Origin of the sequence: Mesorhizobium sp. BR1-1-13, assembly GCF_020165515.1 — a bacterium.
GTDB lineage: Bacteria > Pseudomonadota > Alphaproteobacteria > Rhizobiales > Rhizobiaceae > Mesorhizobium.
In genome coordinates, this window is the sequence record NZ_JAIUIH010000003.1 from 451,313 (window position 1) to 561,619 (window position 110,307).

Below are 110,307 nucleotides of genomic sequence, written 5' to 3' on the forward strand. Positions count from 1 at the left end.
GCATGTCGGCGATCGGCAGCACCCACTTGCGGCGGCGCAGCCGGTAGGTCGCGATGTTGTTCAGCGTGACTTCGCTCAAGATGCCGAAGGAGCCGAGCGCAACGCCCATCGCATGGATCATGTCCTGGTCGCGGGTCTGATCGAACTCGCGCAACTCGCCCCGCCCATCCACGATCTGCACCGTCTCCAACCGGGTGTGATAAGCACCCAGTGTCAGCCCGGAACCATGGGTGGCGGTGCCCAGCGCGCCGCCGATCGCCTGGCGGTCGATGTCGCCCATATTGGGCAGGCCCTGGCCGATGCCTTGCAGCATGTGCATCAGCGGGCCGAGCCGCGTCCCTGCCCGCACCCGCGCGCGATGGCTTTGTACGTCGTGCGAGACCAGCCCCTCGATCTTCTCCAGGGAAACGATCGCGCCTTGCGATGCCACCAGCGGCGTGAAGGAGTGGCCAGCACCCGCCACGCGCAGCGGCCCAGGTGCCGTGCGCACCAGATCGGCAAGCTCGCCGGCGTCGGTTGGAGTGGCGACCAGCTTCGGCTCGGCGCGCACGAAGCCCGACCAGTTGCTCCAGTTCCGCGCGGTGATCGTCGACATCTGGCCGTCCCGTCAGACGCGCCGACGGCGCATAGTGGCCACGAACAGGCCAAGCAGGGCCACGCTGACAAACGCGCTTGCCGCAGCGAATTCCGGCACGGGCCGGAAATCCTTGCCGTCGATGAGCAGCGACGCCGCCACCGGCCCGATCGCCAGGCCGAAGAGCTGTGCGGCCGGCACCAGCAGCACGGCGGTACGCGTCTCGTCCGCCGTGATCGCCAGCCGGATCTGGTAGGGTACGATGAACAACAGGATGAAGCCCATGACCAGGGCGGCGATCCAGAATGTCGTCAGGCCAGGTGCGCTGGCAAGAACAAGGGAGGAGACCAGCGCGACGGCACCGATGGCCGCAATGGCAATGCGGTAATCGATGCGCGCCTCGAACACGGTTGCCGTGATCGCGCCCAGGACCTGCGTCGCCAGGCTGGCCGAGACGATCAGGCCGACGGTCCAGCTATCAATCCCATACTGCGCACCGAGCGGTTCAAGGAAGGCCCAGATCGCGCCGAAGTACATGAAGTAGCAGAAAACCGACACTAGCGCGGTGATCGACGGAACCGTCAGCACATTGGCCAGGTTCTCCTCTTTCGGCAGGTCGGCGTAGTCACCGGGCACGGTGATGGCGGCCACCAGCGAGACGATGCAGACGACGGCAAGCACGATGAAGCCGCCGGACGACCCGGCCTTGGGAATGACATAGAGCGCCAAAAGCAGAGCGAGCGCGCATTGCGCCAGGGTCTGCAGCGTCATGAAATAGCCGCCGATGCGCTCGGCCCGGCGCGAACGGGCGATCAGTTCGGTGGCGATCGCGACCAGACCACCTTCAGCCAGCCCGGCGAGGGCGCGGGCGGCGATCAGCGCATTGGCGCTTGCGGCGTGCGCCGTCCATACATTCGCCAGGGCCAGCAGGATCAGAAGGACGGCGCTTTTCCAGCGCATGTTGCGCGCGGAAAACAGCATCGCCACCACGGCTGAACCGATGGCGATGGCGATCATCTCCGCGGTGGCGACCAGCGCCAGTTCATCGCCGCTGACATGGCCCTCGGTGTAGAGAGCGCCAAGCAGCACCGGCTGAAGCCCGAGGATCAGCAGCCCGACCGAGCCGATCCATAATGCGGAGCCGAGCTCGACCCCGGTCGGATTGCCGACCAGCCAATCGCCATTTTCCGCTTGTACGGCTTCCGTCGCAGTCACGAGGCGCCTCCCAACGTCCTTGCAGCGCGATAAAAAAACTGACAACTTGTCAGCATTCACGAAACTGATACTTGATCATGTTTCTTGTCAACCGGGAATTTGCAGCTCTCGCGAGAGATTGGGCGCATGGCGGAAGCAAGACGGATGGCGACGGCGCCGAGGCGCAGGCCCAAGCAGGAGCGGAGCCGCGAACGCATTGACGCGATCCTTTCGACGACCATGCGGTTGATCGGCGAAAAAGGCATCGACGCGGTGACGATGAAGGAAGTGGGCGCACTGGCGGGCGGACCGATCGCCACCGTCTACCATTATTTTCCCAACAAATCGGCGATCCTGGCTATGCTCTATGAGCGCTTCTCGGAAGAAAGCCGCGCACGCTTCGGTGTGATCATCACAGAAATAAGCGGGCTTGAGGACGTAACGGCTGCCGCGGACCGCATGCTCGAGGACTATTACCAGCGCGTGGCCGACGACCCGGCCATCCAGGATCTGCAGAACGCGATCCAGGCCGACAAGGCGCTGCAGAACCTCGACATCGCAGAGACAAGGCACCAGGCCAAGATGTTCTGCGACCACGTCGCTCCGATGCTGCGGCCCGACCGGCGCGAAGACTTCGCGCGCGTGGTGTTCCTGATCTTCCAGCTTGCCGGCGGCGTCGTGCGGCTGGCGCTGACGCAGGACGAGAAGGAAGGCCGGCGCACGATCGACGACTACAGGTCCATCATCCACACGCAGCTGAGATTGTTTCTGTAGTTTCGGCGGCGGCTTTCGTGCCCCTCTCTCCCCTGACATCGACACGTCTTGCGTATCGAAGTGTCGGGCGGCAGGATCTCTGACCGGTAGCGGCAGAGCACCCCTCCGCGCCTTGTTTCGCCATCGATTGCTGGTGGAACCGGCGCATTTCGCATGAAAGGCCGGCGGCAACTGGCACGTTCTGCGAGCGGGCTTTCGCGGAAAACAAAATTTCGCGCCGCTGCCCGCTCGCGCGCGCCTTGACTCTCGCCGGCCAGCAGCCTATTTCACCGCCACGTTAGCACTCGCCCTTGGTGAGTGCTAACCACAGGTCCGCTACCCCGGGCTTTGTAGATTGTCCGGCTTCGCCGGACGGAGGAACTGTTTCTCACCGTTCTCATCGAGGAAGAAAACATGGCAAAGTCGAAGTTCCGCCCGCTTCATGACCGCGTGGTCGTACGCCGGGTCGAATCCGAATCCAAGACCGCCGGCGGGATCATCATCCCAGACACGGCGAAGGAAAAGCCGCAGGAAGGCGAGATCATCGCCGTCGGCTCCGGCGCCCGCGACGAAGCTGGCAAGCTCGTGCCCCTGGACGTCAAGGCTGGCGACCGCATTCTGTTCGGCAAGTGGTCGGGCACCGAAGTCAAGCTCAATGGCGAAGACCTTCTGATCATGAAGGAATCCGACATCATGGGCATCATCGGCTGAATATCGGCCTTTCCATCAACTGAATCTTAAATCTTCGGGCTCGATCCGAGCCCCTGCCAGGAGTTGAACATGGCTGCCAAAGACGTAAAATTCTCCCGCGACGCCCGTGAGCGCATGCTGCGCGGCGTCAACATCCTCGCCGACGCGGTGAAGGTCACGCTCGGCCCCAAGGGCCGCAACGTCGTCATCGACAAGTCGTTCGGCGCACCGCGCATCACCAAGGACGGCGTCACCGTCGCCAAGGAAATCGAGCTTGAGGACAAGTTCGAGAACATGGGCGCGCAGATGGTCCGCGAAGTCGCTTCGAAGACCAACGACATCGCCGGCGACGGCACCACGACCGCGACCGTTCTGGCGCAGTCGATCGTCCAGGAAGGCCACAAGGCGGTTGCCGCCGGCATGAACCCGATGGACCTGAAGCGCGGCATCGACCTGGCCGTGACCGAAGTGGTCGCAGCTCTCGGCAAGGCCGCCAAGAAGATCAAGACCTCCGAGGAAGTCGCCCAGGTCGGCACGATCTCGGCCAATGGCGACGAGTCGGTCGGCAAGATGATCGCGGAAGCGATGCAGAAGGTCGGCAACGAAGGCGTCATCACCGTCGAGGAAGCCAAGACCGCCGAGACCGAACTCGAGGTCGTCGAAGGCATGCAGTTCGATCGCGGCTATCTCTCGCCCTACTTCGTCACCAACCCCGACAAGATGGTTGCCGATCTCGAGGACGCCTACATCCTGCTCCACGAGAAGAAGCTCTCCAACCTGCAGGCGATGCTGCCGGTCCTGGAAGCGGTCGTGCAGACCTCCAAGCCGCTGCTCATCATCTCGGAAGACGTCGAAGGCGAGGCCCTGGCCACGCTGGTCGTCAACAAGCTGCGCGGTGGCCTGAAGATCGCCGCCGTCAAGGCTCCGGGCTTCGGTGACCGTCGCAAGGCCATGCTGGAAGACATCGCCATCCTGACCGGTGGCCAGGTCATCTCCGAAGACCTCGGCATCAAGCTCGAGAATGTCGGCCTCAACATGCTCGGCCGCGCCAAGAAGGTGTCGATCTCGAAGGAGAACACCACCATCGTCGACGGCGCCGGCAAGAAGGCAGAGATCCAGGGCCGCGTTGCCCAGATCAAGCAGCAGATCGAGGAGACCACCTCGGACTACGACAAGGAGAAGCTGCAGGAACGTCTGGCCAAGCTTGCCGGCGGTGTTGCCGTGATCCGCGTCGGCGGTGCGACCGAAGTGGAAGTGAAGGAAAAGAAGGACCGCGTCGATGACGCCCTCAACGCGACCCGCGCGGCCGTGGAAGAAGGCATCGTTGCCGGCGGTGGCGTGGCCCTGCTGCGCGCTTCGGGCAACCTCAAGGCCACCGGCGTCAACTCCGACCAGGCGGCCGGCATCAACATCGTTCGCCGCGCACTGCAGGCTCCGGCCCGTCAGATCGCTGCCAACGCCGGTGCGGAAGCATCGATCGTTGCTGGCAAGATCCTTGAGAACAAGGGCGCGACCTTCGGCTACAATGCCCAGACCGGCGACTATGGCGACATGATCGCCATGGGCATCGTCGACCCGGTCAAGGTCGTGCGCACGGCTCTCCAGGACGCGGCTTCGGTCGCCGGCCTGCTGGTCACCACCGAGGCCATGATCGCCGAGGCTCCGAAGAAAGAGTCGGCTGGTGGCATGCCTGGCGGTATGCCCGGCGGCGGCATGGGTGGCATGGGCGGCATGGATTTCTAATCCAGCCCACATCGCAGGACTTACGGAAAGGGCGGCCGACAGGTCGCCCTTTTCTTTTCGAGATGATGCAGGAGCCGAAAGGCTCGACCATCGCTTACCGAGACATTGAGCCTCAGATAATGTCCGCGCGTGGGCGCGCTTCACCGGCCAGCACCGCGGTTTCGATCAGCGCCGCAACCTCGTCGGCCACCGCCAGCAGCGGCGCACGATCGCGGGTGGCGCGGGCGATCACCATCAGCCCCTCCAGCGAGGATTCGACCAGAAGCGCCAGAGCGTGCGCGCGGCGCTCCGGCACCCCTGCCCTGACGAAGGCGTCCCGCAGCAGGCCGATCCATTGCTCGAAGGCCGAGCGGCACAGTTCCGCCAGCTCCGGGACATCGGTCGGCGAGTCCAGCACGACGGGCGCGATCGGGCAGCCGAGCGAGAATTCGTTGTCCTCCAGCATGCGAGCGACCGACTGGTAAATGTGGTGGACGGCAACCGCCGGGTCGCTTTCCGCCGCCAGCTCGGCGCCAAGCCTCTCAGTCACCTCGGCCACGCTGGCGCGCGTCACTTCGACGACCAGTTGATCCTTGCCACCGGGAAAGTGAAAATAGAGCGAGCCGCGCGGGGCGCCGCTGGCGCTCAGTATGTCATTGAGCGAAGTACCGTGATAGCCGCGCCGCCTGAGCAGCAATCCGGTCGTTTCGAGTATGCGGGCTCTCGTATCGTTCGCCATGTCAACCCCTGTCAGGAGGAATCATTATAAGCCTTGTCAGGAATATGACAATCGGTCTATATATTATGTAGATCAGTCTATATAATCGAGAACCGGAATGCGCAGCTATCGTCTTGAAGGTTTGGGCGGAACCGAATGTCTGGTGATGCGGGAAGGGGTACGGCCGGAGCCAAGGCCTCAGGAGATCGTGGTGCGGGTGCGCGCCACCTCGCTCAACCGACGCGACACGATGATCCTCAATGGCACCTACCCCTTGACGCCACGCCGCGGGATCGTTCCGCTCAGCGACGGCGCCGGCGAGGTCGTCGCCATCGGCGATGATGTCACACGCTTTGCGGTCGGCGACCGCGTCACCGGCAGCTATTTCGCCCGCTGGATTGATGGCCGCATCAATGCCGGACTGATCGACCAGTTGGGCTGCACGCTGGATGGCATGCTCGGCGAATACGCCGTACTTGACGAACAATGGGCGGTGCGACTTCCCGAGCATCTCGACTGGCGCGAGGCGGCAACGCTGAGCTGCGCCGGCCTGACAGCCTGGAACGCATTGACCGGGGCGGAGATTCCCAAGCCCGGCCAATGGGTTCTGGTCATCGGCTCGGGCGGCGTCTCGCTGTTCGCGTTGCAATTCGCCAAGCTGCTCGGCTGCCGCGTCGTCGCCGTCACCTCTCGCGCCGAGAAGGCCGGCAGGCTACGGGCGATGGGGGCCGACCTCGTCGTCTCCTCGACCGACATGCCGGAATGGGGGGCGATGGTGCGTGGCGAGACCGGCGGTGTCGACCTTGCCATCGAAACCGGCGGCCCGCCGACCTTCGCGCAGTCGATGATCGCCAGCGCGCTTTACGGGCGCATCGTGCTGCTCACCATTCAGGACGCGAAGGGTGCAACGGTGCAGATCCCGGGCGCCATCTATCAGCGCAGCCTCGCCACCATCAGCCGCCTGTTCGTTGGCAGCCGCGCGAACCTGGAAACGATGCTCAACGCCATCTCGGCGCACCGGTTGAGGCCGGTCATCGACAAGGTCTTCCCCTTCGCCGAGGCCCGCGACGCCTACCGCTATTTCCAGCAAGGCGACGTGTTCGGGAAGGTCGTCATCGACGGAGCCTGATCTTTCAACATCGATCGAACCTGAAGGAAGAACAGCAATGACAATTCGTGAAGCTTCGGCCGAGTGGCAAGGCACGCTGAGGGAAGGTTCAGGCCGGCTGCGGCTCGGCAGCGGTGTGTTCGAGGGCGCCTATTCCTTTCCGTCGCGTTTCGAGAACGGCCCCGGCACCAACCCGGAAGAACTGATCGCGGCCGCGCATGCCGGCTGCTTCTCGATGGCACTGACCTTCATCCTCGGCCAGGGAGGTCATGTGCCCCGGGACATCCGCACCATCGTCAGGGTGCACCTCGGAGCGACGGCGGCCGGGCCGACCATCACCCGCATCGACCTTGAAACGGCGGTGGAGGTCGCGGGGCTCGCCGAAGACCAGTTCGAGCGCCTTGCCCAGTCCGCCAAGGCGAGTTGTCTCGTCTCGCGCGCGCTGGCCGGCGTGGCCCAGATCAACCTCAAGGCGACCCTCGTGGGTACCGTCGCGCAACAATGAATCAGGAGAAGCACGAGATGAGACAGGACAGCATCATGGACAGCCATCCAGACTCGCGGCGGACAGCCGAGATCATGCGGCGCTTCAACGACGTGTTCCAGTTGCACGATCCGTCGGCGCTGGCCGAGCTGGTGGGCGAGGACTGCGTGATTGAAAACACCGTGCCGGCACCGGACGGTGCGCGCCATGCCGGCAAGGCGGCCTGTGTCGGGCTATGGGCGGCGATCGCGACCCAGCCCGGCACGCGCTTCGACATCGAGGAGACCTTCGTCGCCGGCGAGCGGGCGACGATCCGCTGGCGCTACTGGATGGCGGGCGGCAATTCGCTGCGCGGCGTCAATCTGATGCGCGTCGAGGGGGGGCGGATCGTCGAGGCGATGGGTTACGTCAAGGGATAGGCCGACTTCACCATATGAGTTACTCCTAATACACATCGGTTCGTGCTAGGAATTGAGTCCGACCGCCATTCGACGATCGAGAAAGACCATAGGGAGGACTAATGTCATGAACATCAGAACCGCCTGCTTTGGAGCACTCGCGTTGACCGTTCTCAGCGGCACGGCACTTGCCGGGGCGCTCGACTCGCCCAAGATGATGGAACCGTTCTTCACCGATGCGAGCATGAAGACGATGAAATCCGACGCCGAGATGAAGGCCGCCTGGGCAAAAATGTCCAAGGACGACCAGGCCATGATGATGAAGGACTGTCAGGATGCGGCGATGAGCAAGCCGTATGCCCCGTTCTGCGAAAAATTGAAGGCGCTCGGCGGCGCGAACAAATGATTGCCGGCTAGTCCGGAGTGGAAGAACAAAAGAAGGCGAGCCAAGGCTCGCCTTCTCATTGCTTAGCATCGATTTCGTGACAAGGTGAGGCGAACGAATTCTACCTGTCCGCCAGCGCAAGCTTGGCGCCGAGCATGACGAAAGCGCCGGCGAAGGTGCGGCGCATCCAGGTCAGTACCCTCGGCCGCGACGCGACATGGCTGCGGATCGAGGCGGCGAAGACGCCATAGCCGACGAAGATGACGAAGGTCAAAAGCATGAAGACGCTGCTCAGTTCCAGCATCTTCGACAGCGCGTGCGGCTCGGTCGTGCTGACGAACTGCGGCAGGAAGGCAAAGAAGAAGATCGACAGCTTCGGGTTGAGCACATTGACGAGGATGCCTCTCGCAATCACCTTGCCGGTGGAGCGCGGCGCGACATTGTCCTCGACGCTCAGACCACCCCTCTCCTTCAGCGTGTTCCAGGCCATGTAAAGGAGGTAGGCGACGCCCAGATATTTCAGCGTCTCGAAGGCGACCGCGCTGGTGTGCAGGAGCGCGGCGAGGCCGGTGATGGCGGCAGCCATATGCGGGATGATGCCGAGCGTGCAGCCGAAAGCGGCGACGATTGAGGCGCGGGCGCCGCGGGAAAGTCCGGCGCTCAGCGTGTAGAGGACGCCGGTGCCGGGCGAAGCCACCACGATCAGCGACGTCAACAAGAATTCGATGCTCACGATTTGGTCCTCCGCTGTGCTGCCCGCAGCAGCGTAGCAGCGAAATCCCCTCGCACAAGCCGCGGCGCAGTCAGATCAGAGGACAGGCAGCCCGTGCGCCCGACGCGCCATCAGGCAATCCTCGTCGCCGGGCATGCAGGCGCGGCAGACATCCGGGCGAAGCTGGTAGATGCCGCAAGCGGTTGCGTTGCCGACTTCCCCACAGAGGGCCGAACAGCGCGCGCCCTCGCAGCGCATACCCGACAGATCGGCCGCGACATACTTGTCCGGGATACGGTCGAGCTGCGCGTCATCCTCGGTGGAAAAGCGCGGCCACTCGGCCGAGTAGGAACAACAGGCGCCGCAGCTCTGGCAATCGAATGCCGGGACGGTGCCTCGTTGGGGCGATGAAAGGCTTGCCGCGGTCACCGACGAGAACGGTCCCTGCACAGCAGATTGCGGTCGGCGTCTTGCGGCAAGGCGCTATTTCTTCTTGCCTGCCTTGCGCGACGGCGCCGAGGCCGGCGACTTGAATAGATCGGTCGCGGCCTCGACAGCTGCGTCGGCCTTCGGCGCGGCACCCGGCTTGACCGGCTTTGCAGCGGCCGGTGCCGCCGGGTGGTCCTTGGCGGAGAATTTTATGGCCATCTCAGTCCTCGTCGGCGAAGCGCGATGACGGTGCGCGCGGATTGCGCAAACGGCCAATCAGAGCCGAAACCGCCGTTATGTTCATTTCCTCAGGCGACCAGTTCCTCGCCTCCGCGATGTGATGCGGCGCCAGTTCGCGATGCGTGCTGCCGCTGTAGGCGGCGTCCTGATGGGTCACCGGCTCACGGGTCTTGGCGTCTTGGCGGACATATTCGATCAAATAGTTCGGGCACTCGGCACGGCCGCGCACGCCGACGCGCACCTGTGCATCGCCATGGGCGCGCTTGCAGCGTTCGAGTTTTTCCAGCACACGGCGGACATATTCGACTGGCTTGTCCAATGTTTCGACCATGTCGGCGATGGTCGCATCAGCGGCGATGGGTGTCGCCGGCACACGCTTCGTCGCCATCAGCGTCTTCCGGCCCGTTTCGGCAACGCCGCCAGTGCGGCCGCCGCAGCCATTTCATCAGCCTCTTTTTCCAGGCGCAGTTCGCGCAAGCGCGCGGTCTTGGCTTCACGCGCCTCGGTGACGGCATCGCGTTCGGAAATGATGCGGTTGAGCGACATCGACTGGGTTTGCGTCTTGCTGAACAAGGGCGCTGCCTGATCAGCAGCTGTCTTCGAGTTGGCGGTCAAAATCTTTCTCCTGTCAGGAGTCTTATGCCAATAGGGCAAGACCGGTCTTCAGTCAGGACCCACGCGCAAAAGCATTGGGGCGGCGGATTCAACTTGCTGGAGCGTCCCTTAGCACGTTCAGGCCGACGCGCAGCGCATTTTCGGCGGCGAGACCCACAAAGTGAAAAAAGGCCAGGCACCGCCTGACCTTCCATGAGAGCGTCGCGCATCCAGTGGATGCACAGGACGCTCCGGTGCGCACGGTGCGAAAACTCAGGTTTCCGCCGCCATGCGCCCGAATTCGCCATTCACCGGTGCCAGTACATCCGTGGTCACCGGGAAGGCTGAATTCTTTTTCAGGCCGCCTTCAACTGGTCGGCCGACATCTTGCCGGACTTGTTGTCGCGGACCATCTCGTAGCCGAGCTTCTGGCCCTCGACGATGTCACGCATGCCGGCGCGCTCTACGGCCGAGATGTGGACGAAAACGTCGGCAGAGCCGTCGTCAGGCTGAATAAAACCAAAACCCTTGGTGGCGTTGAACCATTTAACTGTGCCGGTGCTCATGACGAACCCTTTCCATGGCAAATACTCGTTCGCCGCCATGCGGATGCATAACGTCGTTTATCTCGATTTTTTGTGTGGGAAGTTCGTCAAAGGCGCGCTGCAAAACGCGGATAACAAAAGTCGGTCAACAAATATCGACAAAGGTCTTGTAAGCTATTTAAACGGCCATGTCAAATTCTTGGCTCACCCGCCGCGACGGTTCACGCCAATCGGGCATTGAACAAAGCGGCCCTAAAAAAATCTGGACGCCCAGGGAGCCATTTCGGTCGAAGCACGTTTCATGGTTGTCGTCAGCAATTCACGAGAGCAATCGAAGGAAAAGCTAACGGCAAAGACGCCCCCCGCACGATAAAAGGTGCGAGGGGCGTTTTCTTTCGGCCCTTACATCGCGGCGGTCATCATCGGCGGCATCTCGTAGCGGAGGCCGAGGCCCGAGCGTACTGCCAGGTCGACGTCAGTCAGCGTCCGGGATGAAAAGACCGCTGCGGGCTTTCATGTCTCGAACGGTTTGCTGAAGGCGTTGGTGAATGTGACCTCGCCGTGATCGTCGCTGGCTTCGCCCAGCACGACATCCATGCCATCATTGGTGACCCGCGCCAGTGCGAACCCGCCCATATAGGCCGCCTTTGGTTTGAAGAGATCAAGGCCGTCGCGCTGATAGATCATCGGCACCTCGTGCTGATGGCCATGGAAGACGGCAATCACGTTATAGCCCTTCAGAGCCGCAAGCAGTGCCTGACGGTCCGCATCGCTCCACCAATGCGGCGGCCCCTTGCCGTCGTCGTCGAACGCCTTTTTAGCGGGATCCCATCGCTCGGTCGAAAAACTATCCCAGCCATAATGCTGAAACAGGATGACCGGGCGGCCGTCCGCCGCATAGGTCGCCAGATCCTGCTTCAGCCAGGGCAGGCTGCTGTCCGCGCCATGGCCGGTGTCGCCGGCGAAACGGTGGGTCTGGACAAGATGCAGCCCGCCCCAGTCCCACGCATAGCAGTCGGTCTCTACATCGTAGTCGGTGGCAGGTACCGGTGGCTTGAAGAACACGCCGGCACGGTGATTGACTTCGACATAGTCGCGCATTTCGCGCCGGTACCAGTCGACGTGATGCCGCGGGCCGTTCTGGTCGAGGTCATGATTGCCGAGCCCGACATAGACTGGAACATGCACGCGGTCAGGCCCCATGCCTTGCTGGTAACGCTGGCTGAATTGCAGCAATTGCGTGCCTTCGCTCGGCTGGGTGATCTGACCACCGCCATCGTCGGTCATGTCGCCGCCGATGACGAGGCCGAGCGGCGTGCCGATTCGGCTGCCGGCGGAGCGCAGGCCCGTCGGGACGCCGCCGATCTCGACGGGCCATGTCTTGTCGCCAATGCCGTTCAGAGCCGCCACATTGCGCAGCAAGGCGGCGTCGGTCTTGCCTTCCTGCTGGCAATTGGGGCTCAAGCCGCTGGCCATGCGGCAGGCATGGACATCGGCGATGAACAGGAAGGTGGCGTCGACAGGCTGAATGCGCTGCCCGGTCTGGCCGAGCGCCGGGCGTGGAAGCGCAAGGGCCGTGGCAAGACCGGCGGCCCGCGCCAGAAAACGGCGTCGTGATACCGATTTTGGTGAGAAGCGCTTCATCATGGGTGGAAGTTCAGCACGGACACCGGTCAGCAGTAAAGTTCAGCGCCCGGCCCACGGCTGCCCTCCCCCAGAACCGAACTGAGTTGTAGGATCGTTCCCGTCCTCGGCATCAAAGGTTTCCCGGTGGCAGCAATATCCTGCGACGCCGCCTCGTTGCGGCCATGGGCGAAGCTTGGGCGACATTCTGCTCCAGCCCCGCCAGGCAATCGCGCAACATGCCGGCATCCTGCGCCGTCTTGGCCATCGACATCGCGCCGGAATAGGCCGCGACGGCCAGGGCGGCGAAACGCTGCGGGTCGGTGTCCTGCTCCCTGCCCGCCTGCTGATCGGCCCGGACCTTGTCGGCGATCGCCTGGCGCCAGCTGGCAAAAATGCCGGCAAGGGCGGCGCGCAATTCGGCATCGGCGAGCGACAGTTCATGCGCAAGGTTGTTGAGCGGGCAGCCGCGCACGAAGCCTTGCCGCTCAAGTTCCGCCGCCACGGCTTCGAAGGCTGCACGCACGCCTTCGCGCGCCGAAGCCGCCGCCCGCAAAGGCGCCATCCATGTCTCTTCGACCGCCGCGGCCACACGCTCTTCGATCACCGCCAGCGCCAACGCCTTCTTGGTCGGGAAATGATGATGCAATGCGCCGCCGCTGACACCCGCCGCCGCCATCAGATCGCCGAGACTGGAGGCGTGATAGCCGCGTACCTGAAAGGACTCTTGCGCGGCATCGAGCACTCTGTTGCGCATGCCTTCGGGATCATTGGTGCGCTTCTGGGCATGGCCTGCCATCGCGAATCTCCACCTTCTCCTTCCAGGAGGGAAGAAAAAGAAGCTAGCACATTGACAAAACAGGACAACCGGTCTGTTTTACAAACAGGATGATCACCCTGTTTTTGGAGACGAGCTTATGAGCCTGCCCCTGAGTGCCCCATCGGAGACCGCAGCGCTCGCCTCCTCGGTCGTCGAACTGCGGCAGTACACGCTGAAGCCCGGCAAGCGCGATACCCTTATCGACCTCTTCGACGGCAAGCTGATCGAAGGCCAGGAAGGGGCCGGGATGACCATCATCGGCCAGTTCCGCGATCTCGATCGCCCCGACATGTTCGTCTGGCTGCGCGGCTTCGAGGACATGGAGGCGCGGAAACGTGCCCTGAGCGCCTTCTATGACGGTCCGGTATGGGCAGCGCACCGTGATGCCGCCAACGCCACGATGATCGATTCCGACGATGTGCTGCTGCTCAAACCTGCATGGCCCGGCGCTGGCTTCGATCTCTCCGGCGCATTGAGCGCGGGCTTGGCCGTAGACGAAAAGCCAGGCAGAAGCACGCCGCTGTCAGGCATGGTCGTGATTCGGATTTATCATTTGCGGCCGGGCGCAGAGGCCGCGTTCGCCAGCCGCTTCGAGGCCGAAGCGGCGCCGATGACGGCGTCGCCCGGTGCGCGGCTGCTCGCCGCTTTCGTCACGGAGCATGCGGAAAACAGCTTTCCACGCCTGCCGGTGCGAGCGACTGAGAATGTTTTCATCAGTGTGATGGGTTTTGATGGCGAAGAAACGCACGCCCTGCATGAAACCGCGCTTGCCGCCTCACCTGCATGGCAGGCCTTCTCGCACGCCGTCCGACATGACCTGGCCAGACCGACCGAAATCTTGCGCCTGTCGGCGACATCGCGCTCGCGGCTTTGTTGCTGATCTCCAGTCCGCGCGGAGGCGGCGTCTGATCCGCTATATCTCCCCGGCATCGAGGCGGGCGTAAATTCCCGCTGGCTCCCTGCCCAGTCTGCGAATGCAAGCGCCGGCAGTTGACCCCGACGCCGGCCACCGTCGAAGTTCATACCATGGGATAGGCAGCCGGCTTGACCTCGACCGCCGATATGCGGTGCTCTCGTCACCAAACAGGCTTGGAGCGTTCAATGAGACTTTCCGGCAAACGCGCGCTGGTGACCGGCGGTTCGGACGGCATCGGCCTTGCCATAGCGGACGCTTTCTTGCGCGAGGGTGCCGAGGTCCTGATCATCGGGCGCGACATCGGAAAACTCGAGGCGGCCCGCGAAACACTCACGGCTTTCCATCCGAACGGCGCCGTCGAAACGCTGTCGGCCGACCTCGCCACCCGCCCCGGCGTCGCGGCGGTTGTCGAGCTTGTGAAAGAATCCGGCCGGCCGCTCGACATCCTCGTCAACAATGCCGGTGTCGCCTATCTCGTGCCGTTCGAGACTGTCAGCATTGACCAATTCCAGCAATCCTTCGCGCTCAATGTGGCGACGGCGTTCTTCCTCACGCAAGGGCTGTTGCCGCATCTCCCGGTCGGCGCATCGGTGATCAACATCTCCTCCTACTTCGCCAACAAGATGATCCCCAACCGGCCGTCTAGCCTCTATTCCCTGTCGAAGGGCGCACTGAATTCGCTGACCAAGTCACTCGCCTTCGAACTCGGCCCGCGCGGCATCAGGGTCAACGCCATAGCGCCCGGCACCGTCGACACCGCCATGCGGCGCAGGACCGTCGACAATCTGCCGTCGCAGGCAAAGGTTGAGCTCGAGGCCTATGTCGAGCGCAGCTACCCGCTTGGCCGCATCGGCCGCCCCGAGGATCTCGCCGGCATCGCGATCTATCTCGCCAGCGACGAGGCGGCATGGACCAGCGGCGGGATTTTCGCGGTGGATGGCGGATATACGGCGGGGTGAGCGGGACAGCCGATCTCCCCGCGAGCGGAGAGATTGGCTCCGTCTTCAACCGATTTGCATCTTCACCGCCCGCAATCTCCGCTTGATGCGTTTTGTGCAACGCGATACGCCGTTGCCCAAATCGACAGACCGGAGACTTGCCGTGAGCGCTGCAAAGACCAGAACCGAAACCGATACGTTCGGTGCCATCGAGGTCGCCGCCGACCGCTATTGGGGCGCGCAGGCGCAGCGTTCGCTCGGCAATTTCAAGATCGGTTGGGAAAAGCAGCCGGCATCCGTCGTGCGCGCGCTCGGCATCGTCAAGCGGGCGGCGGCGGAAGCCAATATGGAGCTGAAGCGGCTGGATCCGGCGATCGGCAAGGCGATCGTGGAAGCCTCTCAAGAAGTCATCGATGGCAAGCTCAACGACCATTTCCCGCTGGTGGTCTGGCAGACCGGCTCGGGTACGCAGTCCAACATGAACGCCAACGAGGTGATCTCCAACCGGGCAATCGAGATGCTGGGCGGCGTCATGGGCTCCAAGAAGCCGGTGCACCCGAACGACCACGTCAATATGAGCCAGTCGTCGAACGACACCTATCCGACCGCCATGCACATCGCTTGCGCGGAGCGCATCGTGCATGACCTGTTGCCGGCGCTGAAGCACCTGCACAAGGCGCTCGCCGCCAAGAGCAGAGAGTTCAACCATATCATCAAGATCGGCCGCACTCACACGCAGGACGCCACCCCGCTTACGCTGGGCCAGGAATTCTCGGGCTACGCCGCGCAGGTCGCTTCGTCGATCAAGCGCATCGAGCTGACGCTGCCCGGCTTGCAGGAACTGGCGCAGGGCGGCACCGCGGTCGGCACCGGCCTCAACGCGCCCGTCGGCTTCGCCGAGCGGGTGGCCGACCGCATCGCCGCCATCACCGGTATCGCCTTCGTCACCGCCCCGAACAAGTTCGAGGCGTTGGCAGCACATGATTCCATGGTGTTCTCACATGGCGCCATCAACGCCGCTGCCGCCGCGCTGTTCAAGATCGCCAACGACATACGCTTCCTCGGTTCAGGGCCGCGTTCCGGCCTTGGCGAGTTGTCGTTGCCGGAAAACGAGCCGGGTTCCTCGATCATGCCGGGCAAGGTCAACCCGACGCAGTGCGAAGCGATGACCCAGGTCTGCGTGCAGGTGTTCGGCAACAATGCAGCGCTTACCTTCGCCGGCAGCCAGGGCCATTTCGAGCTCAACGTCTATAATCCGCTGATGGCCTACAACTTCCTGCAGTCGGTGCAGTTGCTCGCCGACGCTTCGGTCTCCTTCACCGACAATTGCGTCGTCGGCATCGAGGCGCGGGAAGACAACATCAAGGCGGCCCTCGACCGCTCGCTGATGCTGGTGACGGCGCTTGCGCCCACCATCGGCTACGACAACGCCGCCAAGATCGCCAAGACCGCGCACAAGAACGGCACCACGCTGCGCGAGGAAGCGCTTGCCACCGGGCTGGTCAGCGAAGCCGATTACGACCGGATCGTGCGGCCCGAAGATATGACCCATCCGGGGTGAAGGCACTTTTCGGCGGAGAATATCCTCCCGCCACCGCGTCAACCGGCACGAATTTCCGTTTTTCACCGGTTCACGGAAAACGTATGTCCTGTGAACAATGTGTCGCCAGACAGGCGGCTTTGGTGAACAGTCAGCATGGTCTATCTGAAGGGTGATCAACCCTATTCGGAGAGCCACCATGTCCACCAACACTTCCTTCGCCGGCACCGGCACCGCGTCCAACAGTTCTGTCACCATCCTGCTCGGCCGTATCCTGCTCGCGGTCATTTTCCTGCTTTCCGGTTTCGGCAAGCTCAGCGCCCTTTCCGGCACCGCGGCCTATTTCGGCGGCCTCGGCCTGCCCTTGCCGACCGTGACGGCCATCGTCGTCGGCCTCGTCGAACTGCTCGGCGGTCTGGCCATTCTAGTCGGCTTCCAGACCCGGATTGCCGCCTGGGTGCTGGCGATCTTCACCGTCGCCACGGCCCTGGTCGCCCACACCGGCTGGGCCGACCAGATGCAGATGATCAACTTCATGAAGAACCTGGCGATCGCCGGTGGCTTCCTCGTGCTGGCTTCCTCAGGCGCCGGCGCCTATTCGGTCGACGCCAAGCGCGGCTGAAGCCACCCTGGCAAATAGCTGAACCAAAAGGCGGCGCGGAATTTTCCGCGCCGCCTTTTCGTTGTCGGGATATACCGGTCGGAATTTTCCGCCAGGCGGCAATTCTGCTAGAGCGGAGCCAAGGACTGCCGACGATGGAGGGTAACCAGCATGCCCCGCAATGCGCTGCTTCTGCTTTCCCGGCTGTTGCTGGCCGCCCTGTTCGTCCCGTCCGGCTTTCATGCCTTGAGCGACATTGCCGGCACCGCGGGCTATTTCTCCGGCCTCGGCCTGCCGTTGCCGACGCTCGCCGCCTGGGGAACCGGCTTGTTCGAACTGATCGCCGGATTGCTTATCCTGGTCGGTTTCCAAACCAGGATCGTTGCGCTGTTGCTCGCCGCCTTCTGCATCGTTGCCGGCTTCATCGGCCATTACGGCCAAGGCGGCGACGACGCGATGCTCGCCTTGCTGCATTCGCAGATGCTGATGAAGGACATCGCGATATCGGGCGGTTTCCTGGCGCTGGCGATGGCCGGGGCCGGCGCCTGGTCGGTCGACGGGCGGGCTGCGGTTTGATATCGCCTAAATCCAAGGGCAGGCCCGGAACGAACCAGACATATGCCCCGGGTTGAACTCTCGACGCCCGAGCCAAGTCAACGCCCGAGCCAAGTCGACCCCCACTCCGTCGTGCTGCGCTCGACACTTCTCCCGCGATCGACGGGGGAGAAGAAGGGCGCGAGTTCGCCAATCTTGGCGCCCTTCCTCTCACTCCGGAGGGGCGAGAGGTGGCTTGGCGAAGCCAAGACGGAGTAGGGAAAGCCGGTCTTCAAACGCGAAGCCGCTGAACAAGTGGCGCGATTGAGTTGGTCTAATATCGGCGTGGATCAGATAACTCACGCTCTGGTAGGCCGTACCTATTTCACCGAAACGCTCGGCCCGCCTTCGACCGCCAGTACCAGGCGGCGGCCGGTAATTCGCGCCAGCTGGGCCAGGCGCCCGGCGGGCCGCTCGCCGTAGAGATCTGCCAGAGATGCCGGCAAGACCAGCGCCAGCACGCCATTGCCGCGCTGCTCCCATTTCAGCCTGGGCATGACGCCGGGCATCGAGGCGGTCAGCAGGTAGACAACGCGCATCGATGCCGCCAGCACCCGCGCCCTCTCCAGATAGCGCGGTGTCGCCAGCGCCTTGATCTCGGGCGCGATGGCTTCGTTGAAGATGCCATCGTGCCGATAAGCGTTGGCCATCGCCAGGTAGGCGCGGCCAGGGTGGTCGACGCCGAAAAAGGAGGCGTGGGCGATGATATTGAGCGATTGCTTGCCGCGATATTCGGGATGCGCGCGCCAACCGATGTCGGCCAGCAATGCCGCGGCGTGGCGGTAGCGCGCCTCGTCCTCGGTCTCGTCGATGCCGAAAGCGGCAAAGGTTTTGGCTGTCCAGTCGACGAGTTCATGCGCATGGGTGACCGAGCGCGAACGCAGCCGGGCGAGTTCTTCCGATGCCGAGATCAGCGGATCGGCCTTCTGCTCGGCCTGGTCGAGCAGCGAATAGAGGAAGCCTTCGCGCACGCCGAGCGCCGAGACGATGATCTTCGACGGCTGCATCGCCGCCATGATCTCCTGCAGCACGATGGCACCGTAAGGCAGGAGCGAGCGGCGGTTCTTCGAAACGCCCTCGATGCCTTTGATCTTCTCGATCTCGCCTTTCGCCACTTGCCGCAGGAAATTGGCTGCACTTTCGACGCCGATCTCGTAGTGGTGCATGACGCCAAGCGGATAGTTGGTCATCTCCATGTGCAGCCGGGCGAGATTTCGCCAGGTGCCGCCGACGGCATAGAAAGGCCTGCCCTGCCCGCCTTTCAGCAGCTTCGCCCGCCCCAGCTCGTCGCGCACGATTTTCGCCGCCTGCGTGAGGGAGTTCTTGGCCATATCTTGGAGGCGCAGGCCGCCCAGCGGCAACGTTATGCCGTCGCCGATCGCCTCGCCATTGACGTCGACCAGTTCAAGGCTGCCACCGCCGAGGTCACCCGCAATACCGTTGGCCGGATGAAAGCCGCAGATGACGCCGAGCGCGGAATAATAGGCTTCCTCGCGGCCGCTGATCACGCGGATCTCGGTCTTGAGCACGTCTTCGGCGCGGTGGATGAAATCGGGGCCGTTGACGGCCTCGCGGGCAGCCGCGGTCGCCAGCACGTACATGTGCTCGGCGCCGGCCTGGTCGGAGAGCGCGCGGAAGCGGCGGAACTCCTCCATCGACCGTGTCACGCCCTCGGGGTCGAGCTTCCCCGTCGACACGATGCCGCGGCCGAGGCCCGCCAGCATCTTTTCGTTGAACAGCATGGTCGGCGAGCGCGCCAGCCCCTCATAGACGACAAGGCGGATCGAATTCGAGCCGATGTCGATGATGGACAGCGGTCGGCGATCCTGCAGCCGGCCCTGGGAATCGGACAGCAGCATCAGGCGGCGGCGTTCTTCTTGCGGCGCTTGAATTGCGCGATCCGCTTCGGCGCATGCGATTTCAGCGCATCACCCCGTCCCGACAGGCTCGGATTGGTCATGAAATATTCCTGCGCGTTGAACGGTTCCTCGCCCTCCTCGAGCACGACGCGCCGGGAAGTTCCATCAGCCAATACGTCGAAACTTTGCTGATTGTCCATGATGTTGCCGAGCATGATCTGGCCCAGCACCTGTTCATGCACAGTTGGGTTGGTGATCGGCACCATGGTCTCGACGCGACGGTCAAGATTGCGCGGCATGAGGTCGGCCGAGGAGATGTAGACGACGGCCTCGTCCGACGGCAGGCCGTGGCCATTGCCGAAGCAATAGATGCGGCTGTGCTCGAGGAAACGGCCGACGATCGACTTGACCCTGATGTTTTCCGACAGGCCCGGCACCTGCGGCCGCAGGCAGCATATGCCGCGCACGACGAGGTCGATCTCGACGCCCGCTCGGCTGGCGTCGTAGAGCGCGTCGATGATGATCGGATCGACAAGGGCGTTCATCTTCATCCAGATGCGCGCCGGCCGTCCCTCGAGCGCGTGGGCGACCTCATCGGAAATGTGCTGCAGGATGCGGTTCCTCAGGGTGAAGGGCGAGATCGCCAGCCGCATTTCGGCGGTCGGCTCGGCATAGCCGGTGATGAAGTTGAAAAGCTGGGCGACATCGCGCGCGATCGTGGCATCGGTAGTGAAGAAGGACAGGTCGGTGTAGATGCGCGCGGTCACCGGATGGTAGTTGCCGGTGCCCAGATGCACATAGTTGCGCAGCTTGCCGTCCTCGCGCCGCACCACCAGAGACATCTTGGCGTGGGTCTTGAGCTCGAGGAAGCCGAACACGACCTGGACGCCGGCGCGTTCGAGGTCGCGCGCCCAGCGGATGTTGGCCTCCTCGTCGAAGCGGGCCTTGAGCTCGACCAGGGCCGTCACCGACTTGCCGGCCTCGGCGGCGTCGACCAGCGCGCGCACGATCGGGCTGTCATTGGAGGTGCGGTAAAGCGTCTGCTTGATCGCCACCACTTCCGGGTCGGCCATCGCCTGGCGCAGGAACTGAACCACCACGTCGAAGGATTCGTACGGGTGGTGGACGATGATGTCCTTCTCGCGGATGGCGGCGAAGCAATCGCCGCCATGCTCGCGAATGCGCTCGGGGAAACGCGGATTGTAGGGCGTGAATTTGAGGTCGTCGCGAGCAACGGCGACGATCTCGGAAATCTGGCTGAGCGCCAGCGGGCCGGTCAGGACGCTGATGCGGCTCGACGAAACGCCGAGTTCGCCGGCGACAAATTCGCGCAGTTCGGCCGGCATGAGCATGTCGAACTCGATGCGAATGACGGAGCCGCGGCGGCGACGCTTCAGCGCGGTCTCGAACAGGCGCACGAGATCTTCCGATTCCTCCTCGACCTCGATATCGCTGTCGCGAATGATGCGGAACGTGCCGGAGCCCTTGACCTCGTAACCCGGGAACAACTTGCCGATGTAGAGGCCGACCGCCTCTTCCAGCGGGATGAAGCGGACATGCTGCTTGCGGTCCGGCAGGCGGATGAAACGCTTCAGCGCCACCGGCAGGCGCAAGAGCGCGCTCATCTCCTCGCCATTCTTGCGGTGGCGAAGCTGCAGCGCCATCGAGAAGCCGAGATTGGGGATGAACGGGAACGGATGCGCCGGGTCGATCGACAATGGCGTGAGAACCGGAAACACCTGGTCCTGGAAGTGCTCCTCCAGCCAGGCCTTCTCGTCCTTGGTCAGCGCGTCGCGGGTGATGCTCTCGATGCCTTCCTTGTTGAGCAGCACGGTCAGCGCCGAGAGGCTCTTCTGCTGGTCTTCCTGCAACCGTTCGACCTCGCGCAGCAGCTGTTCGAGCTGCTGCTCGGGGGTACGCCCGTCCGGGCTTCTCAACACGATTCCTTCGCGAACCTGGCCGGCGAGACCGGCGACGCGCACCATGAAGAACTCATCGAGATTGGCGGCGGAGATCGACAAAAACCGCACCCGCTCCAGCAGCGGATGGTTTGTGTTCTGCGATTCCTCGAGCACGCGGCGGTTGAACTGCAACCAGGAGAACTCGCGATTGACGAAACGATCCGGATTGCCTTCCGGGCTTGCCGCTTCCGCATTGATGAACTCGCTCTGGACCGGCTTCAGTTCGTTCATGGTTCCTGCTCTTCCCACGTCTGGTTGCTTCGCCGCTTTTTCGGGCGGCGCCCAGGCTGTTGTGCCTGGCTGCGATGCTCCAGCCGGTTAACCGGCTTAACTTATCCTCTGACAGGCTTTTGCGACAGTTTCATTTCATCGAACTTGCAAACAGACCGGTTATGATCCAAACGCTGAGCAGACTGCGCTAAAGGAGACGACGATGGCAGGCGGTTCCATTCCCCATTTCCAGAACGATGCGGGCCATCCGGCGATCGATATCGGCGTCAAGGAATTCATGTGCACCGGGGCCAACCCGCCCTTCGACCATCCGCATGTGTTTCTCGACATGGGCGACGACAATGAGAAGGTCTGCCCCTACTGCTCGACGCTCTACCGCTATTCGCCGAAGCTGACGGCGATGGAAACGCTGCCGGCCGGCTGCCTCTACATCGACCAGGCCGCCTGACTTCCAGCGGCCGGGCCAATGGCAGAGGCACAGTCCCGGCAAGTCATCATCGCCGGGGCGGGTATTGCCGGGCTGACCGCGGCGCTGGCTTTCGCCGAGCGCGGCTATCCCGTACGGATCTTCGAACAGGCGCAGCGCCTCGAGGCGGCGGGCGCTGGCATCCAGCTTTCGCCCAACGCGACACGCATCCTGCGTGAGCTCGGCGTACTCGACGCACTTCTTCCCAATGCCGTCAGGCCGGAAGCCGTGGTGCTGAAGAATGCGGCAACCTTGGGCGAACTGGCGCGCGTACCTCTTGGACGAGCCGGCGAGGCGCGCTGGGGTGCGCCCTACCTCGTGGCGCATCGAGCGGACCTGCAAAACGCGCTGATGACGCGCGTGGCTGCCATGCCCGATGTTCATCTCACTACCGGCGCGCGCCTTGGCAGCGTCACGATCAGCAGTTCAGGCATCACCGCGGCAGCCGATGTGGGTGGCAGGCCCGTCGCGGCGGAAGGCTTCCTTCTGGTCGGCGCCGATGGCGTCTGGTCGTCGGTGCGCGGACTTGCCGACCAAGGAAGGAAAACCAAGCCTGCGAAAAGCCACTTCTCCGGCGAACTGGCCTGGCGGGCAACCGTCAGCGCAGACGGTCCTGCCGGGCAAGCTTTTGCAGAGATCGGTGCGCCGGACTGCGTCACCACCTTCCTGCATCCCGGCTTTCACATGGTCGCCTATCCCGTCAGCAAGGGCAGCGCCATCAACCTCGTCGCTTTCACCAGGGGCGAGCGTATCGCCGAAGGCTGGTCCGGCCACGCCGATCCCGCAATCCTGGCCGGCGCCATGCGCCGCACCGCGCCAGCGCTGGCAAGGCTTGCGGCGTTGGCCGGGCCGTGGGCGGCCTGGCCGGTCCATACGGTCGATCAGAAGCAGCCATGGGTAAGGTCGGGCCGCATCGCGCTGGTCGGCGACGCGGCGCATGCCATGACGCCGTTCGCGGCACAGGGCGCCGCGATGGCCATCGAGGATGCCGCCACGCTTGCCGACGTCATGGCCGCCTCTCCTGCCGACCTGGCCGGAAGTCTTCAAATCTGGGAAGGCCTGCGCCGGCCGCGCGTCGTGAGAGTGGCACGTCGCGGCGCTCTCAACCGCCTTGCCTGGCATGCCTGGGGTCCGGTGGCGTTGGCGCGCAACCTTTTCCTGAAAATGCGGACGCCGGAGAAGCTCGCCGCGGATTTGGACTGGCTTTATGGGTGGCGGGTCTAGAACTCGAACGAGGCGTTGGCGTTATCTGCGCGACCTACCAATTATACAGCCGCAACGACCACCCGAGCGAGACCGGCAGCGGGTTCCACCAACCCGTGCGCAGGCCGGCGGTCCGCAAGGCGGCGGCGGTCCAGGTATTGCAGCCGGCCAGCGCATTGAAATGGCCGTTCGCCTCATAGAAGCGGTCGAAATCGGAATAGGCGGCCCCGGCGATGACGATCGGCCCGCCTGGTCCTTGCTGAAAACTCGCATCGATGAAGTCGAGTAATGCGGCAAAGCGGTCTTCCGGGATGTCGAAGCCGGCGACATCGGGTCCGGAGATATCGCCGGCGACCTCGACATGCATCACTGAAGCGTCAAGCGTCAGGGCCTTGAATACGGGCATAACCTTCAGCTGCGACCAGGTCGGCGTCTCCAGGTAGAAGGCGCGGCCGCCCCAGCCGAAGACGATGTAGCGCACCTCGGGCGCGTCGGAAGGCTGGCCGGCAACGGCGAGGAAGCGAAAGCGCCGGCGCACGCCGTCATCGACGGGAATGGCGATGTCGGTGTGGATCGGATTGTTCTGCACCAGAATGTGCCTGACGCCCTCGCCGGCCGCGGCAGCCGGCCAGAGTGGTCGCGGCACCAGCGTGCCGAGTGCCGCGACCAGCACCACCGCGGCAACCAGCACTGCCAGGAAACGAAGGCGTTTTCTCATCCGGGCATAGTTTTTGCGGTTCCATCACATTTCAATCGAAACGATCCGATCGGCCAAATGTGAAAAAGCCCGACTGTGGCGCGGCCGGGCTCCTTCCATTTCGACCAAGCAGCGCTCAGTGCAATATCTGCGACAGGAACAGCTTCGTGCGCTCGTGGCGCGGGTGATCGAAGAACTCGGCCGGCGTGTTCTGCTCGACGATCTGGCCCTGATCCATGAAGATCACCCGGTTGGCGACTTTCCGCGCAAAGCCCATTTCGTGCGTGACGCACAGCATGGTCATGCCTTCCTCGGCAAGGCTAACCATGGTCTCCAGCACTTCCTTGATCATTTCCGGGTCGAGTGCCGAGGTCGGCTCATCGAACAGCATGATGCGCGGGTTCATGCACAGCGAACGGGCGATCGCCACGCGCTGCTGCTGGCCGCCGGAGAGCTGGCCCGGATATTTGTTGGCCTGCTCGGGGATCTTGACGCGCTTGAGGAAATGCATGGCCATCTCCTCGGCCTGTTTCTTCGGCGTCTTGCGGACCCATATCGGCGCCAGCGTGCAGTTCTCCAGGATGGTCAGGTGGGGAAACAGGTTGAAGTGCTGGAATACCATGCCGACCTCTCGGCGCACCTCGTCGATCTTCTTGAGATCGTTGGTCAATTCCTTGCCGTCGACGAAGATCTTGCCCTTCTGGTGTTCTTCGAGCCGGTTGATGCAGCGGATCATGGTCGACTTGCCGGAGCCGGACGGGCCGCAGATGACGATGCGCTCGCCGCGCATCACCTTGAGGTTGATGTCCTTCAGCACATGGAACTCGCCGTACCATTTGTGCATGGCGATGATGTCGATGGCGACATCGGTGGTCGAGATGTGCATCTTCGCGGCATTGACCTTGATCTCTTCCGCGCTGACGGCGTTTTCGGTGGCCATGAACCAATCCCCTTTTTATCGTTTGTAACCGGTGTCGAGCCGGCGTTCCGTATACATTGAATAGCGCGACATGCCGAAGCAGAACAGCCAAAACACGAAGGCGGCGAACACGAGACCGGATTTCGCGGTCTGCGGCGTCGCCCAGTTGGCGTCCGAGAAGTTCTGCTTGACCACGCCGAGCAGGTCGAACATCGAAATGATGAGGACCAGGCTGGTGTCCTTGAACATGCCGATGAACGTGTTGACGATGCCGGGGATGACCAGCTTCAGCGCCTGCGGCAGCACGATCAGGCCCATCTTCTGCCAATAGCCGAGGCCGAGTGAATCGGCGCCCTCATATTGGCCCTTGGGGATCGCCTGCAGGCCGCCGCGCACCACCTCCGCCATATAGGCGGCGGCAAATAGCGACACGCCGATCAGGGCCCTCAGGTATTTGTCGAAGGTGACGCCGGCCGGCAGGAAAAGCGGCAGCATGACGCTGACGAAGAACAGCACGGTGATCAGCGGGATACCGCGCACGGCTTCGATGAAGATGATGCACAGCATCTTGACGATCGGCATCTTGGAGCGCCGGCCGAGCGCCAGCACGGTGCCCAGCGGCAGCGACACGGCGATGCCGACGAAGGAGAGGCTGAGCGTGATCAGCAGTCCGCCCCACCGCGACGTCTCGACATGCGGCAGGCCGAACACGCCGCCGACCAGAAGGAAGAAGGCGACGATCGGCAGCACCAGGAACAGCAGGATGGCGTTCAGGCCCTTGCGGGGCACGCTGGGGATCAGCATAGGGACCAGCAGCGCCGCGAACAGGATGGCGACCAGGATCGGCCGCCAGCGCTCCTCGAGCGGATAGGTGCCGAACATGAACTGGCCGAACTTGGCGTTGACGAACGCCCAGCAGGCTCCGCTCCAGCCATCGGGCTGGATGCCACCTTGTGCCACGGTCGCGCAGACGGTCCGGTCCGGTCCGGTCCACTGGGCATTGATGAAGGCCCAGTTGATGACCTGCGGCAGGACCCAGGCGACGATGATGATGCCGAGGAAGGTGAGGATGGTGTCGCCGACCGAACCGACGAGGTTCTTGCGGACCCAGGCATACAGGCCACGCTCGCTGATCGGCGCCGGCTCCGCCAGGGCCATTTCGGTGCGCACCCAGGACATGTCGTGTTCCTGCATGGCCCTACCTTTCCACCAGCGCCATTCTGGCATTGACCACGTTCATCACGGCGGAGGTCACCAGGCTGAGGATGAGATAGGCGATCATCATGATCAGCACGCCCTCGACCGCCTGGCCGGTCTGGTTGAGCACCGTGCCGGCGGTCGCCGTCAGGTCTGGATAGCCGATGGCGATGGCCAGCGAGGAGTTCTTGGTCAGGTTGAGATACTGGCTGGTCAAAGGCGGGATGACGATGCGCATGGCCTGCGGCACCACGACCAGCCGCAGGATCGATCCCGAGCGCAGGCCAAGTGCGGCGGCGGCCTCGGTCTGGCCCTTGCTGACACCCCTGATGCCGGCACGCACGATCTCGGCGATGAAGGCCGCTGTGTAGCAGGACAGCGCCAGATAGAGCGACAGGAACTCCGGCTTGACCTGGAAGCCGCCGGTCAGGTTGAAGGTCGACTGTTTCGGAAAATCGAAGCTCAGCGGAAAGCCGCTCAGCGCATAGGCGAGCAGCGGCAGGCCGACGATGAGCGCGACGGACGTCCAGAACACGGGAAACTGCTGACCCGTCGCCATCTGCCGCTGGCGCGCCTTGCGGGCGACGAACCAGGCCATGGCGATGCCCACGATGAGCGCCACGAAGATCAGCCATGAGCCCTCGCCCCAGACGGCGCGCGGGAAATAGAAACCGCGCTGGTTGAGGAAGGAACCGAAAGGCAGGTTATAGCTCTCGCGCGGCGGCGGCAGCACGGCCAGCACGCCCGAATACCAGAAGAAGATGACCAGCAGCGGCGGGATGTTGCGGAAGATCTCGACATAGACCGTGCAGATCTTGCGGATCAGCCAATTCTGCGACAGCCGGCCGATGCCGATGACGAAACCGATAATGGTCGCGGTGACGATGCCGGCCACGGCGACGATGATGGTGTTGATCAGGCCGACAATGATGGCGCGACCATAGGTCGAATCCGACGTGTAGGCGATCGGCGTGTCCGAGATGTCGAATCCGGCGCGACCCCTGAGGAAGCCGAAACCGGAGGCGATGTGAAGACGCTGCAGGTTGTCGATGACGTTCTGCACGATCCACCAGACAGAGCCGAACAGAACGACGACGACCAGTGTCTGGAAGAAGAGACTGCGGACTTTCGGGTCGTTGATAAAGGAGCCGCGACTTGTGTCCTCGCGAAGGATTTCCTGCGATGCCATATCACCGTCCCCTGTGAAAGAGAAACCGGAAGGCAGATGGTTCTGCCTTCCGGATCACATTTCGATCAGCGGATCGGCGGAGCGTATTGCAGGCCGCCCTTGGTCCACAGCGCGTTGATGCCGCGGGCGATCTTCAGCGGGCTGCCCGAGCCGACATTGCGATCGAACATTTCGCCGTAATTGCCGACCGCCTTGACGATGTTGACGACCCAGTCGTTGGAGACGCCGAGATCGGTGCCGATCTTGGTGTCGGCTTCCTGGCCGAGCACGCGCTTGATCTCAGGGCTGGCCGAGTTCTTCATCTCGTCGACATTGGCCTTGGTGATGCCGAGTTCCTCGGCATCGAGCAGCGCGAAATAGGTCCACTTGACGATATGATACCACTGGTCGTCGCCCTGGCGCACCGCCGGTCCGAGCGGCTCCTTGGAGATGATCTCCGGCAGCACGACGTGATCGGCCGGCGCACCCAGCGTCAGGCGGATGCCGTAAAGGCCCGATTGGTCTGTGGTGTAGACGTCGCAGCGGCCGGCGTCATAGGCCGCGTTAACCTCTTCGAGCTTCTCGAAAACGACCGGATTGTACTCCATCTTGTTCGCCTTGAAGTAGTCGGCGAGGTTGAGCTCGGTGGTGGTGCCGCTCTGCACGCAGACGGCGGCGCCGGACAGCTGAAGCGCCGAATTGACGCCCGGCAGCTTCTTGGCATTGATCATGAAGCCCTGGCCGTCATAGTAGGTGGTGCCGATGAAGTTCAGGCCAAGTGCGGTGTCGCGGTTTATGGTCCAGGTGGTGTTGCGCGACAGGATGTCGATTTCACCGGATTGCAAGGCGGTGAAGCGCTCCTTGGCGCTGAGCGGCGTGAACTTGACCTTGGAGCCGTCACCGAAGACGGCGGCCGCCACGGCGCGGCAGAAATCGGCATCGATGCCTTGCCAGTCACCCTTGTCGTCCGGCGCCGAGAAGCCGGCCAGGCCCGTCGAGACGCCGCACTGGATGAAGCCCTTCTGCTTGACCGTGTCGAGCGTGGTGGCTGAAGCCGTTGAAGCCACGGCTCCAAGCGCGGCGGCTCCAAGGATGCCGATTGCAATGTGTTTCATGACCCACAGACCCTTTTCTGTTTTCAGGCAAACCTGATCTTTTTTCCCGCGTGAACGCAGCCTTCCGTTCCGGCCCATTTCCGGAACTCCGCATCGCAGTCGACGCGCCGCCTCCCATTCACGAACAGCATCGAAGGCGATAATTCCTGTGAGGTCAAGGAAAATGACCGAATTCAGATGGGTTTGAAAATCGTTTGCCGCAATTGCCTGAATCGCAGACAAACGCGCCCGCAATTTAGTCACAAGCGCGAATAAAGCCGGCGAAGCTCGCCCCACGCCAGGCTGCGCTCTGTCCGCGAAAAGTCCATCCGCCGGATTACTCTGCGTTACTGTGCTCTGCCGGCCGGTTGCGTGCCGATGTCTGCGCCCTCTGGCTGGATCTGGGTCATGGTGAGGTGCGCTTTGCGTTATCAGGCGACGCATGCCGCTGCCGGCGGCGGGCTTTCTGGCCGCGGCATTACCGCTTGCAGTCGGCCTGCGGCGGCTCGGCAATTGGCACATTCGAAGTCGGGGTCTTGGCGAAAGCCGGCTGTTGCGCGGTCCATGTCGCCGCACTATGGCTAGCGGCTTACCAAAAAAGGCGACGACGAATGGCAAAAGACGGCAACGGGCCGGTGACTGGCAAAATGGGCATCAACACGCGGCTTGCCCATTCGGGCAACAATCCGCACGACTATTTCGGCTTCGTCAATCCGCCTGTCGTGCACGCCTCCACGGTGCTGTTCCGCAATGCCGCCTCGATGGCTGGACGGGACCAGAAATACACCTACGGCACGCGGGGCACACCGACCACCGACGCCTTGGCCCAGGCCATAGACGCGCTGGAGGGGTCGGCCGGCACGATCGTGGTCCCGTCGGGACTGGCGGCGGTGACGGTGCCGCTGCTTGCCTTCGTTTCGGCGGGGGACCACCTGCTGATCGTCGACAGCGTCTATCATCCGACGCGCAACTTCGCCGACACGATGCTGAAGCGGCTCGGCGTCGAGGTCGAGTATTATGCTCCCGGCATCGGCGCGGGCATCGCCGCCTTGATCAAGCCGAACACCAAGGTGGTGTTCACGGAATCGCCGGCCTCAAACACGTTCGAGGTGCAGGACATACCAGCCATCGCCAAGGCCGCGCACGCCGCCGGTGCCATCGTCATGATGGACAATACCTGGGCAACGCCGCTTTATTTCCGTCCGCTCGACCATGGCGTCGACATCTCGATCCACGCGGCGACGAAATATCCCGCCGGCCATTCGGACGTGCTGCTGGGTACGGTGTCGGCCACCGAGGCCTGCTGGAAACAGCTGTATGAAAGCTTCTGCACGCTTGGCTGCTGCGCCGGACCCGACGACGTCTACCAGGTGCTGCGCGGCCTGCGAACCATGGGCGTGCGCCTCGATCACCATCAGCGCAGCGCGCTTGCCATCGCGGCGTGGCTGGAAGGCCAGAAGGGCGTGGCGCGCGTGCTCCACCCTGGCCTTCCCAGTCATCCCGACCACGCCCTGTGGAAGCGCGACTTTTCCGGCTCCAGCGGCATCTTTTCCATCGTGCTTGCCGGCGGCGGCCAGAAACAGCAGCACGCGTTCCTCGACGCATTGCGGATCTTCGGTCTCGGCTACTCCTGGGGCGGTTACGAGAGCCTTGCCGTGCCGGTCTGGCTCGGCGACCGCGTCGTTGCCAAGGGCCCCTATCAAGGGCCGTTGATTCGTCTGCAGATCGGCCTCGAGGATGTCGAGGACCTCATGACCGATATTCTTCGCGGGCTCACCGCCGCCGCAGCGGCCTGACGCGACCTTCCGGACCATACCAGCAACGCCCGCAACGCCTTGACGCGATTGAGCAAACGGGGGCCGCTCGCGGCACCCCGGTTCGGCCATGTCGGCAATATTATTCTCCCCATCCGCAGTTTTGCGGATTTGTTTGACTTCCAAATTGCCGGCTTCCGCTTCATTGCGGCAGCGGAAATCATTCCCCAGCCACCGCACCAAGAGCCTGCCCATGGCGTTCCGCCTCTTTGTTCCCATTCTTGCCGGCGCAACGCTGCGCGAACGCATCATCGCCTGCGTCGGTGCGATGATCGGCATTGCGCTGACTGGCGCGATCAGCGGGCTTACGCTGGGCAGCGGGCCACATGTGCCGCTGCTGGTGGCGCCGATGGGAGCATCGGCGGTGCTGTTGTTCGCGGTGCCCGCCAGCCCGCTGGCGCAGCCCTGGTCGATCATCGGCGGCAACACGATCTCGGCGCTTGTCGGCGTGATCGTGGTGCAATTCGTGCACCAACCGGTGCTCGCCACCGGTATTGCGGTAGCGCTGGCGATCGCCGCCATGTCGTTCACGCGCTGCCTGCATCCACCTGGGGGTGCGGCGGCATTGACCGCGGTATTCGGCGGTCCAGCCGTCATCAGCGCCGGCTTCCTGTTTCCCTTTATCCCGGTGGCGGTCAATTCGATGCTGCTGGTGGCGCTTGGCTACGGCTTCCACAAGCTGGCCAGGCGCAACTACCCGCACGTGCCGGCCCCGGCGCCAGTAAACAGCCACGGCACCATCGATCCGCCGGCGCAATTGCGCGTTGGTTTTCGCTCCGAGGACATCGATGCCGCGCTTGGAGCGCTCGACGAAACCTTCGACATCGACCGGGGCGATCTCGACCGGCTGCTGCGGCAGGTCGAATTGCAGGCCATGGTGCGCGAGCATGCGACGTTGCGGTGCCAAGACATCATGTCGCGCGACGTGATCTCGGTGGACGAGCACACGCCAGCCGCCGCTGCGCGCCAATTGCTGCTCGACCACAACATACGCACCTTACCGGTGGTGGATGCCGAGGCAAGGCTGGCCGGAACCGTGGGCTTGCGGGAACTGACGCTGGCGGCCGGCACGGTCGGAACCGTGATCTCGCCGGCGGCAACCGCAACTGCCGGCTCGGCCGCCATGGCGCTGCTGCCGGTGCTGACCGACGGGCGCAGCCACGCCGTCATCATCGTCGACGATAAAAACCGCATCCTCGGGCTGATCACGCAGACCGATCTGCTGGCCGCGACGGCGCGGATGCAAAACACCGGCAGAGAGCCGGCCAAAGTGCTAGCATAGGCAGCTAGGCGATCGGCCTGGCGTGATTTTTCGGGAACCTTTTTTCGAAACCTGCATCCAATCTTTCGTGCAAGGATCGATGGAGGACACATGCCCGCGCTGACGGCAGCATCAACCGCGACGGACGAGCTCCGGCTCGTAGCCCGAGCGCTTGCCCGCGACAGCGATGCCTTTCGCAAGATCATGAAGCTGAATAACCAGCGGCTCTACCGACTGGCGCGCGGCATGGTGCGCAATGACAGCGAGGCCGAGGACATCGTGCAGGAGGCCTATGTCAGGGCCTTTACCAATCTTGGCACCTATCGCGGCGATGCTTCGCTTTCCACCTGGCTGTCGCGCATCGTCATCAACGAGGCACTCGGGCGGCTTCGCAAAGGACGGCGAACCGTGGCCATGCCTGAAAACCCGGAAGCGCAGATCATCCGGTTTCCCCTCAACCCAAGCGACGATCCGGAGCGGACGATGGCGCAGCGGCAGATCCTCGGGCTTGTCGAGCGGGCGACCGACAGCCTGCCCGACGCCTATCGCGCGGTTTTCGTGGCCCGCGTCATCGAGGGCCTGAGCATCGAGGAGACCGCCGACCTGCTCGGCGTGCGGCCCGAGACCGTCAAGACGAGACTGCACCGCGCCCGCGCTTTGCTGCGCAAGGCGCTGGACGACGAGATCGGGCCGGTGCTGCTCGACGCCTTCCCCTTCGCCGGCCGGCGCTGCGAACGGCTGACGCAGGCCGTGATGAAGCGGCTCGGATTCGAGGGGTGATCTTCAAGGCCAGATCTTTCGCCGATTTGTCGGGAACGTTTCTGCGCCATCCTCATCCAATGAATGTCAACCCAGATGAAGCCCGCTGCCCAGGCTGTCGGGCGGAAGGAGATGCCATGCTTATCCGACACACCGCAGCGCTTGCCGCCCTCTTGCTGCTTGGCGCTGCCCCATTCGCGCAAGCTGCCGACAAGCCGACCGACCCGCAGATCGCCCACATCGCCTACACTGCCGACATGATCGACATCGAGGCGGCCAAGCAGGCAATCACGAAATCCAAGAACAAGCAGATCGTCGATTTCGCCAAGGACATGGAGCGCGACCACGAAGCGGTGAACAAGCAGGCGCTCGACCTACTCAAGAAGCTCAAGGTGAAGCCGGAAGACAATGCCACCAGCCAGGCGCTGACCAAGGCGGCGAAAGAGGAACATGCCAAGCTCGCCAAGCTGAAAGGGGCTGCCTTCGACAAGGCCTATATCGAAAACGAGGTGGCCTACCACAAGCAGGTCAATGGAGCGCTCGAAACCCTGCTCATTCCGTCAGCCAGCAATGCCGAGCTGAAGAGCCTGCTCGAAACCGGCCTCAAGATCTTCCAGGGGCATGAGCAGCATGCCGAACATGTCGCCGGCATGTTGAAATGAAAGCCGCATTGATCCGACCGCTCCTTGTCGGGCTGGCGCTGGTGCTTGCCGCCGACCCGGCGCCGGCCGCGACCATCGAGGTGATGATCGACAAGCTCGTCTTCTCGCCGACAACCATCGACGCCAGGGTCGGCAATACGATCGAGTGGGTGAACAAGGATGCATTCGCCCACACGGCCACGGTGAAGGGCGGCTGGGAGGTGATGATCCCGCCGAAGGCGAAGGGAAAACTGACCCTCAAGACAGCGGGAACGGTTGATTATTTCTGCCGCTTCCATCCCAACATGAAAGGCCGATTGGTAGTGGCGCCCTGAAAATCTGGGCCAGTGGCGGGACTTGCAGGCAAATACCAAGCCCCGCCACTCCGGAGCACCCGTCACTCCGCAGCAATTGAGCACGGAACAGTCGCGCCAGGGATCAGAGCGCCAGCCATGCCGTGCCGGCCGCCAGCGTCAGCAGCGTCAATGGCAGGCCGACTTTGAAGAAAGCGCCGAACGACAGCGACGTGCCGGCGGCGCGCGCCTGCTCGGCAACGATCAGATTGGCGACCGAACCCAGGAGCGTGAAATTGCCGGCCAGCGTCGAGCTCATGGCGACGACCAGCCAGGCGCGCTCGGGGTTGTCCAGGCCGGGGATGAAGGGCCGCAGCGCCAGCACGGCCGGCACGTTGCTCATTATGTTGGAGAGCAAGGCGGTGAAGCCCGACAGGCGCCAGACGTCGTCCAGCCCGAGATTCTTGGCCGAGGCAACGATGTCCGGTGTCAGCAGCGTTCGTTCGGCGCCGGCAACCACGATGAACAGGCCGGCGAACATGAACAGCAATGGCCCGTCGATTTCGCGATAGATGCGCTCTGGTTTGATGGCGCGGGTGAGCAGAAGGATGGCGCCGCCGATGAGCGCCGCCTTGGCGACGGGCACACCGGCGAAGAAGGCCACGGCCAGTCCGATGCAAACCACCACCGCTTTCAGCACCTGGCGGCGATGCATGCGGCCGCGCGAGACCTGCGGCGTCAATTCGCCGTTGCGCGCGAATTCGGTGCGGTAGACGATGCGAACAACGGCGATGACCGCGCCGAGACCGAACAGCGCAACCGGAGCCAGAGCCGCTGAAAAGGCCGGATAGGAAATGCCCGACAGCGCACCGATGACCATGTTTTGCGGATTGCCGGTGATGGTGGCGACACTGCCGCAATTCGAAGCGGTGGCGGTCGCGATGAGGTAAGGAACCGGGTTGCGCTTGATCGCGCGGGTGACGTGAACGACGATCGGCGCCATGACAAGACAGATGGCGTCATTGACCAGGAAAGCCGACAGCAGGCCGGTCAGCAGCGTCACCATAACCAAAAGCATGAACGGCGCATGCGCGTGCTCGATCGCAATGGCGCCAAGGCCGCGAAAGGCGCCCGAGACCTTCAGATGCGCCACCACAATCATCATGCCGAGCAAAAGCGTGATGGTGTCGAAATTGATGGCGCGATAGGCGTCCTCCATGCTGATCGCGCCGATGGCGATCATCGCGGCCCCGCCGAGCAGTGCGATGCCCGCCCGGTCGAGACGCAGCCCCGGTATGCGGCCGACAGCGACGCCGGCATAGGTCAGGACCAGGATCAGCAGTGCCGCTGCGCCCATCAATGTCATGCGAAGAAGGCCCTGCCCGATGCATTCAGCCCCGGCCGGAGCTGTGGCCACCACCTTTAGCGGGCGGCGCGCAAAGCGAAAATACCTTCTGCGTGATAGCTGTTGAAATCCCCGGCAACGCGCCCCCGGCCCCAGTGGCTGGCCGGGTCCGCCTCAATGAACCGTGATTGTCGCGGCTGGCGGCGTTTGCTGGGAAACCATCGGATCGAAACTGACCTGGTCGCGTCCATTCGATTTGGCGGCATAGAGCCGCCTGTCGGCAGCAGAGAAGATCTCCTCGTATGTGGTCGGCCCGTTAAAGGCGGTGCCGCCAATGCTGACGGAAAGCGGACAGGACCGGCCGCCGGGCGAAAATTCCACCTCGCGAATTCGCCGGCGGATGCTTTCGGCAACCAGCCAGGATTGCGAGGGATCGACGCCGGGAAGAAACACGCCGAATTCCTCGCCGCCGATGCGGCCGACGATGTCGGTGCCGCGGAGCTGATCCTTGATCGTCTGCGCGATCAGCTTGAGCGCCTGGTCGCCGCAGTCATGACCAAGCCGGTCGTTGATCGATTTGAAGTGATCGGCGTCGATGATCAGCAGCGCACCGGAATTGGCCGACGCCTGCTTGCGGACCTGTTCGAGATAGGCCTCGACAAGCATGGAGAAAGCGCCCCGGTTGAGCACTGCCGTCAGGCTGTCGGTGGCGGCAACGACGCTGAGGTCACGCTGGGCAATGGCCAACTGGCGTATCTTCCACATCAGGAAGAAGAGAAACGATCCACCCAGCACCAGCGGCAACAGAATGTCGGTCAGTTGTGCCCGCCACACAGCCTCGGGCGAAAGATAGGGGAAATTGAACGAATCGACGAAAAACGCCACGCCAATGAAGAACGCCGTGCCGGCGGCGGTGACGGCGATCACCCTGCCCCAACTCGTCGGCGACAGGTCGAGCTTCATCTCTTCAACTCCGTTAGCCGCGTCTACTATGACGCGCCAACGCAAACAAAACGATAAGACTTTCCCTTCAATTCGACAGCAGAAGTCGCAGGATCACGGCCGCCGGACCGGCGGCCGCCTCCGACCTGCGTCTCGAAGATTTGTCCGGATGATCGATCCGGACCTACGACAAGAGGGGCCTGCCGTCAGCCGTTGGGCGCCGATTCGCCCAGCGTCTCTGCAACAAAGGATGCCGCGATCAGATCGTCGGCATCCAGGCCTAGAGAGCCTTCGCCCGCCCCCATGATGGCGGCAACCTTGTGGAAGGTCTTCATCTCATGGTCGGAAATCTGGGCGGTTTGCATCTTGGCTTTGAGCTCGGCGATACGTCGCCCCAAGGCGGGCGACGTTCCAATTTCACGTTTCGACATGACGGCGTTCTCTCCTTCCCCAACCCGTATTTGTTTGCCCGCCATTCGCAGCCCGCATACTTATGTTTATGAGACGCCGCGAATACAAGGCCCCGAACGCCTGATCCTTGCGAAGGTTCCCGCGCGACAAGGTCACGAAATAATACGGAAAGGGCGCGGCGGCGGCGAGGTCCCGCCGGCTCGGCTGCAAGCGCATTCGTGAAGACGAAAAGGGACGAAAAGGTCCAACCGGGCTCCTGCCCGCGTTGGAACTTTTCGCTTACGGAGCAGCTAAGCCATTGAAAAAATTGGCGATCCCGACAGGATTCGAACCTGTGACCATCGGCTTAGAAGGCCGGTGCTCTATCCAGCTGAGCTACGGGACCGCTGGCCGGCTCGGAGCCGGTAAGATGTCTGCGCTGGCGTCCGCCCGGGCTTTTGCCGGTCAATGCGTCCAGGGCGTCCTGCGGTCATAGCGGAAATTTTCCGCATAGGAAATCTGGCGGCGCTTGGGCTCTTTCGGCTCCTCGACGCGGTAGGCGAGCCCTTCCTTCTCGGCATAGGCCACGGCCTCTTCGCGCGTGTCGAAGGTCAGCTTGATCTGGCTCCTCATGTCGCCGGAAGTGGTGTAGCCCATAAGCGGGTCGATCTTCTTGCGCATCTCGGGATCGAATTCCAGCACCCAGTGGCCGGTCTTGGCGGTGCCGGACTGCATCGCGGTTTTGGCTGGACTGAAAATGCGCGCGGACATGACCACCTCATTGCTGTGCAAGGCAGCATCGCCGCCTCTTCGCCCGTCATTACTGCGCAATGCCGACGGCGGCAAGGTTTTTGCACTTGCAGGTTTTTGCACTTGCCATGGAACACTGAAATGAATAGGCAACAGACCGTTCGGAGTGTAGCGCAGCCTGGTAGCGCATCTGGTTTGGGACCAGAGGGTCGGGAGTTCGAATCTCTCCACTCCGACCACCTTCTTCATATCCGTGCGAACTATGCGCCCGCCACCAAAGACGCGATCACTTCCGCTGCCCTCGTCGTGCCTTTGATTGTCCTCTTTTCGTCGGGGAAGGCAATCCATCCCTCATTAAACCCATCGAGCATGCGCATGCGCGGCTGCGGGTTCTTCATGCCTTGCGAACGGAAAAGCGCTTCCCAGGTCTCGCGCGGTACAGGGACGGCGCGGACCGGCTTGCCAAGCGCGGCCCCGAAGGCGGCGGCGAGATCATCGGGCGATACACGTGCCGGGCCTTCCAGTTCGACGATACGCGTGCCGGTCCAGTCTTGCTGGATGAGTTCTGCCGCTACCCGTCCGACATCCCGGGCGGCCACCATCGGCAGCGCCCTGTCCGTCGGCGCGAGCGGGCTGTGGACGAGGCCTGTCTCGCGTGCCGATGCGACGTCCCAGACGGCATTGTCCAGGAACCAGGCGGGCCGCAGAAAGGTGACTGCCCCTGGAAGCGCACTCAATGCGGCCTCAATCATCGTATGTTGCGACAGCAAATTCTCCTCCGCCGCATCGGCACCGACCGTCGACAGGCAGACAAATTTGGCCGGCCTCGATGCCTTCCACGCAGTCACGACGCTGTCGATTACCGATTGCGCTTCGGGATAGCCGGGCTCCGGATCAAACACCGGCGGCGGCAGCACGAACACCGCCGCTGCGCCCTTAAAGGCTTGCGTCAGCGCTTCCGCATCGTCCAAGGCGGCGACCGCGACCTCGCAGCCGAGCGCAGCCCATGGCCCACCCTTGGCGGCATCGCGTACAACGGCGCGAACGGGCTCGCCGGCGGCGAGCAAGGCGTGCGCCAACGTGCCGCCGACTTTGCCGGTGATGCCGGTGATTGCATACATGATCCGTCTCCATTTCAGTGTCGGCGCGCCGGTATGGCGCGGATGACGGGTCTATAGGTCGAGACCGACTGTTGCAGTGAGTGCTATTAAATCATATCATTGTTGATCAGAACTCAACGAGTCCAGCCATGGCGTTCGATGGACGGGTGATCTCAAATGTCGGCGTGCTGGCCGCGATCGCCGAAGGCGGCAGCTTTGCCCGGGCGGCCGACGCACTCGGCCTGTCGCGCTCGGGTGTCAGCCGTGCGGTTTCGCGTCTCGAAGCCCGTGTCGGCGTCCGGCTGCTCGACCGCACGACGCGCGCGGTATCGCTGACCGACGAGGGCCGTCGGCTTTACGCCGAGGTCGCGCCATTGCTGACGGGGATCGAAGACGCAGTAACCGTGACCTCCGGCACGTCGGTCGCGGTGCGCGGCCGGCTGCGCGTCAATGTGGACGCCTTCTTCTCGCGCCAGCTGTTCGCGCCGCATATCCGCGAATTCCTGTCGCTCTACCCGGACCTTTCGCTCGAGCTGGTTGCGAGGGACCAGTTGGGGGATCTGGTGGCTGAAGGGTTCGACATCGCCATCCGCTTCGGTACGCCGCCGGTTTCGTCGCTGGTGGCACGGAAACTTGTGGAGACCCGCACGGTCGCGGTGGCCGCCCCCACCTACCTGAAGACGCACGGGTATCCTGCCATCCCCGCCGATCTCGTTGACCATGCCTGCATCCAGGTTCGGGATTCGCTGACGGGCCAGCCAGTCGAGGAGTGGCGGTTTCGGTGCGGTGATGAGGTCGTCGATGTGAGGACCACCGGCCGCCTGATGGTCACCGAATTCGGCACGATGCTCGGCGCCTGTCTCGACGGTGTCGGCGTCGCCAGGATCAAGGCGATTGGCGTGCAGCACCTCATCCGGCAAGGCGCACTGGTCGAAGTCCTGCCGAATTGGCATGGCGAGAGCTTTCCGCTCTACGCGCTCCACCCTTCGCGGCATTTGCCGCCGGCCAAGGTGCGCGCCTTCATCGATTTCGTGCAATCGCGCATGGTTTGAACGGCCCGCACCGTATGGCAGCCCTCAAAGGATCGACTCGCATGTTCAGGCGACTCACCCCGTGTTGATCTGCGCGCGCTGCATCGTCCCACAACGGGATTTGGAACCCCCACCCCATTCAAAAGTTCTGCGGTTATGACCGATCCGTCAAAGACCCCGAAGATCGCTCGCATCTGGCGCGGCAGAACCTTGCCTGATAAGGCCGATGCCTATGAAGCCTACAACTACGAGGCCGGCATCAAGCCGCTGATCGAGAAGGCGCTGGGCGTCCAGACCTTTCGCCAGGACACTGCCACGCATTCGGAATTCATGACCATCTCCTATTGGGAGAGCGTCGAGGCGATGGCGCGTTTCACGGGCCGGGACGCCAGCAGCATCCATCACCTCGATCGCGATGAGGAATTCCTGATCGAGCTTCCCTCGCATGTACAGATATTGCGGCTTCTCACCAGCCACGGCCGAACCGGCTGATCCTCGGCCGACAAAGGGGCGCAACTTTGGACGACATACATTAGAGCGCGCCTTCTATGTCCGTCTTCGAAAAATCGGATCCGACATAAAGCAGAGGGCAGCCGTGTTCCTTCGCCACCTCATAGGAGAAACAATCGCCGAAATTGAGCGCGGCCGGGTGAATGCCCTTACCCCATTGCATGTAAGCCTCAGCGATACGCCGGGCAGAGGCCGGCGTCACTGCCACCACCTCGAAACCAAGCCCGTCGATCAGGCTTGATAGCTCCTCGGCAACGCCACGGTGCGACCCGACGATAAGCGCCTCGGCGACCGAGCCGGCGGAATCAGCAAGCCGCTCTCGGCTTCGGGCGCGGCCACGCAGGCGTCGGCCTGCGGTTCGCCAAGCACGATCGCCATCAACGCCGAGGTATCGACCGCGATCATTCGGGCATGCCGTCATCGCCATAGAGAAAATCCTGGCTACAGGCGGCCGACGGTCCGGCCTTCGCTTTGGCCGCGCCAGCTGTGCGTGCCGCTTCCAGGAGCGCGCGACGGCTTCTCCTGTCGGGCACCGCCTTGATCGGAACCAGCCGCACCGCTGCTTGACCGTGACGGGTCAGAACGATCTCGTCGCCTGCCTCCGCGCGGCGCACCAACTCGGTTAGTTGCCCCTTTGCGTCGGTGGCGGATACCTGCATTGACGCTCCGCATGCTCCGCTCCATATCTCGACCAAGAAATAGACCATCGAATGGTCCTTTTCAACAGATCACAAAATGGAAGCTGATGGTCGCCGTCCGTCCGACTACCGGCTTCGGCAGCATCGGCCATCACATGGTCCAGAGAAGGCAAGCTCGCCGGGCGAGAACCCCAACCGCCCCACTCCCGGCGAGCCTACAACCTGATTTGGAACGCAATCAGGACCGGGGTCAGCCGGCAAGCTTGTATCGCAAGATCGGTGCCAGCTTTTGTTTCCCGAAATGGGACGGCTAAAGGGACATGGAACCACCGTTTGCTGGCCGGCCGACCATCGCGCGCTAGACCTCGAACTCGCCCTGCCCCTCGTCCATGGCGCTGACGGTTTCAGCCGCCAGCGCCCGGGTGATCGGCGTCTTGCGTTCGAGCGCGGCGCGGTCCAGCCGCTCCACCACGCGCATGGCCGTCGCAAGAGAGCGCTCGATGCGGCGCACCAGATATTGCACGACATGCGGCTCGACCTCGACCTGGCGGTCGGCGAACAGCTTGGTGATGACACCTGCCAGCAGGAGATCGTCGGGTTCGTGGATCTCGATGGTTGCCGCCGCCTTCAGCCGCGACGCCAGATCGGGCAGCGTAACGCCCCAGGCCGAGGGAAAGCGGCGCGCCGTCAAAAGCAAATGCGAGCCGCTGCCGCGCACCGCATTGATCAGATGAAACAGCCCTTGCTGGTCGACGGTCCCGGTATCGACATCGTCGATCAGCGCCGGCCGGGCACCGAGATTTGCGATGCTGTCACCGACGCGGCGCGCGTCGACCTGAACGGCATCCGCCCGTGCCCGCCAGATCGAGGCCAGATGGGTCTTGCCGGAACCAGCCGGACCGGCCAGCACGACCACCGGCGAGGGCCAGTCCGGCCAGCGGTCGACCAGCGCCACTGCCTGGTTGTTGGTGCCGGAGACGACGAGTTCGTCTCGCGAATAGCCAGTGCCATGGCCGAGATCGAGCGGCAGCTGGCGCGGCGGGTCGGCCCTCTGGTCGCTCATGCCAGGCTCAGCCGCGCGACCCGGCCAGGCCGGATCATGGATTGATGCCTTTGCGACGACCGGCCGGCAATGGCGGCACGGCCTTGCCGTGACCCTTGTAGAGCGGCGATTCCAGATAACGCGCAATGGCAAAGCGCACCAGCACCGCGACCGCGGCCGACGCAGGCACCGCAATCAGCAGGCCAACGAAGCCAAACAGCGCGCCGAAGGCGAACAGCGCGAACATCAGCCACACCGGATGCAAGCCGACGCTTTTGCCGACCAGCCGCGGCTGCAAGATATTGCCCTCGATGAACTGGCCGATAAAGAACACCACCGCAACCGCGACGACCATGGTCCAGTCCGGCCAGAACTGGACGAAGGCAACGCCGACGGCCAGCACCAGCCCGGTCAGCGAGCCGACATAGGGGATGAAGGAGATCAGCCCGGCGAACAGGCCGATGAGGATGCCGAAATTGAGACCGGTCAGCGTCAGGCCGGTGGCATACATGGCGCCCAGCACCAGGCACAGCGTGCCCTGCCCGCGCACGAAGCCGGCCGTTGCCGTGTTGATGTCCCTGGCGATGGCGCGCACCGTGGCGACATTGTCCCGCGGCACCCAACTGTCGATCACCGCCACCATGCGGTCCCAGTCCAGCAGCATGTAGAAGGCGACCACCGGCGTCACCACGAACAGGCTTATCACCGAGACCAGCGCCACGCCCGAACTCCATATCGAGGTGAACACGGTCGTCAGCAGACCGAAGCCGGATGTCAGCAGTGAGTTCAATCCGTCGCGCAGGCCATTGGCGTTGACGCCGAATTTCTGTTCCAGCCATTTCGGATCGAACGAGGTGATCAGGCTCTGAAGCCGGGTCAGGTACTCAGGCAATTTGCCGGCAAAATCGGCCATCTGCGTCGCCAGCACCGGGATGAGGATGACGAAGGCCAGCACCAGCACGACGAGGAAGGTGATGAGGATGACCACCGTTGCCATGAAACGGCTGAGGCCGAGCCGCTGCAGCCGGTCGGCCACCGGATCGAGGAAATAGGCGAGCACCATGCCGGCCACGAAGGGCAAGAGGATGGCGCTGAAAACATAGAGGAAAAGCGCGAGCGCGGCGACGCCGGCGAGCCAAAAGAAGATCTGCCGGCGGAATCCGGCGGATGGATCATCACCGGCTGCCGCCGGCGCGCTCGCCGCAGCTTCTTTGTCAGGTGCCCGGGGTGGAGCCTTCGCCATAGCCGCTCATATGCCTCAGCCAAGCCACGAGATAGGCTGCGGCCGAAGCCACGGTCAAGACCCCGGACAGCATTATGAGGGCGGGACGAAGTGGATCGAGATGGATCGAAAAAGCAAGCTCACCCAGCACCAGCGCCGCCAGTACAATCTGGATGGCGGTGTTGACCTTGGAGACGAGGAGCGGCTTCATCTCGACGGGATGGGCCATCACGGTGGACAACAGCACCGCGCAAATGATCAGCGCATCGCGCGATACCATGGTGACGACCAGCCATAGCGGCAATTGCCCGATGAAGCCAAGGACGACGAACACGGAAACCAGGAGCAGCTTGTCGGCCACCGGATCGAGATAGGCTCCGAGCTTGGAATGCTGGTTGAACCGGCGGGCGATGAAGCCGTCGATGCCGTCGGAGATGCCGGCAACGAGGAACCCGGCAAACGCCCAATCCCAGCGCGCCTGGAGCATGGCCAGCACCACGGCAGGCACCAGGACAAGGCGCATGATTGTTATCAGGTTGGGGATGGTCAAGCGCATGTCCCGTCGCTTCTGTCTGAACGATAGATGATGGAGATGGGGGATGGGCGCAAGAGAGAAGCTGCCGAGCTTCCCCTGGTGGGGAGCGGCAGTTTCAGCGCCGTTTTCCTTGCGGACCGAAACCGTTCATGCGAAGAGCCGCAAAGGAAACAGCGACAAGCCAGATATGAAGCGCGATACAGTCAAGCGTAAGAACGGGCTCACCTATGCCGATGCTGGCGTCGACATCGATGCCGGCAATCTCATGGTCGAGAAGATCAAACCGCTGGTCAAGGCGACGCGCCGGCCGGGCGCCGATGGCGAGATCGGCGGTTTCGGCGGCCTGTTCGACCTCAAGGCCGCCGGCTTTGCCGACCCGGTGCTGGTCGCCGCAAATGACGGCGTCGGCACCAAGCTGAAGATCGCCATCGACGCCGGCAAGCACGACACGATCGGCATCGACCTGGTCGCCATGTGCGTCAACGACATCGTCGTTCAGGGTGCCGAGCCGCTGTTCTTCCTCGATTATTTCGCCACCGGCAAGCTCGATCCAGACCAAGGTGCGGCGATCGTCGGCGGCATCGCCACGGGCTGCCGGCAGGCCGGCTGTGCGCTGATCGGCGGCGAGACGGCGGAAATGCCGGGCATGTATCACGGCAAGGACTATGACCTTGCCGGTTTTGCCGTGGGCGCGGCCGAGCGCGGCCAGCTTCTGCCCACCGACGACATCGTCGAGGGCGACGTGCTGCTGGGGCTGGGTTCGTCGGGCCTGCATTCCAACGGCTTTTCGCTGGTGCGCCGCATCGTTGCGACCAGTGGCCTGGCATGGACCGATCCGGCTCCCTTCAACGACGAGGCCACATTGGCAGAGGCGCTGCTCGAGCCGACCCGGATCTATGTGAAATCGATCCTGAAGGCGATCCGCAACACGCACGGCATCAAGGCGCTGGCCCATATCACCGGCGGCGGCTTCCCCGAAAACATCCCGCGCGTTCTGCCGAAGGAGTTCTCGGCCGAGCTCGATCTCGACGCCATCGACGTGCCGCCTGTGTTCTCATGGCTGGCCAAGACCGGCGGTGTGGCGCCCGAAGAGATGATGCGCACCTTCAACTGCGGCATCGGCATGATCCTGGCGGTGGCGTCCGGCCAGGCGGCGCAGGTCGCTGCCGTCTTGCAGGAAGCCGGCGAGACGGTGACGCCGATCGGCAGGATCGTGCCGCGCCGCGACGCCGGCGTCATCTACCGGGGTTCGATCGGTCTATGAGCGCGCAGAAGAAACGCACTGTCGTTTTGATCTCGGGGCGCGGTTCCAACATGACGGCGCTGATCGCCGCCGCCAGCGACCCGGCTTTCCCCGCCGAAATCGTCGGCGTCATCTCCGACAAGGCGGATGCCGCCGGGCTCGGCATGGCGAGGGCGCGCGGCATCGCCACCCAGGTGATTTCCCGGGCCGACCATGCCAGCAAGCAGGCGCATGACGCCGCGATCGATGCGGCGCTCACGGCCTTCAATGCCGAGATCGTGGCACTGGCCGGCTATATGCGCATTCTGACCACTGGCCTAGTCCAGAAATGGCAGGGTCGCATGATCAACATCCACCCCGCTCTGTTGCCGGCCTTCAAGGGGCTCGACACGCATGAGCGCGCGCTGGCGGCGGGCATGCGCATCCATGGCTGCACGGTGCATTTTGTTACCTCTGAGATGGATGACGGTCCGATCATCGCACAGGCGGCGGTGCCGGTAATGGTCGGCGACAATGCCGACACACTAGCCGCTCGCGTGCTCAAGGTCGAACACCAGCTCTATCCGCTGGCGCTGGGGCTGGTCGCCGAGGGCAAGGCGCGTATGGAAAAGGGCCGCACCGTGTTTGCCCGCTTCGCCGACGATGCCGACAATGCAACCTCGATGATCATTGCACCGAGCCCGCTGCGCGAGGAAATCGATTTCGAGCAATTGGCGCGGATCACGCCGTAAGGACTCGGATCGGGGATGACGGCATGTCGCGTGGCTCGGAATCGCTAAATCGGAATTCGCGCCAGATCGAAACGGATAGGCTGCGCAGAGCTTGGTTTGAGGGATTGGAAAGCGGCCCATTCGATTCCTTCGACACAGAGGCGATCAAGCAAAAGGCCCGCACGGGTCTGGCCAGATTCGCCGGCCCTGACCAATGCCTGTGAAACAGCTTCTGCTGCTGCGCCATGCCAAGTCGAGCTGGGACGATCCCAACCTCCCCGATTTCGACCGGCCGCTCGCCGGACGCGGATTGAAGTCGGCCCGATTGATAGGGCGCGAACTCGCGGCCCGCGGGTGGTTGCCGGACCGGGCACTGGTATCGCCGGCGCTGCGCACCCGCGAGACTTGGCGGCTGGTGGACGCGGAGTTACCGGCGCATCCACGGGTCGCGTTCTCCGATGCGCTTTATGAAGCCTCGGCGACGGATATCCTGGGCCAGATTCGTCACGTCGATTCGTCGAACGACAGCTTGCTGGTGGTCGGCCACAATCCCGGTCTGCAAGATCTGGCGAAACAGCTTGCCGGGCCAGGGTCAGAGGCCAAGGCGCGCAGGAGGCTCGAAGGAAAATTTGCAACGGCAGCCTTTGCGCGCCTCGTTTTCGAGGGCGCCTGGTCCAACCTGTCGTCCGCGCGGCTGACGCATTGCCTGCGTCCGAAGGACCTGCGCTAGAAATCCGGGGTTTAGCTGGCAACCAAAGGCCGCTGCATGCGCGGGACGTTAATTGCCCCAGATGCCCTGGCCGGGTTCGGGCCAGTCCGTAGCGGGCTTCGTCTTGGCATCGCCTGTCTCTTGGCCGGCCATGCCCGTATCCTTGAGCGCGCCGGTGACAACGTGGTCCACGCCCGCTATCAGGGCGACGGGCTGGTTGGCATTGTCGGAGCCATAATGGTCGCTGCCGGCAAAGGCGCTGCCGGTCGCAACGAGGATGGCGGCGGTGGCGAGGGCGATCTTGTTCATTTCAATCTCCTGGGTTCATCTGTCAGGCGGCGTCTTGGGAGGACGGTTCCGCTAAGGACAAGACCCCAGGCAGTCCTGTTTTATTCCTGGCTCGGATTGTTTTCTGCCGAGCTTGGAGGATTGGTAATGTGCAAAAAACAAGAGCGGCGGGCCAGGCCCACCGCTCTTTGTGGTCGAAGACCAACAGAATCAACGGCCCCAGATGCCCTGGCCAGACTGAGCCGGCACGTTGGCGTTCGCGTCGCCCTGCGCCTTTACGGACTTGGCGATCGAGCCGGTATGCGTGGTGTCGATGTTGGAGGTCGACTGGTTGGCAACCGGCTGATTGACATTGTTGGAACCATAATTGTCGCTGCCGGCAAAGGCGCTGCCCGTGGCAATGAGAATGGCGGCGGCGGTAAGAGCGATCTTGGTCATTTCTTTACTCCTGAGTTCAAGTGGTTGATGTCGGCAGTCGCAATTAGCGGCCGAAAAGGTTGCGGTCGGCGCCCTGCGAAGCCGGGGCCTGGACGGTTCCGTTCGTCTTCGAGGTCGAAGCGGTAACGGAATGGTCGACAGCGGCGGCGGGCTGATTGGCGTTGGCCGAACCATAATTGTCGCTGCCGGCGAAAGCTGTGCCCGTGGCAACGAGGATGGCGGCGGCGGTAAGAGCGATCTTGGTCATTTTGGTTACTCCAGTATGTTTGTTCTGTCCGTCTAGTGGCGTGCCCTTGGGAGGATTTCGCGTCGCTCGGACCACCCCGAGATGGGTCTGCGATGTTGTCGTTTCCAGTCACGAAAATGTGCCGAAAAAGCTCTGGGAATGACCCTTGAAATTGAAAACCCTCGCTGCATGCCACAATTTTATCGTTTCTATTCAGTGTCTTATTGAGGGAACTCTATTGCGCCTACCCGTTTTTGCGGAGCCTGCGTTCACCGTTTGATGCACGGTCCGTCAATAGAAATCGAACCGAACGGTTCGGTTTTATGCAGGAGCGGTCGCGCGAGCGGCATCCGGGCGTTGAGCTGGATCGGGATTATGGCTTGCAAACGGGGTGGAGGACGGCCCAGAGGCGCGCCGTATTCTCCACGGGGTGGCTTCGCACTCGCCGTGGCAGGCCCGAGCCTTCAGTCATTTGGCGACTGGAGAAATGGAAAGCGGCGGGTTCTGGCCCGTCAAGAAGCGCCAAAGCCAAGGACGTCGCGCATATCGTATTGACCGGGCGGTCGCCCGGCCACCCAGAGGGCTGCGGCGAGGGCGCCACGAGCGAACATGACGCGATCCTCGGCCGCATGCGACAGGGTAACGGTCTCGCCCCTGGTGCAGAAACTGACGCTGTGCTCGCCGACGATGCTGCCGCCGCGCAGCACCGCGAAGCCGATCTCGCCGGCAGGCCGCGCACCGGTGACACCATCGCGAACACGCCTCGCCATCGCATCGAGCTCGACATCACGTCCGTCGGCAATGGCTTGGCCGAGCATCAGGGCGGTGCCCGATGGCGCGTCGATCTTGTTGCGGTGATGCGCCTCGAAAATCTCTGCATCCCAGTCCGCGGAACCGAGCGCTCTCGCCGCCTGCTCGACCAATCCGACCAGCATGTTGAGCCCAAGCGAAAAGCTGCCGGAGCGCACGATGGCGACGGCTTTCGCGGCATCGGCGATGGCTGCCAATTCAGCGTCATCGAAACCGGTCGAGCCAATGACCATGGCAGGCCCGCGACGGCCGGCGCAGGCTCTCGCCAGATCGGCCGATGCCGCCGGCGTGGTGAAATCGATCACCACATCGGCCAGGCCGAGCGCCTCGTCGCGGCTGACCAGCCCATCGCCGGCAATCCCCGGTCGATGAAAGCGGGCAGTGAGCGCCAGCCGCGAGTCGGCCTGCACAGCGTCCGTCATCTGGCGCCCCATGCGGCCGAGCGCACCGGCAATTGCGATCCTGACTGGCGCCATCGCTGCGGCTATTTCCACATGCCGCGCATGCGCGCGCCAATGTCGACGCGTATCTCCGGCCGGGGCGCCCTGCCCGGTGCTGCTTGCGCTGCCGGCCATACCGTCTGTTCGAATGCCGCAAGGAGGGAAGCCGGGATGAAGCGCGTGCGCGAGGCATAGACATGGCGGTCGCCGCGCGCCGCCTGGCCATGCGGAAAGAAGCGCTGCGGCATGACCAGGTTGAGGCTGTCCTTGGCCCTTGTCATCGCCACGTAAAGCAGCCGGCGCTCCTCCTCGATATCTTCCCTGGTACCAACGCCGAGATCGGCCGGAATGCAGCCATCGACAGTGTTGAGCACAAACACGTTCTTCCATTCCTGCCCCTTGGCCGAGTGGATCGTGGACAGGATCAGATAGTCCTCGTCGCGATGCGGCGGCCCGGCCTGGTCGCTGGTTGCATCGGGCGGATCGAGGGTCAGCTCGGTGAGGAAGCGCTCGCGCGAAGCGTAGCCGGATCCGATCTGCTCGAGCTGCAAAAGGTCGGCCCTGCGCGTGGTTGCGTCCTCGTGGATGCGCTCGAGATGCGGCTCGTACCAGAGCCTGACCTGTTCGAGATCGGCCGGCCATTTGGCGCCGGCGCGCAGGCCGGAGTAGAGCGAGACGAACCCCGGCCAGTCATCCGCCGCGCGCTGCGGCGGCCGCCAGCCGGCAAGGCCCATCGCCTCGTCCAGCGCCGATGTCATCGTCTCCACGATCTGCGCGGCGGCCGAGGGGCCGATGCCCGGCAAAAGCTGCAGCACGCGAAATCCGGCGACGCGGTCACGCGGGTTTTCGGCAAAGCGCAGCACCGACAGCACATCCTTGACGTGAGCGGCATCGAGGAATTTCAGCCCCCCGAACTTGACGAAGGGAATGTTGCGCCGCGTCAGCTCGATTTCCAGAGGCCCGCTGTGGTGCGAGGCGCGAAACAGCACCGCCTGTGATTTCAGCGCCGTGCCGGCCTCGCGCTCGGCCAGGATCACCTCGCAGACGAAATTGGCCTGCTCGACCTCGTCGCGTACAGTCACCAGCCTCGGCTTGGCGGCGGATTTGCGCTCCGACCACAGGTTTTTGGTGAAGCGCTCCGAGGCCTCGCCGATCACCGCATTGGCGGCGGCCAAAATGGTTTCGGTCGAGCGGTAGTTGCGCTCCAGCATCACCACATCGGCGGCCTGCGCGAACTGGTTTGGGAAGTCCAGGATGTTGCGCACCTCGGCGGCGCGGAACGAATAGATCGATTGCGCATCGTCGCCGACCACCGTCAGGCCGGCGCCATCGGGTTTGAGCGCCACGAGGATCGAGGCCTGCAGCCGGTTGGTATCCTGGTATTCATCGACCAGCACATGGTCGAAGCGCCCGCCCAGGTGCGTCGCTATCTCCGGTTCTGCCGTCATCTGCGCCCAGTAGAGCAGCAGGTCATCGTAATCGAGCACGTTCTGCGCCTGCTTGGCCTCGACATAGCCGGCGAACAGCTGCTTCAGCTGTTCGGCCCATCCGGCGCACCATGGAAAGGCGGAGCCCAGCACCTCGCCGAGCGGCGCCTGCGCGTTGACGGCGCGCGAATAGATGGCAAGGCAGGTGCCCTTGGTGGGAAAGCGCGCTTCCGTCTTCGAGAAGCCAAGCTCGTGGCGCACCAGGTTCATCAGGTCGGCCGAATCCTCGCGATCGTGGATGGTGAACGCCGGATCAAGGCCGATCTCCTGCGCGTAGTCGCGCAGCAGCCGTGCACCGATGCCATGGAAGGTGCCGGCCCAGGTCAGCGCGTCAGTGACGATCGAGGCGTCACGGCCGAGCACCTCGCCAGCGATGCGCTCGACGCGCCTGGCCATTTCGGAGGCCGCGCGACGTGAAAACGTCATAAGCAGGATGCGGCGCGGATCGGCGCCCTTGACGATAAGATGGGCGACGCGATGCGCCAGCGTGTTGGTCTTGCCCGAGCCGGCGCCGGCAATGACCAGCAGCGGTCCGGCGATCCTGCCGTCGCCATGCTCGACGGCCTGGCGTTGGGCATCGTTCAGCCTTGCGAGATAAGCAGGCTGGTCGGTCGGTTCCCGAAATGTCGAATCAAGAGCGGCAAGGTTCATCGCCCATCAAGCATCGTTTCCGCTTTGTTCGCAACAAGGAAGCGGCGCAGCGAGCTCAAGGTCGACAGGTCAGCGTTCCGGATCGACACCCATCGCCGCAGACTGCCTGCGCAATGCCTCCCGATCATTTTTTGGGACCGGTAGCAACAGGGGATCGACGGTGTCGGGCACGTCCTCGATCAGCTTGCGCGCGAGGCGGTAAGTGACAAAGGCGATGGTGCAGGCCAAGAGCAGACGGATCATCCAGCAGTCCTCCTTTGCCTGATCCAACCGAAGACATGAGCTTTTGTTCCTCGGCTTGATCGTCGCAACCAAACCGGAGGCGTCTCGTTGTCAGGCAAGAGGAGGTAGCGATGAAGAAGCTCTCCCTAGGCCTCTTGCTGATCATTCTGGCAGTCTCGGCCTGCGACAACAACGTCCCGCCAACCAAGGCTCCGGCAGCGGAAAACCCACACGCCGACGGCAATCCTGTAGCCGATAAGACCGGCAAATGAGTTGGGCATGCGTGCAGCAACGCCGCGGACCATAGTGGGACAGCACAAGGCACAGCCTGGAAAAGACGGCCGGCGCCGCTTGGGAGGTGCCTGATAGCGCCGGCCAGGCGGATATCAGGTCCGCCGCAAAGTGGATGTTAGCTGAGTCTTGCCGCAGCGTCATGGGGATTCCACCCCTTTGGCTTCCCGCAAAGTTCCGGAAGGACCGCGCGGTTCATGCTCCCAATCGACGTCTGACGACCGCGGCATGGAAATTCGTGCCGAACAGCAGGCCGTCATCGTTGAAGTCGTAGCTCGGATCGATCTTAGCCATTTCTCCACCCTCTCAACTAGGTTGCAAGTCGGGTGACGACATCAAGCAGAATGTTGGCGCCGGCGACGAGCTCGGTATCGCCGGTATATTCGCGCGGGTTATGGCTGATGCCCCCGGCGCTCGGCACGAAGATCATCGCGGCGGGTGCGATACGCGCCATCATCTGCGCGTCATGGCCGGCGCCGGACGTCATGCGCTTCGAAACCAGCCCGCGATTGTCGGCGGCGGCCTCGATCAGCTCCACGATGCGGCTGTCGAAGATCACCGGCTCGAAGCGCGCCAGCCGCTCGACCGAGATCGTCACGCCTTCGGCGGCGGCGAGTTCTTCGAGGTGAGCGGCGAGTGCTGCTTCCTCCGCCTGCAACCGGTGCTCGAAAGGATCGCGCAGGTCGATGGTGAAGACCGCTCGCGAGGGAATGACGTTGATGGCGTTGGGCTCGAAACGCATCGTGCCGACGGTGGCGACGGTCGGCGTGTTCGAAGCCTTGGCACGATCGTGCAGGAAGGTGACGACACGCGCGGCCGCATGGCCGGCGTCGCTGCGCATCGACATCGGCGTGGTGCCGGCATGATTAGCGACCCCGTCGATGGTGATGCGCTGCCAGGAGATGCCTTGCAGGTTTTCCACCGCGCCGATCGGCACGCCTTCGCGCTCCAGCACCGGGCCCTGCTCGATATGCAGTTCGAGATAGGTATGCGGCTTTAGGAAGCCCGGCTGTTCGTCGCCGGCATAGCCGATGCGCGCCAGTTCCTGCCCGAGCACGCTGCCGTCGGTCCCCACGGCCGCCAGCGCCTCCTCGATCGCGACGCCGCCGGCATGAACCAGCGAGCCCATCATGTCGGGGGAATAGCGCACGCCTTCCTCATTGGTGAAGGCCGCGATGGCCAACGGGCGCGGCGGGACAAAGCCTGAGGCCTTCAGTGTCTCGATTGTCTCCAGTCCGGCCAGCACGCCGTAGCAGCCGTCATAAATGCCGGCATCTATGACCGTATCTATATGCGAGCCTATCAGGATCGGCGCCTGCCCGGCATTCTCAGGCGTCCGCCAGATGCCGAAGATATTACCCATGCGGTCGATGGCGACTTCGAGCCCAGCCTCGCGCAACCAGCCGACGAAGCGGTCGCGGCCCTGCCGGTCGGCGTCAGAGGCGGCAAGCCGCACCAACCGGCCCTCGCCGTCGCGGCCGATGGCGCCGAGGTCCCGAATACGGCCAAGCAGCCGCTGCGCGTCGACCGAGATCATGGCGTTGCTCCAGCAAGTACCTTGCCCGCAAGCACGTCCGCGGCGGCCGCGCCGACGAGTTTGGCATAACGCTTGGGATCGGTGGCGCCTTCGGTGTTGACGACGAGCACCCGCGAGGTCCGGTCGAGGCCGAGTTCGGCCCTGTTGTCGGCCAGCGCCCGGATCAGTCCGGCCAGGCCGACCCCGCCGCTTTCGCCGGCAACGATGGCCGGATCGCCTCCGGCCGGCCGCGCAAGCCTCCGCATCACGGCGACCGCATCCTCCTCGTCGACGGTCATGAAGGCATCGGCGGCACGCGCCAGCACGCGCCAGGCGACAGGCGACGCCTCGTAGCATTCGAGCATCGCCATGACAGTCGCTTCGCCATGCGCGATCTTGACAGGATGGCCAGCCCTGGCGGCGCCCAAGATGCAAGCGGCACGTGCGGGCTCGACCACCGTGAAGACTGGCCTGGCATCGCCGAGCACGATGGCGAGATGGCCAGCCAGGGCAGCGGCAATGCCGCCGACCCCGGCCTGGACGAAGACGTGGGTGGGCGGTCCGCCGAGCTGGCGCAGCGCCTCGCGCATGATCGCGGTGTAGCCTTGCATGACGAGGCCCGGAATGCGCTCATAGCCGGACCACGAGGTGTCGGACACGACGGTCCAGCCTTTGTCCGCCGCCACGCGTGCGGCTTGCCTCACCGAATCATCGTAGTTGCCGTCGACGCGGATGATCTCGGCGCCGTAGCGGGCGATAGCCGTGATGCGTTCGTCGCTGACGCCGGCATGGACGAAGATCGCCGCCCTCGCGCCGACAAGCCGCGCGCCCTGTGCCACCGAGCGGCCATGATTGCCGTCGGTGGCGCAAGCCATCGTCATGGTGGCGGCGACCGCCCTGACATCGGGCTGATCGAGATCGGCGATGTCGAGCGCCCTGCCAAGCCGGCGGCCGGCTTCCTCCAGCACCAGATGAACGACGGCATAAGCGCCCCCAAGCGCCTTGAAGCTGCCGAGACCGAGGCGAAAACCCTCATCCTTGAGGTGGATGGCGCCAATGCCCAGTTCCGCGGCCAGCGCCGGCAACGCATGCAACGGCGTCTCCCGATTGATGTCGCGATGGGACAGGAAACGCTCGGCCGCGTCGGCCCCCGCAACCCCGAGCGTTTCGGCGTCGACCGGATCGAGTGGGCTGCCGTGAAAGGCATTGCGGTTGAGCAGGAACATCAAGGCCTCCTTGGCTGACAACGAGACTATATTGCAAGGCAGGCGCAAAAAGCGCTGTATTCAAGGCCCCGAAATGCAAGTTTGTTTCTTCAGGACATGCCATTGCCCGCATTGCCATCCTCGCTCGACAGTTTCGACCTCGCCATTCTCGCCGTGTTGCAGAAGGACAACACGACGCCGCAGCGACTGATCGGCGAGGCCGTCAACCTGTCGGCGCCGGCGGTGCAGCGCCGTATCAAGCGCATGCAACAGACCGGCGTCATCGCGGCCAATGTCGCGGTCATCGAACCGGCGGCGGTCGGCCAGCCCATCACCATCTTCGTCGAGGTCGAACTCGAAAGCGAACGCACCGAACTGATCGACGCGGCCAAGCGCGAATTCCTGGCGGCGCCGGAAGTCCAGCAATGCTACTATGTGACAGGCGAGGCCGACTTCATCCTGGCCATCACAGTGGCCGACATGAGCGCCTATGAGGCGCTGACACGGCGCCTGTTCTTCGACAGCAACAATGTCCGCAAATTCCGCACCTTCGTGGCCATGGACCGCGTCAAGGTCGGCCTGACGGTGCCGCTGCCGGGATGAGCGATCGGGTTGCATGTCTGGCATGCTTTCGCCATTCTCCGCGTCGCGAATTGGCGGGAGGCGCGTTTGGACGACACCACCCCGGTTGCGATTATCGGTGCCGGGCCGGCGGGCCTGGCCGTTGCCGCGTGCCTGCGGCAGGCCGGTGTCGACTTCATCCTGCTTGAAAAAGAACAGCGCCCCGCTCCCGCCTGGCGACGCCACTACGAGCGCGTCCACCTGCACACGACCAAGCGCTATTCATCCCTGCCCTTCGTGCCCTTCCCCAGGCATTACCCGCGCTATGTGCCGCGCGATCTGTTCGTCGAATATCTCGATGCCTATGCGCAACGCTTCGATCTGCGGCCCCGCTTTGGAGAAGCGGTGCGGGCGATCGGCCGGCAGGGCAGAAGCTGGGGCGTCGAAGCGACATCCGGCACCGTGCGCGCTTCCCATGTGGTGATTGCGTCCGGATACAATGCCGAGCCGCTGATGCCGGCATTCGCCGGCGCCGGCAGTTTCAAGGGCAAAAGTCTGCACAGCGCCGACTACCGCAACAACACGCCGTTTGCCGGCCAGTCGGTGCTGGTCGTCGGCATGGGCAACACCGGCGCCGAGATCGCGCTCGACCTGGCGGAAGGCGGCGCGCATCCGACGATCTCCGTGCGCGGCGGCGTCCATATCGTGCCGCGCGAGCTGCTCGGCGTGCCCATCCAGGTCGTCAGCATGGCGACGCGCCTGGGGCCGCGACGCGTCAACGACGCCGTCTTTCCTATCATTCTCGATCTGGTGTTGGGCAGGCTGGAGAAATATGGGCTCAAACGGCCCAAGCAGGGATTGCTGGAGCAGATATCCCTGGCGTCGCGCATCCCGGTGATCGATGTCGGGACCATCGGCAAGATCCGCGAAGGCGCGATCAAGGTCGCGCCCGACATTGCCGAGATATCAGAAGGCGGCGCCCGTTTCGTCGATGGTCGGCACAGCGACTTCGACGCGATCATCTTCGCTACCGGCTACCGCCCAGCCTATGCCAAATTCCTCGAACCCGGCGTCGAGCCTGGCGCCAGTGGCGTGAATACGCGCGCTTCGGAACTCGGTCTTTATCTCGTCGGCTTCCACAATTCGGTCACCGGCCTGCTGCGCGAAATCGGAATCGAAGCCCAGGCGATCGCCGACGACATCCGTCTCCGGCAGAACAGAAAAAGGACGGTAGAAGCCCTGCCGGTGTGAGCTGGTCAGACCGCTCACCCCGCCTTGCGCAGCCACACCTTGTTGTCGTGGAATGCCGCGCCGCCATAGGGTGCGGGCGCATCGGCGCCAGTCAGCACGTTGATGCCCTCGCCGCGCTCATGCGCGCTGTTCGGCCAGATGCCTTCGGCGATCACCACGCCGCGCTTGATGCCGTCGAACAGCCTTGCATGCAGCACCACCTCGCCGCGCGCATTGCCGACCTCGACACGGTCGCCCTCTGCCAAACCGTGTGCGGCGGCATCGTCGGGATGCAAGAGCAATTCGGGCCGGCCCTCCTTGGCCTTCGACACCGGCGTTTCGGAAAAGGTCGAGTTGAGGAAGTTGCGCGCCGGCGACGTAGCCAGCCGGAACGGATGCGCCTCGTCGGCAACCTCGATCAGGTCGACATGATCGGGAAATTGCGGCAACTGCTCCACCGGGCCGAACAGGCCCATGCTTTTCGGCGGCCGGTTGGGGGCGGCTTGTCCGGTCCAGTCGGCGCGGAAGCGGAATTTGCCGTCAGCATGGCCGAAGCCCTTGGTGAAATGCGCGGTTTCGAAATCCGGCTGCAGGTCGACCCATTTCTGCTCTTTCAGGCTGGCGAAGCTGCCCAGCCCGCGCTTGCCCAGGATGAGGTCGATGTGCTGCTGCTCGGTGAGGCCGAAGCCCGGCCTGTCGGCGACGCCGAGGCGCTCAGCCAATTGCTCGATGACGAAATGGTTGGTGCGCGGCCCTTCCGGAGGCTCGATCAGTTTTGGGCCGAGCGTGATGTGCTGGTTGCCACCGCCCTTGTAGATGTCGTCATGCTCGACGAACATCGTTGCCGGCAATACGACGTCGGCGAGTCTGGCCGTGTCGGTCATGAACTGCTCGTGCACGCAGGTGAACAGGTCGTCACGCAAGAAACCCTGCTTCACCAGCCGCTGCTCGGGCGCGACATTGGCCGGGTTGGTGTTCTGGATGAGCAGCGCCGTCACCGGCGGCCCGCCATACAGCGCATCCGGCGCCCCCGTCAGCACCGGGCCGATGCGCGAATGATCGAGATAGCGGATCGAGGGATCGCGCATGCGCGTGCCCTCCAGCACCTCCTGGTTGAGCTTGAAGATGCCGGAATTGGAGTGGAAGGCGCCGCCGCCCTCATATTGCCAGGCGCCGGTGACCGCGGCGATACAGGAGGCGGCATGCATGTTGACCGCGCCGTTGCGCTGGCGGGCAAAGCCGTAGCCGAGGCGGAAATAGGTTTTCCTGGTCGTCCCGACGAGACGAGCGAAGTTCTCGATCTCGGCCACAGTCAATCCGGTGATCGCGGCCGCCCATTCGGGCGAGCGCGTGCGCAGGTGGGCTTCCAGACCTTTCGGGTCATCGGTGTATTTCTCGAGATAGGCGCGGTCGGCCAAGCCTTCCCTGAACAGCACATGCATGACCGCGCAAGCCAGCGCGCCATCGGTGCCAGGCTTCAGGACAAGGCCCATATCGGCCTGCTTCATCGTGGCGTTCTCATAGACGTCGATGACCACGATCCTGGCACCGCGCTCCTTGCGCGCCTTGATGGCGTGGGTCATGACGTTGACCTGGGTCACCACGGCATTGGTGCCCCAGATCACCACGCAATCGGACTTGGCCATTTCGCGCGGGTCGGGACCGCGCAGCGCGCCCGCGCCCATCATCCAGCCGGTCCAGGCCAGATTGGTGCAGATCGAGCCAAAGAAGCCCGAATATTTCTTCGCATGCCGCAGCCGCTCGATGCCGTCGCGCTGCACCAGCCCCATCGTGCCGGCATAAAAATAGGGCCAGACCGTCTCCGAGCCGTATTTTTCCTCGGCCGCGATGAACTTTTCGGCGACGAGATCCAGCGCCGCCTCCCAACTTGTTTCCTGCCAGGCGCCCTCGCCCTTGGCGCCTTTGCGCACCAGCGGCTTCAGCAAGCGGTCGGGATGGTGGACGCGGTCGGCATAGCGCCCGACCTTGGCGCAGACGACGCCCGACGTGTAGGTGTTTGCCTTGGCGCCATGGACGCGGCCGATGCGGTTGCCGTCAAGCAACTCGACCTCGAGCGCACAGGTCGACGGGCAATCATGCGGACAGGCCGAATGGCCGATGCGAAGGCTGGCGTGCTGGTTCATGGGGTTTGTTTAGCGGGTTTTGAAGGAGAGGTGTAGGGCCAGACGGTTAGCTAATCGCCCCTCTCGTGGGGGAGATCACGCTTTCCCTACTCCGCCGTGCCTTCCTCGTATTCGGCCGACATGGTCAGCCATTTTTCCTCATGGCCGGCAAGCGTCTGGGCGAGTTGCGATCGCTCCTTCGCCAGCCTTGTCGCCGTCGACGGATCCTTTTCGTAGATCGCTGGGTTGGCCAGTTCGTCCTCGATGCCGTCGATGCGCTTGCGGATGCGGTCAATCAGCGCTTCGGTGGCGCGAATTTCCTTGGCCAGCGGCTCAAAGGCGGCGCGGCGCTGGGCCGCCTCGCGGCGGCGGTCGGCCTTCGAGGCTTTTTCCGCCTCGCGCCGCTCGCGCCTGTCGCCCGACACGCCGGTGACCAGCGTCTTGTAGTCTTCGAGGTCGCCGTCATAGGGATTGACCGCGCCATCCTTGACCAACCACAGCCGGTCCGCCGTCGCCTCCAGGAGATGGCGGTCGTGCGAGATCAGGATGACGGCGCCGGGGAACTCGTTCAGCGCATGGATCAAGGATTCGCGGCTGTCGATGTCGAGATGATTGGTCGGCTCGTCAAGGATGAACAGGTTCGGCCCCTCGAAGGCCGACAGACCCATCAACAGCCGCGCCTTCTCGCCGCCGGACAGGTCTTTCGCCGCCGTGTTCATCTTTTCGGTGGTGAGCCCAAACTGGGCGACACGGCCGCGCACTTTCGATTCCGGCGCTTCCGGCATCAGCCTGCGAACATGCTCGTAGGCGTTTTCCTCAGGCCTGAGATCGTCGAGCTGGTGCTGCGCGAAGATGGCCACCTTCAGCCCGGGCGCCACGGTCATGGTGCCGGTCTCCTGCTTCAGGCGGCCGGAGAGAAGCTTGGCGAAGGTCGACTTGCCGTTGCCATTCGCGCCAAGCAGCGCGATGCGGTCGTCGGCATCGATGCGCAAGGTCATCTTCTTCAGAATCGGCTCACCGGGAGTATAGCCGACATTGACATTGTTCAGCGCGACGATCGGCGAGGCCACCGTCTTCACCGGCTCCGGGAAAGAGAATGGCCGCACCGTGTCGTTCACGATGGCCGTGATCGGCTTCATCTTTTCAAGCGCCTTGATGCGGGACTGAGCCTGTCTTGCCTTGGAGGCCTTTGCGCGAAAACGCTCGACGAAGGATTCCATATGCTTGCGGGCGGCTTCCTGCTTGATGCGGCCCTTTTCCTGCTGTTCTTTCTGCTCGGTGTACTGGCGTTCGAACTGATCGTAGCCGCCGCGCCAGAAGGTCAGCTTCTTCTGGTCGAGATGGACGATCGAATTGACGGCGCGGTTAAGCAGGTCGCGATCGTGCGAGATCAGCAGCACCGTGTGCGGATATCTGGAAACATAGTTCTCGAGCCACAGCGTGCCTTCGAGATCGAGATAATTGGTCGGCTCGTCGAGCAGCAGAAGATCGGGTTCGGAAAACAGCACGGCAGCGAGTGCCACGCGCATGCGCCAGCCGCCGGAAAACGAGGAGGCCGGGCGCCGCTGCGCCGCGTCGTCGAAGCCGAGACCAGCGAGAATGGTGGCGGCGCGCGACTCGGCCGAATGCGCGTCGATATCGGCCAGCCGCATATGGATGTCGGCGATGCGGTGCGGATCGGTCGCCGTCTTTTCCTCCTCGAGCAGCGCCGTGCGCTCGAGGTCGGCCTTGAGCACGATCTCGATCAGCGGCTCCTCGGTTCCGGGCGCCTCTTGCGCCACCTGGCCGATGCGGGTGTTCTTCGGCAGGCTGATCGAGCCCGTCTCGGAAGGGAAATCGCCTGTTATGGCCTTGAACAGCGTGGTCTTGCCGGTGCCGTTGCGGCCGACAAGTCCGGCCTTGGTGCCGGCCGGCAAGGTCAGCGAGGCATGGTCGAGAAGCAAGCGCCCCGCCATGCGCAGCGAGAGGTCGTTGATGATAAGCATGGCCGCGCTTTTGCACGGGAGACCGGCGCTTCGCAAGACCTTGCGGGCCGGTTGGCCACGCAAGGCATGAAAACGGCGCGCGCAATGGCGCCGTCAACATCGCAGCTCAGTGGCTGCCGGCTGCGATCGGCCGCGCTCAGGCGCTGGCTTTGCCGCGCTTTGTCGCCTTGGCCACAGGGGCCGGCGCTGCCGGCTTGCGGCCAAGTCCCGTCGACTTCGCCAGCGCTGACCGTGTCGCTGAGTAGTTCGGAGCGACCATCGGATAGTCGGGGGGCAGGCCCCATTTGGTGCGATACTCATCCGGGCTCAGCCCATAGTCCGTCCTGAGGTGCCGCTTGAGCGACTTGAACTTCTTGCCGTCCTCCAGGCAGACGATGTAGTCGGGAAAAACCGACTTCTTCGGGTTCACCGCAGGAACCAGGCTTGGGCTTTCGGCGACAACCGCACCTCCGAGCTTTCGCACCGAGGCACTGACGCTGGCAATCAGGTCAGGCAGGCCGGAAACCGGCAGCGGGTTGTTGCCGACATAGGCCGAGACAATGTCAGCGGTCAGCTCGATAACGGTCTTATCCTCGATATTTGACAAATCTTTCACCCTATTTGCGACAAAATCGTCTACCCCAGAGAAGAATTTCGTCGATGCATTTATTTAACCGCGTCCCCCAAACGGACCAGCAAATCTCAAAACGAATCAAGACTTGCAGTCAAATATTTTTTACGGAAATCGGCTCCGTGCAAATTAGAAAAGCTAATTTTTGGGGTCGGCAGACTTAGGCGGCCCGGTTGGGAGGCCAATATCTCTAAAGCACGCGCCGCCGGTCATAACGCTCTCCAACGTCTTTCGGCCTTCAGTTCGCAGTTTCCGTGAAACGGTGAAAACTGCTCTACCGGAGCCGGCGGCCGAAATCAGGCGTATGCGCGCCCTTCCTCGGTGCGCTGGAAATGCGCCAGATCGAGCTGCACGGAAGGGCGGCCCAGAACCGTCAGGATCATATGGGCCTGGCCGCGGTGGTGGGTCTGGTGGTTGAAGACGTGGTCGAGCGCCGGAGCCAGCCGTTGCGAGACGGTGCGCATGTCCGATACCGTCATGTATATAAAGCGGCCCGACAGCGCCTTGTCGCTCAAACCGCCAACCCAGTCGACGATCCGCCGGTCCTCCGTCTCGCGCGCCATGCGCAGGCCCGGCAACGCCTGGTACAGTATGGCGTCCAGCGCCGTCGGCGCATCGCCCTCGCCGGTAAAGCGCTTCATCCAGATGCGATCGGCGGCCAGGAGATGGTTGAGTGTGCCCTTCATCGAGCCGAAAAAAGCGCCGACGTCGCGATTGAATTCCTCTTCGTCGAGATCGGCGGCGGCATCGTAGATGCGGCCATTGGCCCATTGATTATAGGCCGCAAACATCATGAAGTGCCGTTTCATCTTTTCTCCCGCCGGCCTGTGTCGAGGCGTTGCGGGATACCTAAACCGCAAGGAAGCCGCCGCCAATGACCATTCTGCTTTATGATCTCGTCGGACGCGACGCCAGCCGCCCCTTCAGCCCGCATTGCTGGAAGGCGACGATGGCGCTGGCGCATAAGGGGCTGGAGATCAGCGCGGTGCCGACGCGTTTTCTCGAAGTGCCCCGCGTCGAGGGCGGTACATCGAAACTCGTGCCGGTGATCCGCGACGGCGAGACGGTCGTCGCGGATTCCTTCGCCATCGCGCTTTATCTCGACGAAACCTATCCGGACCGGCCGTCGCTGTTTGGCGGGGAAGGCGGCAAGGCTATGGCGCGCTTCATCGAGCGCTGGTCGCAACTGACCATCCATCCCTATGTGACCACCGCAGCGATCATGGACCTTTATGCCATGCAGGATACGGAGAACGCCGCCTATTTCCGCCAGAGCCGGGAGCAGCGCCTGGGCAAGAGCCTGGAAGAGGTGATGGCCGCGCGGGACGCCGGGCTTGGCAATTTCAGGGCTTCGCTGGAGCCGCTGCGCTCGATGCTCGCCTATCAGCCATTCATCGGCGGAGATTCGCCCCTGTTTGCCGACTATATCGTGTTCGGCGCGCTGCAATGGGCACGCATCGCCTCGCCCTACCCATTGCTCGAAGACCATGATGTCGTGGCGCAGTGGTTCGCCCGCTGCCTCGACTTGCATGGCGGGCTGGGTCGGGCGGTTGCGGCGGCCGCGTGAAACCGTAGCGCCTGTCCTTGCGGCAGGGCTAACGACGAGCCATCGGCTCCGATATGGCCAGGTGTTATTTGGCCGCCTTTTTTGGCTTGCCGGTCTTGGCGGCGGTCTTGGCCTCTTTGGGCGCGGCCTTTGCCTTGCCGGCGGCGGCTGCCTTTCTTGCTGGCTTCTTCACCGCGGATGACCCTGCATCCTCCTGGTCGATGTCGGCCGTCGCCTGTTGCCAATGGCGCTCATGCTGTCCGGCCGGTTGCCCTTCTTCCTGCCAGATCTGATGTGCGCGGCTGCGAATGCGCTCCTGGCGGTCGTCTGTCATGGTCATGGTCTCCATTCGGGCCAACCTCAGCGCGGCGCCGACACGCGACTATAGCAAGCAAAGCCTTATATTGCAGCCGTCCGATCTCGGGCTGGCGGCGGCATCGCCGATAATCGGCCCGGCACGCAAACGCGCATGGCGTCGACTTCCCCCGTCGACACCTCTGTCGACTTCCTCTTGGCAATGGGCCGGCCGGCTTGTATAGAGCCCGCCACTCCCAATCCAACCAGACAAGGACGACCCATGGCGCTCGAACGCACCTTTTCCATGATCAAGCCGGACGCAACGCGGCGCAATCTCACCGGCGCCATCACCAAGATGCTGGAAGATGCCGGTCTGCGCGTCATCGCTTCGCGCCGCGTGTGGATGAGCCGCCGCGAGGCGGAAGGTTTTTACGCCATCCACAAGGATCGTCCGTTCTTCGGCGAGCTGGTCGAATTCATGTCGTCGGCGCCGACGATCGTGCAGGTGCTGGAAGGCGAGAACGCCATTGCCAGGAACCGTGAGGTGATGGGCGCCACCAACCCGGCCAACGCAGCCGAAGGCACCATCCGCAAGGTGCATGCGCTGTCGATCGGCGAGAATTCGGTGCACGGTTCGGACGCGCCGGAAACCGCCGCGCAGGAGATCAAGTACTGGTTCTCCGACACCGAGATCGTCGGCTGAGCCGACCTGGCATTGTGACCGAAAAGGCCGGCGGATTGCCGGCCTTTTTCATTGAAACGGATCGATCCGGCACTGCCGTTGAACCCTTGCCCGCGCTAAAGTCGGTCAGGCGCAGGGAGCCGGCGAAGCATGACCAGCACCATTCCCGGCTTCTTCCAGGGCACCGAGATGCCATCGAGCGGCTGGTGGGAGGTGCTGTGGCCCGACCCCGGTGCCGTGCTTTCGTCAACGGGACTGAAGCCGGGCATGGAGGTGGCCGACCTCTGCTGTGGCGACGGCTGGTTTACGTTGCCCATCGCCAGGGTCGCCCGCCATGTCGTCGGCATCGATATCGATACCGACCTGCTCGACGTCACCCGTCGCCGGCTCAATGAAAACGGCATGAGGAATTTCGATCTTGTCGCGGGCGATGCCTATGAACTCGCGAGCCTGATATCCCGCCCAGTCGATTTCATCTTCATGGCAAACGCCTTTCACGGCGTGCCGGACCGGCCACGGCTGGCGCGAGCCATTAGCGAAGCGCTTGTCCCTGCCGGACGCTTTGTTGTCGTCAATTGGCATCAGCAGGCGCGTGAACAAACCACGGTGCTCGGCGAGCCCCGCGGACCAAAGACCGAATTGAGGATATCGCCGGAACAGACCATCACGGCCGTCGAGGCGGCCGACCTCAAATTCATCGAGCTGGTCGAGGTGCCGCCCTACCACTATGGCGCCGTGTTCGAAAAAATGAGCGGCTGACCTCCGCCGACAGCCGTTTCATGGCATCAGCTCGCGGCGCTGAAACGCAGGATCTCGCGGCCGTTCCCGTCGGCGATGGTCAACTTGCCGGCATCGACTTTATACGAAGCCGCCTTTGCCAGAGCCTCAAACAGCGCCTTTTCCTCCGCCATCACCTCGGGCGCGCAGGCCTTGTAGGTCGAGCCGATGTCGCTGATCGCGATCTTCTGGCCATTGAGGTTGGCGGTGGCAAAATAGCTGTTGCAGGGACCGTTGCCGCCCGCCTTGCCTGCTTCACTCACCCGGAATGTCGCTTGCGCTGTGATGGCTACGCCGTGGACATAGTCGAGCAGCCAAAGCTGATCGAGAACGGAAGCAGTGGGCTCGGGGCTTGGCGTCACCATCTTGAGCATGATTGTTTGCGGCGCATCGGTCAGCGGATCGACTTGATGGCGCTCATCCGAGATGAACAGGAGCCTGTCGCCGACGGTGATGCGGGCCTGCAATGCATAGGTCATCCGCCGCTGGATCCGGGACGGATCGAATTTGACCGTAAAACTGATCGGCACCTGGCCTGCCGGCGTCAGCTTCTGTTCGCCGACGATTTTGGCGGGCGCGTCGGCCAACGAGACATCGGCAAGCTGGACCGAGAGCACGGCATTGGGCGGCAAGGCGATGCGCTCGCGGTAGGTCACCTCGCCCTTCATGGCTTTTTCGGCGGCCACGGAGAGTTCCGGCACGGCAAGTATACCGACGACCAGAGGCACGAAACCGAAGACGAAGAACTCCGCTATCCTGTCCAGCATGACCATCTCCCTTCCCCGGGCTGGCCACAGCCCAGGCTGACCAACAACGAATTGGCCAAAGGATTGCGGTCAATGCGTGGCTGAGGCCGAATTTATTCGGACGGTGGCCTCCAGCGTCCTGCCGCCTGTTCGTCTTTCTCCTTGGCCTCGACCCAGCCGCCTTCGGAGCCGTCAGCGCGATGCTCCTTCTTCCAGAAGGGAGCGCGCGACTTCAGATAATCCATGAGGAAATTCGCCGCCTCGAACGCAGCTTGCCGATGCGCGGAGGCCGCCACCACCAGCACGATGTTCTCGCCCGGCCGAATTCTGCCGTGGCGGTGGATGGCGGTGATGCCCTGCAGCGGCCAGCGCTGAACCGCTTCGGCCGCGATGCGAGTGATTTCGGCCTCGGCCATGCCCGGATAATGCTCGAGCTCAAGGGCCGAGAGCGTCCCCTGCTCGTCACGGCACAGGCCCGAGAAGGTGACCACAGCGCCGATGTCGGCGCGGCCTCGCGTCAGTCTGGCGATTTCGGCGGCAACGTCAAAATCTCGGCGCTGGACGCGCACGGCAGGTACGACCGCGCCGGCCATCTCAGCCCCCGGTCATCGGCGGAAACAGCGCGATCTCGCGCGCGCCTGATATCTTCTCGCCGTGCTCGACATGTTCCTGGTTGATAGCGACACGGATCACGTCGGGATGTTGCAGCGCATGCTCGTATTCCTCGCCGCGCGACTTCAGCCAACGCAACAGATCCGCGACCGTCTCGACGCCATGCGGCAAGTCCACGTCTTCGTCCGGCTTGCCGATTCGCTCCCGCACCCAGGCGAAGTAGATGAGCTTCGTCATCCTATTCGTCCATGATGTGCTTGAGGCCGGCGCGGAAGTAGTCATAGCCGGTGTAAAGCGTGACCAGGGCCGCGATCCACAACAGCACCAGGCCGGTCTGTGTGGTCAGCGGAAAAATCTTGTCGCCGGCCGGACCGGCGAGCAGGAAGGCGATAGCGACCATCTGGATGGTGGTCTTCCATTTGGCAAGCTGCGTCACCGGCACGGAGACCTTGAGCGCCGCCAGATATTCGCGCAGGCCCGAAACCAGGATTTCGCGGCACAGGATGATGATCGCCGCCCACAGCGACCAGCCGGCAATGCCGGCATGGCGGTCGGTGTCGGCGGCAAGCAGCAGCAGGCATGTCGCGACCAGCAGTTTGTCGGCAATGGGGTCGAGCATCTTGCCGATGTTCGAGGTCTGCTTCCAGGCGCGGGCGAAATAGCCGTCGAAATAATCGGTGATGGACGCCAGCAGGAAAATGATCAGCGCCGACCAGCGGGCGAAGTCGCTCGACTTCAGATGTCCCTCGAGGAAAAAGCACAGCACCACCAGCGGCACCGCGATAATGCGGGCGTAGGTGAGGATGTTCGGGAGGTTGAACGCGCGCTGAGCCATATCCGGGGGAACTCTTTCTGCCTGCGTACTCAAATCAGAAGCTGATGTAGGGGGTCAACAGGCCAAAATCGATTGGCCAGCAAAAATAGGCCAATCTCGTCATCTCGCGGGCTCCGCCGCGCCGCTCCTTGCTTCGCCCGGGAGCTGACGGCGGCTTTCGGGCGACATGCATCAGTTCTCGTGGAAATGGTTGTAAACCAGTCTGGCCACCTGCTCGGAAATGCCGTCGACCTTTACCAGGTCCTCGATTGCCGCGCGACCGACCGCCTTGGCGGTGCCGAAATGCATCAGCAGCGCCCGTTTGCGGCTGGGACCGATGCCGCCGATCTCGTCGAGCGGGCTCTTGACCATCTCCTTCTTGCGGCGAGCCCGGTGCGAGCCGATGGCGAAACGGTGAACCTCGTCGCGCAGGCGCTGGACAAAATAGAGCACGGGATCGCGTACCGGCAGGGAAAACGAGTCCCTGCCCTTGACGAAGAAGCGCTCGCGGCCCGCGTCGCGGTCCTGGCCCTTGGCGATGCCGATGGCCACGACCCGGTCCTCGATACCGAGATCGGCGAGGATCTTGCGCACGGCGCTCATCTGGCCCTGGCCGCCATCGATCAGGATAACGTCCGGCCAGGCAGGGAAGCCGCCTGACATGTCGCCTTCATCGCTGTCCGCCTCGCCTGCCGCAGCATCGTCGGGCGTCACATCGCCATGCTCCTTGAGCAATCGTGAAAAGCGCCGCTCCATCACTTCGCGCATCATGCCGAAATCGTCGCCGGGCGTGATCTCGGTCGAGCGGATATTGAATTTCCGGTACTGGTTCTTCACAAAACCTTCCGGCCCGGCGACGACCATGGCGCCGACGGCGTTGGTGCCCATGATGTGCGAATTGTCGTAGACCTCGATGCGCACCGGCGGCTTTTCGAGGCCAAAGGTCTCGGCAAAGCCGGCAAGCAGCCTGGCCTGCGTTGAGGTTTCGGCCAGCCGGCGGCCGAGCGCCTCGCGGGCATTTTGCAACGCGTTATCGGTCAGGTCTTTCTTCTCGCCACGCTGCGGCACCGAGATCGACACCTTGCGGCCGGCGCGGGTCGAGAGCGCCTCAGCCAACAGTTCCTGGTCCTCCACGGCGTGCGACAGCAGAATGGCCCGCGGGGTCGGCTTGTTGTCGTAGAACTGCGCCAGGAACGAGCCCAGCACCTCTGCGCCTTCCAGCGCCGGATCGGCCTTCGGGAAATAGGCGCGGTTGCCCCAGTTCTGGCCGGTGCGGAAGAAGAACACCTGGATGCAGACCTGGCCGCCCTCCTGATGGATTGCGAAGACATCGGCCTCGTCGACGGTCTGCGGATTGATGCCCTGGTGGCTCTGCACGTGCGAGAGTGCCGCCAGCCGGTCTCGATAGATGGCGGCGCGCTCGAAATCGAGATCTTGCGAGGCCTGTTGCATGGCGGCCGAAATCTCGGTCTTCACCTTCTGGCTGCGGCCGGAAAGAAAATCCTTCGCCTCCGCGACCAGCTCGGCATAGTCGCCATGCGAAATCTCGCCGGTGCAGGGACCGGCGCAGCGTTTGATCTGATAGAGCAGGCAGGGCCGCGTGCGGTTCTCGTAGAAGGAGTTGGTGCAACTCCTCAGCAGGAAGGCGCGCTGCAAGGAATTGATGGTGCGGCCGACCGCGCCCGCGGAAGCGAATGGGCCGAAATAATCACCTTTGCGCGAACGCGCGCCGCGATGCTTGTAGATGCCGGGCGAGACATGGTCACCGGTCAAGAGGATGTAGGGAAACGACTTGTCATCGCGCATCAGCACGTTGAAACGTGGCCGCAGCCGCTTGATGAGGTTGGCCTCCAACAGCAGCGCCTCGATCTCGGTGCGGGTGACGACGAACTCCATCGTCGCGGTTTCGCGCACCATGCGGCCGATGCGGTTGGTGTGGAAGCGACCTTGCGCGTAATTGGTGACGCGCTTCTTCAGGCTGCGGGCCTTGCCGACATAGAGCACGTCGCCATTGGCATTCATCATGCGGTAGACGCCCGGCGCATTGGGCAGCCGCTTGACCAGCGTCTGGATCACCTCGGCGCCGACCATGCCGTCGGCATCGCCGGCACGCGGCGTCCAGTCGATGGCGGTGAAGGCGACGTCCGGGCCGGCCGGTTCGACGATCTCCTCCGCCGCCTCGTCCTCGACGTCGATTTCGGGAGGCAGATCGTCGGCGCCGCCACGCATCTTGTGTTTCTGCTCTGCAGGACTCATTCCGTCATGCCTGTCACATCAGGTGTGCGCCATGCAAGATGCTGGCCGCCATCAAGCGCGATCATCTGCCCGGTGATCGAGCGGGCTTCCCAGAGATAGCGGATTGTGGCGCCGAATTCCGGCAATTGCGGGCCGCGTTTCAAAATGAGACCGGCGAGTTGCGCGGCAAAGTCGCTGTCGTCCTGGTGCGCGTTCTTCAGGGTCGGGCCGGGACCGATGGCGTTGACGCGGATGCGCGGGCCGAGCGCCTGCGCCATCATCTGGGTTGCCGTCCACAAGGCGGACTTGGACAGCGCATAGGAGAAGTAGCGCGGCGTCGGCCGCCAGACACGCTGGTCGATCATGTTGACGATCAGCCCCTCTCGCCTGTCCGGCAGTGCCCGGGCAAAGTTCTGCGCCAACAGCGCCGGGGTCTTCACATGAATGGCGAAGTGGCGGTCCCAGCCCTCCCAGTCGAAGTCAAGAACCGAATCGTCCTCGAACAGCGAAGCGTTGTTGACTAGTAGCGAGATCGGCCCGAGCGCGGCTTCGGCGCGGCCGATCAGGCCGCCGACGTCGGCCATGTCGGTCAGATCGGCGGCGACCACGGCGGCGTGGCCGCCGGCGCGGTTGATCCGCTGGGCAAGCGCATCCGCGTCGTCGCGCGAGCGGTTGCAGTGAATGGCGACGGCAAAACCGTGGGCGGCGAGATCCTCGACAATCGCGCTACCGATCCGTTTTGCCCCGCCCGTCACCAGCGCCGCGGTGGCTTTGCTCATCTGTTGTCAATCCTCGGTTTCGGCGCGAAGGAGGGCGCCGGCAAATTATGGCCCGCCACCCGTTAAATGGCGTTCGCACCTGCGGCAGCATTGTGGCGAAACGGCCGGTTCGGCATCTCTAGCCGGCCCGCAATGAGCCAGCTTCGAAACAATATAGGGGGCCGGACTCCTTGCACCAAGCCGCGTACGGCGAAGCACGGCCCATCTGCTGACATTTCGCTGTTGCGAAGATGCAACGTCACGTTTCTGCCTCATTCGCGCCGGGGAATGACCCAAGTTCAGGTTCGCTTCAGCCGCATTTCGACACGACATTTGGAACCGACGAACGCCAGATCCGTTTCACCCCCCGGACGGGTTGATGGGCGATCGTAAGAACAAGCCTGTGTCCTGTGGCTTAAGGAGTAACAACAATGCAAGCCAATCTCAAATTCGCACGGCCGCTGGCCGTAGCGCTCGGGCTCTTCGCCCTCGGTGGAACTGCCTATGCCGCCGATGTGGTCCAGGAAGAGCCGCCGGCACCTGCCCCGGTCGCCGAACTGCCCGTCGCGTCCTGGGCCGGCCCCTATGCCGGTATTAATCTTGGCTATGGCTTCAGTGGCCGTACCAAGGAAAAGGATTTCGACGTTGACACCGATACCAACGGTTTCATCGGCAGCGTCTTCGGCGGCTATCAGTGGCAGCAGGAGAACTTCGTCTACGGCGGTGAAGCCGAACTCGGCTACAACGGCGTTAAGGGCGACGATAATGGCATCGACTCCAAGGCCGGCTTCGAAGGTTCGCTTCGTGCCCGTCTCGGCTACGCTGTGACCCCGGAAATCCTGCTCTACGGCACCGGTGGTCTCGCCGGCAGGAGCCTGAAGGTGGAGGACAGCGTCCTCGGCGCCAGCGATCGCGCCACCATGATCGGCTGGACCGCCGGTCTTGGTACCGACATCAAGCTGACCGACAATGTGTTCGGCCGCGTCGAATACCGCTACACCGACTTCGGCAGCAAGGACTTCGATGGCATCGGCAAGGTCAAGGCCACCGACAACCGCGTCACCTTCGGCGTCGGTATGAAGTTCTAAGTCGTTCAAGCCACGACACGAAGAAGCCGGGCCTCGCGCCCGGCTTTTTTATTGTCTGCCGCTCACGCGGGAACGCAGGGTTTCAGGTCCGGGAATTTCTCATCGAAGCGCGCGGCCCAGCGGACCAGCCGGTTGCGGCCTTTTTCCCATTTCCCGGCGAAACGCAGCGCCAGGTACCCGAGGCAGGCGCGCAGCGCCATCTGGCCGGCGGTGATCTTCTTCGGCAGTTTCGGCGGATTGGCATTGAGCAGATCGAGCGCGGCGGTGATCTTCGCCCATTGGCGGTCGAGCCAGGGCTGGTAGACCATCTCCTCGGGCCGCGTGCGGCGCTCATAGACCATCGACAGCGCACAGTCGCAGATGCCGTCCGCCAACGCTTCCAGCACTTCCGCTTCCAGCCGCTTGTCGGGATTGCGCGGAAACAACGCGCTCTTCGACATCCGGTTGAGCTGCTGGGTGATGGCTCGGCTGTCGTGGATCGAGCGGCCGTCGTCGAGCACCAGCACAGGGATCTTGCCCAGCGGATTGGCGCCGATCAGTTCGGCCGGCTTGTCTTCGGTTTTGACAGGCGCCAGGTCGACGGCGATGCCGGCATAAAGGGCCGCCATTCGTACCTTGGAACTGTAGGGGGACGTGGAGGCGTAAAGCAGTTTCGGCATGATCGGGTTCCCGTTGGCAGGCCGTCACTGTTGACCGGGCGCCCTTCCCCGCGCAACAGCCAGAAGCGGAAAAACCAGCCGCCAGCAACCGGCGACCACTCCTGCATGCCTTGGTCTCTTGTACGCCTTTATCTGGATGCGCCACATGTGACGACGGCAACACTCCGACAGGCCGGACAAACCAACGATCGTTCCGCCGCCGCACGATAGCGCACAACAAAAGCCCACCGGACTTCGCCCTGCGGCGAAGTCCTGGGAGTTGCGAAAGATATCTGGCGTCCGCCCCTCTCGTTGCGCCCCAATGCCAGAGCAGAGGGCGAGGGCCTCAACGGCACCTGCCCTCATTTCTGCCGACACGGTCCCCGGCGCGAAGAAACGTGACTACTTCTTCGCGGTCTTCGCCGGCGCTGCTTTCTTGGCGGCGGGTGCCGCCTTCTTCACCGGTGCCGAAGACTTCGCCGCGGCGGCCTTGGCCGGAGCCTTGGCCGGAGATGCCTTCTTCGCAGCGGGCTTGGCTGCGGCCTTGGCAGCGGGCTTCCTTGCCGGAGCGGCTTTCTTTGCCGGAGCGGCCTTCTTGGCCGGTGCAGCCTTCTTCGCGGATGCGGCGCTGGCCTTGGCGGGCGCTGCCTTCTTCGCCGCCGGTTTCGCGGCGGCCTTGGCTGCCGGCTTCTTGGCCGGTGCCGCCTTCGCCTTGGGCGCTGCCGCCTTCGGCTTGGCAGCGGGTGCTGCTTTCTTGACTGCGGTCGCGGCTTTCGCCGCTGCCGCTTTTACAGGTGCTTTCTTTGCCGGTGCCTTGGATGCCGGCGCTTTTGATGACTGCTTAGCCATGCGATGCCCCTTGCGTTATGCCGACGACCGTTAATGGCCCGGCGTGTCATGCTTATCTGACTCGCGCCTCGCTAGCCAGCGAAGCAATGATATGATTTTCTCAGCTTAAATTTTCGTTGCGATCGACGCATGATCGCACTCATCATCGCAAAAATATGGCGTGATCTTCCGATATCGCCAGAAATTTGGCACCGACATTCTCGATACGCTGCGAGGGCGCGCCTGCCATGAGACTGCAAAGGTCAGGAAGCAGCTTCGCGCATTGATCTTCGCGCGCGAATATCATGAGCTGCGGCTTATAGAGAATGATCATCTTTTGCAGGCGACCGGTCCCTTCGGATTACAAGTGCAATGCGATGCGCCGATCTGGAGATCACCTTGTCAAGCCTGGTTTCATCACTGAATTGACAGATTACTCTGCATGCCAGAGTATTCTGTCAAATGCGTTCGATGTCGTTCACAAGGGCGAATGGTTAGTACTGCCCGAGGCTGCAGAGCCATAGGGTGACAGCTCAAAGTACGCAGCATTGGAGCCGATTGATGAGTGCCGACGACATCGTCCATCAGAGTACACGGCTCAGGATCATGGCCGCCCTGAACACGCTGGAAAGACGCGAGGCGCTGGAGTTCACGCAGCTGAAAGCCATGATCGAAACCACCGACGGAAATCTCGGCGCGCATCTCGATACGCTGGCCAAAGCGGGCTACGTCGATGTTGAAAAGCTTTTCATCGGGCGACGGCCGCGGACACGGATCAGAGCAACGACGATCGGGCGCCGCGCTTTTCGCGGTCACATTGCCTTTCTTCGAAAGATCATCGGTGAAGCCGAAGCAAAACGGGGCAGGAAATAGCACTGCGATCGGGGAGAAATTGTCGGCGCGTGGCGCGCGGCACATATTTTCGTCAGGGCCGATACCCCGGGTCGCAGAAAAGGCCCGCGGCTTGAGCCGCAGGCGCTAACGAAATCGAAACTGGAAACCGCCCGCTAGCGCAGGATGCGGCAGCGGCCGTTGTAGACCATCCAGCGGTCAAAGCCCGAGACGCAGAATTCGACATTGTCGCCGATCGAGGCAAAGCCCTGGCCTTCCTCGATCAGATACCAGATGGCGCGGTCGCGGCCATCCGAGAGGGCGACCGTAGCGCCGCAATAGCGACGGCCGATCGGCCATTCCTCGCTGGCCGGCAAGTAGCGATGCTGGTGGATGCGGTGGAAATCGGTGATCGCGACATCCGGCAGGTGCGGCACGTGCCGCACCTGGTAGGAGAAGCGGCTGGTGATCTTGTTCAGCACCCAGGCTTCGCCGCAAATGCCGCTGTCCTCGTCAGAATAGACGGCAAGATCAGCGGCTTGCGCCGCCTGGGTGAAGCCAAGCGATGTGCCAAACGGCGTGCAGAGCGAGATCAGGGCGGCAAGGGCGGAGCGGGCGAAGCGAGTCATGGCAGCCTCTCAAGGTCGATTGCGTGCACTGTGCGGGATTCGCCGGGCGGCGGTCAAGCGATTGCATTGACAATGGTTTCCAGGGTGTGGCCGCCGGCTTTGGCCACCGGCCATCAGCCGAGGCGCGCCGCCAGCAGCAGCCCGCCGATAACGGCGATGTTGACCAGGAAGGCGGACCTCAGCACCTGCCTTTCCGGCCCGTGATGGCGCCAGAAAGGCAGGACGAGCAGGTTCGCCGCCACCGTGAACAGGATCAGCGCGCCGGCGGCATAGGGCACCGCGGCGCCGATGGCGAGGCAGAAGCCGGCCACCACCTCCAGCACCGAGCCTGCGGCGAGCAGGAAGGCCGGAGCCGGAAATCGCCGCGCCGCCAGGTCTTCGCTGATCGCCCTGAACCTGACGAAATGCTCGACCCCGGCCCAAAGAAAGACGCCGCCGATCAGCAGCAGGCCGAACGCAGGTGCGATATCGCTGACCATGGCCAGGCTCCGCTCCGCCTCAGTCTTCGGGAACGAAGGCAGGATTGTAGACGACCTCCCAGAGATGGTCGTCGGGATCCTGGAAGTAGCCGGCGTAGCCGCCCCAGAAAGTCTTCTGGGCCGGCTTGACCAGGTGCGCGCCGGCCTTGACCGCCTCAGCCATCACCGCATCGACCTCGGTCTCGCTGGCCACATTATGGCCGAGGGTGAGCTCGGTCGGGCTGCGGCCGCTCTGGCCGATGCCCGCATCATGGGCGATGCCTGCATCATGTGCGATGCTGCTGCGCTCGAAGATGGCGAACTTCAATCCGCCGTGCAGGGTGAAGAAGGCGACGGCGCCGTGCTCGAATTCGCGGCCGATGATGCCTTCGCTCGGAAGCCCCAGCCCGGTGCGATAGAATTCGAGCGATGCTTCCAGATTGTCGACGCCAAGCGTGACGACACTTATTCGGGCTTTCATGTCCATTCTCCTTTCAAGGATCAGCGTTGTTTCGCCGCCGGGCGGGGAGCGGGTATGACTGGTCCGCGCAACCATCGCCGACAGGCTGCGTTTGATTTGCCATGGCGGAGGCGCCGCGAATTGAAGATTTCGGCCAAAATGCCGGCGCGTAGGCCGGGAAAACTGGCGAGAGCGGATGAATGGAAGCGGTACTGGCGCAGACCACCGGCTCTTTCCGTGAACGCCCCGCACATCCGCGGCTGGGCGGCGCGTTCGCTTCGGTGTGGGTCCACTCCATGCAGGAAAAGGACGCACCACCCGTCATCGTCACGCCGGATGCGACGATCGACCTGCAATGGATCGACGGCCGGTTCCGCATCGCCGGGCCGGACAAGGAGCCGCAGGTCGAGGCGCTGCCCTCCGGCGCCCTGGTCATCGGCTTCCGCTTCCGACCAGGTGCCGCTGCGGCCTGGCTGGGCATGCCGGCGAGCGAGATCGTCGGACAGCGGCTCGACCTGAATGAGTTATGGGGTGCCAGGGCACGCCAGCTCGCGGGCCGTGTCCGTGCAAATCCCGATCTCGCTGCCCTGGTGAAATCCCTGGAGAACGCCGTCGGCCAATCCGGCGACGGGCATGAGGTCCTCGATCCGGTCATGCATCATGCTTATGACGCCATTAACCGCGGCCTGCCGGCCGGCGCGCCTCTGGTGCCCTTTCTGCTTCGCGCGCTGCACCTGAGCGAGAGGACCTTGCGCCGCCGCTTCGAAGAGAATTTCGGCTACGGGCCGAAGACGCTCGACCGCATCCTGCGCTTCCATCGCTTCCGTCGCCTGCAACGGGTGTCCGGCGATGCCTCGACCGCGGTGCTGGCGGCCGAAGCCGGCTATTCGGACCAAGCCCATCTCATCCGCGAAAGCCGGCGGCTGTCGGGCATAACGCCCTCGGCATTGGCGCACGGCATATCGCGGAATCGGAGCGGAGCCGGGTCGGCTGAAGAACCGCTTTGACTGTTTAATCCAGTCCATTATGAGAACGCGGCCTGCACTCGGCATTCCGCCGCCGCTGCTACTCCCCTGCCAGCCAGTTCAGCGTCCATTGCGCCGGCTTTTCCAAGACCAGCAATTTGTGCAGGGCCGGCAGGAGAATGCGCAATTCACCTTCCAGCGTGAAGGGCGGGTTGGCCACGACCAGGCCGCTGCCGTCGAGGCTGGGCTCTTGCGATGCGGGCCGGATTTCGAATTCGATGTCGAGCAATTTCGGAACCCCGGTTTCCTTCAGCGCCTTGCGGAAGCCAATCACCGCCTTGCGGTCCTTGATCGGATACCACAGCGCATAGATGCCGCCCGGCCAGCGCTTGTACGCCTTCGCCAGCCCGTCGACGAGGCGGCCGAACTCGCCCTCTTCCTCGAATGGCGGATCGATCAGCACCAGCCCGCGCTTTTCCTTCGGCGGCAGGTGCGCGCCGAGCGCCAGCCAGCCGTCGAGCTCGATCACCCTTGTCTGGAAATCGCCGGCGAATTCCGTCTTCAGCTTCGCGACATCCTTCGGGTGCAGCTCGATCGCCGACAGCCGGTCCTGCTTGCGCAGAAGGTGCCGCGCGACCAACGGCGAGCCCGGGTATTTTTTCAATTGACCGTCTGCGTTGCACGCACGCACCGCGTCGAGATAGGGCGCAAGCAGCATTGCGGCCTGGGCTTCGGGCGCAGCATCGACCAGCCGGCCGATGCCGCCTTGCCATTCGCCGGTCTTCTGCGCCTCGAGCGAGGACAGATCGTAGCGGCCGGTGCCGGCATGGGTGTCGATGACGCGAAAGGCCTTGTCCTTCTGCTTCAGATATTCGAGCAGCCGCGTCAGCACGACGTGCTTGACGACGTCGGCAAAATTTCCGGCGTGATAGGCGTGGCGATAGTTCATGTGGTGCCCCTGCCCCAGCGTGGCGGCGGTGGCTGTGAATTCGGATTTTGCGGCCGGCCGCCGGCAGAACGCAAGGACAGCAGGAAGCCGATCAGGCCGATCGCCATCAGCGCGAAGCCAACCGGTCGCGCACGGCTGTCGGTCTCGCCGACACCGGAGCGCAAGACAAGATCGACCGCGCGTATCGGAATATCCTCGGCGTCGCCGGGACCGACGGTGAAGACATAGGGGCCGGGGCCGACGGTCCGGATCACGCCAGCCTCGTCGCGGAAGATCTTGTCGGGCAGTTGCGGGCTCGCCTGACGCGGATTGTCGGAATGATTGAACTGAAGCGTCGAGGCAAGCGCCGTGCGACCGCCGGTGGCGGCTGTCAGCGTCAGCACCGTGCGCTGCTGCGAAACGATGCGCTCGGCCCTCGCGGTCAAGTCGACCAGCACCCTCACCGGCGCGTCGCGCGCGGCAAGCGGCACGGTGACTTGCTTGAAGCGGCCGCCCTCATAGACCCGCCAGCTGCCGATCTGGTGACCGGAGAAATTGGTCATCGCCCATGGATAGATGGCGCCGACGCCGATGCCGGCGAGCAGGATCAACAGGAACAGAAAGCGCATTCAGGGAATCACCTTGTAATCGGGCGTTGCCGGACAATTAGCCTGCATTGGCGCTGTCGCGCAGGCGCTCCATTTCGTCCAATAGCATGTCGAGGCCGAGTTCGAACGTCTTGTCGAAACCGCCGGTGCCGAAATAGGTCCCGGCCGCCATGACACTGGGGAAATCCTTCGCCAGTTGCTCGTCGTCGACGGTGGTCACCGCCGACGGGCCCTTGGCGTAGCCCGCGGTCTCGTCGAGGATCGCGCCCATGAGATAATAGCTGGCGGTGCGAAACAGCCTGGCGCTGAGTTCCGGGCCGAAACCGCCAGCCTCGAACAGGCCGATGACACCGTTCAGCATGGCCAGGCAAGGCGGCGAATTCATCCGGTAGACGACAAGGAATGGTGCGAAGGCCGGGTGCTCCCTCGCAACACGGCGAAACTCATGCATGACCATCCGAATCCTGTCGCGCCATGGCATGCTGTCGTCGGGGATAACCATCCCGCTGACCTGGCGATCGACCAACGCCTCATAGAGGTGCGCTTGCGAGGGGAAGTGATGATAAATGCTCATCGCCTCGCAGCCGAGCACGGCGGCGAGCTTGCGCATCGAAAAACCGGAAAGGCCCTCCTTCTCGATCACCTCGAAAGCGGCATCCTCGATCATCTCGCGGGACAGCCGTCCGCGTGCTCGCTTTTTTTTGATCGATGAGTCCATGGCCGCGCTTGACAACTTACAGCGTAAGGTTCATTTTTCACTTTACCTTACACAGTAAGGCTAACAAAGACCAGAGGAGGAACACATGTCACACCATCGCATTGCCAAATCCGTGCATTCTTCCCTCCATCGTGCGTTGGCACTAACCGCCGTGGCCTGCGTCCTCGCCGCGGCCCCTGCCTATGCCGATGACTACGATGCAACCATAAAGGACATCCAGTCGACCATGGGCGGCGTGCCGAGCTTTGTGAAGCAACTTCCCAAAGCCGGTCTGCCCGGCGCCTGGGCCGAGGTCAAGGCCATCGAACTCAGCGACAAGACGGCGCTGCCGCCAAAGGTCAAATCGCTGATTTCGCTGGCGGTGGCGGCGCAGATCCCGTGCAACTACTGCATCTGGTCGGACACGCGAGACGCCAAGCGCGCCGGCGCTACCGATGAGGAAATCCAGGAGGCGGTGGCGATGGCGGCGCTGACCCGCCATTGGAGCACCATCTTCAATGGCATGCAGGTCGATTTCGACACGTTCAAGAAGGAAATGGGCGGGCAGTGAAACGACCTGCGGTGGTCCGCGCCTGCGGGCCACCGCAGAACCGCCGTCATCGGGCAGCGCCATGATCTTCGCCTTCGATTGTCATCCAGCTGGAAATGCCGCATTGAAAGTGCAACCGCAAAGCATGGACGAGGGCCGCTGATGGCGCCGGTCAAGGTCGACCCCGACAAGGTGCACGAATTCGAGGACGCCGAGAGCTTTTATACCTGGCTGGGCGAGCATCATGACAGGGAAACCGAGGTCTGGATCAAAATCCACAAGACCGGCTCGGGACTGAGGTCGATCTCGCCGAAGGAAGCGATCGACGTCGTGCTGTGCTGGGGCTGGATCGACGCGGTGCGCAAGGGGCTCGACGACAAGAGCTTCCTGCAGCGCTACACGCCGAGGACGAAGAAAAGCATCTGGAGCCAGATCAACATCGACAATGTCGCCCGGCTGATCGACGACGGCCGGATGACGCGGCATGGGCTGGCCGAGGTCGAAGCCGCCAAGGCCGATGGCCGCTGGGCGCGTGCCTATGCCGGCGGCAAGGACATGAAAATTCCCGATGACCTGCAGGCCGCGATCGATGCCGAGCCAGAGGCTCGGCAAATGCTCGAAAAACTCAGCGCGCAAAACCGCTTCGCGCTCGCCTTCCGTATCCACAACATGAAGACCGAGGCCGGCCGCAGGAAGAAGATCGAGACTTTTGTCGAGATGCTCAAGCGCGGCGAGACGATCCATCCGCAAGTGAAGAAGTAAGGCTGCTCATGTGACGAGCGACAGGTTTCTTCCGGCTCGATGATCGCGATCCACATTATCAACAAGGCAGTGATCAGCCGCCGCTGACGTCCCTTAGGCTTTGCGCTCCCAGCGGCGGTCGGGCGTCTGCTGCCAGTAGGTCACCGCGTGGCCGGCGTCTTTCATCGTCTTCCAGTGCCCGCGGGCGGCCTCGACCTGGGCGGCATCGTGACCGTCGAACAGGAACACGGCGCGCTCGTAGCCGCCAAGGTCAGGGGGTGCCGCTCCGTCCACCAGGAAACGTATCTGCGCCGCGTTCGGGTTGCCTTCGGCGGTGGTCAAAAGGATCGGCTGCTCGGCGGGATGGGCTTCGCGATCAGTGGCGTGCGCGAGGAAGGAATCGTCACGGAACGTCCACAGATGCTGGTCGAGCGCGTCGCGCCGCTCCTCGGTGCCGGTCTGCACCACGGCGCGCCAGCCGCGATCGACGCTGCGCTCAAGAAGGCCTGGCAGCGCATCCTCCAGCGTCGATTCGGTCAGGTGATAAAACAGCACGTCGGCCATGGGTCCGATCAGTTCTCGTAGTGGTCGCGCACGAGCCGGTCGAGCAGCCGCACGCCAAAGCCGGAACCCCAGGACTGATTGATTTCGTTCGACAGCGCTCCCATGGCGGTGCCTGCGATATCGAGATGCGCCCAGGGCGTGTCCTTGACGAAGCGCTGCAAGAACTGCGCGGCGATGATGGCGCCGCCATAGCGGCCGCCGATGTTCTTCATGTCGGCGTTCTTGGAATCGATCAGCTTGTCGTATTCGGGACCGAGCGGCATGCGCCACAGCCGCTCCTGCGTCGACTGCCCGGCTGTCGCCAGGCGTTCCGCCAGTTCGTCATTGTTGGAGAACAGACCGGCATAGTGCTGGCCGAGCGCGACCATGATCGCGCCGGTCAACGTCGCCAGATTGACCATGAACTTCGGCTGGAAACGGTCATTGCAGTACCAGAGCGCGTCGGCCAACACGAGGCGCCCTTCCGCATCGGTGTTGAGCACCTCGATGGTCTGGCCCGACATCGAGGTAACGATGTCGCCGGGACGCTGCGCATGGCCGTCGACGGCGTTTTCCACCAGCCCGATGATGCCGACGACATTGGCCTTCGCCTTGCGGGCGGCGAGCGCATGCATCAGTCCGGTCACCGCCGCGGCGCCGCCCATGTCTCCCTTCATGTCCTCCATGCCGGATGCCGGTTTCATCGAATTGCCGCCGGTGTCGAAGGTGACGCCCTTGCCGATGAAGGCGACCGGGCTGTCCTTGGCCTTGCCGCCGCTCCACTGCATGACGGCCATGCGGGCGCCGCGCGGCGAGCCTTGCGCGACGCCGAGCAGCGACCCCATGCCGAGTTTCTTCATCTCCTTTTCGGCCAGGATCTCGACCTTGACGCCGAGGGCTTCCAGTTCCTTGGCGCGGGCGGCAAACTCGACAGGTCCCAGGACGTTTGCCGGCTCGTTGACGAGGTCACGCGCCAAAAGCACGCCGTCGATCACAGCCTCGGTCTCGGCGAACGCCTTCTTCGCACCCGCCGGATCGGCGGTGTGGATGGTTATCTTGGCAGGCTTTTTCGGCTCGGCCCTGTCGCCTTGGCCATCGTCCTTGTCTTTCCTGGTCTTGTACTTGTCGAAGGAATAGCTGCGCAGAAGAATACCGGCGGCAAGGCTGGCCGCCTGCGCACCGCTTGACGAGGCGCCGACCACGTCGAGCACCACCGCTACGTCGGTCGCCTTGCGCAGCGACGCTGCGATGGTGCCTCCCAGCTTCGTCCAGGCGTATTCGTCGAGCCCCGACACCTTGCCGGCGCCGATCGCGACCAGCCGGTCGAGCGAGCTTGCCTGCGGCGTCAGCACTTCCACCACGCTGGCAAACTTGGCCGTGAATTCGGCCACCGGGAAGGCCCGTTCCAGCGTCTTGCCGGGATCATACGCCGCGGCGGTTTCGCTCAGGCCGCCATCATCCGCCGCCAGCACGAAGACCGTCCCCTTCCTGTTCGCGGCGGTCTGCGGCGCGGCGAATTTTGCGAAGGCGATCGAGGGTCTCTGGTTCATCATGTCCTGCTTTCGGGGAATGCGCGGCTCGCGCGAAGCGGTTGGAAGCGATCCGCGACATTTGGTCGTTTTCCGGCATTTGGCAAGACTTTGCCAAGCTGGCTCCCCATATGGCACATGAATCGATGGCGATTCGTCGCGGCACGGCTCCGCTTTTTGGCCGCAACCTGTTGTTAACCATCGATGTTCGCCCTTTCTTATCCAATCCCGCCGACACTCCGGCCCAACGTGGCGCGCGATGTGGGACGGGAACCGGATCGTCTGCCTGACAGAGCCCGACGCAGCCAGTTGTGCGGGCGTCGCCGGACGGCTACCCTTATCTGGTGGCATGATGCCGTTCGAGAAAATTGAGAAAAGCCTTCATGAAGGTCGTTGAACGCTACATCATGCGCCGCGCTTTCGTGGTCTTTATTGCAGCGCTGGCCTGGACGCTGGCCATTGTCTGGACGACGCAAGTGCTGGCCAAGATCGACCTCGTCACCGACAGCGGCCAGTCGGCGCTGACCTTCTTCGAGGTTGCGGCCCTCATTCTTCCCTCGATCATTCCGATCGTGGTGCCCTTCGCGCTCGTGGTGGCGGTTGCCCAGACGCTCAGCGTCATGAATTCGGATTCGGAGCTCGCAGTCGTCAACGCAGCGGGCGCCTCGCGCTGGACCATCGTGCGGCCGATCATGATTCTCGCGGCCGCAGCCAGCGTCTTTTCCTTCGCCGTCGACAATGGCATCGACCCCTATGCGCGCCAGAAGAACCGGATGCTGGTGGCGGAGTCACGCGCGGATCTTCTGTCGCTGATCATCCAGGAGGGCACATTCCGCAAGATCGATGACGGGCTGTTCCTGCAGATAGGCGAGCGGCTCCCCGACAACCGGCTGGGCGGCATCTTCGTCGCGGATTCACGCGAGGAAGGGGTCAACCTCGTCTATTATGCCAAGACCGGCAGCATCGTCGAACGCGGCGGCGAAAAGGTGCTGATGATGAATGACGGCGTCATCCATCGAAAGACGCTGACCGGCGACCTCTCGGTCATCCGCTTCACCTCCTATGCCTTCGACATGTCGGCCTTCATGGCGGCAGCGTCGGAGGTGACGCTGATGCCAAAAGACCAGACGACCCAGTACCTGCTCAACCCGAGTGCCAACGACAAGGTCTATCAGCAGCGCCCGAACGAATACCGGGCGGAGGTCGACCAGCGGTTCTCGGAATGGCTCTATTCCATGGTTTTCGCCCTGATCGCACTCGCGGTCGCCGGAGATGCACGCTCGCATCGGGAGGCGCGCGTCAATCCGCTGATCACGGCCATCGCGATATCGCTGTTCGTGCGCTGGCTGGGCTTCTTCGCCGCCAGCAAGGCCGACGAGGTCCCGCAATATGCGTATATGGTCTACGGCGTGCCCATCGTGTCGTCGGCGGTGGCAATCTGGTTCATCGCATCCAACCGGACGATGGAACTGCCGGTGGCCTGGGCAGATTGGCTGACGAATCTCGCCAGCCGCATGGCTGACGCCTGGAATGCCGTCAAGCTGCGCCTGTCCCGGCGCAGCGCCTCGGGCCAGGGGGTCAGTTGATGGGCTGGACGCTGGGACGCTACTTCTTCTTCCGCTATGTCACGATCACCGTGTGGTTCTTCATCGGCCTGCTTGCGCTGGTGTTCCTGATCGATTTCACCGAGCTTTCCGGCCGCACGACCGGCCTGCCCGGCTTCACCTATGGAACGGCGCTGGCCATTTCCGGACTCAGGATGCCGATGATCATGTTGCAGACCGTGCCGTTTGTCGGTCTCTTCTCGGCGATGGCGACGCTGGTCTCGCTCAACCGCAGGTATGAACTGGTCATAGCGCGCTCGGCCGGCGTTTCGGCCTGGCAGTTCCTTCTGCCGTGCTGCATCGGAGCGCTGTTGTTCGGCGTCCTGTCGGTCGGTCTCATCAACCCGCTCGCCGCGCACGCCTTTTCCTGGTCCGAACAGATCGAAACCCAGTTGCGCTCGGGCAAGTCGAATACGGTGTCGGCCGACGCCGCGCCCTGGATCCGGCAGAAAACCAGTTCCGGAGACACCATCATCGGAGCGCGCGCCATCCTCAACCAGGGCCTGGAGATGGCTGACGCTGTCTTTTTCATCCTCGACCCGCAAGGCGATATCGTCGAGCGCAAGGATGCCGCGCGCGCCTACCTGCGGGACGGCTACTGGGAATTGCAGGACGTCAAGACCTTCAGGAACGGCACCATCCAGCCTGCGGCAAACGATCGCGTGCCGACCAATCTGAAGCCCGAATTCGTGCAGGAGCGGCTGGCGCGCCCGGAGACCATTCCATTCTACGATCTGCCGGGAAAAATCGAGGTTGCCCGTTCCTTCGGCCTCAAGGCAAATGCCTTTGCCATGCAGTTCGATTCGCTGGTGGCGTTGCCGTTCCTGCTCGTCGCCATGACGCTGATTGCGGCAACAGTTTCAATGCGATTTGCAAGGATGGGGCAATCGGCAACGATGATTCTGGGTGGCGTCGTTGCCGGGTTTCTGCTTTATGTCGTTTCGGTGCTGGTGAAGGCATTCGGCGTGGCGGGGTTCGTGCCGACTGTCGTAGCTGCCTGGGTGCCGGTCGTGGTAGCTATGTTCTTCGGGGTGACTTTCCTGCTATACAAGGAAGACGGCTAGTGAGGGAGGCCTTTTTGCCCACTAACAGGCAGGCCGGTTTGGCGCGCCTTTATGCGGCGACCGCCTTGGCATGCCTGTTTGCATGCGCGGTTCCGCTGCCTGCGTTCGCGCAGGATGTCGGCGACATGGCGACCAAGGTGCCGTCCGGCTCGCAGATGCTGCTGGCGGCCGATACGCTGGTCTACAACAACGACAATCAGACCGTGACCGCCGTCGGCGGCGTGCAGATCGACTACGGCGGCAACCGACTTGTCGCGCAGAAGGTCGAGTACAACCGCAACACCAAGCGCATGGTCGCAAGCGGCAATGTCGAGGTGATCAACAGCGACGGCACCAAGATCAATTCAGATCATATCGACATCACCGACGACTTCGCCGACGGTTTCGTCAACGCGCTCCGCGTCGAAACCATCGACAAGGCCTATTTCGCCGCCGAAAGCGCCGAACGCATGGGCGGCGTGCTGACCACCTTCCACAATGGCGTCTACACTGCCTGCGAACCGTGCGAGGATAAGCCCGACAAGGCGCCGACCTGGCGCGTGAAGGCCAGGAAGATCATCTGGAACGGCGAGAAAAAGACGGTCCGTTTCGAGAATGCGAATTTCGAATTCTTCGGCTTCCCGCTCGCCTACCTGCCGGCGTTCGAGATCGCCGACCCGACGGTGAAGCGCAAGAGCGGCTTCCTGATCCCCGGCATCGTCTTCAAAAGCGATCTGGGCGTGGGGGTGAAGGTCCCCTATTATTTCGCGCTCTCGCCGACTTACGACCTGACCGTCACCGGCACCGGCTTTACCAAGCAGGGCTTTCTCGGTGAGGCTGAATGGCGCCAGCGCTTCAACAATGGCGAATATAGCCTGAAGATCGCGGGCATTCAGCAGCGGGATCCCGATGCCTTCATCGATGCCGCCGGCCGCAATGTCGATTCGGGCGAGGCGGGCGATCCGAACAAATTCCGCGGCATGATGGGCACACAGGGCCAGTTCGCCATCAATGCGCGCTGGAATTTCGGCTGGGACGTGCTGCTGCAGACCGACAAGAACTTCTCGAACACCTACGCCATCGACAAATACAACGGGTCCGTTCACCAGTCGTCGGTTTACCTGACGGGGCTCGACGGCCGTAATTATTTCGACCTGCGCGCCATGCATTTCGAGGTGCAGGAAGATACGCTGGACAGCAACATCGCTGCGCGAAGTGGCCAGCAGCCCTGGGTGCTGCCCTCGCTCGACTATGCCTACATTCCGGATACGTCGGTCGCAGGCGGCCAGTTGTCGTTCAACGTCAATTCGCGCGTCATCCGCCGCGATGATCTCGACGAGACCTATTTCACCCCCTACTTCCCCCCTTCAGGCACCCAACGTGTGCGCGGCATCGAGGGCGAATCCGGCCGGCTCACCGCCCAAGCCGAGTGGAAGCGGTCATTTGTCACCGATGACGGGTTGGTGCTGACACCCTTGCTGGCGCTGCAGGGCGACGTCGACTATGTCAACGCGTCATCAGCTTCACTCGCAGCCGTCAACCAGATGGCGACGAATTTGGGCGAGCAGGACGATATGCGCTCGTCTTTCGCCCGCTATATGGCAACCGCCGGACTTGAGATGAGCTGGCCGCTGCTGTTTTCCATGGCCAGCGGCTCCAGTCATGTGTTCGAGCCGATGGCGCAGGTGTTCCTGCGCCCCAACGAACAATATGTCGGCGGCCTGGCTGTGCCGAACGAAGATGCGCAGAGCATGGTCTTCGACGCGAGCACCCTGTTCGAGCGCGACAAGTTCTCCGGCTATGACCGCATCGAAGGCGGCTCGCGCGCCAATGTGGGCCTGCGCTATTCCGGTTCCTACATCAACGGCTGGGGCACCAACGCCATCTTCGGCCAGTCCTACCAGATCGGCGGCGAGAACTCCTTCGACGCGCCAGACCTGGTCAATGTCGGCGCCTATTCGGGCCTCGAAAACACCAAGTCGGATTATGTCGGCTTGTTTGGCGTCAGCAGCCCGAACGGGTTCGCCGCCTCGGTCAGCGGCCGTTTCGACGAGCAGAGCTTCGAGGTTCGCCGCGCCGAGGTAAAGGCCGCCTATTCCGGCCTGCCGGTGTCGCTGAGCGCCAAATACGCCTTCATCCAGGCTCAGCCGCTCTATGGCTTCACCACCGACCGGCACGAGGTCACGCTCGGCGCGTCCACGCATCTTGCCGAGAACTGGCGCGTGTTCGGGACGGGAACCTATGACCTGCAGGAAAGCCTGCTGGTCAAGGACGGGGTCGGTTTCGCCTACAATGATTCCTGCTTCACCTATTTGATGACGTACTCGCAGTCGCGCGACCTGAACACCAGGGAGGTGACGCAGAGCATCGGCTTCAACCTGTCGTTCCGCACCCTCGGCGATTTCGGATCGTCGAGCAGCGCCTTCGATACCACCCAGTAACCCGCGACATCGTTTCGCCGCATAGGGCTGGCAGGGACTTCACAAACCCCGAAGAAGGATGAAGTTGGGCGGGACCGGGATAGAATTGGGATGTTTGCGATGAGGAAATACCTCTTTTCAGCAGGGTTGGCGCTGCTTGTGGCGGCGACATCCGTGTCGATGGCCATCATCACGCCGCCGGCTTTCGCCAGCGAGATCAAGTACGTCGTCAACGACATACCGATCACCAGCGGCGACATCGCGCATCGCGCCGCCTTCCTCAAGCTGCAGCGCAAGAAGGGCGACGCCGGCCAGGAAATGATCGATCAGACCTTGCGCATGGCCGAAGCCAGACGGCTTGGGATTCACATCAGCGACGCGCAGGTCGAGGCCGCGTACCAGCGCTTTGCCTCGAGCAACAAGATGCAGCTCAGCCAGCTCGACGGCGTCATGGAAAAGTCCGGCGTCAGCAAGGGCCATTTCAAGGAGTTCATCCGCGCCCAGATGGCCTGGAATCAGGCCTTGAGCGCACGGTACCGTTCCGGCGAGGGCGGCAGCGTGACCGAGCAGGACGCGGTCAGGCGCATGCTCGACAAGGGCGGCTCCAAGCCGAGCGCCACTGAATACATGCTCCAGCAGGTCATCTTCGTCGTGCCGGCGGCCGAACGCAGCGCGACGCTGGGCAAGCGCAAGCGCGAAGCCGACGCCATGCGTGCCCGCTTCAACGGCTGCAACACGACGCGGCAGTTCGCCAAGGGCCTGATCGACGTCACCGTTCGCGATCTCGGCCGGGTGCTGGCGCCGCAACTGCCGCCGGACTGGGCCGAGCAGATCAAGGCCACCAAGGTTGGCGGCGCCACGCCTACCCGCCAAACGGAGCGCGGTGTCGAGTTCATCGGTATCTGTTCGTCGCGCGAGGTGTCCGACGACAAGGTCGCCCAGATGGTTTTCCAGAGCGAAGGCTCCAACGACAAGGCGGCCGACGATCTCAGCAAGAAATATGTCGACGAGCTGAAGGCAAAAGCCCGCATCGTCAAGCGCTGAGGTGGACAGGGCGATGCGCGCGCTGGCGTTGAGCGTCGGCGATCCTTCCGGCATCGGACCGGAAATCGCGATTGCCGCGTTTCTGGCGCGTACAGCCGCAGCCCTTCCGCCCTTCTATCTCCTCGCTGATCCCGCGCTGATCGCCTCGCGGGCGCGCCGCCTCGGCGTTTCGCTGCCTATCGAGGAAACGACGCCAGCGCAGGCAACCGAGGTCTTTGGCGGCGCACTGCCGGTCGTTACGCTGTCTGCCCGCTTCATCGACAGCCCCGGCCAGCCTGATCCGGCCAATGCGGCGGGCATCATCGAAGCGATCGATCGGGCGGTGGCCGCTAGCCTCGCCGGCGACGCCGCGGCCGTCGTCACCTGCCCGATCGCCAAGAAGCCCCTCTACGACGCCGGCTTCCGCTTTCCCGGCCACACCGAATATCTGGCGTATCTGGCGGCGCGGCATAGCGGCGTGGAAGCGATGCCGGTGATGATGCTGGCAGGCCCCGACCTGCGCACCGTTCCCGTCACCATTCACATCGCGCTGGCCGAAGTGCCGAAGGCGCTGACCACCGACCTGATCCTCGCCACGACGCGGGTCACCGCCGCCGACCTCAGGGACCGCTTTGGCATCGCCAACCCACGGCTCGCCATCGCCGGCCTCAACCCGCATGCGGGCGAGGATGGCTCCATGGGCCTGGAGGACCAGCGCATCATCCGACCGGCGATCGAGATCCTGCAAGCCGAAGGCATCGACGCGTTCGGGCCGTTGCCCGCGGACACCTTGTTCCATGCCCGGGCCCGGGCCGGCTACGACGTGGCGCTGTGCATGTATCACGACCAGGCGCTGATACCGGCCAAGGCGCTGGCCTTCGATGAAGCGGTCAATGTCACGCTCGGCCTGCCCTTCATCCGCACCTCGCCCGACCACGGCACCGCCTTCGATATCGCCGGCAAGGGCATCGCCCGGCCCGACAGCCTGATGGCGGCGCTGCGGCTTGCACGGCAGCTGGCCGACACCGACGCCAAATTTGTCACGCAATGAGGCTCAACTCATGAGCATGGATGGGCTGCCGCCGCTGCGCGAGGTCATCGAGCGCCACGGCTTGCAGGCAAAGAAGGCACTGGGCCAGAATTTTCTGTTCGACCTCAACCTGACCGGCAAGATAGCGCGCACCGCCGGCAGCCTGGCGGAGACGACCGTAATCGAGGTCGGCCCCGGCCCTGGCGGGTTGACAAGGGCCCTGCTTTTCAACGGCGCGCGCAAGGTCGTCGCCATCGAGCGCGACGAACGCTGCCTGGCGGCCCTCGCCGAGATATCGGTCCATTATCCCGGCCGGCTGGAGGTCGTTTCCGGCGACGCCCTGAAGATCGACTTTCCGACGCTTGCCGCGACCGCCGGTGACGGCGGGCCGGTCAGGATCGTGGCCAACCTGCCCTACAATATCGGCACGGAACTGCTGGTCCGCTGGCTGACCGTCGCGGAGTGGCCTCCCTTCTATGCCTCGATGACCCTGATGTTCCAGCGCGAGGTGGCCCAGCGGATCGTCGCCGCGCCTGGCAGCGAGGCCTATGGCAGGCTCGGCGTACTGGCCGGGTGGCGCACGCAGGCCAGGATAGCGTTCGACGTGCCGCCCCAGGCGTTCACACCGCCGCCCAAGGTGACCTCTTCCGTCGTGCATCTCGAGCCGCGAGTGACGCCGCTATGCGCCGACGTGAAAAAACTCGGCCGCGTCACGGAAGCCGCCTTCGGCCAGCGCCGAAAGATGCTGCGGCAGAGCGTTAAGAGCCTCGGCGGCGAGGCCCTGCTCGAACGCGCCGGGATCGACCCGACCCGGCGCGCCGAGACGCTCGATGTCGAGGAGTTCGTACGGCTGACCAATGCGGTGTAGCGCCGCCGGCCCTGGAAGTGCGGCGCAATCCGATCCGTGTCGAGCGCATGCTTCGACTACACGCCCAACACCGCTTTCACGCGCTCGCGCGTGTAGGGCAGGTCATAGATGCGTTTTCCCGCGGCGTGGCGGAAGGCATTGGCGATCGCGCCGGCTGTCGGGCCCTGCGCTGCTTCCGCGACGCCGAGATAGAGCGTGCCGGGATTGTCGACGACATGCACTTCCACGCTGTCCGGAACAGCGCTGAAGCGCAGGATCGGATAGGCCGACCAATCCGCGCTCAGGATGCGGGTGTCGTCGAAATGGACGGCCTCGTAAAGCGTCCAGCTCAGCGACTGCAAGATACCGCCTTCGGTCTGGTTGACGATCGAATCCGGCGCCACCGCTTCGCCGCAGTCGACCGCCGAGACCACATGCGAGATGGCGATGACGCCGCTGTCGCGATCGACCTCCGCTTCAAGCGCGACTGCGAGATAGGCGGCGTGGTTCTTGTACTTGGCGAAGGCGAACCCCCGGCCGCGGCCCTCCGGCATAGGATCATTGCTCCAGCCGAATTTTTGCGCCGCAACCTCGATCACCTTCCTGGCGCGCGGGTCCTTCATGTGCCTCAGCCGGTATTCCACCGGGTCGGCGCCGGCCGCGAGCGCCAGCTCGTCCATGAAGCTTTCGATCGAGAACACGTTGCAGTAGGCGCCGAGGCCGCGCAGCGACGAGACGCGCACCGGCATGTCGGCAACGAAATGCCAGTTCACCCGCTGGTTCGGCACCTCGTAGAGCGGGATGGCGTTGCGGTCGCCATTGCCGAGCGGCGAGATCTGCAGCTTGGCCGGATCGGGCGGGAAATGCTTCGCCATCAGCCGGCCGGCGATCAGCGAACCGGCCGTTCCCGGCCGCGTGCCGTGGCTGTTGCTCCACAGATCATAGTGCCAGTTGACGATCTTGCCGCTGGCGTCCAGCGTTGCGCTGGCGCGCGTCAGCATGCCAGGGCCATAAGGCTCCCACAAATGCTCCTGATCGCGCATCCACTGCACGCGCACCGGCGTGCCGGGCAGCGCCTGCGCGATCAGCGCGGCGTCGGCCGCCGCGTCGTCGGCGCCATTGTGGCCGTAGCAGCCTGATCCCTCGGTGTGGATGCAGCGCACCTTTTCCGGTCCGACGCCGAGCATCTCGGCGATCGCCTTGCGGTCTGGATAGACGCCTTGAGTATGCGTCCACACCGTGATGAGACCCTTGTCCGACAGGGCAACGGCAGCGGAGGGGCCGATCGACCCATGCATCTGGTAGGCGCGGGTGAACTGTGCCTGCAGCGTCTTTGCGCCGGTTGCCGTTTCCGCGCCGACCGAGGTCACGGTGCCGACCTCGGCGACCGAGCGCTCGAGGAAGGCGGGGATATCGTCCTGGTCCGGCAAGGCCGGCTGCTCCTGCCACTTCGCCTTGGCGGCCATGGCGCGCATGGCCTGGACCGCCTGGAATTCCTGCCTGGCCACAACGGCCAGGAAGTCGCCATCGCGGATCACCGCCACCACGCCCGGCATCGTCTTGATGGCGGCCTCGTCGACGCTGACGAGCTTGGCCGAATAGCTTGGCGGGCGAACGACGCGGGCATGCACCATGCCGGGAAGCCGCATGTCCTGCACATAGGCCTCGCCGCCCGTTACCTTTGCCGGAATATCGACGCGGGCGAACGGCTTGCCGATCGCGTGATAGCTGTCCGGCGATTTCAGCGCTGTGTCGGCCGATGCGTCCACATGCAGCAAATCCGCCACCACGAGTTCGCCATAGCCCACGGACTTCCCGTCCGGCCCGGTGATCCTGCCGCTTGCCGCCTTGAGCTGGTCGGCCGGAACGCCGAGCTTCTCGCTCGCCTTGGCGATAAGGATCTGGCGCACCTGCGCCGAGGCGTAGCGTATGGCGGTGCCGCTGTTCTGGATCGTCTGGCTGCCGGCGGTATAGCCTTCGTTCGGCGTCAGCGCGGTATCGGCAGTGATGAGCTTGATGGAAGCCGGCTCGACCTCCAGTTCTTCGGCGGCGATCTGGCGCAGCGACGTCCTGGTGCCCTGGCCGAGCTCGGCCTTGCCGGTGAAGACGGTGATCGAACCGTCGGCATCCAACCTGATCCAGGCGTCGAGCGAGGGGGTATCGGCAAGGCTGCCCGGCAGTTTCTTGGCCGGGGCCGGCGTCGCGGGCGTCTGCGCCGGGGGCGCGGCCTCCTGAGCCTGCACGGGAATGGTGAAGGACACGACCAGCGCGCCGGTCCCGGCGAGAAAGCCGCGTCGTGTCAGCTCGGGAAAGGTTGGCGCGTTCATCATGCCCTCCCTGCGGCCGCGGCCGGCGCTAAGCCAGCCGATTTCGATTTCATCAGGTCGCGCGCGCGGCTCACCGCCCGCAGGATGCGCATATGCGTGCCACAGCGGCAGAGGTTAGGTTCCAGCGCCTGCCGGATATCGGCGTCACTGGCATCGGGTTTGGCCTCGAGCAGCGCCTGCGCCCGCATCATCATGCCGGCGATGCAATAACCGCATTGCGCCGCCTGCTCCTCGATGAACGCTTTCTGCATCGGACCCGGGTTCTCGATCGTGCCCAAACCCTCGACCGTCTTGACCTCGCGGCCTTCCACCAGCATCGCTGGCGTCAGGCAGGAGAAGACGGGCTTGCCGTCGACCATCAGCGTGCAGGCGCCGCATTGGCCAAGGCCGCAGCCGAACTTGGCGCCGTTCAGCTTCAAATCGTTGCGCAGCACATAAAGCAGCGGCGTCGCGGGATCGACGTCGACGTCGTGGGAGATGCCGTTGACGTTGAGATTGATCATCTGTCCTTCGCTCCTACATTGTCCGGGCCGCGCTCGATGCCATCCGAGGGCCGGACGCTAACCTGGTATTTTCCGCTCCTGGTGTCGGCGATCCTGGCCGCCGCATCCTGCCAGGCCGGCTTGCCGGCAAAGGCATCGCGCAGATAGGCCAGCAAGTCATTCACCTGGTCGTCCTTCAGCGTCGCCGCGAATCCCGGCATGATGGCGCTCGGGCGTCCACCCGCCGCCGGCAGGCCGAACAGCACGGTGTTGATGACGTTCTGCGGATCTGGCGCGTTGACCGCGCTCGACAGATGGAAATTGATACCGCCAAAAGGCGGCGGACGGCTGCCGTCGTGGCAGGTGGCGCATGCTGCCTGGTAAATGACGGCTCCACGCGCCGCCGGCGTATCGGCGGATGTCGGCACCACGGCGGCGGTCGACGCCGGGTCGGCCGCGGCGCGGCCGCGGATAGCCTGCGCGGCTGCCGTCCGTTCGGCGGATGGTTCGCCCATGAGCGACATGGCGTAAGTGGCCATGGCGTCGATGTCGGCGTCGGGAAGCCGGCCGAGATTGCCCGTCACTTCGCCCATCGGGCCATTGGCGACGCCGTGGTCGGCATGCCAGCCTTGCCTGAGATAGGCAAACAGGCTGTCATGCGTCCACGGTATGGGCGCCGGTGAAGTGCCGTCGAGCGCAAAGGCCGTCCAGCCTTCCGCCTCGCCGCCGGCCATGTGCGAACCCTTCTCTTCCGCGCCGAACCGATTGCGCGGCGTGTGGCAGGCGCCGCAATGGCCGAGCCCATCGACCAGATAGGCGCCGCGGTTCCACTGCGCGCTTTGCGAAGCATCGTTTTGATAGGCGCCCCTGTCGAAGAACAGCAGCTTCCAGCCGGCCAGCACGAGGCGCACATCGAGCGGGAAAGGCAGCTCGTTCGGGGGCGGCCGGCTGTTCACCGGCTGGCGCGTCATCAGATAGGCGTAGAGCGCACGGTTGTCCTCATCGGAAACACGCGTGAAATGATCGAACGGGAAGGCCGGGTAGAGATGCCTGCCCTCGCGGTCGACGCCTTCGCGCATGGCGCGGTTGAAGGCTGCCTGGGACCAGCGGCCGATACCGGTCTGCGGATCTGGCGTGATGTTGGTCGAATAGATGGTGCCGAACGGCGTCGGCACGGCGAGCCCGCCGGCAAAGGACTTTTCACCGGGCCTGGTGTGGCAGGAGGTGCAATTGCCGACCGAGGCCAGCACAGCGCCTTTCTCGATCAGCGCCGGGTCGAACGACGATCGTTGCGGCGGCTCGACAGGATCGATCGCCGGCTTCCACGCATAGGCGAAAAATCCGGCGCCGCAGACAATGACAATGGCAAGAACGCCCAGCCAGAAGCGTTTCAATATCTGCTCTCCCTCATGGCTACGGTGAGACGCCGCCGAACCAGCCGTTACCGACCACGCGCGTGCGTTCGTGCAGGAGAAACTAGGGGCATTACCCTCTTCGTCAATTGTCTGATTTATGTCGCCGAAAAATGCATCTGGCGCGACCTGCCCGGGCACATCGTTTCGGACTTATCGGCCTTCGGCCTGTCCGCCGGCCCATGTTCGTGGGCAGAGGAAAGTGCTAGCTCGTCTTCTCGTCCAACAGTCCCGAGACGAAATCGAAGAGCCCGGGCCGACGATCGCGCCGCAACCGCTCGGCGACAACGATGCCGCGCACTTCGGCGAAGGCGCGATCGAGGTCATCGTTGACGATGACGAAATCATATTCCTTCCAGTGCTCGATCTCGTTGCGCGCGTTCTTCAGCCGCGTCTCGATCACCGCTTCCTGGTCCTCGGCGCGGCGCTTCAGCCTTGCCTTCAACTCCTTCATCGACGGCGGCAGGATGAAGATCGAGACGATGTCGGCGCGCATCTTCTCCTTGAGCTGCTGGGCGCCTTGCCAATCGATGTCGAACAGCATGTCGCGCCCTTGAGCCAGCGCCAGTTCCGCCGGCTCGCGCGGTGTCGCGTAGCAATTGCCATGCACCTCCGCCCATTCGAGCAGGGCGTCCGAATCGCGCAGCCGCTCGAACTCGCGCATGGTGCGGAAATGATAGTGAACGCCTTCGATCTCCGAGCCGCGGCGCGGCCTGGTGGTGACGGAGACCGAGAGTTCGAGGCTGGAATCGCTTTCCAGAAGGTTGCGCGCAATCGTCGACTTGCCGGCGCCCGACGGCGACGACAGCACGAGCATCAGGCCCCGGCGGCGAATGCGGGACCCCAAATCCCTGGCAACCATCGGCTACTCCAGATTCTGGACCTGTTCACGAAACTGATCGACCACGGCCTTCAGTTCCAGCCCGATTGCGGTGACCGCAGCGGCGTTCGATTTCGAGCACAGCGTATTCGATTCGCGGTTAAATTCCTGTGCCAGAAAATCGAGCTTGCGGCCGACGGCGCCGCCGCCGGAAAGCAATGCCCGACCCGACGCCACATGCGTCTTCAAGCGATCGATCTCCTCGCGAATGTCGGCCTTGGTGGCGAGGAAGGCGGCTTCCTGGTGCAAGCGGCCGGCGTCGAGATTGGCCGAAGCATCCATCAAGAGCCGCACCTGCTCGGCGAGGCGCTCGCGGATGGCCGCCGGTTCGCGCGACGGATCCGCTTCAGCGCCCAGCGTCAGCGCTTCGATGGCGTCGATATGGCCCATCAGAAGCGTGCGAAGTGCCGCGCCCTCACCCTGGCGGGACCGCTCCAGCCCCTCCAGCGCCGCCTCGAGGGCCGCCATGACGGCGTTGTCGAGCGCTGTCCTTACATCCTCGGTTTCGTTGGTCTCGGGAATTTCGAGCACGCCGCGCAGCGACAACAGTCCGTCGGCGGTCGCAGGAGCAACGCCAAATTGTTCTTCGATCCGCTTGGCGAGCCCGGCCAGATCCTTGAGGAAGGCCTCGTTGACAACGGGCTGGGACTGCATTCCGGCGGCACGCGTGATGGTCAGCGTCGCCTGAAAATTGCCGCGCGCAAAACGTTTCTGAAGCGTCTGCCTGATGGCCGGCTCCAGCCGCTCGAAGCCCTGCGGCAGCCGCAGCCGCACCTCGACGCTCTTGCCGTTGACGGATTTGACCTCCCAGGCAATCGAGGTGCCGTCATGTTCGGCGACAGCACGCGCAAATCCGGTCATGCTCTGCAAATTCATCGTGCCTGCATACCCCCTGGCGCGTACAACCGATACTTGCTTGATCCGGCTTCGCGCACCTTCAGAAAGCCGAAATGCCCGCCTGCCAACCGGCTTACGACCGATAGCGTGGACGAGTTGGAAAACCGTGCGCCGCTACTGGGCCGCCCCCGCGTCGCCGTCAATGGGAGCGTCGGTCTGCCCCTCCACCTTGGCATCAGCCTTGGCCGCGTCGTCGACTTGCTTCTTCTGTTGGGCTCGATAGCGCGCGACGTTCTCATTGTGCTCGTTAAGCGTGGCGGCAAAGACGTGTCCGCCAGTGCCGTCGGCAACGAAATAGAGGTCGTCGGTCTTTGATGGATTGGCTACCGCCTCCAGCGCCGCGCGGCCGGGATTGGCGATCGGCGTCGGCGGCAGGCCGTTGATCACATAGGTGTTGTAGGGCGTCGGCTTCTGGATATCCGACTGATAGATCGGCCGGTCGGCGGGTTTGCCCTTGCCGCCGAACAGACCGTAGATGATGGTCGGATCGGATTGCAGGCGCATGCCCTTGGCCAGCCGGTTCAGGAAGACCGCGGCGACGCGCGAACGCTCATCGCCCTTGCCTGTTTCCTTCTCGACGATCGAGGCGAGCGTGACGAACTCGTCAATGCTGGCGAGCGGCAGGTCGGCGGCGCGCCGCTGCCAGACCTCCTCGACCAGCTTCTTCTGGTCGGCCAGCAGCTTGTCTATCATCTGCTGGCGCGTGGCGCCGCGCGTGAAGCGCAGCGTATCGGTGGCGAGGCTGCCCTCTGGAGGCACGGTGGCCGGCATGTCGCCGCTCAAGGCGGGCTCGCCTGCGATGCGCGCCAGCGCCTGCTCGACGGTCAGCCCTTCGGGAATGGTCAGCGAGTACATGACCGACTTGCCGCTCTTCAGCAATTCCATGATGTCGCGCATGGAAGCCCTGGGCTTGATCTCGTATTCGCCGGCCTTCAGCGCCGAATCATTGCCGAAGGCTCGCACGCCAAGACGGAATATGCGCGCGTCGCTGATCAGGCCGCGCCGCTCGAGCTGGTCGGCGATATCCTGGACGCCGGTGTTTGGCTTGACCAGGAAGGTGTCGCCATTGGCCGATGGGCCGGGCTCGGTGAATTCCTGCTTGCCGAAGTAAAGCGCGATACCCGCCGCCAGAACCATCAGCATCACCAAGGAGATGACGAAGTTCATGAACACGACGACCTGACTGCGCGAAGCACGCGAGCGCTTCGGCGGCGGGGTCCCGGCCTCCGGCCGCAAGGCTTCGCTGGCTGTCTTCGGCATGATCGGTCCCGATGTCGCCTGCCCTTGCCCGAACTCTCCGTTTCCGGCCGGATTTGTGTTCATTTCGCCCTACCGTTTGATCTCTCAACGAATCCCCTGCGGCAGAGTAGGGGCGAATATGGCAAAATTGACGACACGCCGAAGCGCCGTCCGGCAGGCGAACGGTCAGCCATTGTAGCGCTGGAAGACCAGCGAAGCGTTGGTGCCGCCGAAGCCGAAGGAATTGGACAACGCCACGTCGATCTGGCGGGCACGCGGCTTGTTCGGCACCAGGTCGATCGCGGTCTCACGCTCCGGATTGTCAAGATTGATGGTGGCCGGCGCGATATTGTCGCGGATGGCGAGGATCGAAAAGATCGCTTCGGCAGCCCCTGCCGCGCCGAGGAGATGGCCGATCGACGACTTGGTCGACGACATCGAAATCTTCGATGCGGCATTGCCGACCAGCCGCTCGACGGCGCCGAGCTCGATCGTGTCGGCCATGGTCGAAGTGCCGTGCGCGTTGATGTAATCGACATCGGCGGGCGTCAGCTTTGCCCGGTTCAACGCCGCCGTCATGCAACGGAATGCGCCGTCGCCATCTTCAGCCGGTGCGGTGATGTGATAGGCGTCGCCGGTCAGGCCGTAGCCGGTCACTTCCGCATAGATCTTCGCGCCGCGCGCCTTGGCATGCTCGAGTTCCTCAAGCACGACGACGCCGGCGCCCTCGCCCATGACGAAGCCGTCGCGATCACGGTCATAGGGCCGCGACGCCGTTTGCGGCGCGTCGTTGCGCTCGGTCGACAGCGCACGGCAGGCAGCGAAGCCAGCGATCGACAGTCGCGTCACCGGCGCTTCGGCACCGCCGGCGACCATGACGTCGGCATCGCCCCAGATGATCAGCCGGGCTGCGTCGCCGATGGCATGCGCGCCGGTCGAGCAAGCGGTGACGACGGCATGGTTGGGGCCTTTCAGCCCATGCCGGATCGAAACCTGGCCGGAGACGAGATTGATGATCTGGCCGGGGATGAAGAAGGGGCTGATGCGACGTGGGCCGCGCTCCTTCAGGATCATCGCGTTCTCGGCGATGCCTTCGATGCCGCCAATGCCCGAACCGATCAGAACGCCGGTGGCGCACTGCTCGGCATGGGTCTTCGGCTGCCAGCCGGAATCCTTCAGCGCCTCGTCGGCGGCCGCGATCCCGTACAGGATGAAGTCGCCGATCTTGCGCAGTTCCTTCGGCTCGAGCACCGCCTCGGGATTGAAGGTGGCGTTGCTGCCGTCACCACGCGGAACGACATGGGCGATCTTGCAGGCAAGATCCTCCACCTCGAACTCGGTGATGCGCTTGGCGGCGCTGCGGCCGGTCAGAAGTTCCTTCCAGCTGTGCTCGAAGCCCATGCCGAACGGCGACAGCAACCCAAGGCCCGTGACGACGACACGCCTCATCGCAGGTCCTCCCCGGTGATGACTGCGGAAAGCGTCAGGCCGAAGCCTTGTCGATGTACTTCACGGCATCGCCCACCGTCAGGATGGTTTCAGCCGCGTCATCGGGGATCTCGACGCCGAATTCTTCTTCGAACGCCATGACGAGTTCGACCGTGTCGAGACTGTCGGCGCCCAGATCATCGATGAAGCTCGCCTGCTCCGTCACCTTGTCGGCATCGACGCCCAGGTGCTCGATGACAATCTTCTTGACGCGCTCTGCGGTGTCACTCATTTGGGGCATCCTCGTCTTTTGGTTGTCTGTCTTCGTTAGCGGGCGGAATGCCGCTAATCAAGCTGAAAGATGGTCCCGCCGGAAACGCAATGGCCGCAGACCGGTTTTTGCCCGAACCGCCGGGTTGCGGGCCGCATTACACGAAAAATCGTGGGCGTCCAAGCCGAAATGGTCGCTTTTCACAGCCCGCCCAGGTGTCGCCTGTCGCCGTCTCAAAGCCACCGCGAATGCCCGGGCCCGGCCCGAAATGCATGCTTTGGCCGACCCGATCAGATCATCGCCATACCGCCGTTCACATGGATGGTTTGGCCGGTGACGTAGCCGGCCTCGTTGGAGGCAAGGTAGGCGACGGCGGACGCCACTTCGGCGCTGGTGCCCATGCGGCGCGTCGGGATCGCGGCCATGATCGCCTCCTTCTGCTTGTCGTTGAGCTTGTCGGTCATCGCCGATTCGATGAAGCCCGGGGCGACACAGTTGACGGTTATGCTGCGGGTGGCGATCTCCTGCGCCAGCGATTTGGAAAAACCGATCATGCCGGCCTTGGAGGCGCAGTAGTTGGTCTGGCCGGGATTGCCGGTGACGCCGACCACCGAGGTAATGTTGATGATGCGGCCGTGGCGACGGCGCATCATCGGATGGGTCAGCTCACGCGTCAGCCTGAACACGGCAGTCAGATTGACTTCAAGCACGCTGTCCCAGTCGGCGTCCGACATGCGCACGAACAGTCCGTCCTTGGTGATGCCGGCATTGTTGACCAGGATATCGACGCCCTCGAGATCGGCCTCCGCTTTCTGGCCCAGCGTCTTGACCTCGTCGCGGTTCGACAGGTCGGCCGGAAACAGCTTCACCCGGTCGCCAAGTTCGGCGGCCAGCGCCTCCAGTTTCTCTATACGCGTGCCGTGCAGGCCGACGACGGCGCCCTGCGCATGCAACACCCTGGCGATCGCCTCGCCGATGCCTCCCGACGCGCCGGTGACAAGTGCCTTGCGGCCGGTCAGTTCGAACATGTGTTTTCCTCTTTGGTTTTCGGAAGCTCAGCGAGCAACCTCATCTGTATACGTCGTGCCGGTGTCCGATTGCCATCACCAACGGAATATCTTCAGCGATACAAGCCGCGCCATCAAATTCACACGCGGCGCTTCACCCGAGCGCCGCCAATGCGGCCTCGACCTCCGCCGCGGTTCCGACCGATGTCGTGGCGATGTCGCGGTTTATGCGCCGGGCCAGCCCTGAAAGCACTTTTCCCGCGCCGACTTCATAGAGCGTGGTGACGCCGTTCGCGCCGAACCACTCCACCGTCTCGCGCCAGCGCACGCGGCCGATCACCTGTTCGAACAGACGGCGCGCAATGATTTCGGGATCGCTGGTCGGAGTGACCGTGACATTGGAGACGAGCGGCACGACAGGCGCGTTCTTGGTTACCCCGGCCAGCGCTTCCCGCATGATCTCGGCGGCAGGCGCCATCAGCGCCGAATGGAAGGGCGCGGAGACCTGCAGCATCAGCGCCCGCTTGGCGCCCTTCTCGGTGCACAGTTTGGCGGCCAGTTCGACCGCTGCCTTGGCGCCGGAAATAACCAGCTGGCCACCGCCATTGTCGTTGGCGATCTGGCAGACCGATCCTTTGGCAGCCTCGGCGCAGGCGGCTTCGACATCGGCCTGCTCCAGCCCGATGATCGCCGCCATGGCGCCTTCGCCGGCCGGCACCGCCGCTTGCATGGCATTGCCGCGGATGCGCAGCAGCCTGGCGGCATCGGCAACCGAGACGAAGCCGGCGGCGGCGAGCGCCGAATACTCGCCCAGCGAATGGCCGGCGACGTAAGCGACCTTGTCCTTCAGCGAAAAACCGCGTGCTTCCAAGGCCCTGATCGCGGCCAGCGATACAGCCATCAGCGCCGGCTGCGCATTGGCGGTCAGCGTCAGCGTCTCTTCCGGCCCTTCCCAGATCAGCTTCGACAGGTTTTGGCCGAGCGCGTCGTCGACTTCGCTAAAAACCCTGCGCGCCTCGGGGAAGGCATCGGCGAGGTCCTTGCCCATGCCGACAGCCTGGCTGCCTTGTCCCGGAAAGGTGAATGCAACGGCCATGTGTGGGCTCCCAAAGCTCGGTTCTGCTTGCCTGATACACGAATTTTCCTGCCTGTGACGCAACGCGGCCTGCCAAGTCAAGCCCGGTTCGGCCCGGCCGCTCGGCAGCTTTGCGGGCCGAGTGACTGTTCCAAAAGGCTTTTTGGCGATCACTCCTGATGAAAACCGCTCACGAATCGTTTGCTGGCTCTTCTTATTTCCGCCACAGGCGCTAGCTTTGCGTGACAATTCCATGACAATCGAGTGACGGGTCTGTCGCTGGGTGGGGAAGTTAAAGTGGCTAGGATTTCGAAAGGCGCAGGCAAAGCCGCGCCACAGTTTCTGGAAGACGATCCTTCCACCGGCTACCTGCCGGGACGGAAGTGGCCGACCATACGCTATGGGCTGACCAGCCTGCTGATCGCGGCCGTCCTGGTGTTCGCCATCGAATTGATCGTGCGCGGCGACTTCGGCGGCACGGTTTCCTTCTTCCTGCAGCCGCTCAAACCGGGCTGGACCACGATCGTGGTGTTCGCCCTGGTTCTGATCGGCCTCGATGCCGTTTTCGGCCGCAGCTATCAAAGCCTGATGATCGTCGCGCCGCTGACGCTCTCGCTGGCTTTCATCGGCCATCAGAAATCGCATTATCTCGGCGATCCCCTCTACCCGACCGATTTCCTCTACTCCCGCCAGATCGTGGCGCTGCTGCCGCTTCTGGTGCGTGACCGCCCGATGACTGCCCTTGCCATGGTTGTCGGCATCGTCGCCGGCCTGTCGCTGCTCATCTATGGCTGGCGGGTCTGGCGTCGAAAGGTGCCGATACTCAGCCGCAAGGGCCGTCTCGCCCGGCTGACGCTGGCGGTGCCGCTGCTCGCCTTCTTCGTCTCGATCATGGACTATGCCACCTTCTCCTGGACCCGGGACCGGCTGCAGATCATCCCGATCATGTGGGACCAGAAGGAGAATTACGCCTCCAACGGCTTTGCGCTCGCCTTCGCGCTCAACGTGCCGATGGCGCATGTCTCGGCGCCGCCAGGCTATTCGGCAAAGACGATCGCGGCCATCGACAGGCCGCAGGTGACCGCCTCGGTGCCCCAGGAAAAGCCCGACATCATCGTCGTCATGAGCGAATCCTTCTGGGATCCGACCAAGCTGCCGGGGGTCACCATCACGCCCGATCCGATCCCCAACGTGCGGGCGTTGCGTTCGGGCTCCATGTTCTCACCCGAATTCGGCGGCATGACCGCCAATATCGAGTTCGAGGCACTGACCGGCTTCTCCAACGCCTTCCTGCCGGCCGGCAGCATCCCCTACCAGCAATATGTGCGCACGCCGACGCCGTCGCTGGCGACTTTCCTGAAGAGGGAGGGCTACAGGGCGCGCGCCATCCATCCGGGCACCAACTGGTTCTGGAACCGCGGCGCGGTCTATGCCGATTTCGGCTTCGACGACTTCAGATCGGAAGAGACGCTGCCGCCGATGCAAAAGCGCGGGCCGCTGGCATCCGACGCGGCGATGACGGACGAGATCATCAGCGAGGCCGATGCCAGCGATGCCCCCGTGTTCTTCTTTGCCGTCAGCCTGCAGAACCACGGCCCTTACGAGCCGAACCGCTACTACAACCCGACCCACACCGTGCAGGCGCCTACCAGCCAATGGGCGCGTGAATCGCTGCTGAGTTACACCGAGGGCTCGGCCGACGCGGACCGCGGTCTCGGACGCCTGATCGAATGGGCAAAGAAACGCTCTCGCCCCACCGTCATCGCCTTCTTCGGCGACCATCTGCCGCCACTTGGGCCGGTCTATGTCGAGACGGGGTTCATGAAGGACAATGTCGCGCCGCGCAAGGAGGCTTCCGCCGAGGCGGCGCTGGAGCATCATCAGACGCCACTGGTCATCTGGTCGAACCGCACAGGCCCGGCCAAGGACATGGGCGCCGTCAGCCCCGCCTTCCTGCCCTATCACATCCTGAAAACAGCCGGCATCACCCACCCCTACTACACCGGCTTCCTGGGCGAGATGCGCGAACGCTACCGCGTGGTCGACCGCAATCTGCTGCTGACGCCGGCGGGAGAAGCCACGCCCGATTGGGCGCGGCAAAAGCAGATCGACCCGGCGATCCGCGACTTCCGGCTGCTGCAATACGACATGATGTTCGGCAAACGCCATGCGGCGCCCGACTTCTTCCCCGAAACGGTGGACAAGGTCGTCGCCCATATGAGCTGATATTCGCGGCATCCTTCAGGATGCCGCACGTCGGGGTCGGGCGTTCAATTCGTTAGTTGCAATTTCGAGAATTTGTTGGCGATCTGCTGGAACACGTTCGGCAATTTGTTTGGATCGTTGACGGCGTAATAGTCGCTGGGATCCGAGGCGCAAGCGCTGTAAAGCGTGCGGTTGGCGGGGGTGTCGGATTGCAGCACCATCGTGTAGATTTCGGCGCCCTGGTTCTTCAGCTGCGTGCAGACGCTTTTGGTCCATCCGTCGACATTGCGCGCGGCGGTCGTCTGATTGTCCGATCCAAGCCGACCGGCAGCGCCATAGGCTGAGCCGGCGAGAAAACCATAGGACGTATAGTCGGACTTCGTCGTCTCGTTGCTGGCGCCGTAGACGACATTCTCCCCGTCGGTGAGCAACATGACGATCTTGCTCACCCCGGGCGTCTTCCAAGGCGTCCCCTCAGCATAGGGCGCACTCGGCGACAACACCCGCTGGCCCCAGGCCAGGCCCTCGGAAACATTGGTGCCGGACCCCGCCCATGCAAGCATCTTGGCGGCCGCCTGGCGAAGCTTTGTAAAGTCTTCCGTCAAGGGGACGATTGGCGAGGGACAGGACCGGTTTGGCCCTACCGTCAGTTGCAAGGCGTTTGGATCGCTTGTGACCGCGGTGGCAATGGCGGTGTTCTGCGGCGCCACATATTTGGCGACCGTTTCAAGATCACCCCTCAAAGGGCCGGCAGCACTTCCAAGCAAGCCGCTCAGATCTATTCCGAGAATATTCAGTCCGCCATTCTGAGCAAGTTTGGTCTCATCGGGGGCGTCGTCGATAAAGGAGTTGTTGTAGTGATAGGCGTCGTTTGAATAGCCGCTGGAAGGCCTCGTGCCGTTTCCCGGACTGTCCGGCGCGAAATACGGTACGAACAGAGTGTCAGGGTAACGTGGATCGGGCGGCGTATCGGCGATATTAAGGGCACCAGGACGCGCCTCGACGCAGCCTTTCCAACCCGTATCCTCCCCCTTGCCGTCCTTCCACCCCGTTAACTTCGCGGCAGAGGCCGGATCTTTCATCAACTGCCTGAACAGCGCCATATGATTGGGACGCTTGTGGTTGATGGCGGGGAAATTGATTCCATTGGTGGATGACTTGCCGTCCATATCGATCCAGGACGGGTCGAACCCGTCGCCGTTGACATTGACTGCCGTGACGAAGGGTACCAGCGCCACGCGGACCTTGCGCGTCGGTGATTGCGCCGCCTCCAGATATTTGAGCAGATTGTCCGTCGCTGTCTTCAGGGCAGCAATTTTGGCGCCGGCCATCGAGCCGGTGTTGTCCAGAACCAGCACGACTTCGAGCTGGTTGTTCGATTCGACCGCCGAGGCATCGACCACGATGTGCCTGCTCTGGCCGAGCAGGAAGGCGAAGTTCAAATCGACGTCAGCCGAGGCGACGGCCTTCGTCTTGACGAAGTTGACGCCGCTGTCGACCGTCAACGTGGCCCGCGCATTTGTGAGTTCGCCATGTCCGGCTACGTTGGCCTGGAAATAGCGGTTGAAGGCGTCGGTGCGGGTGATGTCCAGATCGCCGAGATGCGAGGAAGCGAGATTTGCCGCGTCGAGCGCATTCTGCAGGTTGCTTCTGGCCCGCATGATGGTGGAGACATCGGTTGCGAAGGCCACCGCCGACAAGATGGCCGGCAAGCCGATCCCGAGCAAAAGCGCGAAATTGCCGCTTTTCGAGCGCCAGAATTTCTTGAGAAGCATCCTTACCCCCGGAAATGCCTAGCCCGTTGCTGACAGCGGGATGCCGCTTTTTGCGCCAGACATGATGAATCGGCGGTTGATGCCGGGGCGGCGACCCCACACAACCTGTCTTGGTGGTTAAGGTCTGGTTTCCCGGAACCATGAAGTCCTGTCGCCGCACCTGCCGGTTTTTCCGGCCCTGCGACATCCGGGATTGCCGCCTGCTCTTGCCTTCCACGTGGATTGCTATATAGACGCCGCCAATCTGCCGGTCCTAGCTGGGGGCTGAACGGAGGGCCGGAGGTTTTCGAAACCTTCGCGTGAAGCCAGAAGCGCTTCCGCCTCCCGTGTCTCCGCTCTCGACCGTCTCGTCATGCTCCTTTCTTCCCCGCTCCTGGCGGGTCAGAGAAGTTGCAGAGGCTTTTGCCGCCGGGAACCGGGAGAGAAACGAAGAAAGGCGAAAAGACATAATGGCTCTTTACGAACATGTGTTTCTTGCCCGGCAGGACCTCTCGCAGCAGCAGGTCGATGCGCTTGTCGAACAGTACAAGGGCGTCATCTCCGCCAATGGCGGGTCGGTCGGCCGGGTCGAGAACTGGGGACTGAAGTCCCTCACCTACCGGGTCAACAAGAACCGGAAGGCATACTACACGCTGATGGATCTTGACTGCCCGCCGGCAGCGCTCAACGAAATGGAGCGCCAGATGGGCCTGTCCGAGGACGTGCTGCGTTTCCTGACCATCAAGGTCGATGCGCATGAGGAAGGTCCCTCCGCCATGATGCAGAAGCGCGAAGAGCGCTCGGAACGCGGCGGCTTCGGCGACCGTGATCGCGGCGACCGTGGTCCGCGCTCGTTCGGCGACCGTGATCGCGGCGATCGTCCGCCACGCAGCTTCGGCGGCGACGCCGGTGGCGATCGTGGTCCGCGCCGTCCGCGCGAAGGCTTTGAAGGGGGTGCAGAATAATGGTCGACATTAACCAGATCCCGACCCGGCGCCCGTTCCATCGCCGCCGCAAGACCTGCCCGTTCTCGGGCGCCAACGCGCCCAAGATCGACTACAAGGACGTGCGCCTCCTGCAGCGCTACATTTCCGAGCGCGGCAAGATCGTGCCGTCGCGCATCACCGCCGTCAGCCAGAAGAAGCAGCGCGAACTCGCCAAGGCGATCAAGCGCGCCCGCTTCCTCGGCCTGCTGCCCTACGTGGTTCGCTAATCCTTGACGCGGGCGGCGCCCCCCCCCCCCCCCCCCCGCTTCTCTTCCACGGCGACGGGCGCCGCTGGATTGCGCATCAAATCCCGAGTTGAGGCCAAAAGCCTCTAACTGCCGCGACAGGCAGGACAGCGACACCGGCGGCAACGCCCTTTTGCTTCCTGACCTGTTCCAGAGAATTCGGTGCCGATCCCTCGATTGGTGCCCTAATGAAAGGAACAAACCATGGAAGTCATTCTTCTCGAACGCGTTTCCCGCCTCGGCCAAATGGGCGATACCGTCAAGGTCAAGGACGGCTTTGCCCGGAATTTCCTGTTGCCGCAGGGCAAGGCGCTGCGCGCCAACGAAGCCAACAAGAAGAAGTTCGAAGGCCAGCGCGCCCAGCTTGAAGCCCGCAACCTCGAGCGGAAGTCCGAAGCCTCGCAGGTCGCCGAACAGCTCGACGGCAAGAGCTTCATCGCCGTTCGCTCGGCCGGCGAGACCGGCCAGCTCTACGGCTCGGTGTCGACGCGCGACATCGCCGACCTGCTGACGGCCGAGGGCTTTTCGGTCAACCGCAACCAGATCCAGCTCAACCAGCCGATCAAGACCATCGGCGTGACCAATGTGGCGATTGCGCTGCATCCGGAAGTCGAGGTCACCATCACGCTCAACATCGCCCGCACGGCCGACGAAGCCGAGCGGCAGGCCAAGGGCGAGACGCTGACCACCGCCGAGGCCATCTATGGCGAGGACATCAACGACAATGCCCGGCCGGAGAACTTCTTCGACCCGAACGCCGAGTTCGAGGGCGAAGAGAATGCCTGATATCGGTGCGGCGCGCCTGCCGGCGCGCCGCATTCGGCTTCGGCCTCAATAGCTCCAATCAGACTGGCAGCTCCAGTCAGACTGGCAGCTCCAGTCAGACTGGACCAATGCCCGGGTTCACCACCTGGGCATTTTTGTGCCAAAAGGAACTTTTCGAAACCCTATATATTGATGCAGAGTAGGACAGCCTGTCTGACCGAGAGGGGACATTTGGGTCATGAATATTCTGTTGAAACGCGTTCTCGACCGCCTGGTGCGCACAGGCCATCTCAAGGTGACCGGCCCCAAGGGCACAACATTCGTGTTCGGTGACGGCAGCGGCGAGCCGGTGCACCTGCACATCAAGACCAGGCACGCCGAGCGCGCCGTCACCTTCGATCCGATGCTGGCCGTGCCGGAAGCCTACATGGATGGCGAACTCGACATCCTCGAGGGCGGCGTCCTTGGCCTGATGCGCATCGCTTTCCAGAACATGGGCAGCGGCGGCATCGACGCGACGTGGTCGAAAGCCATCGAAGGCCTGCGCCACGCTTTCCGCCGCCTGCAGCAGATCAACACCGCGTCGCGTTCGCGCCGCAACGTGCAGCGCCACTATGATCTGTCGGGCGAGCTTTACCGGCTCTTCCTCGATGAGGACATGCAGTATTCCTGCGCCTATTTCGAGCAGCCGGACATGACGCTGGACGAGGCGCAGGCAGCCAAGAAGCGCCACATCGCCGCCAAGCTCAGGCTGAAGGCCGGGCAGACGGTGCTCGACATCGGCTCCGGCTGGGGCGGGCTAGGCCTCTACCTCGCCAAGGCCTTCGACGTCGACGTACAGGGCGTGACACTGTCGACCGAGCAGCACGGCGTCGCCACCGACCGGGCGCATGCCCAGGGCCTGGAAAACCACGTCCATTTCGAGCTGAAGGATTACCGCGAGCTCAATGAACGCTTCGACCGCATCGTTTCCGTCGGCATGTTCGAACATGTCGGGGTCAACCACTACCGCACCTTCTTCGACAAGAGCGCGACGTTGCTGAAGCCCGACGGCGTCATGCTCCTGCACACGATCGGCCGCTCCGGCGTGCCGTGGGCGACCAGCGCCTTCATCCGCAAGTACATTTTCCCGGGCGGCTACATTCCCGCGCTTTCCGAAGTCATGCCGGCGATCGAGAAGTCAGGCCTCGTCGTCACGGACATCGAGATCCTGCGGCTCCATTATGCCGACACGTTGAAGCATTGGGGCCAGCGCTTCGCCGCCAACCGCGACAAGGCCAAGGCGATCTATGACGAGCGCTTCTGCCGCATGTGGGAATTCTATCTGGCAGCCTCGGAAGCCGCCTTCCGCTGGCAGGACCTGGTCATCTTCCAGATCCAGCTTGCCAAGAAGAACGACACGCTGCCGATGGCGCGCGACTATATGGTCAAATGTGAAAAGGCGCTCGAAATGCGCGACATGGGCCATCGCGAAGCGGCTCCGGTCGAAAAGCCCGCCAAGCCCGCCCGGCGCCGCAAGGTGGCGGAGTAGGAACAGACCGCTTTGCGGCATTGGCGCTTGCCATTCCCGGCTCCTGCCCTGAAAAAGGCCTCGTGATCGTCGCGGGGCCTTTTTCATGACCTATTTCCTCTATGCAGCCGCGGCGCTCGCCGAGATCGCCGGCTGTTTCTCGGTGTGGGCGTGGTGGCGGCTGGAGAAGTCGCCGCTGTGGCTGCTGCCAGGTTTCGTTTCGCTCGTTCTCTTCGCCTGGCTTCTGGCCCTTGTCGACACCAGCGCGGCCGGCCGCGCCTATGCCGCCTATGGCGGCATCTACATCGCGGCGTCGCTCGCCTGGCTTTGGCTGGTGGAAAGCGTGCGTCCCGACCGGTGGGACCTTGCGGGGGCGGCGCTCTGCATAGTGGGTGCCTCTGTCATCCTGCTCGCACCACGAGGAGCATGAGCCGTGGAACTGCCTGCCCCGCTTCGACAGGCCGTCGACCGTGCCCTCGAAAACGTGCCGCTGCCGGTGCTCAGGCAGGCGGCGAAAGCCCTGTCGGATCGCTATCGCGCCGAGTTGCGCGACGGTCGCCTGCATATGGCGCAGGATATGGCGGTCAAAGCCTATCTGGCGACGCGGCTGCCGGCGACCTATGCCGCCGTCCGCGCCAGCCTTGACGCGGTGAACGAAGCCCTGCCGGAATTCGCGCCGAAAACCCTGCTCGATGTCGGCGCAGGCCCGGGCACCGTACTTTGGGCCACGGCGGACCTGTGGCCCGGTCTCCAACAGGCGGTTTTGCTGGAAGCCAGTGCTGCGGTGCGCAAGGTCGGCGAGGCGCTTGCCGCCGACGCGATCGCTGCCCGGATCGCCTGGCAGGCCGGCGATGTGACCATCGACCTTGACGGTTTGCAGCCGGCGGATCTGGTCACCTGCGCCTATGTGCTGGACGAGATCGCACCGGCATCCCTGCCCAAAATGGTCGATCGGCTGTGGCAGCTCACGACAGACACGCTGCTGATCGTGGAGCCGGGCACGCCGGCGGGCTGGCAGCGTGTTCTCGCGGTTCGCCGGCAGCTGACGGAAGCGGGCGCGCATGTGCTGGCACCTTGCCCGCACGAAGACCCCTGCCCGCTCATCCCGCCCGACTGGTGCCACTTTTCGCGGCGCGTCGCCCGCTCGCGCCTGCACCGGCTGGCCAAGGACGCCGAAGTGCCATGGGAGGACGAGAAGTTCATCTATGTCGCGGCTTCGAGGCAGCCGGCGCCAGTCCGCGCGGCGCGGGTGATCGCGCCGCCGAAAACCGGCTCGGGCAAGGCCGCGCTCAAGCTTTGCCGGCCGGATGGCAGTGCCGGCGAGACGCTTTTCAGCAAGCGTGACGGTGAACTGTTCAAGGCGGCGCGGCGGTCGGACTGGGGCGATGTGCTCGATACAGCCCAGGGTTTCGGGTGACGACTGTTCTTGCTTTGTTCCAAACCGTCGCGTAGAATCAACACCTTGTCGAGTCAATCGGAATCAGGGCACGGGAATACTGTCCTGTGGACGGTTTTTTGTTTCTGTGAACAGTGGGCATCAAATCTGCTTGGGTGATAACTGTTGCAGATAAGTCAGCACTCAATTTTCCGATTCTGATATCGAGAGACCGGGATCGAAATCGGGGACATCATGGCAGAGGCAGCGCGGAAATTCGGCGTGGCGGAGCAACCGCTCTATCGCGAGGCGCCGAACAACATCGAGGCGGAACAGGCGCTGCTCGGCGCGATCCTGGTCAACAACGATGCCTTCTATCGCGTCTCCGACTTCCTGAAGGCCAGCCACTTCTACGAACCCCTGCATCGCAAGATCTTCGAGATCGCGGCCGAGCTCATTCGCATGGGCAAGGTGGCGACACCGATCACGCTGAAGACCTTCCTGCCGGCCGACGAGAAGGTCGGCGACATGACGGTGGCGCAATATGTCGTGCGCCTGGCGGTCGAAGCCGTCACGGTCGTCAACGCCGCAGATTACGGCCGCGCCATCTATGACCTTGCGACCCGCCGCGCCCTGATCACCGTCGGCGAGGACATGGTCAACATCGCCTATGACGCGCCGGTCGACATGTCGCCGTCCGAGCAGATCGAGGATGCCGAACGGCGCCTGTTCGAGCTGGCCGAAACCGGCCGCTATGACGGCGGTTTCGAGAGCTTCACCGATGCGGTCAAGACCGCGGTCGACATGGCCAACGCTGCCTATATGCGCGACGGCCACCTGTCGGGGCTGGCCACCGGCATGCGCGACCTCGACCGCCGCATGGGCGGCCTGCAATCGTCCGACCTGATCGTTCTTGCCGGCCGCCCGGGCATGGGCAAGACGTCGCTCGCCACCAACATCGCTTTCAACGTCGCCGAGGCCTATGTGCCGGCGCAGCAGGCCGACGGGTCGTTCAAGGCTGCGAATGGCGGTGTCGTCGGCTTCTTCTCGCTCGAAATGTCGTCGGAACAGCTCGCGACCCGTATCATCTCCGAACAGACGGAAATCTCCTCCTCGAAGATCCGCCGCGGCGAGATCACCGAAATGGACTTCGAAAAACTGGTCGCCTGTTCGCAGACCATGCAGAAGATCCCGCTGTTCATCGACCAGACCGGCGGCATCTCGATCGCCCAGCTCTCGGCCCGCGCCCGGCGCCTGAAGCGCCAGCGCGGCCTCGACCTCATCGTCATCGACTATATCCAGCTGATGCAGGGCTCCAGTGCCAGGGCCTCGCAGAACCGCGTGCAGGAAATCACCGAGATCACAACCGGCCTCAAGGCACTGGCCAAGGAGCTTGCGGTGCCGATCATCGCGCTGTCGCAGCTCTCGCGCCAGGTTGAAAGCCGCGACGACAAGCGCCCGCAGCTCTCGGACTTGCGCGAATCCGGCTCGATCGAGCAGGACGCCGACGTCGTGATCTTCGTCTACCGCGAGGAATACTACCTCAAGAACCGCGAGCCGAAGCTCGGCACCGACGAATACATCAAGTGGGAAAACGAGATGAACGAGATGCGCGGCAAGGCCGAGGTGATCGTGGCCAAGCAGCGTCACGGACCGACGGGCACGGTCACGCTCGCGTTCCACGGCGAATTCACCCGCTTCTCGGATCTGGCGGAGGAACATCATATCGCGGAAAGATTTGAGTAGCTTTTTGACTCACCGTCGCGCTCCGTCACACCCCCCTGGCCTGCCCACCTATCCAGCATCGGCGATCCCGAAGAGGCCTCGCTAATGGCTAAATCCCGCGTCCAGTTCATCTGCCAGAACTGCGGATCGGTGCATCAGCGCTGGGCCGGCAAATGCGATGCCTGCGGCGAATGGAACACGCTGGTCGAGGAAGGCACGTCCGGCGGCATCGGTTCCGGGCCGGCCAATACGCGCAACGCCCGCAAGGGCCGCGCGGTGGTATTGACCACGCTTTCCGGCGATATCGAGGACGCGCCGCGCATCGTGTCGGGCATCGGCGAGCTCGACCGGGCCACCGGCGGCGGCTTCGTGCGCGGCTCGGCGCTGCTGGTCGGCGGGGATCCCGGTATCGGCAAGTCGACACTGCTCACCCAGGCAGCCGCGGCCCTGGCCTCAAGGGGCCACCGCATCGTCTATGTCTCGGGCGAAGAGGCGGTCGCCCAGATCAGGCTGCGTGCGCAGCGCCTCGGCGTCGCCTCGACGCCCGTGGAACTGGCAGCCGAGACCAATGTCGAGGATATCCTTGCCACGATCGCCGACGGCAAGCGGCCGGACCTGGTGATCCTCGATTCGATCCAGACGCTGTGGACCGACCTCGCCGATTCGGCGCCCGGCACCGTCACCCAGGTGCGTGCCGCCGCCCAGGCGATGATCCGCTACGCGAAATCCACGGGTGCTGCGATCGTGCTCGTCGGCCATGTCACCAAGGAAGGGCAGATCGCCGGCCCGCGCGTCGTCGAGCACATGGTCGACGCCGTGCTCTATTTCGAGGGCGAAGGCGGCCATCACTACCGTATCCTGCGCACGGTCAAGAACCGTTTCGGGCCGACCGACGAGATCGGCGTCTTCGAGATGTCGGACAAGGGGCTGCGCGAAGTTGCCAATCCGTCCGAGCTGTTCCTCGGCGAGCGCCACGCGAAATCGCCGGGAGCGGCGGTTTTCGCCGGCATGGAAGGTACAAGGCCGGTGCTGGTCGAAATCCAGGCGCTGGTCGCGCCCTCCTCGCTCGGCACGCCGCGCCGCGCCGTCGTTGGCTGGGACGGCGCCCGGCTGTCGATGATCCTGGCGGTGCTCGAGGCGCATTGCGGCGTGCGCTTCGGCCAACACGACGTCTATCTGAATGTCGCCGGCGGCTACCGCATTTCCGAGCCCGCGGCCGATGTGGCGGTGGCGGCCGCACTGGTTTCCTCGCTCACCGGTCTTGCCCTTCCCGCCGATTGCGTCTATTTCGGCGAAATCAGCCTTTCTGGCGCCGTGAGGCCGGTTGCACATGCGCAGCAGCGTCTCAAGGAGGCCGAAAAGCTGGGTTTCGGAAGCGCGGTTCTGCCCTTGGGCAGCGAGGAACT

117 protein-coding genes, 2 tRNA genes and 1 pseudogene (2 of these 120 only partly in view) are annotated in these 110,307 nt (G+C 63.5%); 51 read left to right on the forward strand and 69 right to left on the reverse strand.

What is annotated here, in order from left to right:
• Together LB533_RS09805 and LB533_RS09810 are read right to left on the reverse strand one after the other, a co-directional pair.
• Positions 1–595, reverse strand: partial view of a D-arabinono-1,4-lactone oxidase gene (locus tag LB533_RS09805; RefSeq protein WP_140637699.1) — the 5' portion only. It extends 698 nt beyond the left edge of the window; only the first 595 of its 1,293 coding nucleotides appear in the window; the start codon lies at positions 593–595; the stop codon falls past the left edge of the window.
• A gap of 12 nt (positions 596–607) precedes the next feature.
• Positions 608–1,789 carry an MFS transporter gene (locus tag LB533_RS09810; protein ID WP_140637698.1) on the reverse strand — a complete coding sequence of 394 codons (1,182 nt, stop codon included), beginning with the start codon at positions 1,787–1,789 and terminating at the stop codon, positions 608–610.
• 126 nt (positions 1,790–1,915) lie between these two features.
• Between LB533_RS09810 and LB533_RS09815 the strand changes: the two genes are divergently transcribed.
• The 3 genes from LB533_RS09815 (at position 1,916) to groL (ending at position 4,954) form a co-directional block, all read left to right on the forward strand.
• A complete protein-coding gene (locus tag LB533_RS09815; RefSeq protein WP_181169235.1) occupies positions 1,916–2,542 on the forward strand; it encodes a TetR/AcrR family transcriptional regulator in 627 nt (208 codons plus the stop codon).
• Positions 2,543–2,935: 393 nt separating this feature from the next.
• The gene (groES, locus tag LB533_RS09820; RefSeq protein WP_006203049.1) at positions 2,936–3,232 is read left to right on the forward strand and encodes a co-chaperone GroES; all 297 of its coding nucleotides are present in this window, start codon (positions 2,936–2,938) and stop codon (positions 3,230–3,232) included.
• 69 nt (positions 3,233–3,301) lie between these two features.
• On the forward strand, positions 3,302–4,954 hold the full coding sequence (gene groL / locus LB533_RS09825; protein WP_140637697.1) for a chaperonin GroEL: 1,653 nt from the start codon (positions 3,302–3,304) through the stop codon (positions 4,952–4,954).
• A 112-nt stretch (positions 4,955–5,066) separates the two neighbouring features.
• On the opposite strand, the gene LB533_RS09830 is transcribed toward groL, so the two are convergent.
• A complete protein-coding gene (locus LB533_RS09830) occupies positions 5,067–5,672 on the reverse strand; it encodes a TetR/AcrR family transcriptional regulator (RefSeq protein ID WP_140637696.1) in 606 nt (201 codons plus the stop codon).
• Between the two features lie 97 nt (positions 5,673–5,769).
• Here LB533_RS09830 and LB533_RS09835 point away from each other — a divergent pair, with 97 nt between their 5' ends.
• From LB533_RS09835 to LB533_RS09850, 4 genes are all read left to right on the forward strand, one after another.
• Positions 5,770–6,780, forward strand: coding sequence for a zinc-dependent alcohol dehydrogenase family protein (locus tag LB533_RS09835; RefSeq protein ID WP_140637695.1), 1,011 nt, complete (start codon positions 5,770–5,772; stop codon positions 6,778–6,780).
• Between the two features lie 37 nt (positions 6,781–6,817).
• Positions 6,818–7,264, forward strand: coding sequence for an OsmC family protein (locus LB533_RS09840; RefSeq protein ID WP_224556800.1), 447 nt, complete (start codon positions 6,818–6,820; stop codon positions 7,262–7,264).
• A gap of 17 nt (positions 7,265–7,281) precedes the next feature.
• Complete coding sequence (locus LB533_RS09845; protein WP_140637693.1) at positions 7,282–7,662, forward strand: nuclear transport factor 2 family protein; 381 nt, start codon at positions 7,282–7,284, stop codon at positions 7,660–7,662.
• A gap of 106 nt (positions 7,663–7,768) precedes the next feature.
• Entirely contained in the window at positions 7,769–8,047 is a 279-nt protein-coding gene (locus tag LB533_RS09850; RefSeq protein WP_140637692.1) for a hypothetical protein, read from the forward strand.
• A 100-nt stretch (positions 8,048–8,147) separates the two neighbouring features.
• Here the strand turns inward: LB533_RS09850 and LB533_RS09855 are convergent, their stop codons facing one another.
• From LB533_RS09855 to LB533_RS09890, 8 genes are all read right to left on the reverse strand, one after another.
• Complete coding sequence (locus LB533_RS09855) at positions 8,148–8,759, reverse strand: LysE family translocator (RefSeq protein ID WP_224677085.1); 612 nt, start codon at positions 8,757–8,759, stop codon at positions 8,148–8,150.
• 75 nt (positions 8,760–8,834) lie between these two features.
• Positions 8,835–9,167, reverse strand: a complete 333-nt coding sequence (locus tag LB533_RS09860; protein ID WP_224677086.1) for a YkgJ family cysteine cluster protein — start codon at positions 9,165–9,167, stop codon at positions 8,835–8,837.
• Between the two features lie 54 nt (positions 9,168–9,221).
• Entirely contained in the window at positions 9,222–9,386 is a 165-nt protein-coding gene (locus tag LB533_RS09865) for a hypothetical protein (protein ID WP_224677087.1), read from the reverse strand.
• 1 nt (position 9,387) lies between these two features.
• Positions 9,388–9,795: a hypothetical protein gene (locus tag LB533_RS09870; RefSeq protein WP_140637689.1), complete on the reverse strand. Its 408-nt coding sequence runs from the start codon at positions 9,793–9,795 to the stop codon at positions 9,388–9,390.
• Complete coding sequence (locus tag LB533_RS09875; protein ID WP_140637688.1) at positions 9,795–10,022, reverse strand: hypothetical protein; 228 nt, start codon at positions 10,020–10,022, stop codon at positions 9,795–9,797. The genes LB533_RS09870 and LB533_RS09875 overlap by 1 nt, the downstream gene beginning before the upstream one ends.
• 335 nt (positions 10,023–10,357) lie before the next feature.
• Positions 10,358–10,567 (reverse strand): cold-shock protein, encoded by a 210-nt coding sequence (locus LB533_RS09880; RefSeq protein WP_010915421.1) that lies wholly within the window; start codon positions 10,565–10,567, stop codon positions 10,358–10,360.
• A 492-nt stretch (positions 10,568–11,059) separates the two neighbouring features.
• Positions 11,060–12,193, reverse strand: a complete 1,134-nt coding sequence (locus LB533_RS09885) for a metallophosphoesterase (protein ID WP_224677088.1) — start codon at positions 12,191–12,193, stop codon at positions 11,060–11,062.
• A gap of 109 nt (positions 12,194–12,302) precedes the next feature.
• Positions 12,303–12,968, reverse strand: a complete 666-nt coding sequence (locus tag LB533_RS09890; protein WP_224677089.1) for a TetR/AcrR family transcriptional regulator — start codon at positions 12,966–12,968, stop codon at positions 12,303–12,305.
• 118 nt (positions 12,969–13,086) lie between these two features.
• Between LB533_RS09890 and LB533_RS09895 the strand changes: the two genes are divergently transcribed.
• The 5 genes from LB533_RS09895 to LB533_RS09915 all read left to right on the forward strand — a co-directional run bounded on the left by LB533_RS09895 (position 13,087) and on the right by LB533_RS09915 (position 17,560).
• Positions 13,087–13,869, forward strand: coding sequence for an NIPSNAP family protein (locus LB533_RS09895; protein WP_224677090.1), 783 nt, complete (start codon positions 13,087–13,089; stop codon positions 13,867–13,869).
• A gap of 221 nt (positions 13,870–14,090) precedes the next feature.
• A complete protein-coding gene (locus LB533_RS09900; protein WP_224677091.1) occupies positions 14,091–14,864 on the forward strand; it encodes an SDR family NAD(P)-dependent oxidoreductase in 774 nt (257 codons plus the stop codon).
• A 142-nt stretch (positions 14,865–15,006) separates the two neighbouring features.
• Positions 15,007–16,404 carry a class II fumarate hydratase gene (fumC, locus tag LB533_RS09905; RefSeq protein ID WP_140549217.1) on the forward strand — a complete coding sequence of 466 codons (1,398 nt, stop codon included), beginning with the start codon at positions 15,007–15,009 and terminating at the stop codon, positions 16,402–16,404.
• 178 nt (positions 16,405–16,582) lie between these two features.
• Complete coding sequence (locus LB533_RS09910; protein ID WP_140637683.1) at positions 16,583–17,005, forward strand: DoxX family protein; 423 nt, start codon at positions 16,583–16,585, stop codon at positions 17,003–17,005.
• Between the two features lie 150 nt (positions 17,006–17,155).
• The gene (locus LB533_RS09915) at positions 17,156–17,560 is read left to right on the forward strand and encodes a DoxX family protein (protein ID WP_140637682.1); all 405 of its coding nucleotides are present in this window, start codon (positions 17,156–17,158) and stop codon (positions 17,558–17,560) included.
• Positions 17,561–17,898: 338 nt separating this feature from the next.
• Here the strand turns inward: LB533_RS09915 and ppx are convergent, their stop codons facing one another.
• Positions 17,899–19,434, reverse strand: coding sequence for an exopolyphosphatase (gene ppx, locus LB533_RS09920; protein WP_140515513.1), 1,536 nt, complete (start codon positions 19,432–19,434; stop codon positions 17,899–17,901).
• Positions 19,435–19,436: 2 nt separating this feature from the next.
• Positions 19,437–21,629 carry an RNA degradosome polyphosphate kinase gene (locus LB533_RS09925; protein ID WP_140637681.1) on the reverse strand — a complete coding sequence of 731 codons (2,193 nt, stop codon included), beginning with the start codon at positions 21,627–21,629 and terminating at the stop codon, positions 19,437–19,439.
• A gap of 202 nt (positions 21,630–21,831) precedes the next feature.
• Between LB533_RS09925 and LB533_RS09930 the strand changes: the two genes are divergently transcribed.
• Together LB533_RS09930 and LB533_RS09935 are read left to right on the forward strand one after the other, a co-directional pair.
• Entirely contained in the window at positions 21,832–22,077 is a 246-nt protein-coding gene (locus tag LB533_RS09930) for a zinc-finger domain-containing protein (RefSeq protein WP_140494310.1), read from the forward strand.
• Positions 22,078–22,095: 18 nt separating this feature from the next.
• Positions 22,096–23,319 (forward strand): FAD-dependent monooxygenase, encoded by a 1,224-nt coding sequence (locus LB533_RS09935; RefSeq protein ID WP_140637680.1) that lies wholly within the window; start codon positions 22,096–22,098, stop codon positions 23,317–23,319.
• A 34-nt stretch (positions 23,320–23,353) separates the two neighbouring features.
• Here LB533_RS09935 and LB533_RS09940 read toward each other — a convergent pair whose 3' ends face one another.
• From LB533_RS09940 to LB533_RS09960, 5 genes are all read right to left on the reverse strand, one after another.
• Entirely contained in the window at positions 23,354–24,016 is a 663-nt protein-coding gene (locus tag LB533_RS09940; RefSeq protein WP_140637679.1) for a TIGR02117 family protein, read from the reverse strand.
• Positions 24,017–24,131: 115 nt separating this feature from the next.
• A complete protein-coding gene (locus LB533_RS09945; protein WP_181165173.1) occupies positions 24,132–24,881 on the reverse strand; it encodes an amino acid ABC transporter ATP-binding protein in 750 nt (249 codons plus the stop codon).
• Positions 24,882–24,950: 69 nt separating this feature from the next.
• The gene (locus LB533_RS09950) at positions 24,951–26,108 is read right to left on the reverse strand and encodes an amino acid ABC transporter permease (RefSeq protein WP_140637678.1); all 1,158 of its coding nucleotides are present in this window, start codon (positions 26,106–26,108) and stop codon (positions 24,951–24,953) included.
• A gap of 4 nt (positions 26,109–26,112) precedes the next feature.
• Entirely contained in the window at positions 26,113–27,300 is a 1,188-nt protein-coding gene (locus LB533_RS09955; protein WP_224677092.1) for an amino acid ABC transporter permease, read from the reverse strand.
• Between the two features lie 65 nt (positions 27,301–27,365).
• Positions 27,366–28,394: an amino acid ABC transporter substrate-binding protein gene (locus LB533_RS09960; protein WP_140494320.1), complete on the reverse strand. Its 1,029-nt coding sequence runs from the start codon at positions 28,392–28,394 to the stop codon at positions 27,366–27,368.
• 590 nt (positions 28,395–28,984) lie between these two features.
• On the opposite strand from LB533_RS09960, the gene LB533_RS09965 reads away from it, so the two are divergent.
• From LB533_RS09965 to LB533_RS09985, 5 genes are all read left to right on the forward strand, one after another.
• Positions 28,985–30,169 carry a cystathionine beta-lyase gene (locus LB533_RS09965; RefSeq protein ID WP_224677093.1) on the forward strand — a complete coding sequence of 395 codons (1,185 nt, stop codon included), beginning with the start codon at positions 28,985–28,987 and terminating at the stop codon, positions 30,167–30,169.
• Between the two features lie 211 nt (positions 30,170–30,380).
• Positions 30,381–31,469: an HPP family protein gene (locus LB533_RS09970; RefSeq protein ID WP_224677094.1), complete on the forward strand. Its 1,089-nt coding sequence runs from the start codon at positions 30,381–30,383 to the stop codon at positions 31,467–31,469.
• A 90-nt stretch (positions 31,470–31,559) separates the two neighbouring features.
• A complete protein-coding gene (locus LB533_RS09975; protein WP_224677095.1) occupies positions 31,560–32,228 on the forward strand; it encodes an RNA polymerase sigma factor in 669 nt (222 codons plus the stop codon).
• A 116-nt stretch (positions 32,229–32,344) separates the two neighbouring features.
• The gene (locus tag LB533_RS09980) at positions 32,345–32,869 is read left to right on the forward strand and encodes a DUF4142 domain-containing protein (RefSeq protein ID WP_224677096.1); all 525 of its coding nucleotides are present in this window, start codon (positions 32,345–32,347) and stop codon (positions 32,867–32,869) included.
• Positions 32,866–33,183, forward strand: a complete 318-nt coding sequence (locus LB533_RS09985; protein ID WP_224677097.1) for a cupredoxin family copper-binding protein — start codon at positions 32,866–32,868, stop codon at positions 33,181–33,183. The genes LB533_RS09980 and LB533_RS09985 overlap by 4 nt, the downstream gene beginning before the upstream one ends.
• Before the next feature lie 103 nt (positions 33,184–33,286).
• Here LB533_RS09985 and LB533_RS09990 read toward each other — a convergent pair whose 3' ends face one another.
• The 5 genes from LB533_RS09990 to LB533_RS10010 all read right to left on the reverse strand — a co-directional run bounded on the left by LB533_RS09990 (position 33,287) and on the right by LB533_RS10010 (position 36,589).
• Complete coding sequence (locus tag LB533_RS09990; RefSeq protein ID WP_224677098.1) at positions 33,287–34,507, reverse strand: anion transporter; 1,221 nt, start codon at positions 34,505–34,507, stop codon at positions 33,287–33,289.
• Positions 34,508–34,660: 153 nt separating this feature from the next.
• Positions 34,661–35,449 carry a GGDEF domain-containing protein gene (locus LB533_RS09995; RefSeq protein WP_140549233.1) on the reverse strand — a complete coding sequence of 263 codons (789 nt, stop codon included), beginning with the start codon at positions 35,447–35,449 and terminating at the stop codon, positions 34,661–34,663.
• A 185-nt stretch (positions 35,450–35,634) separates the two neighbouring features.
• Positions 35,635–35,859, reverse strand: a complete 225-nt coding sequence (locus LB533_RS10000) for a hypothetical protein (RefSeq protein WP_140638286.1) — start codon at positions 35,857–35,859, stop codon at positions 35,635–35,637.
• Between the two features lie 288 nt (positions 35,860–36,147).
• Positions 36,148–36,224, reverse strand: a tRNA-Arg gene (locus tag LB533_RS10005).
• Between the two features lie 59 nt (positions 36,225–36,283).
• The gene (locus tag LB533_RS10010; RefSeq protein WP_140494338.1) at positions 36,284–36,589 is read right to left on the reverse strand and encodes an ETC complex I subunit; all 306 of its coding nucleotides are present in this window, start codon (positions 36,587–36,589) and stop codon (positions 36,284–36,286) included.
• A 141-nt stretch (positions 36,590–36,730) separates the two neighbouring features.
• Here LB533_RS10010 and LB533_RS10015 point away from each other — a divergent pair.
• A tRNA-Pro gene (locus tag LB533_RS10015) sits at positions 36,731–36,807 on the forward strand.
• 21 nt (positions 36,808–36,828) lie between these two features.
• Here the strand turns inward: LB533_RS10015 and LB533_RS10020 are convergent.
• A complete protein-coding gene (locus LB533_RS10020) occupies positions 36,829–37,689 on the reverse strand; it encodes an NAD(P)H-binding protein (protein ID WP_224677099.1) in 861 nt (286 codons plus the stop codon).
• A gap of 128 nt (positions 37,690–37,817) precedes the next feature.
• Between LB533_RS10020 and LB533_RS10025 the strand changes: the two genes are divergently transcribed.
• Together LB533_RS10025 and LB533_RS10030 are read left to right on the forward strand one after the other, a co-directional pair.
• Complete coding sequence (locus LB533_RS10025; RefSeq protein ID WP_224677100.1) at positions 37,818–38,720, forward strand: LysR family transcriptional regulator; 903 nt, start codon at positions 37,818–37,820, stop codon at positions 38,718–38,720.
• A gap of 135 nt (positions 38,721–38,855) precedes the next feature.
• Positions 38,856–39,191, forward strand: a complete 336-nt coding sequence (locus LB533_RS10030) for an antibiotic biosynthesis monooxygenase family protein (protein WP_224677101.1) — start codon at positions 38,856–38,858, stop codon at positions 39,189–39,191.
• Between the two features lie 40 nt (positions 39,192–39,231).
• Here the strand turns inward: LB533_RS10030 and LB533_RS10035 are convergent.
• The 5 genes and pseudogenes from LB533_RS10035 to LB533_RS10055 form a co-directional block, all read right to left on the reverse strand.
• A pseudogene (locus tag LB533_RS10035) lies at positions 39,232–39,614 on the reverse strand (type II toxin-antitoxin system VapC family toxin).
• On the reverse strand, positions 39,611–39,868 hold the full coding sequence (locus LB533_RS10040) for a type II toxin-antitoxin system Phd/YefM family antitoxin (protein WP_224677102.1): 258 nt from the start codon (positions 39,866–39,868) through the stop codon (positions 39,611–39,613). Before LB533_RS10040 ends, LB533_RS10035 begins: the two are co-directional and overlap by 4 nt.
• A 337-nt stretch (positions 39,869–40,205) precedes the next feature.
• On the reverse strand, positions 40,206–40,910 hold the full coding sequence (gene hdaA, locus LB533_RS10045; RefSeq protein WP_140637667.1) for a DnaA regulatory inactivator HdaA: 705 nt from the start codon (positions 40,908–40,910) through the stop codon (positions 40,206–40,208).
• Between the two features lie 34 nt (positions 40,911–40,944).
• The gene (locus LB533_RS10050) at positions 40,945–42,132 is read right to left on the reverse strand and encodes an AI-2E family transporter (RefSeq protein WP_224556802.1); all 1,188 of its coding nucleotides are present in this window, start codon (positions 42,130–42,132) and stop codon (positions 40,945–40,947) included.
• Entirely contained in the window at positions 42,104–42,661 is a 558-nt protein-coding gene (locus tag LB533_RS10055; protein WP_224658586.1) for a CDP-alcohol phosphatidyltransferase family protein, read from the reverse strand. Before LB533_RS10055 ends, LB533_RS10050 begins: the two co-directional genes overlap by 29 nt.
• Positions 42,662–42,833: 172 nt before the next feature.
• Between LB533_RS10055 and purM the strand changes: the two genes are divergently transcribed.
• From purM to LB533_RS10070, 3 genes are all read left to right on the forward strand, one after another.
• The gene (gene purM, locus LB533_RS10060; RefSeq protein ID WP_140637665.1) at positions 42,834–43,910 is read left to right on the forward strand and encodes a phosphoribosylformylglycinamidine cyclo-ligase; all 1,077 of its coding nucleotides are present in this window, start codon (positions 42,834–42,836) and stop codon (positions 43,908–43,910) included.
• The gene (gene purN, locus LB533_RS10065; RefSeq protein ID WP_140637663.1) at positions 43,907–44,620 is read left to right on the forward strand and encodes a phosphoribosylglycinamide formyltransferase; all 714 of its coding nucleotides are present in this window, start codon (positions 43,907–43,909) and stop codon (positions 44,618–44,620) included. Before purM ends, purN begins: the two co-directional genes overlap by 4 nt.
• A gap of 193 nt (positions 44,621–44,813) precedes the next feature.
• Positions 44,814–45,329, forward strand: a complete 516-nt coding sequence (locus LB533_RS10070; RefSeq protein ID WP_181169232.1) for a SixA phosphatase family protein — start codon at positions 44,814–44,816, stop codon at positions 45,327–45,329.
• 48 nt (positions 45,330–45,377) lie between these two features.
• On the opposite strand, the gene LB533_RS10075 is transcribed toward LB533_RS10070, so the two are convergent.
• From LB533_RS10075 to LB533_RS10100, 6 genes are all read right to left on the reverse strand, one after another.
• Positions 45,378–45,617 (reverse strand): DUF680 domain-containing protein, encoded by a 240-nt coding sequence (locus tag LB533_RS10075; protein WP_224677103.1) that lies wholly within the window; start codon positions 45,615–45,617, stop codon positions 45,378–45,380.
• Between the two features lie 189 nt (positions 45,618–45,806).
• A complete protein-coding gene (locus LB533_RS10080) occupies positions 45,807–46,034 on the reverse strand; it encodes a DUF680 domain-containing protein (protein WP_140549242.1) in 228 nt (75 codons plus the stop codon).
• Between the two features lie 43 nt (positions 46,035–46,077).
• Positions 46,078–46,281, reverse strand: coding sequence for a DUF680 domain-containing protein (locus tag LB533_RS10085; protein WP_140515477.1), 204 nt, complete (start codon positions 46,279–46,281; stop codon positions 46,078–46,080).
• Positions 46,282–46,772: 491 nt separating this feature from the next.
• Positions 46,773–47,546, reverse strand: coding sequence for a 4-hydroxy-tetrahydrodipicolinate reductase (gene dapB, locus LB533_RS10090; protein WP_140637659.1), 774 nt, complete (start codon positions 47,544–47,546; stop codon positions 46,773–46,775).
• Between the two features lie 8 nt (positions 47,547–47,554).
• On the reverse strand, positions 47,555–49,648 hold the full coding sequence (locus LB533_RS10095; protein ID WP_224677104.1) for an ATP-dependent helicase: 2,094 nt from the start codon (positions 49,646–49,648) through the stop codon (positions 47,555–47,557).
• Positions 49,649–49,717: 69 nt separating this feature from the next.
• Positions 49,718–49,891, reverse strand: coding sequence for a hypothetical protein (locus LB533_RS10100; protein ID WP_181169231.1), 174 nt, complete (start codon positions 49,889–49,891; stop codon positions 49,718–49,720).
• Between the two features lie 110 nt (positions 49,892–50,001).
• Between LB533_RS10100 and LB533_RS10105 the strand changes: the two genes are divergently transcribed.
• On the forward strand, positions 50,002–50,142 hold the full coding sequence (locus LB533_RS10105) for a hypothetical protein (RefSeq protein ID WP_181169230.1): 141 nt from the start codon (positions 50,002–50,004) through the stop codon (positions 50,140–50,142).
• A gap of 329 nt (positions 50,143–50,471) precedes the next feature.
• On the opposite strand, the gene LB533_RS10110 is transcribed toward LB533_RS10105, so the two are convergent.
• Both LB533_RS10110 and LB533_RS10115 read right to left on the reverse strand, forming a co-directional pair.
• The gene (locus LB533_RS10110; RefSeq protein ID WP_224677105.1) at positions 50,472–51,698 is read right to left on the reverse strand and encodes a Zn-dependent hydrolase; all 1,227 of its coding nucleotides are present in this window, start codon (positions 51,696–51,698) and stop codon (positions 50,472–50,474) included.
• The gene (locus LB533_RS10115; RefSeq protein WP_224677106.1) at positions 51,695–52,903 is read right to left on the reverse strand and encodes a diaminopropionate ammonia-lyase; all 1,209 of its coding nucleotides are present in this window, start codon (positions 52,901–52,903) and stop codon (positions 51,695–51,697) included. Before LB533_RS10115 ends, LB533_RS10110 begins: the two co-directional genes overlap by 4 nt.
• A 102-nt stretch (positions 52,904–53,005) precedes the next feature.
• Between LB533_RS10115 and LB533_RS10120 the strand changes: the two genes are divergently transcribed.
• Together LB533_RS10120 and LB533_RS10125 are read left to right on the forward strand one after the other, a co-directional pair.
• Positions 53,006–53,485, forward strand: coding sequence for an Lrp/AsnC family transcriptional regulator (locus LB533_RS10120; protein WP_140637650.1), 480 nt, complete (start codon positions 53,006–53,008; stop codon positions 53,483–53,485).
• Positions 53,486–53,551: 66 nt separating this feature from the next.
• The gene (locus tag LB533_RS10125) at positions 53,552–54,694 is read left to right on the forward strand and encodes a flavin-containing monooxygenase (RefSeq protein WP_224677107.1); all 1,143 of its coding nucleotides are present in this window, start codon (positions 53,552–53,554) and stop codon (positions 54,692–54,694) included.
• Positions 54,695–54,708: 14 nt separating this feature from the next.
• Here LB533_RS10125 and LB533_RS10130 read toward each other — a convergent pair whose 3' ends face one another.
• The 4 genes from LB533_RS10130 to LB533_RS10145 form a co-directional block, all read right to left on the reverse strand.
• Positions 54,709–56,817, reverse strand: coding sequence for a molybdopterin-dependent oxidoreductase (locus LB533_RS10130; RefSeq protein WP_224677108.1), 2,109 nt, complete (start codon positions 56,815–56,817; stop codon positions 54,709–54,711).
• Positions 56,818–56,903: 86 nt separating this feature from the next.
• Positions 56,904–58,781, reverse strand: coding sequence for an ABC-F family ATP-binding cassette domain-containing protein (locus LB533_RS10135; protein WP_224677109.1), 1,878 nt, complete (start codon positions 58,779–58,781; stop codon positions 56,904–56,906).
• A 136-nt stretch (positions 58,782–58,917) separates the two neighbouring features.
• Complete coding sequence (locus LB533_RS10140; protein WP_140494381.1) at positions 58,918–59,367, reverse strand: MucR family transcriptional regulator; 450 nt, start codon at positions 59,365–59,367, stop codon at positions 58,918–58,920.
• A gap of 320 nt (positions 59,368–59,687) precedes the next feature.
• The gene (locus tag LB533_RS10145; RefSeq protein WP_140633921.1) at positions 59,688–60,200 is read right to left on the reverse strand and encodes a DinB family protein; all 513 of its coding nucleotides are present in this window, start codon (positions 60,198–60,200) and stop codon (positions 59,688–59,690) included.
• A 65-nt stretch (positions 60,201–60,265) separates the two neighbouring features.
• On the opposite strand from LB533_RS10145, the gene LB533_RS10150 reads away from it, so the two are divergent.
• The gene (locus tag LB533_RS10150; protein ID WP_224677110.1) at positions 60,266–60,958 is read left to right on the forward strand and encodes a glutathione S-transferase family protein; all 693 of its coding nucleotides are present in this window, start codon (positions 60,266–60,268) and stop codon (positions 60,956–60,958) included.
• 64 nt (positions 60,959–61,022) lie between these two features.
• On the opposite strand, the gene LB533_RS10155 is transcribed toward LB533_RS10150, so the two are convergent.
• Positions 61,023–61,271, reverse strand: a complete 249-nt coding sequence (locus LB533_RS10155) for a DUF2934 domain-containing protein (protein ID WP_224677111.1) — start codon at positions 61,269–61,271, stop codon at positions 61,023–61,025.
• A 243-nt stretch (positions 61,272–61,514) separates the two neighbouring features.
• Between LB533_RS10155 and ndk the strand changes: the two genes are divergently transcribed.
• Complete coding sequence (gene ndk / locus LB533_RS10160; RefSeq protein WP_224677112.1) at positions 61,515–61,937, forward strand: nucleoside-diphosphate kinase; 423 nt, start codon at positions 61,515–61,517, stop codon at positions 61,935–61,937.
• Between the two features lie 129 nt (positions 61,938–62,066).
• Positions 62,067–62,675, forward strand: a complete 609-nt coding sequence (locus LB533_RS10165; protein WP_224677113.1) for a class I SAM-dependent methyltransferase — start codon at positions 62,067–62,069, stop codon at positions 62,673–62,675.
• Between the two features lie 26 nt (positions 62,676–62,701).
• Here the strand turns inward: LB533_RS10165 and LB533_RS10170 are convergent, their stop codons facing one another.
• The 6 genes from LB533_RS10170 to LB533_RS10195 form a co-directional block, all read right to left on the reverse strand.
• Positions 62,702–63,460, reverse strand: coding sequence for a YbaY family lipoprotein (locus tag LB533_RS10170; protein WP_224677114.1), 759 nt, complete (start codon positions 63,458–63,460; stop codon positions 62,702–62,704).
• 92 nt (positions 63,461–63,552) lie between these two features.
• The gene (locus LB533_RS10175) at positions 63,553–64,032 is read right to left on the reverse strand and encodes a molybdenum cofactor biosynthesis protein MoaE (RefSeq protein WP_224677115.1); all 480 of its coding nucleotides are present in this window, start codon (positions 64,030–64,032) and stop codon (positions 63,553–63,555) included.
• 1 nt (position 64,033) lies between these two features.
• The gene (gene moaD / locus LB533_RS10180) at positions 64,034–64,288 is read right to left on the reverse strand and encodes a molybdopterin converting factor subunit 1 (protein ID WP_224677116.1); all 255 of its coding nucleotides are present in this window, start codon (positions 64,286–64,288) and stop codon (positions 64,034–64,036) included.
• A 1-nt stretch (position 64,289) separates the two neighbouring features.
• Positions 64,290–64,886 carry a CDP-diacylglycerol--glycerol-3-phosphate 3-phosphatidyltransferase gene (gene pgsA / locus LB533_RS10185; protein ID WP_140494400.1) on the reverse strand — a complete coding sequence of 199 codons (597 nt, stop codon included), beginning with the start codon at positions 64,884–64,886 and terminating at the stop codon, positions 64,290–64,292.
• Positions 64,887–65,057: 171 nt separating this feature from the next.
• Positions 65,058–67,121, reverse strand: a complete 2,064-nt coding sequence (gene uvrC, locus LB533_RS10190) for an excinuclease ABC subunit UvrC (protein ID WP_224677117.1) — start codon at positions 67,119–67,121, stop codon at positions 65,058–65,060.
• Positions 67,118–67,879 carry an SDR family oxidoreductase gene (locus tag LB533_RS10195; RefSeq protein WP_140637631.1) on the reverse strand — a complete coding sequence of 254 codons (762 nt, stop codon included), beginning with the start codon at positions 67,877–67,879 and terminating at the stop codon, positions 67,118–67,120. The genes uvrC and LB533_RS10195 overlap by 4 nt, the downstream gene beginning before the upstream one ends.
• A gap of 410 nt (positions 67,880–68,289) precedes the next feature.
• Here LB533_RS10195 and LB533_RS10200 point away from each other — a divergent pair, with 410 nt between their 5' ends.
• On the forward strand, positions 68,290–68,946 hold the full coding sequence (locus LB533_RS10200) for an outer membrane protein (RefSeq protein ID WP_140637630.1): 657 nt from the start codon (positions 68,290–68,292) through the stop codon (positions 68,944–68,946).
• 62 nt (positions 68,947–69,008) lie between these two features.
• On the opposite strand, the gene LB533_RS10205 is transcribed toward LB533_RS10200, so the two are convergent.
• Together LB533_RS10205 and LB533_RS10210 are read right to left on the reverse strand one after the other, a co-directional pair.
• Positions 69,009–69,605, reverse strand: a complete 597-nt coding sequence (locus LB533_RS10205) for a glutathione S-transferase family protein (RefSeq protein WP_140494408.1) — start codon at positions 69,603–69,605, stop codon at positions 69,009–69,011.
• A gap of 381 nt (positions 69,606–69,986) precedes the next feature.
• Positions 69,987–70,433 (reverse strand): histone, encoded by a 447-nt coding sequence (locus LB533_RS10210; protein WP_140637628.1) that lies wholly within the window; start codon positions 70,431–70,433, stop codon positions 69,987–69,989.
• 540 nt (positions 70,434–70,973) lie between these two features.
• On the opposite strand from LB533_RS10210, the gene LB533_RS10215 reads away from it, so the two are divergent.
• Positions 70,974–71,285, forward strand: coding sequence for a transcriptional regulator (locus LB533_RS10215; protein ID WP_140637626.1), 312 nt, complete (start codon positions 70,974–70,976; stop codon positions 71,283–71,285).
• A gap of 134 nt (positions 71,286–71,419) precedes the next feature.
• On the opposite strand, the gene LB533_RS10220 is transcribed toward LB533_RS10215, so the two are convergent.
• The 3 genes from LB533_RS10220 to LB533_RS10230 form a co-directional block, all read right to left on the reverse strand.
• On the reverse strand, positions 71,420–71,872 hold the full coding sequence (locus LB533_RS10220) for a hypothetical protein (protein WP_140494414.1): 453 nt from the start codon (positions 71,870–71,872) through the stop codon (positions 71,420–71,422).
• A 113-nt stretch (positions 71,873–71,985) separates the two neighbouring features.
• Complete coding sequence (locus tag LB533_RS10225) at positions 71,986–72,351, reverse strand: DoxX family protein (RefSeq protein ID WP_224677118.1); 366 nt, start codon at positions 72,349–72,351, stop codon at positions 71,986–71,988.
• Positions 72,352–72,370: 19 nt separating this feature from the next.
• Positions 72,371–72,811, reverse strand: coding sequence for a VOC family protein (locus tag LB533_RS10230; RefSeq protein ID WP_224677119.1), 441 nt, complete (start codon positions 72,809–72,811; stop codon positions 72,371–72,373).
• 179 nt (positions 72,812–72,990) lie between these two features.
• Between LB533_RS10230 and LB533_RS10235 the strand changes: the two genes are divergently transcribed.
• A complete protein-coding gene (locus tag LB533_RS10235) occupies positions 72,991–73,797 on the forward strand; it encodes an AraC family transcriptional regulator (protein WP_224677120.1) in 807 nt (268 codons plus the stop codon).
• A 58-nt stretch (positions 73,798–73,855) separates the two neighbouring features.
• Here LB533_RS10235 and LB533_RS10240 read toward each other — a convergent pair whose 3' ends face one another.
• Genes LB533_RS10240 through LB533_RS10250 form a run of 3 tightly spaced genes read right to left on the reverse strand, consistent with a single transcriptional unit; the run spans position 73,856 to position 76,009 of the window.
• On the reverse strand, positions 73,856–74,704 hold the full coding sequence (locus tag LB533_RS10240) for a 23S rRNA (adenine(2030)-N(6))-methyltransferase RlmJ (RefSeq protein WP_224677121.1): 849 nt from the start codon (positions 74,702–74,704) through the stop codon (positions 73,856–73,858).
• Positions 74,701–75,312: a hypothetical protein gene (locus tag LB533_RS10245; protein ID WP_140637617.1), complete on the reverse strand. Its 612-nt coding sequence runs from the start codon at positions 75,310–75,312 to the stop codon at positions 74,701–74,703. Before LB533_RS10245 ends, LB533_RS10240 begins: the two co-directional genes overlap by 4 nt.
• A gap of 37 nt (positions 75,313–75,349) precedes the next feature.
• The gene (locus tag LB533_RS10250) at positions 75,350–76,009 is read right to left on the reverse strand and encodes a TetR/AcrR family transcriptional regulator (protein WP_224677122.1); all 660 of its coding nucleotides are present in this window, start codon (positions 76,007–76,009) and stop codon (positions 75,350–75,352) included.
• Between the two features lie 85 nt (positions 76,010–76,094).
• On the opposite strand from LB533_RS10250, the gene LB533_RS10255 reads away from it, so the two are divergent.
• Together LB533_RS10255 and LB533_RS10260 are read left to right on the forward strand one after the other, a co-directional pair.
• A complete protein-coding gene (locus LB533_RS10255) occupies positions 76,095–76,559 on the forward strand; it encodes a carboxymuconolactone decarboxylase family protein (RefSeq protein WP_224677123.1) in 465 nt (154 codons plus the stop codon).
• Between the two features lie 141 nt (positions 76,560–76,700).
• The gene (locus LB533_RS10260) at positions 76,701–77,300 is read left to right on the forward strand and encodes a YdeI/OmpD-associated family protein (protein ID WP_224677124.1); all 600 of its coding nucleotides are present in this window, start codon (positions 76,701–76,703) and stop codon (positions 77,298–77,300) included.
• 93 nt (positions 77,301–77,393) lie between these two features.
• Here LB533_RS10260 and LB533_RS10265 read toward each other — a convergent pair whose 3' ends face one another.
• A complete protein-coding gene (locus tag LB533_RS10265) occupies positions 77,394–77,843 on the reverse strand; it encodes a DNA polymerase III subunit chi (RefSeq protein ID WP_140637612.1) in 450 nt (149 codons plus the stop codon).
• Positions 77,844–77,851: 8 nt separating this feature from the next.
• On the reverse strand, positions 77,852–79,372 hold the full coding sequence (locus tag LB533_RS10270) for a leucyl aminopeptidase (RefSeq protein ID WP_140638282.1): 1,521 nt from the start codon (positions 79,370–79,372) through the stop codon (positions 77,852–77,854).
• A 362-nt stretch (positions 79,373–79,734) separates the two neighbouring features.
• On the opposite strand from LB533_RS10270, the gene lptF reads away from it, so the two are divergent.
• The 6 genes from lptF to rsmA all read left to right on the forward strand — a co-directional run bounded on the left by lptF (position 79,735) and on the right by rsmA (position 87,339).
• Positions 79,735–80,937 carry an LPS export ABC transporter permease LptF gene (lptF, locus tag LB533_RS10275; RefSeq protein WP_140494430.1) on the forward strand — a complete coding sequence of 401 codons (1,203 nt, stop codon included), beginning with the start codon at positions 79,735–79,737 and terminating at the stop codon, positions 80,935–80,937.
• The gene (gene lptG, locus LB533_RS10280) at positions 80,934–82,019 is read left to right on the forward strand and encodes an LPS export ABC transporter permease LptG (protein ID WP_181165175.1); all 1,086 of its coding nucleotides are present in this window, start codon (positions 80,934–80,936) and stop codon (positions 82,017–82,019) included. Before lptF ends, lptG begins: the two co-directional genes overlap by 4 nt.
• Complete coding sequence (locus LB533_RS10285; RefSeq protein WP_224677125.1) at positions 82,019–84,439, forward strand: LPS-assembly protein LptD; 2,421 nt, start codon at positions 82,019–82,021, stop codon at positions 84,437–84,439. The genes lptG and LB533_RS10285 overlap by 1 nt, the downstream gene beginning before the upstream one ends.
• 90 nt (positions 84,440–84,529) lie before the next feature.
• On the forward strand, positions 84,530–85,462 hold the full coding sequence (locus LB533_RS10290; protein WP_224677126.1) for a SurA N-terminal domain-containing protein: 933 nt from the start codon (positions 84,530–84,532) through the stop codon (positions 85,460–85,462).
• A gap of 13 nt (positions 85,463–85,475) precedes the next feature.
• On the forward strand, positions 85,476–86,492 hold the full coding sequence (gene pdxA / locus LB533_RS10295; protein WP_224677127.1) for a 4-hydroxythreonine-4-phosphate dehydrogenase PdxA: 1,017 nt from the start codon (positions 85,476–85,478) through the stop codon (positions 86,490–86,492).
• Between the two features lie 10 nt (positions 86,493–86,502).
• The gene (rsmA, locus tag LB533_RS10300) at positions 86,503–87,339 is read left to right on the forward strand and encodes a 16S rRNA (adenine(1518)-N(6)/adenine(1519)-N(6))-dimethyltransferase RsmA (protein ID WP_224677128.1); all 837 of its coding nucleotides are present in this window, start codon (positions 86,503–86,505) and stop codon (positions 87,337–87,339) included.
• Positions 87,340–87,395: 56 nt separating this feature from the next.
• Here the strand turns inward: rsmA and LB533_RS10305 are convergent, their stop codons facing one another.
• The 10 genes from LB533_RS10305 to fabD all read right to left on the reverse strand — a co-directional run bounded on the left by LB533_RS10305 (position 87,396) and on the right by fabD (position 98,357).
• On the reverse strand, positions 87,396–89,645 hold the full coding sequence (locus LB533_RS10305; RefSeq protein ID WP_224677129.1) for a xanthine dehydrogenase family protein molybdopterin-binding subunit: 2,250 nt from the start codon (positions 89,643–89,645) through the stop codon (positions 87,396–87,398).
• Entirely contained in the window at positions 89,645–90,148 is a 504-nt protein-coding gene (locus tag LB533_RS10310) for a (2Fe-2S)-binding protein (protein WP_224677130.1), read from the reverse strand. Before LB533_RS10310 ends, LB533_RS10305 begins: the two co-directional genes overlap by 1 nt.
• Positions 90,145–91,521: a cytochrome c gene (locus tag LB533_RS10315; protein ID WP_224677131.1), complete on the reverse strand. Its 1,377-nt coding sequence runs from the start codon at positions 91,519–91,521 to the stop codon at positions 90,145–90,147. Before LB533_RS10315 ends, LB533_RS10310 begins: the two co-directional genes overlap by 4 nt.
• 223 nt (positions 91,522–91,744) lie before the next feature.
• A complete protein-coding gene (gmk, locus tag LB533_RS10320; RefSeq protein WP_140494448.1) occupies positions 91,745–92,401 on the reverse strand; it encodes a guanylate kinase in 657 nt (218 codons plus the stop codon).
• A gap of 3 nt (positions 92,402–92,404) precedes the next feature.
• The gene (locus LB533_RS10325) at positions 92,405–93,295 is read right to left on the reverse strand and encodes a YicC/YloC family endoribonuclease (RefSeq protein ID WP_224677132.1); all 891 of its coding nucleotides are present in this window, start codon (positions 93,293–93,295) and stop codon (positions 92,405–92,407) included.
• Between the two features lie 135 nt (positions 93,296–93,430).
• Positions 93,431–94,639 carry an endolytic transglycosylase MltG gene (gene mltG, locus LB533_RS10330; protein WP_224677133.1) on the reverse strand — a complete coding sequence of 403 codons (1,209 nt, stop codon included), beginning with the start codon at positions 94,637–94,639 and terminating at the stop codon, positions 93,431–93,433.
• 102 nt (positions 94,640–94,741) lie between these two features.
• Positions 94,742–96,004, reverse strand: coding sequence for a beta-ketoacyl-ACP synthase II (gene fabF, locus LB533_RS10335; protein WP_140494455.1), 1,263 nt, complete (start codon positions 96,002–96,004; stop codon positions 94,742–94,744).
• A gap of 34 nt (positions 96,005–96,038) precedes the next feature.
• Positions 96,039–96,275: an acyl carrier protein gene (locus LB533_RS10340; RefSeq protein WP_006203723.1), complete on the reverse strand. Its 237-nt coding sequence runs from the start codon at positions 96,273–96,275 to the stop codon at positions 96,039–96,041.
• Between the two features lie 269 nt (positions 96,276–96,544).
• Positions 96,545–97,282 (reverse strand): 3-oxoacyl-[acyl-carrier-protein] reductase, encoded by a 738-nt coding sequence (gene fabG, locus LB533_RS10345; RefSeq protein ID WP_224677134.1) that lies wholly within the window; start codon positions 97,280–97,282, stop codon positions 96,545–96,547.
• A gap of 133 nt (positions 97,283–97,415) precedes the next feature.
• Positions 97,416–98,357 carry an ACP S-malonyltransferase gene (gene fabD / locus LB533_RS10350; RefSeq protein WP_224677135.1) on the reverse strand — a complete coding sequence of 314 codons (942 nt, stop codon included), beginning with the start codon at positions 98,355–98,357 and terminating at the stop codon, positions 97,416–97,418.
• A 276-nt stretch (positions 98,358–98,633) separates the two neighbouring features.
• Between fabD and LB533_RS10355 the strand changes: the two genes are divergently transcribed.
• Positions 98,634–100,562 (forward strand): LTA synthase family protein, encoded by a 1,929-nt coding sequence (locus tag LB533_RS10355; RefSeq protein WP_224677136.1) that lies wholly within the window; start codon positions 98,634–98,636, stop codon positions 100,560–100,562.
• Between the two features lie 44 nt (positions 100,563–100,606).
• Here LB533_RS10355 and LB533_RS10360 read toward each other — a convergent pair whose 3' ends face one another.
• Positions 100,607–102,316 carry a pilus assembly protein gene (locus LB533_RS10360; RefSeq protein ID WP_224677137.1) on the reverse strand — a complete coding sequence of 570 codons (1,710 nt, stop codon included), beginning with the start codon at positions 102,314–102,316 and terminating at the stop codon, positions 100,607–100,609.
• A 449-nt stretch (positions 102,317–102,765) separates the two neighbouring features.
• Here LB533_RS10360 and rpsF point away from each other — a divergent pair, with 449 nt between their 5' ends.
• The 8 genes from rpsF to radA form a co-directional block, all read left to right on the forward strand.
• Entirely contained in the window at positions 102,766–103,260 is a 495-nt protein-coding gene (gene rpsF, locus LB533_RS10365) for a 30S ribosomal protein S6 (protein WP_140494463.1), read from the forward strand.
• On the forward strand, positions 103,260–103,508 hold the full coding sequence (rpsR, locus tag LB533_RS10370; RefSeq protein ID WP_006203718.1) for a 30S ribosomal protein S18: 249 nt from the start codon (positions 103,260–103,262) through the stop codon (positions 103,506–103,508). Before rpsF ends, rpsR begins: the two co-directional genes overlap by 1 nt.
• Before the next feature lie 222 nt (positions 103,509–103,730).
• A complete protein-coding gene (gene rplI, locus LB533_RS10375; protein ID WP_140637593.1) occupies positions 103,731–104,312 on the forward strand; it encodes a 50S ribosomal protein L9 in 582 nt (193 codons plus the stop codon).
• Positions 104,313–104,529: 217 nt separating this feature from the next.
• Positions 104,530–105,822, forward strand: coding sequence for an SAM-dependent methyltransferase (locus tag LB533_RS10380; protein WP_224677138.1), 1,293 nt, complete (start codon positions 104,530–104,532; stop codon positions 105,820–105,822).
• 85 nt (positions 105,823–105,907) lie between these two features.
• Complete coding sequence (locus LB533_RS10385; protein WP_140637590.1) at positions 105,908–106,231, forward strand: YnfA family protein; 324 nt, start codon at positions 105,908–105,910, stop codon at positions 106,229–106,231.
• Positions 106,232–106,234: 3 nt separating this feature from the next.
• A complete protein-coding gene (locus tag LB533_RS10390) occupies positions 106,235–107,218 on the forward strand; it encodes a small ribosomal subunit Rsm22 family protein (protein ID WP_224677139.1) in 984 nt (327 codons plus the stop codon).
• A gap of 213 nt (positions 107,219–107,431) precedes the next feature.
• Positions 107,432–108,922, forward strand: a complete 1,491-nt coding sequence (locus tag LB533_RS10395; protein WP_140494474.1) for a replicative DNA helicase — start codon at positions 107,432–107,434, stop codon at positions 108,920–108,922.
• A gap of 84 nt (positions 108,923–109,006) precedes the next feature.
• Positions 109,007–110,307, forward strand: partial view of a DNA repair protein RadA gene (gene radA, locus LB533_RS10400; RefSeq protein WP_140637587.1) — the 5' portion only. Its footprint extends 103 nt past the window's final position; the window shows 1,301 of its 1,404 coding nt (coding positions 1–1,301); it begins with the start codon at positions 109,007–109,009; the stop codon falls past the right edge of the window.

Coding starts and splice junctions, on each gene's coding strand:
- groES (WP_006203049.1), top strand. CDS start 2,936: ATGGCAAAGTCGAAGTTCCGCCCGCTTCATGACCGCGTGGTCGTACGC.
- LB533_RS09835 (WP_140637695.1), top strand. CDS start 5,770: ATGCGCAGCTATCGTCTTGAAGGTTTGGGCGGAACCGAATGTCTGGTG.
- rpsF (WP_140494463.1), top strand. CDS start 102,766: ATGGCTCTTTACGAACATGTGTTTCTTGCCCGGCAGGACCTCTCGCAG.
- LB533_RS09830 (WP_140637696.1), bottom strand. CDS start 5,672: ATGGCGAACGATACGAGAGCCCGCATACTCGAAACGACCGGATTGCTG.
- LB533_RS10130 (WP_224677108.1), bottom strand. CDS start 56,817: ATGAACCAGCACGCCAGCCTTCGCATCGGCCATTCGGCCTGTCCGCAT.
- LB533_RS10380 (WP_224677138.1), top strand. CDS start 104,530: ATGAATATTCTGTTGAAACGCGTTCTCGACCGCCTGGTGCGCACAGGC.
- LB533_RS09870 (WP_140637689.1), bottom strand. CDS start 9,795: ATGGCGACGAAGCGTGTGCCGGCGACACCCATCGCCGCTGATGCGACC.
- LB533_RS10220 (WP_140494414.1), bottom strand. CDS start 71,872: ATGACTCGCTTCGCCCGCTCCGCCCTTGCCGCCCTGATCTCGCTCTGC.
- LB533_RS09840 (WP_224556800.1), top strand. CDS start 6,818: ATGACAATTCGTGAAGCTTCGGCCGAGTGGCAAGGCACGCTGAGGGAA.
- purN (WP_140637663.1), top strand. CDS start 43,907: ATGAGCGCGCAGAAGAAACGCACTGTCGTTTTGATCTCGGGGCGCGGT.
- LB533_RS10105 (WP_181169230.1), top strand. CDS start 50,002: ATGAAGAAGCTCTCCCTAGGCCTCTTGCTGATCATTCTGGCAGTCTCG.
- LB533_RS10290 (WP_224677126.1), top strand. CDS start 84,530: ATGTTTGCGATGAGGAAATACCTCTTTTCAGCAGGGTTGGCGCTGCTT.
- LB533_RS10040 (WP_224677102.1), bottom strand. CDS start 39,868: ATGCAGGTATCCGCCACCGACGCAAAGGGGCAACTAACCGAGTTGGTG.
- LB533_RS10145 (WP_140633921.1), bottom strand. CDS start 60,200: ATGAAACGGCACTTCATGATGTTTGCGGCCTATAATCAATGGGCCAAT.
- LB533_RS09940 (WP_140637679.1), bottom strand. CDS start 24,016: ATGAGAAAACGCCTTCGTTTCCTGGCAGTGCTGGTTGCCGCGGTGGTG.
- LB533_RS09925 (WP_140637681.1), bottom strand. CDS start 21,629: ATGAACGAACTGAAGCCGGTCCAGAGCGAGTTCATCAATGCGGAAGCG.
- LB533_RS09960 (WP_140494320.1), bottom strand. CDS start 28,394: ATGAAACACATTGCAATCGGCATCCTTGGAGCCGCCGCGCTTGGAGCC.
- rplI (WP_140637593.1), top strand. CDS start 103,731: ATGGAAGTCATTCTTCTCGAACGCGTTTCCCGCCTCGGCCAAATGGGC.
- rpsR (WP_006203718.1), top strand. CDS start 103,260: ATGGTCGACATTAACCAGATCCCGACCCGGCGCCCGTTCCATCGCCGC.
- LB533_RS09975 (WP_224677095.1), top strand. CDS start 31,560: ATGCCCGCGCTGACGGCAGCATCAACCGCGACGGACGAGCTCCGGCTC.
- LB533_RS10010 (WP_140494338.1), bottom strand. CDS start 36,589: ATGTCCGCGCGCATTTTCAGTCCAGCCAAAACCGCGATGCAGTCCGGC.
- moaD (WP_224677116.1), bottom strand. CDS start 64,288: ATGACGAAGCTCATCTACTTCGCCTGGGTGCGGGAGCGAATCGGCAAG.
- LB533_RS10250 (WP_224677122.1), bottom strand. CDS start 76,009: ATGGACTCATCGATCAAAAAAAAGCGAGCACGCGGACGGCTGTCCCGC.
- LB533_RS10095 (WP_224677104.1), bottom strand. CDS start 49,648: ATGAACCTTGCCGCTCTTGATTCGACATTTCGGGAACCGACCGACCAG.
- LB533_RS10080 (WP_140549242.1), bottom strand. CDS start 46,034: ATGACCAAGATCGCTCTTACCGCCGCCGCCATTCTCATTGCCACGGGC.
- LB533_RS10240 (WP_224677121.1), bottom strand. CDS start 74,704: ATGAACTATCGCCACGCCTATCACGCCGGAAATTTTGCCGACGTCGTC.
- fabF (WP_140494455.1), bottom strand. CDS start 96,004: ATGAGGCGTGTCGTCGTCACGGGCCTTGGGTTGCTGTCGCCGTTCGGC.
- LB533_RS09990 (WP_224677098.1), bottom strand. CDS start 34,507: ATGACATTGATGGGCGCAGCGGCACTGCTGATCCTGGTCCTGACCTAT.
- LB533_RS09980 (WP_224677096.1), top strand. CDS start 32,345: ATGCTTATCCGACACACCGCAGCGCTTGCCGCCCTCTTGCTGCTTGGC.
- LB533_RS09915 (WP_140637682.1), top strand. CDS start 17,156: ATGCCCCGCAATGCGCTGCTTCTGCTTTCCCGGCTGTTGCTGGCCGCC.
- LB533_RS09945 (WP_181165173.1), bottom strand. CDS start 24,881: ATGCACATCTCGACCACCGATGTCGCCATCGACATCATCGCCATGCAC.
- LB533_RS09935 (WP_140637680.1), top strand. CDS start 22,096: ATGGCAGAGGCACAGTCCCGGCAAGTCATCATCGCCGGGGCGGGTATT.
- LB533_RS10270 (WP_140638282.1), bottom strand. CDS start 79,372: ATGAACCAGAGACCCTCGATCGCCTTCGCAAAATTCGCCGCGCCGCAG.
- LB533_RS10205 (WP_140494408.1), bottom strand. CDS start 69,605: ATGCCGAAACTGCTTTACGCCTCCACGTCCCCCTACAGTTCCAAGGTA.
- LB533_RS09890 (WP_224677089.1), bottom strand. CDS start 12,968: ATGGCAGGCCATGCCCAGAAGCGCACCAATGATCCCGAAGGCATGCGC.
- LB533_RS09965 (WP_224677093.1), top strand. CDS start 28,985: ATGGCAAAAGACGGCAACGGGCCGGTGACTGGCAAAATGGGCATCAAC.
- gmk (WP_140494448.1), bottom strand. CDS start 92,401: ATGGTTGCCAGGGATTTGGGGTCCCGCATTCGCCGCCGGGGCCTGATG.
- LB533_RS09970 (WP_224677094.1), top strand. CDS start 30,381: ATGGCGTTCCGCCTCTTTGTTCCCATTCTTGCCGGCGCAACGCTGCGC.
- ndk (WP_224677112.1), top strand. CDS start 61,515: ATGGCGCTCGAACGCACCTTTTCCATGATCAAGCCGGACGCAACGCGG.
- LB533_RS10265 (WP_140637612.1), bottom strand. CDS start 77,843: ATGGCCGACGTGCTGTTTTATCACCTGACCGAATCGACGCTGGAGGAT.
- LB533_RS10395 (WP_140494474.1), top strand. CDS start 107,432: ATGGCAGAGGCAGCGCGGAAATTCGGCGTGGCGGAGCAACCGCTCTAT.
- hdaA (WP_140637667.1), bottom strand. CDS start 40,910: ATGAGCGACCAGAGGGCCGACCCGCCGCGCCAGCTGCCGCTCGATCTC.
- LB533_RS10230 (WP_224677119.1), bottom strand. CDS start 72,811: ATGAAAGCCCGAATAAGTGTCGTCACGCTTGGCGTCGACAATCTGGAA.
- LB533_RS10200 (WP_140637630.1), top strand. CDS start 68,290: ATGCAAGCCAATCTCAAATTCGCACGGCCGCTGGCCGTAGCGCTCGGG.
- LB533_RS10150 (WP_224677110.1), top strand. CDS start 60,266: ATGACCATTCTGCTTTATGATCTCGTCGGACGCGACGCCAGCCGCCCC.
- LB533_RS09880 (WP_010915421.1), bottom strand. CDS start 10,567: ATGAGCACCGGCACAGTTAAATGGTTCAACGCCACCAAGGGTTTTGGT.
- LB533_RS09995 (WP_140549233.1), bottom strand. CDS start 35,449: ATGAAGCTCGACCTGTCGCCGACGAGTTGGGGCAGGGTGATCGCCGTC.
- LB533_RS10385 (WP_140637590.1), top strand. CDS start 105,908: ATGACCTATTTCCTCTATGCAGCCGCGGCGCTCGCCGAGATCGCCGGC.
- LB533_RS10210 (WP_140637628.1), bottom strand. CDS start 70,433: ATGGCTAAGCAGTCATCAAAAGCGCCGGCATCCAAGGCACCGGCAAAG.
- rsmA (WP_224677128.1), top strand. CDS start 86,503: ATGAGCATGGATGGGCTGCCGCCGCTGCGCGAGGTCATCGAGCGCCAC.
- mltG (WP_224677133.1), bottom strand. CDS start 94,639: ATGAACACAAATCCGGCCGGAAACGGAGAGTTCGGGCAAGGGCAGGCG.
- pdxA (WP_224677127.1), top strand. CDS start 85,476: ATGCGCGCGCTGGCGTTGAGCGTCGGCGATCCTTCCGGCATCGGACCG.
- LB533_RS10050 (WP_224556802.1), bottom strand. CDS start 42,132: ATGGCGAAGGCTCCACCCCGGGCACCTGACAAAGAAGCTGCGGCGAGC.
- LB533_RS09985 (WP_224677097.1), top strand. CDS start 32,866: ATGAAAGCCGCATTGATCCGACCGCTCCTTGTCGGGCTGGCGCTGGTG.
- LB533_RS10135 (WP_224677109.1), bottom strand. CDS start 58,781: ATGCTTATCATCAACGACCTCTCGCTGCGCATGGCGGGGCGCTTGCTT.
- LB533_RS10225 (WP_224677118.1), bottom strand. CDS start 72,351: ATGGTCAGCGATATCGCACCTGCGTTCGGCCTGCTGCTGATCGGCGGC.
- LB533_RS10305 (WP_224677129.1), bottom strand. CDS start 89,645: ATGAACGCGCCAACCTTTCCCGAGCTGACACGACGCGGCTTTCTCGCC.
- LB533_RS09865 (WP_224677087.1), bottom strand. CDS start 9,386: ATGGCCATAAAATTCTCCGCCAAGGACCACCCGGCGGCACCGGCCGCT.
- LB533_RS10110 (WP_224677105.1), bottom strand. CDS start 51,698: ATGATCTCGGTCGACGCGCAGCGGCTGCTTGGCCGTATTCGGGACCTC.
- LB533_RS10235 (WP_224677120.1), top strand. CDS start 72,991: ATGGAAGCGGTACTGGCGCAGACCACCGGCTCTTTCCGTGAACGCCCC.
- LB533_RS10360 (WP_224677137.1), bottom strand. CDS start 102,316: ATGCTTCTCAAGAAATTCTGGCGCTCGAAAAGCGGCAATTTCGCGCTT.
- LB533_RS10310 (WP_224677130.1), bottom strand. CDS start 90,148: ATGATCAATCTCAACGTCAACGGCATCTCCCACGACGTCGACGTCGAT.
- LB533_RS09845 (WP_140637693.1), top strand. CDS start 7,282: ATGAGACAGGACAGCATCATGGACAGCCATCCAGACTCGCGGCGGACA.
- LB533_RS10260 (WP_224677124.1), top strand. CDS start 76,701: ATGGCGCCGGTCAAGGTCGACCCCGACAAGGTGCACGAATTCGAGGAC.
- fabG (WP_224677134.1), bottom strand. CDS start 97,282: ATGTTCGAACTGACCGGCCGCAAGGCACTTGTCACCGGCGCGTCGGGA.
- LB533_RS10340 (WP_006203723.1), bottom strand. CDS start 96,275: ATGAGTGACACCGCAGAGCGCGTCAAGAAGATTGTCATCGAGCACCTG.
- pgsA (WP_140494400.1), bottom strand. CDS start 64,886: ATGGCTCAGCGCGCGTTCAACCTCCCGAACATCCTCACCTACGCCCGC.
- LB533_RS10215 (WP_140637626.1), top strand. CDS start 70,974: ATGAGTGCCGACGACATCGTCCATCAGAGTACACGGCTCAGGATCATG.
- LB533_RS10115 (WP_224677106.1), bottom strand. CDS start 52,903: ATGTTCCTGCTCAACCGCAATGCCTTTCACGGCAGCCCACTCGATCCG.
- lptF (WP_140494430.1), top strand. CDS start 79,735: ATGAAGGTCGTTGAACGCTACATCATGCGCCGCGCTTTCGTGGTCTTT.
- LB533_RS10325 (WP_224677132.1), bottom strand. CDS start 93,295: ATGAATTTGCAGAGCATGACCGGATTTGCGCGTGCTGTCGCCGAACAT.
- dapB (WP_140637659.1), bottom strand. CDS start 47,546: ATGGCGCCAGTCAGGATCGCAATTGCCGGTGCGCTCGGCCGCATGGGG.
- purM (WP_140637665.1), top strand. CDS start 42,834: ATGAAGCGCGATACAGTCAAGCGTAAGAACGGGCTCACCTATGCCGAT.
- LB533_RS09955 (WP_224677092.1), bottom strand. CDS start 27,300: ATGGCATCGCAGGAAATCCTTCGCGAGGACACAAGTCGCGGCTCCTTT.
- LB533_RS10030 (WP_224677101.1), top strand. CDS start 38,856: ATGACCGATCCGTCAAAGACCCCGAAGATCGCTCGCATCTGGCGCGGC.
- LB533_RS10170 (WP_224677114.1), bottom strand. CDS start 63,460: ATGCTGGACAGGATAGCGGAGTTCTTCGTCTTCGGTTTCGTGCCTCTG.
- LB533_RS09895 (WP_224677090.1), top strand. CDS start 13,087: ATGAGCCTGCCCCTGAGTGCCCCATCGGAGACCGCAGCGCTCGCCTCC.
- LB533_RS10255 (WP_224677123.1), top strand. CDS start 76,095: ATGTCACACCATCGCATTGCCAAATCCGTGCATTCTTCCCTCCATCGT.
- LB533_RS09930 (WP_140494310.1), top strand. CDS start 21,832: ATGGCAGGCGGTTCCATTCCCCATTTCCAGAACGATGCGGGCCATCCG.
- LB533_RS10100 (WP_181169231.1), bottom strand. CDS start 49,891: ATGATCCGTCTGCTCTTGGCCTGCACCATCGCCTTTGTCACTTACCGC.
- LB533_RS10195 (WP_140637631.1), bottom strand. CDS start 67,879: ATGAGCAAAGCCACCGCGGCGCTGGTGACGGGCGGGGCAAAACGGATC.
- LB533_RS10000 (WP_140638286.1), bottom strand. CDS start 35,859: ATGTCGAAACGTGAAATTGGAACGTCGCCCGCCTTGGGGCGACGTATC.
- LB533_RS09910 (WP_140637683.1), top strand. CDS start 16,583: ATGTCCACCAACACTTCCTTCGCCGGCACCGGCACCGCGTCCAACAGT.
- LB533_RS09950 (WP_140637678.1), bottom strand. CDS start 26,108: ATGCAGGAACACGACATGTCCTGGGTGCGCACCGAAATGGCCCTGGCG.
- LB533_RS10175 (WP_224677115.1), bottom strand. CDS start 64,032: ATGGCCGGCGCGGTCGTACCTGCCGTGCGCGTCCAGCGCCGAGATTTT.
- uvrC (WP_224677117.1), bottom strand. CDS start 67,121: ATGAGTCCTGCAGAGCAGAAACACAAGATGCGTGGCGGCGCCGACGAT.
- LB533_RS10155 (WP_224677111.1), bottom strand. CDS start 61,271: ATGACAGACGACCGCCAGGAGCGCATTCGCAGCCGCGCACATCAGATC.
- LB533_RS09815 (WP_181169235.1), top strand. CDS start 1,916: ATGGCGGAAGCAAGACGGATGGCGACGGCGCCGAGGCGCAGGCCCAAG.
- groL (WP_140637697.1), top strand. CDS start 3,302: ATGGCTGCCAAAGACGTAAAATTCTCCCGCGACGCCCGTGAGCGCATG.
- LB533_RS10085 (WP_140515477.1), bottom strand. CDS start 46,281: ATGACCAAGATCGCTCTTACCGCCGCCGCCATCCTCGTTGCCACGGGC.
- LB533_RS10070 (WP_181169232.1), top strand. CDS start 44,814: ATGCCTGTGAAACAGCTTCTGCTGCTGCGCCATGCCAAGTCGAGCTGG.
- LB533_RS10075 (WP_224677103.1), bottom strand. CDS start 45,617: ATGAACAAGATCGCCCTCGCCACCGCCGCCATCCTCGTTGCGACCGGC.
- fabD (WP_224677135.1), bottom strand. CDS start 98,357: ATGGCCGTTGCATTCACCTTTCCGGGACAAGGCAGCCAGGCTGTCGGC.
- LB533_RS10165 (WP_224677113.1), top strand. CDS start 62,067: ATGACCAGCACCATTCCCGGCTTCTTCCAGGGCACCGAGATGCCATCG.
- LB533_RS10020 (WP_224677099.1), bottom strand. CDS start 37,689: ATGTATGCAATCACCGGCATCACCGGCAAAGTCGGCGGCACGTTGGCG.
- LB533_RS09885 (WP_224677088.1), bottom strand. CDS start 12,193: ATGATGAAGCGCTTCTCACCAAAATCGGTATCACGACGCCGTTTTCTG.
- LB533_RS09900 (WP_224677091.1), top strand. CDS start 14,091: ATGAGACTTTCCGGCAAACGCGCGCTGGTGACCGGCGGTTCGGACGGC.
- LB533_RS10025 (WP_224677100.1), top strand. CDS start 37,818: ATGGCGTTCGATGGACGGGTGATCTCAAATGTCGGCGTGCTGGCCGCG.
- LB533_RS10245 (WP_140637617.1), bottom strand. CDS start 75,312: ATGCGCTTTCTGTTCCTGTTGATCCTGCTCGCCGGCATCGGCGTCGGC.
- LB533_RS09850 (WP_140637692.1), top strand. CDS start 7,769: ATGAACATCAGAACCGCCTGCTTTGGAGCACTCGCGTTGACCGTTCTC.